The organism is Pseudoalteromonas sp. SG44-17 (genome assembly GCF_014164235.1).
In the GTDB taxonomy this organism is placed as follows: Bacteria; Pseudomonadota; Gammaproteobacteria; order Enterobacterales; family Alteromonadaceae; genus Pseudoalteromonas; species Pseudoalteromonas rhizosphaerae.
In genome coordinates, this window is the sequence record NZ_JACJEV010000019.1 from 1 (window position 1) to 89,386 (window position 89,386).

At 38.2% G+C, this 89,386-nt stretch carries 94 protein-coding genes and 3 pseudogenes; 39 read left to right on the forward strand and 58 right to left on the reverse strand.

The window, feature by feature from the left end; genetic code table 11:
• Together H5182_RS13640 and H5182_RS13645 are read left to right on the forward strand one after the other, a co-directional pair.
• Positions 1-827, forward strand: an 827-nt coding sequence (locus H5182_RS13640) for a hypothetical protein (RefSeq protein ID WP_182760180.1), incomplete at its 5' end; no start/stop codon positions are given.
• 89 nt (positions 828-916) lie between these two features.
• The gene (locus H5182_RS13645) at positions 917-1,879 is read left to right on the forward strand and encodes a hypothetical protein (RefSeq protein ID WP_182758975.1); all 963 of its coding nucleotides are present in this window, start codon (positions 917-919) and stop codon (positions 1,877-1,879) included.
• A gap of 122 nt (positions 1,880-2,001) precedes the next feature.
• Here the strand turns inward: H5182_RS13645 and H5182_RS13650 are convergent, their stop codons facing one another.
• Together H5182_RS13650 and H5182_RS13655 are read right to left on the reverse strand one after the other, a co-directional pair.
• Positions 2,002-2,667, reverse strand: coding sequence for an EAL domain-containing protein (locus tag H5182_RS13650; RefSeq protein WP_182758974.1), 666 nt, complete (start codon positions 2,665-2,667; stop codon positions 2,002-2,004).
• Positions 2,660-3,043 carry a hypothetical protein gene (locus H5182_RS13655; RefSeq protein ID WP_182758973.1) on the reverse strand — a complete coding sequence of 128 codons (384 nt, stop codon included), beginning with the start codon at positions 3,041-3,043 and terminating at the stop codon, positions 2,660-2,662. Before H5182_RS13655 ends, H5182_RS13650 begins: the two co-directional genes overlap by 8 nt.
• Before the next feature lie 380 nt (positions 3,044-3,423).
• On the opposite strand from H5182_RS13655, the gene H5182_RS13660 reads away from it, so the two are divergent.
• The gene (locus tag H5182_RS13660; protein ID WP_182758972.1) at positions 3,424-4,059 is read left to right on the forward strand and encodes a hypothetical protein; all 636 of its coding nucleotides are present in this window, start codon (positions 3,424-3,426) and stop codon (positions 4,057-4,059) included.
• Between the two features lie 33 nt (positions 4,060-4,092).
• Here the strand turns inward: H5182_RS13660 and H5182_RS13665 are convergent, their stop codons facing one another.
• Positions 4,093-5,103 carry a DNA replication terminus site-binding protein gene (locus tag H5182_RS13665; RefSeq protein ID WP_182758971.1) on the reverse strand — a complete coding sequence of 337 codons (1,011 nt, stop codon included), beginning with the start codon at positions 5,101-5,103 and terminating at the stop codon, positions 4,093-4,095.
• A gap of 440 nt (positions 5,104-5,543) precedes the next feature.
• Between H5182_RS13665 and H5182_RS13670 the strand changes: the two genes are divergently transcribed.
• The 12 genes and pseudogenes from H5182_RS13670 to tnpC all read left to right on the forward strand — a co-directional run.
• Positions 5,544-5,960, forward strand: coding sequence for a protein-disulfide reductase DsbD domain-containing protein (locus H5182_RS13670; protein ID WP_182758970.1), 417 nt, complete (start codon positions 5,544-5,546; stop codon positions 5,958-5,960).
• Positions 5,961-5,971: 11 nt separating this feature from the next.
• On the forward strand, positions 5,972-6,397 hold the full coding sequence (locus H5182_RS13675) for an OmpA family protein (RefSeq protein WP_182758969.1): 426 nt from the start codon (positions 5,972-5,974) through the stop codon (positions 6,395-6,397).
• A gap of 245 nt (positions 6,398-6,642) precedes the next feature.
• Positions 6,643-6,783: pseudogene (locus H5182_RS22385) on the forward strand (IS110 family transposase); the annotation flags it as partial.
• Positions 6,784-7,111: 328 nt separating this feature from the next.
• Positions 7,112-7,738, forward strand: coding sequence for a hypothetical protein (locus H5182_RS13680; protein ID WP_182760181.1), 627 nt, complete (start codon positions 7,112-7,114; stop codon positions 7,736-7,738).
• A 119-nt stretch (positions 7,739-7,857) separates the two neighbouring features.
• The gene (locus H5182_RS13685) at positions 7,858-8,097 is read left to right on the forward strand and encodes a hypothetical protein (protein WP_043156503.1); all 240 of its coding nucleotides are present in this window, start codon (positions 7,858-7,860) and stop codon (positions 8,095-8,097) included.
• A gap of 1 nt (position 8,098) precedes the next feature.
• The gene (locus tag H5182_RS13690; RefSeq protein WP_182760182.1) at positions 8,099-8,275 is read left to right on the forward strand and encodes a hypothetical protein; all 177 of its coding nucleotides are present in this window, start codon (positions 8,099-8,101) and stop codon (positions 8,273-8,275) included.
• Between the two features lie 2 nt (positions 8,276-8,277).
• Entirely contained in the window at positions 8,278-8,601 is a 324-nt protein-coding gene (locus tag H5182_RS13695) for a hypothetical protein (protein WP_182760183.1), read from the forward strand.
• On the forward strand, positions 8,585-8,839 hold the full coding sequence (locus H5182_RS22635) for an HNH endonuclease (protein WP_182760184.1): 255 nt from the start codon (positions 8,585-8,587) through the stop codon (positions 8,837-8,839). The genes H5182_RS13695 and H5182_RS22635 overlap by 17 nt, the downstream gene beginning before the upstream one ends.
• A 91-nt stretch (positions 8,840-8,930) precedes the next feature.
• Positions 8,931-9,563, forward strand: a complete 633-nt coding sequence (gene catB / locus H5182_RS13705; RefSeq protein WP_182760185.1) for a type B chloramphenicol O-acetyltransferase — start codon at positions 8,931-8,933, stop codon at positions 9,561-9,563.
• 435 nt (positions 9,564-9,998) lie between these two features.
• On the forward strand, positions 9,999-10,340 hold the full coding sequence (locus tag H5182_RS13710; protein ID WP_024591408.1) for a hypothetical protein: 342 nt from the start codon (positions 9,999-10,001) through the stop codon (positions 10,338-10,340).
• Complete coding sequence (tnpB, locus tag H5182_RS13715) at positions 10,337-10,687, forward strand: IS66 family insertion sequence element accessory protein TnpB (RefSeq protein WP_010554756.1); 351 nt, start codon at positions 10,337-10,339, stop codon at positions 10,685-10,687. The genes H5182_RS13710 and tnpB overlap by 4 nt, the downstream gene beginning before the upstream one ends.
• An 80-nt stretch (positions 10,688-10,767) precedes the next feature.
• Positions 10,768-12,141, forward strand: a pseudogene (gene tnpC, locus H5182_RS13720) (IS66 family transposase); the annotation flags it as partial.
• 143 nt (positions 12,142-12,284) lie between these two features.
• Here tnpC and H5182_RS13725 read toward each other — a convergent pair.
• The 3 genes from H5182_RS13725 to H5182_RS13735 are packed head-to-tail and all read right to left on the reverse strand — an operon-like array spanning position 12,285 to position 15,372.
• Positions 12,285-13,286, reverse strand: coding sequence for a tyrosine-type recombinase/integrase (locus tag H5182_RS13725; RefSeq protein ID WP_024600953.1), 1,002 nt, complete (start codon positions 13,284-13,286; stop codon positions 12,285-12,287).
• On the reverse strand, positions 13,283-14,209 hold the full coding sequence (locus H5182_RS13730; RefSeq protein WP_024600954.1) for a tyrosine-type recombinase/integrase: 927 nt from the start codon (positions 14,207-14,209) through the stop codon (positions 13,283-13,285). The genes H5182_RS13725 and H5182_RS13730 overlap by 4 nt, the downstream gene beginning before the upstream one ends.
• Positions 14,206-15,372: a site-specific integrase gene (locus H5182_RS13735; protein ID WP_182759114.1), complete on the reverse strand. Its 1,167-nt coding sequence runs from the start codon at positions 15,370-15,372 to the stop codon at positions 14,206-14,208. The genes H5182_RS13730 and H5182_RS13735 overlap by 4 nt, the downstream gene beginning before the upstream one ends.
• Positions 15,373-15,568: 196 nt before the next feature.
• Here H5182_RS13735 and H5182_RS22640 point away from each other — a divergent pair.
• Positions 15,569-15,682, forward strand: a pseudogene (locus H5182_RS22640) (transposase domain-containing protein); the annotation flags it as partial.
• A gap of 559 nt (positions 15,683-16,241) precedes the next feature.
• On the opposite strand, the gene arsJ reads toward H5182_RS22640, so the two are convergent.
• Genes arsJ through H5182_RS13765 form a run of 5 tightly spaced genes read right to left on the reverse strand, consistent with a single transcriptional unit; the run spans position 16,242 to position 20,792 of the window.
• Positions 16,242-17,456 (reverse strand): organoarsenical effux MFS transporter ArsJ, encoded by a 1,215-nt coding sequence (arsJ, locus tag H5182_RS13745; protein ID WP_016899636.1) that lies wholly within the window; start codon positions 17,454-17,456, stop codon positions 16,242-16,244.
• Between the two features lie 9 nt (positions 17,457-17,465).
• A complete protein-coding gene (locus H5182_RS13750; RefSeq protein WP_016899635.1) occupies positions 17,466-18,476 on the reverse strand; it encodes an ArsJ-associated glyceraldehyde-3-phosphate dehydrogenase in 1,011 nt (336 codons plus the stop codon).
• 2 nt (positions 18,477-18,478) lie between these two features.
• Positions 18,479-18,982: a dual specificity protein phosphatase family protein gene (locus H5182_RS13755; RefSeq protein WP_016899634.1), complete on the reverse strand. Its 504-nt coding sequence runs from the start codon at positions 18,980-18,982 to the stop codon at positions 18,479-18,481.
• 14 nt (positions 18,983-18,996) lie between these two features.
• Entirely contained in the window at positions 18,997-20,019 is a 1,023-nt protein-coding gene (arsB, locus tag H5182_RS13760) for an ACR3 family arsenite efflux transporter (RefSeq protein WP_016899633.1), read from the reverse strand.
• Positions 20,020-20,030: 11 nt separating this feature from the next.
• Complete coding sequence (locus tag H5182_RS13765; RefSeq protein ID WP_029609941.1) at positions 20,031-20,792, reverse strand: metalloregulator ArsR/SmtB family transcription factor; 762 nt, start codon at positions 20,790-20,792, stop codon at positions 20,031-20,033.
• Positions 20,793-21,061: 269 nt separating this feature from the next.
• Here H5182_RS13765 and H5182_RS13770 point away from each other — a divergent pair, with 269 nt between their 5' ends.
• A complete protein-coding gene (locus H5182_RS13770) occupies positions 21,062-21,658 on the forward strand; it encodes a tyrosine-type recombinase/integrase (protein WP_016899631.1) in 597 nt (198 codons plus the stop codon).
• 201 nt (positions 21,659-21,859) lie between these two features.
• Here the strand turns inward: H5182_RS13770 and H5182_RS13775 are convergent, their stop codons facing one another.
• Positions 21,860-22,393, reverse strand: a complete 534-nt coding sequence (locus H5182_RS13775) for a dihydrofolate reductase family protein (RefSeq protein ID WP_016899630.1) — start codon at positions 22,391-22,393, stop codon at positions 21,860-21,862.
• A 189-nt stretch (positions 22,394-22,582) separates the two neighbouring features.
• On the opposite strand from H5182_RS13775, the gene H5182_RS13780 reads away from it, so the two are divergent.
• The 5 genes from H5182_RS13780 (at position 22,583) to H5182_RS13800 (ending at position 28,329) form a co-directional block, all read left to right on the forward strand.
• Complete coding sequence (locus H5182_RS13780; protein WP_259398309.1) at positions 22,583-23,059, forward strand: TetR/AcrR family transcriptional regulator; 477 nt, start codon at positions 22,583-22,585, stop codon at positions 23,057-23,059.
• Positions 23,060-23,504: 445 nt separating this feature from the next.
• Entirely contained in the window at positions 23,505-24,470 is a 966-nt protein-coding gene (locus H5182_RS13785; RefSeq protein ID WP_240452981.1) for a site-specific integrase, read from the forward strand.
• Between the two features lie 7 nt (positions 24,471-24,477).
• Positions 24,478-26,130 carry a phage integrase SAM-like domain-containing protein gene (locus H5182_RS13790; protein ID WP_024608497.1) on the forward strand — a complete coding sequence of 551 codons (1,653 nt, stop codon included), beginning with the start codon at positions 24,478-24,480 and terminating at the stop codon, positions 26,128-26,130.
• Positions 26,127-27,932: a tyrosine-type recombinase/integrase gene (locus H5182_RS13795; protein WP_024608498.1), complete on the forward strand. Its 1,806-nt coding sequence runs from the start codon at positions 26,127-26,129 to the stop codon at positions 27,930-27,932. Before H5182_RS13790 ends, H5182_RS13795 begins: the two co-directional genes overlap by 4 nt.
• Positions 27,925-28,329: a hypothetical protein gene (locus tag H5182_RS13800; protein ID WP_024592037.1), complete on the forward strand. Its 405-nt coding sequence runs from the start codon at positions 27,925-27,927 to the stop codon at positions 28,327-28,329. The genes H5182_RS13795 and H5182_RS13800 overlap by 8 nt, the downstream gene beginning before the upstream one ends.
• 208 nt (positions 28,330-28,537) lie before the next feature.
• Here H5182_RS13800 and H5182_RS13805 read toward each other — a convergent pair whose 3' ends face one another.
• The 12 genes from H5182_RS13805 to H5182_RS13860 form a co-directional block, all read right to left on the reverse strand.
• A complete protein-coding gene (locus H5182_RS13805; RefSeq protein WP_182758735.1) occupies positions 28,538-28,810 on the reverse strand; it encodes a hypothetical protein in 273 nt (90 codons plus the stop codon).
• Positions 28,811-29,046: 236 nt separating this feature from the next.
• Positions 29,047-29,958, reverse strand: a complete 912-nt coding sequence (locus tag H5182_RS13810) for an endonuclease (RefSeq protein ID WP_182758734.1) — start codon at positions 29,956-29,958, stop codon at positions 29,047-29,049.
• A 233-nt stretch (positions 29,959-30,191) separates the two neighbouring features.
• Positions 30,192-30,503 carry an antitoxin Xre/MbcA/ParS toxin-binding domain-containing protein gene (locus H5182_RS13815; RefSeq protein ID WP_182758733.1) on the reverse strand — a complete coding sequence of 104 codons (312 nt, stop codon included), beginning with the start codon at positions 30,501-30,503 and terminating at the stop codon, positions 30,192-30,194.
• On the reverse strand, positions 30,504-30,701 hold the full coding sequence (locus H5182_RS13820) for a hypothetical protein (protein WP_182758732.1): 198 nt from the start codon (positions 30,699-30,701) through the stop codon (positions 30,504-30,506). It abuts the gene before it with no gap.
• 16 nt (positions 30,702-30,717) lie between these two features.
• Entirely contained in the window at positions 30,718-31,113 is a 396-nt protein-coding gene (locus H5182_RS13825) for a hypothetical protein (protein WP_182758731.1), read from the reverse strand.
• Between the two features lie 42 nt (positions 31,114-31,155).
• A complete protein-coding gene (locus H5182_RS13830; protein WP_182759069.1) occupies positions 31,156-31,359 on the reverse strand; it encodes a hypothetical protein in 204 nt (67 codons plus the stop codon).
• A 49-nt stretch (positions 31,360-31,408) separates the two neighbouring features.
• Positions 31,409-31,624 carry a hypothetical protein gene (locus H5182_RS13835; RefSeq protein WP_182760186.1) on the reverse strand — a complete coding sequence of 72 codons (216 nt, stop codon included), beginning with the start codon at positions 31,622-31,624 and terminating at the stop codon, positions 31,409-31,411.
• Positions 31,625-31,642: 18 nt separating this feature from the next.
• The gene (locus H5182_RS13840; RefSeq protein ID WP_182760187.1) at positions 31,643-31,879 is read right to left on the reverse strand and encodes a hypothetical protein; all 237 of its coding nucleotides are present in this window, start codon (positions 31,877-31,879) and stop codon (positions 31,643-31,645) included.
• A 28-nt stretch (positions 31,880-31,907) separates the two neighbouring features.
• Positions 31,908-32,633, reverse strand: a complete 726-nt coding sequence (locus tag H5182_RS13845) for a hypothetical protein (protein WP_182760188.1) — start codon at positions 32,631-32,633, stop codon at positions 31,908-31,910.
• Positions 32,634-32,727: 94 nt separating this feature from the next.
• Positions 32,728-33,039: a helix-turn-helix domain-containing protein gene (locus H5182_RS13850; RefSeq protein ID WP_182760189.1), complete on the reverse strand. Its 312-nt coding sequence runs from the start codon at positions 33,037-33,039 to the stop codon at positions 32,728-32,730.
• Between the two features lie 72 nt (positions 33,040-33,111).
• Positions 33,112-33,447: a type II toxin-antitoxin system RelE/ParE family toxin gene (locus H5182_RS13855; RefSeq protein WP_024589339.1), complete on the reverse strand. Its 336-nt coding sequence runs from the start codon at positions 33,445-33,447 to the stop codon at positions 33,112-33,114.
• Positions 33,448-33,472: 25 nt separating this feature from the next.
• Positions 33,473-34,252: a site-specific integrase gene (locus H5182_RS13860; protein WP_024589338.1), complete on the reverse strand. Its 780-nt coding sequence runs from the start codon at positions 34,250-34,252 to the stop codon at positions 33,473-33,475.
• Between the two features lie 207 nt (positions 34,253-34,459).
• Between H5182_RS13860 and H5182_RS13865 the strand changes: the two genes are divergently transcribed.
• A complete protein-coding gene (locus H5182_RS13865; protein WP_182759079.1) occupies positions 34,460-34,903 on the forward strand; it encodes an MbcA/ParS/Xre antitoxin family protein in 444 nt (147 codons plus the stop codon).
• A complete protein-coding gene (locus tag H5182_RS13870; protein WP_182759080.1) occupies positions 34,903-35,376 on the forward strand; it encodes an RES family NAD+ phosphorylase in 474 nt (157 codons plus the stop codon). Before H5182_RS13865 ends, H5182_RS13870 begins: the two co-directional genes overlap by 1 nt.
• A 15-nt stretch (positions 35,377-35,391) precedes the next feature.
• On the opposite strand, the gene H5182_RS13875 is transcribed toward H5182_RS13870, so the two are convergent.
• From H5182_RS13875 to H5182_RS13885, 3 genes are all read right to left on the reverse strand, one after another.
• Entirely contained in the window at positions 35,392-35,916 is a 525-nt protein-coding gene (locus tag H5182_RS13875; protein WP_182759081.1) for a hypothetical protein, read from the reverse strand.
• A 24-nt stretch (positions 35,917-35,940) separates the two neighbouring features.
• On the reverse strand, positions 35,941-36,276 hold the full coding sequence (locus tag H5182_RS13880) for a hypothetical protein (protein WP_182759082.1): 336 nt from the start codon (positions 36,274-36,276) through the stop codon (positions 35,941-35,943).
• A gap of 67 nt (positions 36,277-36,343) precedes the next feature.
• Complete coding sequence (locus tag H5182_RS13885; RefSeq protein WP_182759083.1) at positions 36,344-36,613, reverse strand: hypothetical protein; 270 nt, start codon at positions 36,611-36,613, stop codon at positions 36,344-36,346.
• 199 nt (positions 36,614-36,812) lie between these two features.
• Here H5182_RS13885 and H5182_RS13890 point away from each other — a divergent pair, with 199 nt between their 5' ends.
• Positions 36,813-38,516, forward strand: a complete 1,704-nt coding sequence (locus tag H5182_RS13890; protein WP_182759084.1) for a phosphoadenosine phosphosulfate reductase family protein — start codon at positions 36,813-36,815, stop codon at positions 38,514-38,516.
• Between the two features lie 294 nt (positions 38,517-38,810).
• Entirely contained in the window at positions 38,811-39,137 is a 327-nt protein-coding gene (locus H5182_RS13895; RefSeq protein ID WP_182759085.1) for a hypothetical protein, read from the forward strand.
• Positions 39,138-39,462: 325 nt separating this feature from the next.
• Here H5182_RS13895 and H5182_RS13900 read toward each other — a convergent pair whose 3' ends face one another.
• The 3 genes from H5182_RS13900 to H5182_RS13910 are packed head-to-tail and all read right to left on the reverse strand — an operon-like array spanning position 39,463 to position 41,763.
• Positions 39,463-40,014, reverse strand: a complete 552-nt coding sequence (locus H5182_RS13900) for a hypothetical protein (RefSeq protein WP_182759086.1) — start codon at positions 40,012-40,014, stop codon at positions 39,463-39,465.
• 34 nt (positions 40,015-40,048) lie between these two features.
• A complete protein-coding gene (locus H5182_RS13905; RefSeq protein ID WP_182759087.1) occupies positions 40,049-41,332 on the reverse strand; it encodes a Y-family DNA polymerase in 1,284 nt (427 codons plus the stop codon).
• Positions 41,332-41,763: a LexA family transcriptional regulator gene (locus H5182_RS13910; RefSeq protein ID WP_182759088.1), complete on the reverse strand. Its 432-nt coding sequence runs from the start codon at positions 41,761-41,763 to the stop codon at positions 41,332-41,334. The genes H5182_RS13905 and H5182_RS13910 overlap by 1 nt, the downstream gene beginning before the upstream one ends.
• Positions 41,764-41,873: 110 nt before the next feature.
• Between H5182_RS13910 and H5182_RS13915 the strand changes: the two genes are divergently transcribed.
• Positions 41,874-42,302 carry a hypothetical protein gene (locus H5182_RS13915; protein WP_182759089.1) on the forward strand — a complete coding sequence of 143 codons (429 nt, stop codon included), beginning with the start codon at positions 41,874-41,876 and terminating at the stop codon, positions 42,300-42,302.
• A gap of 8 nt (positions 42,303-42,310) precedes the next feature.
• On the opposite strand, the gene H5182_RS13920 is transcribed toward H5182_RS13915, so the two are convergent.
• The 3 genes from H5182_RS13920 to H5182_RS13930 all read right to left on the reverse strand — a co-directional run bounded on the left by H5182_RS13920 (position 42,311) and on the right by H5182_RS13930 (position 46,944).
• On the reverse strand, positions 42,311-42,841 hold the full coding sequence (locus H5182_RS13920; protein WP_182759090.1) for a hypothetical protein: 531 nt from the start codon (positions 42,839-42,841) through the stop codon (positions 42,311-42,313).
• 350 nt (positions 42,842-43,191) lie between these two features.
• A complete protein-coding gene (locus tag H5182_RS13925; protein ID WP_182759091.1) occupies positions 43,192-44,157 on the reverse strand; it encodes a tyrosine-type recombinase/integrase in 966 nt (321 codons plus the stop codon).
• Between the two features lie 1,680 nt (positions 44,158-45,837).
• A complete protein-coding gene (locus H5182_RS13930) occupies positions 45,838-46,944 on the reverse strand; it encodes a hypothetical protein (RefSeq protein ID WP_182759092.1) in 1,107 nt (368 codons plus the stop codon).
• A 1,126-nt stretch (positions 46,945-48,070) separates the two neighbouring features.
• Between H5182_RS13930 and H5182_RS13935 the strand changes: the two genes are divergently transcribed.
• The 4 genes from H5182_RS13935 to H5182_RS13950 all read left to right on the forward strand — a co-directional run bounded on the left by H5182_RS13935 (position 48,071) and on the right by H5182_RS13950 (position 51,279).
• Complete coding sequence (locus H5182_RS13935; RefSeq protein ID WP_182759094.1) at positions 48,071-49,288, forward strand: ParA family protein; 1,218 nt, start codon at positions 48,071-48,073, stop codon at positions 49,286-49,288.
• Positions 49,288-50,379, forward strand: coding sequence for a ParB family protein (locus H5182_RS13940; RefSeq protein ID WP_182759095.1), 1,092 nt, complete (start codon positions 49,288-49,290; stop codon positions 50,377-50,379). The genes H5182_RS13935 and H5182_RS13940 overlap by 1 nt, the downstream gene beginning before the upstream one ends.
• 309 nt (positions 50,380-50,688) lie before the next feature.
• Positions 50,689-50,886 (forward strand): hypothetical protein, encoded by a 198-nt coding sequence (locus H5182_RS13945; RefSeq protein ID WP_182759096.1) that lies wholly within the window; start codon positions 50,689-50,691, stop codon positions 50,884-50,886.
• Positions 50,887-50,928: 42 nt separating this feature from the next.
• On the forward strand, positions 50,929-51,279 hold the full coding sequence (locus H5182_RS13950) for a DUF7007 domain-containing protein (protein WP_404936219.1): 351 nt from the start codon (positions 50,929-50,931) through the stop codon (positions 51,277-51,279).
• Positions 51,280-51,691: 412 nt separating this feature from the next.
• Here H5182_RS13950 and H5182_RS13955 read toward each other — a convergent pair whose 3' ends face one another.
• From H5182_RS13955 to H5182_RS14015, 13 genes are all read right to left on the reverse strand, one after another.
• On the reverse strand, positions 51,692-51,949 hold the full coding sequence (locus H5182_RS13955) for a hypothetical protein (RefSeq protein WP_182759098.1): 258 nt from the start codon (positions 51,947-51,949) through the stop codon (positions 51,692-51,694).
• 92 nt (positions 51,950-52,041) lie between these two features.
• A complete protein-coding gene (locus H5182_RS13960) occupies positions 52,042-52,392 on the reverse strand; it encodes a hypothetical protein (RefSeq protein WP_182759099.1) in 351 nt (116 codons plus the stop codon).
• 32 nt (positions 52,393-52,424) lie between these two features.
• The gene (locus tag H5182_RS13965; protein ID WP_182760190.1) at positions 52,425-54,116 is read right to left on the reverse strand and encodes a hypothetical protein; all 1,692 of its coding nucleotides are present in this window, start codon (positions 54,114-54,116) and stop codon (positions 52,425-52,427) included.
• A gap of 160 nt (positions 54,117-54,276) precedes the next feature.
• Positions 54,277-54,609, reverse strand: a complete 333-nt coding sequence (locus H5182_RS22645) for a 2Fe-2S iron-sulfur cluster-binding protein (protein WP_404936218.1) — start codon at positions 54,607-54,609, stop codon at positions 54,277-54,279.
• Positions 54,518-55,645, reverse strand: coding sequence for a toprim domain-containing protein (locus tag H5182_RS13975; RefSeq protein WP_182760191.1), 1,128 nt, complete (start codon positions 55,643-55,645; stop codon positions 54,518-54,520). Before H5182_RS13975 ends, H5182_RS22645 begins: the two co-directional genes overlap by 92 nt.
• Positions 55,646-55,777: 132 nt before the next feature.
• Complete coding sequence (locus tag H5182_RS13980; RefSeq protein WP_182758946.1) at positions 55,778-55,951, reverse strand: hypothetical protein; 174 nt, start codon at positions 55,949-55,951, stop codon at positions 55,778-55,780.
• 177 nt (positions 55,952-56,128) lie between these two features.
• On the reverse strand, positions 56,129-57,220 hold the full coding sequence (locus tag H5182_RS13985) for a DUF3150 domain-containing protein (protein ID WP_182758947.1): 1,092 nt from the start codon (positions 57,218-57,220) through the stop codon (positions 56,129-56,131).
• 116 nt (positions 57,221-57,336) lie between these two features.
• Positions 57,337-57,570 (reverse strand): hypothetical protein, encoded by a 234-nt coding sequence (locus H5182_RS13990; RefSeq protein ID WP_182758948.1) that lies wholly within the window; start codon positions 57,568-57,570, stop codon positions 57,337-57,339.
• Between the two features lie 14 nt (positions 57,571-57,584).
• Entirely contained in the window at positions 57,585-58,136 is a 552-nt protein-coding gene (locus tag H5182_RS13995) for a hypothetical protein (protein ID WP_182758949.1), read from the reverse strand.
• Between the two features lie 38 nt (positions 58,137-58,174).
• Positions 58,175-59,218 carry an AAA family ATPase gene (locus H5182_RS14000; RefSeq protein WP_024590307.1) on the reverse strand — a complete coding sequence of 348 codons (1,044 nt, stop codon included), beginning with the start codon at positions 59,216-59,218 and terminating at the stop codon, positions 58,175-58,177.
• A gap of 134 nt (positions 59,219-59,352) precedes the next feature.
• Positions 59,353-59,658 (reverse strand): hypothetical protein, encoded by a 306-nt coding sequence (locus H5182_RS14005; protein ID WP_182758950.1) that lies wholly within the window; start codon positions 59,656-59,658, stop codon positions 59,353-59,355.
• 54 nt (positions 59,659-59,712) lie between these two features.
• Positions 59,713-60,345 (reverse strand): hypothetical protein, encoded by a 633-nt coding sequence (locus H5182_RS14010; protein WP_182758951.1) that lies wholly within the window; start codon positions 60,343-60,345, stop codon positions 59,713-59,715.
• A 1,668-nt stretch (positions 60,346-62,013) separates the two neighbouring features.
• Positions 62,014-63,930, reverse strand: coding sequence for a UvrD-helicase domain-containing protein (locus H5182_RS14015; RefSeq protein ID WP_182758952.1), 1,917 nt, complete (start codon positions 63,928-63,930; stop codon positions 62,014-62,016).
• Between the two features lie 113 nt (positions 63,931-64,043).
• Here H5182_RS14015 and H5182_RS14020 point away from each other — a divergent pair, with 113 nt between their 5' ends.
• From H5182_RS14020 to H5182_RS14030, 3 genes are read left to right on the forward strand one after another with little or no spacing between them, the layout of a single operon-like run.
• Entirely contained in the window at positions 64,044-64,277 is a 234-nt protein-coding gene (locus tag H5182_RS14020; protein ID WP_182758953.1) for a hypothetical protein, read from the forward strand.
• Complete coding sequence (locus H5182_RS14025; RefSeq protein ID WP_182758954.1) at positions 64,274-64,504, forward strand: hypothetical protein; 231 nt, start codon at positions 64,274-64,276, stop codon at positions 64,502-64,504. The genes H5182_RS14020 and H5182_RS14025 overlap by 4 nt, the downstream gene beginning before the upstream one ends.
• Before the next feature lie 53 nt (positions 64,505-64,557).
• Positions 64,558-65,442, forward strand: coding sequence for a hypothetical protein (locus tag H5182_RS14030; RefSeq protein WP_259398310.1), 885 nt, complete (start codon positions 64,558-64,560; stop codon positions 65,440-65,442).
• 77 nt (positions 65,443-65,519) lie between these two features.
• Here H5182_RS14030 and traN read toward each other — a convergent pair whose 3' ends face one another.
• The 6 genes from traN to H5182_RS14060 form a co-directional block, all read right to left on the reverse strand.
• Positions 65,520-68,705 (reverse strand): conjugal transfer protein TraN, encoded by a 3,186-nt coding sequence (gene traN, locus H5182_RS14035; protein WP_182760192.1) that lies wholly within the window; start codon positions 68,703-68,705, stop codon positions 65,520-65,522.
• Positions 68,705-69,955 (reverse strand): TraU family protein, encoded by a 1,251-nt coding sequence (locus tag H5182_RS14040; RefSeq protein WP_182758956.1) that lies wholly within the window; start codon positions 69,953-69,955, stop codon positions 68,705-68,707. The genes traN and H5182_RS14040 overlap by 1 nt, the downstream gene beginning before the upstream one ends.
• Positions 69,955-70,101 carry a hypothetical protein gene (locus H5182_RS14045; RefSeq protein WP_158000904.1) on the reverse strand — a complete coding sequence of 49 codons (147 nt, stop codon included), beginning with the start codon at positions 70,099-70,101 and terminating at the stop codon, positions 69,955-69,957. The genes H5182_RS14040 and H5182_RS14045 overlap by 1 nt, the downstream gene beginning before the upstream one ends.
• Positions 70,098-71,519 carry a TrbC family F-type conjugative pilus assembly protein gene (locus H5182_RS14050; protein WP_182758957.1) on the reverse strand — a complete coding sequence of 474 codons (1,422 nt, stop codon included), beginning with the start codon at positions 71,517-71,519 and terminating at the stop codon, positions 70,098-70,100. The genes H5182_RS14045 and H5182_RS14050 overlap by 4 nt, the downstream gene beginning before the upstream one ends.
• Entirely contained in the window at positions 71,506-72,009 is a 504-nt protein-coding gene (locus H5182_RS14055; RefSeq protein WP_024597522.1) for a S26 family signal peptidase, read from the reverse strand. Before H5182_RS14055 ends, H5182_RS14050 begins: the two co-directional genes overlap by 14 nt.
• Positions 72,010-72,179: 170 nt before the next feature.
• Positions 72,180-79,112, reverse strand: coding sequence for an Ig-like domain-containing protein (locus H5182_RS14060; RefSeq protein ID WP_182758958.1), 6,933 nt, complete (start codon positions 79,110-79,112; stop codon positions 72,180-72,182).
• Between the two features lie 210 nt (positions 79,113-79,322).
• On the opposite strand from H5182_RS14060, the gene H5182_RS14065 reads away from it, so the two are divergent.
• The gene (locus tag H5182_RS14065) at positions 79,323-80,120 is read left to right on the forward strand and encodes a hypothetical protein (protein WP_182758959.1); all 798 of its coding nucleotides are present in this window, start codon (positions 79,323-79,325) and stop codon (positions 80,118-80,120) included.
• A gap of 688 nt (positions 80,121-80,808) precedes the next feature.
• Here the strand turns inward: H5182_RS14065 and H5182_RS14070 are convergent.
• Both H5182_RS14070 and H5182_RS14075 read right to left on the reverse strand, forming a co-directional pair.
• Positions 80,809-82,743: a helicase-related protein gene (locus H5182_RS14070; RefSeq protein ID WP_182758960.1), complete on the reverse strand. Its 1,935-nt coding sequence runs from the start codon at positions 82,741-82,743 to the stop codon at positions 80,809-80,811.
• Between the two features lie 40 nt (positions 82,744-82,783).
• Entirely contained in the window at positions 82,784-83,074 is a 291-nt protein-coding gene (locus H5182_RS14075; RefSeq protein WP_182758961.1) for a hypothetical protein, read from the reverse strand.
• A 147-nt stretch (positions 83,075-83,221) separates the two neighbouring features.
• Here H5182_RS14075 and H5182_RS14080 point away from each other — a divergent pair, with 147 nt between their 5' ends.
• Both H5182_RS14080 and H5182_RS14085 read left to right on the forward strand, forming a co-directional pair.
• Positions 83,222-83,746 carry a hypothetical protein gene (locus tag H5182_RS14080; protein WP_182758962.1) on the forward strand — a complete coding sequence of 175 codons (525 nt, stop codon included), beginning with the start codon at positions 83,222-83,224 and terminating at the stop codon, positions 83,744-83,746.
• On the forward strand, positions 83,743-84,168 hold the full coding sequence (locus H5182_RS14085; RefSeq protein ID WP_182760193.1) for a hypothetical protein: 426 nt from the start codon (positions 83,743-83,745) through the stop codon (positions 84,166-84,168). Before H5182_RS14080 ends, H5182_RS14085 begins: the two co-directional genes overlap by 4 nt.
• 13 nt (positions 84,169-84,181) lie before the next feature.
• On the opposite strand, the gene H5182_RS14090 is transcribed toward H5182_RS14085, so the two are convergent.
• The 4 genes from H5182_RS14090 to H5182_RS14105 all read right to left on the reverse strand — a co-directional run bounded on the left by H5182_RS14090 (position 84,182) and on the right by H5182_RS14105 (position 86,684).
• Positions 84,182-84,802, reverse strand: a complete 621-nt coding sequence (locus tag H5182_RS14090; RefSeq protein ID WP_182759121.1) for a hypothetical protein — start codon at positions 84,800-84,802, stop codon at positions 84,182-84,184.
• A complete protein-coding gene (locus H5182_RS14095) occupies positions 84,799-85,431 on the reverse strand; it encodes a hypothetical protein (RefSeq protein ID WP_182759122.1) in 633 nt (210 codons plus the stop codon). The genes H5182_RS14090 and H5182_RS14095 overlap by 4 nt, the downstream gene beginning before the upstream one ends.
• Positions 85,432-85,819: 388 nt before the next feature.
• Complete coding sequence (locus H5182_RS14100; protein WP_182759123.1) at positions 85,820-86,023, reverse strand: hypothetical protein; 204 nt, start codon at positions 86,021-86,023, stop codon at positions 85,820-85,822.
• Positions 86,004-86,684 (reverse strand): hypothetical protein, encoded by a 681-nt coding sequence (locus tag H5182_RS14105; protein ID WP_182759124.1) that lies wholly within the window; start codon positions 86,682-86,684, stop codon positions 86,004-86,006. The genes H5182_RS14100 and H5182_RS14105 overlap by 20 nt, the downstream gene beginning before the upstream one ends.
• Before the next feature lie 162 nt (positions 86,685-86,846).
• On the opposite strand from H5182_RS14105, the gene H5182_RS14110 reads away from it, so the two are divergent.
• Both H5182_RS14110 and H5182_RS14115 read left to right on the forward strand, forming a co-directional pair.
• Complete coding sequence (locus H5182_RS14110; RefSeq protein WP_182759125.1) at positions 86,847-87,530, forward strand: ribonuclease HI family protein; 684 nt, start codon at positions 86,847-86,849, stop codon at positions 87,528-87,530.
• A 70-nt stretch (positions 87,531-87,600) separates the two neighbouring features.
• Complete coding sequence (locus tag H5182_RS14115) at positions 87,601-89,229, forward strand: DUF4942 domain-containing protein (protein ID WP_182759126.1); 1,629 nt, start codon at positions 87,601-87,603, stop codon at positions 89,227-89,229.
• Positions 89,230-89,386 lie beyond the last annotated feature (157 nt).

Sequence of the window (89,386 nt, forward strand, 5' to 3'; positions counted from 1 at the left end):
AAGCTAACGCTACTCAACAAGTGACTGATGCACCAAAGCCAAAAGCTGATAATGCACAAAATGTGAAAGCTACTGGTGTTGGTACAGGCAATACGCCGCTGAATACGGCGGCTACGGCTTCAACTGCTCAAGCTGACGCCCCCCAACAAGTTAATGATGTACAAAAAAAGGAATTAGCATCAAATGGTGAAAGAAATGAAGTTCTGCAAAGCAGTAATGAAAGTAAGCCACAAGTAGATAGCGCTAATAACGCTAACGTAGGGCCAGGTACTCAGTCTATGACTAGCGATGTAACCGCAGAGCCACCAGCGACAAACAATGAAGTTATTGGCAATGCAGAGCAACAATCTGAAATGTTAGATGAAAGTGACGCAGTTAGCGGTACAGATACACAAAAAGAAACTAGTTTTGATGCGCATCCTGCACCACATTCAATGATGAGTGAAAATGCAGGTGGCGTGGACACTGGTAGTCATGGTGTAAATGATAGTAAAAACAATGCACCTATTAGCGAAAAAATAGAAACAACACTTCAAGGTGTTGATGCACAAAGCTCATCTAAAGCAGCAATAACTTCTGAATCAGATGTAGAGGAATTACCAATAGATGCTATGCAATTTCTAACTGATAATGAAGTTGGTCCTAAAGAGTTTGAAACAGACTCAGGTGAAAAATATACCCGCGTGGGCTCGTTAGGTTCTGCAGATGATCCAATTGGTAATGTATACGTTAATTCCGATGGTAATGCATTTTTCAATGATGGGTTTAGTTCAAAATTACAGGACTATGGTGATATATCCGGTATTGACTATGTGAAACAGAAATAAAAAAAGCCCGAAAGGGCTTTTTTTCTGAACGGTCGCGCGAATTTTCAAAATTGTTATTATGGTAAAAATTATACAGATAGGCTTTGATTATGAATAAATATACGTTTGCAGTTGCTCTACTGGGGTTAATTCATTTCAATGCACCAGCAAAGCAAATTGAAGTAAGTGTTTCAACTATCGGCCTTACTGAACATCAGGTTAGAGAAAAGGTAAAGCTGGAAGCTCGCTGGTATTCGGCCAAGAATTTACCAGTATTGATTTCCGGCAGTGAAAAAATAAACTCGACTGGTGAATACAGCAGAGAAGTAACCGCTTTATCAGCAGCCGCGTTAAATATTACGATATTAAACGAATATTGGGATAACGAAGCTGGGACTTTAACAAGTAAGTTAGAAGTCACTCAAAATACAGATATAAGTGAACATGTATTTGGTAGCTTACTGAAGAATGACACTTTAAAAAAACAGTTACGTAAAGCATATGAAAACTTAGATAAAGTTTTGAAGGTGAACTCAGAATATGATTTTACCACTGCGAGTAGTGATATGGGTATGCTGGATACGGTTTATAACGTTTTGTATATGCGAAATAGTTACGAAGACTCAATGCGGGTGAAATCATTATTACAGAATGATTATGAAAGTTATGTTTTAAATAAGTACATCACCCCGTATTTTAATTCATTGGAGCCTATATCGATTGATGTTGACGAAAAAGGGTTGGTTATTAAGTATGGGAGTAACTTTTATGAAAAGCTCTCAAAGAGCTGTATGTCACTTGTAAATGCATTCTTCTTTCAAAATACAAGTTCAACTAACAAAGTTTCTAGTGATACCTGCATAGATGAGCCCATATTTAACCAATTAGATCTTTCATATAAGAAAAAATGGTATGCATATGCTTCGGACTACAAGGATGGCGAAATTGTAATTATATATCCAAGGAAATACTATGGTTCACAAGAATTAACGAGAATAATGAATGATCCTGTTAACGAGCTAAGAAAAATAGTTGTCATTAGTTACAAGGAAGATAACAAGGTTCGTTGGTAAATTTATGATCTGGTTTGCTTATAAAAATACCTATTTGAAGAAGTTTAGCCTGTTTAATGTACGTTTAACAGGCTAAACCGGTATGTATTTGAATTCAAATAACATGTTAGTAAAATACTGATCTACTCTATTCTTTCGGGATAATGATATAAGTAACCTTGAGCAAGTTCAGCCCTAGTTTTCTTTGCAATCAATAACTGCTCCTTTGTTTCAATCCCTTCAATAACTACTTTATGGCCCCTGTTTCTAATTAAATCGACTAAGCGATAGAATTTAATCGCGTTAGCTTTTGATTTTGTCGCCTTTTGTATTAACGATATATCCAATTTTACAAAATCTGGGTTAATAGAATTTAACGATTCAATATTAGATAACCCTACCCCGTAATCATCAATAGCAATTTGAAAACCATGCTTTTTCAAATTAGCTAAATTCTTTTCAAATATAACTTCATTGTGTTTGGCTTCACACTCAGTAACTTCTATGACTATTTGTGTGTGAGCTAATAACTTTGATAGCCGGTTACTGCAAAGATTAAAAGAAATGTTAGCAATCTCACAACGAGAAAAATTAATGAAAACCCATACATTACGCTGTTCAGCTATTTTTTTTACGGCAGTTATTTTCAAATTTGTTAATTCTACCAAGTTATCAATAAAGAAATCTGATGAAAATGGTTTGCTATTCTGAACGATAGTCATTTGGCGACGTATTAATAATTCACACGCAAGCACTTTACCTGACTGTAAGCCCACGATTGACTGAGAATAGTAATTTACATTATTCATTAATGTATTCCACCAGCTCAACAGGAATTTGATAAAGTAAAAAGAATGTAGATTTTAGGGGGGCATTTTCTTTGTTCTTTATAAAGATACGATGCAACTTACCCTCTTGCCTGGTTGTGACAATAAACGCGTCAATATGATGGAATGTTAGACCTAAAATTGTCAGTGATAATGATGTATTAGATAGCTTTATTCGCACTAGCAACACAATCACCGAAAGAAAAGTAGGTATAGCAAGGTCATTAGGGGGGGTGCTTTGATAACCAGTAAAGTAATGAAGCATCATTAATGGCCACAATATGCCGATACTCATTAAAATGATAAGGAAAGCTCTAAAAGGTGGTGATATTGAAAATAAATAATAAGTTCTATTCATAATTACTCCATAAATTTTCAATATTATAAAGCGGGGTATTTGAGTATTGAAATTTTACACATGGGTAAAATAGGCTCTGTAAGTTTCGGCTAAGAGTTATTTTTTCTTTAAGATAGCTTTGGTTGATCTAAGAGAGAAGTTCTATAAGTCCAATTCTAAACTTAATCTTTAATTTTTGGATTCAAAAAATTTAAGATTTGATGGTTCAATGTAATGAGAACTATTATTAGTTTTCAGTGGGTTAATTTGATTGCATGAAAAAACATTACAGTGCTTGTTAGATTTTATCCGTTAAATCGCTTATTATTAAGTTTGAGTGCATAAAAAAAATTGCGAAAATGCATGACTAGACGTAAATTAATATAATTTAAGGTATACAAATGATGCCATCTACAAACTCAATATCTAAACTAGGGTTAGAGGAAGCTGCAGTAAAGCTTTTTCAGATGGGTATTCGTTCTGCAACAGATTTCCAAAAGTTGTGTAACGGGCAGTTTAATGGATTGCAAGGTCGTCCAGCAGATATTCCCTCTAATCCAATGATGTATTTTAAAGAGATCAGCAACTTTAAAGAGTTTCTTAAACTCGGTCAAAGACTAAGTGAAGAAATACAGGCTGAAGAACAGCCCGAAGAAATAAACACAGATGAACGTGATGTAATTTCTTATGAAGATCTAAAGCAATTGGTGCGAAAATACAACGTAACCTCGATACGCCAGTGGAAAAAGGTTGTGAAGGAAGATAAATTACCGGGTTCGTTCCCTAGCTCTCCACAGGCTTATTACGAGGATTTTGAAGGCTGGGATTTGTTTCTTGCGCCTAAAGCGTCCCGTTTTTTAGAATGGGATGAAGCAAAAGCCTTGGCAAAAAGCGTCCGTATAGAACATGGTTTAAAAAACGCTTATGATTGGCGCTGGCTTTCAAGGCAAGGCCATAGACCAGCAGAGTTACCGAGTGCGCCTGATTATTATTATACTCAGTTCACAACATGGAAAGATTTTTATGGACTGGAGTAAACATATTTGTAATAGCAGTAAAGCTCAATTGCTTTACTGCTTATTTTTTTCTTTCAAGTAAATATGTAGACGCGGTATTAATGGCTCTACTTTGCTAACCACCTCTTTTCTACCAGCATAATCCCCCAATGGTTTAAACTTAAACGTATCAACACAGTTAATTAAGAAAACAGGCGAATGCGCGTGTAAATCTTTTCTGAGGGTCATTTCGGTACCGTTATTATTCGGGTTTTTTGGTTCGTTGAAGCGCAATTTCAAAATCGGTGTCGCTGGCGCTTTTCTAATTATGTTAAATAGCGCGTTACTTGAAAAATGACTGATAAGCTTACGCTCTTTTTGAATATGAAGCGCAAAGCCTGCTTGTGAATCCGAATTATTGCCATGGTTAGGTGCATACGCCAAAGAGCGGTCTATTTTCTCAATGACCTGCTGCTTACTCAGTGTTTTAATTTGTGACTTATGTTCCCATGAAAAGCGAGCACTCAAAATATCCTTTTGAATAAAGACTGGGTGTGTTCGTGTTGCCATTGGAAATATGAGCCCTGGTTCAGCGTCGTGCACAATCTCAAATCGTTGATCAACTGATTTAGCCAAGCGATGAATAACATCTTTGAGTTTAACCTTTTCTGCATTGAGGTTATCAAATAAGGTGGCCAACCTTTGCATATACGTAAAGTCGCATTGAACATTGACGAGGCCCGGTAATTTAATTGAATAGCGGGTTGATTCATTATTTTGTGCGCGAAATTTACTGATGTGCGAAATCGTCTTTTGAATTGCTTCATTACCGGTTTGGTGAATAACATCAAACGGCGCATCTAAAAGAGCTTGTTGATGTTCATCATTGAATTTCAAACGAATGCGAGACTGTACCAAGCTTCGACTTTTGGCTATGTCTTCAGTAATGGTAGGCAGGACGAATATATCTGCACCAATTGAGTCGGTATTTTCTTTAAGTGCGCAGGTTAAAGCATTGACAGCATTAAGCACTTCATTGTATTGAAATTTAAAATCGCCCCGTGTTGTTTTGATTAGTTGATCCATAATGCCTCTTACTGCCCAATAATGACTACAACATGCACATATTATATACCACCTAATACGCGCTCTGACACATTTTTGTATAATATTTAGCTTGTTTTACCCTGATAGCCTGTCTTATTTCCTTTTTATTTATTATTACTTTTTCATCTTTATTAGGAGTACGGTACAAGCGGCGCAGCAGGAAGAGTAAAGATATATCAATAAAACAGCTACCCGAAGGGTTAAGCTGTTTAATCATGTCTTTAATTAATATGTATGTTGTAGTCATATACATGGCTTAATTCAATTTCATTCCCTTAATTTATAAAGCTAGTTTACTACTCAAACTCAACGACTTTAATTTTTACAACACCCCTTTTTGGTATCTCTAATTTTTTAGCTTCTTTGCTATTCCCTTTACTATGCACCTATACACTAATCAAACACTCATTGGAGTCTACATGCTCATCTCTATTATCTCCGCATCGATTATGGCATTGGCCACCAGCGGCAACCTCAATATAGATACGGCTTTACCCACTGACAAACCAACCTTCTTACACCATGAACAAGCGTTCATTCTCTCGTATGACCTAACCGATACTGATGTAGAACTTACGTGGGATGTTGCTCCTGGTTATTATCTTTATCAAGACACCATTAAAGTAAATGAAATCTCTAAAGACGCACTTCAATTTACCAGTACGCCCGTTTCAACCCATGATGAATATTTCGGAACCACTATGATTGTTAAAACGCATGCTGCAGCACACTTCGCTAAATCAGCCCTTAAACAGACTACGTTTAGTGTTTCTTATCGCGGTTGTGCTGAAGCAGGCCTGTGTTACCCACCCGTTACTGTTGAAATTAACTTATAGGACACCTGAACATGTTTAAAAGTCTTTCTATTATATCTTTGGCTCTATTAGCCTCAGCCTGTTCAAACACGATTGTCGTTGAAGAACAAAAAAGTGTGGTTAAAGTAGCAACCAAACCTTATAAACCCACCTTTCATTTTGTCGAATTCGAATTCGATGCTGCGGAACCAATCAATGTTAAGACTATGGCTAAACAACTCGCGCCACACATTGCCCACTTAACCGCTAATCCTAGTCATTTTGTTTTATTGCAAGGCGCCGGTGATGATTCGGGGTCCTTTAATTACAATTTCAAGCTTGGAATGTCACGCGCTACATTCATAGAAAACTATTTACTCGAGCGCGGGGTTTTACAATCGCAAATAAAAGTAAGCTCTGTTTCAAAAGCAAATAGCCACTTAAAGCCATACGCGCGTACAGTTCACTTAAGCTATTAATTGCACTGTGCCTGCGAACCCCACTCTGTGGGGCTTCATTTGTCAGGTAAGTGAAACGTTTAAGGTTTTATTTATTCATGCTTAATCATTAATTATATTTTCTTACACACTACTTATAGAGGGTTATTCTGAGCATTGTGTTATATTCCGCACGAATTTAAATCACTACTATTTTCTTATTGGTTAGCACCTGTTTTAAGTCAGTATTACCAATGTGTATTAAGTGTTCTTAAGGAACCGTGATGGCAATAAGAGCGTTGGCCTATAAATGGGTAAGGATCTTATTTAGGTGCTGGAAAACAGGAAAAGCTTATGATGAATCAAAATATTTAAAAGCACTAAAAGAGAAAGGTTCTCCTCTTTTAGTGGTAGAAAAAACTTGTTGAATGCCTCAGGGCGTGAAGCTGTCTTTCCGGTTTAACTCATTTCTGCCCCAAAACGTGTTTAGGCGAATGCCTCAAAAGAACGATAACCGGACACTGAAAAAGTTAAATTTTTACTGCTTTTTTGAGTAGAAGCCTAGTATTGACCAATAACATTATTAAACGCCGTTTTGGGGCAAAATAACATGCTTAATTTCTAGCTGTTTTAATTACTTGTTTACAAAGGTAATTATTGGTGAAATTATCAGTGTATGTAATATACGCCGTTTTGGTGTGTTATAAACCACCAAAATGGTGTTCAATAAGCTGTTAAATTTCAAGGAGTATCCGTTTGAGTGCGTTGACAGAACTAACTCAGTTGTTTTCAGATGAAAAATTCGTGCTCTCAGTATTCACAGCTGCGTTTACTGTCGTATACGCGGTTACAGCGCAACGGATACTGTTCAGATCAAGAGAGCGACGAAAGGATAGAAAAAGTAGACTCTGGGAGACTTTGTCTGCTGGCTTTTCAAATGGCACGTTAAATACAGTTGATGATGTAGTAAATATTTATAAGGGAATACACGAGCTAGGTGGTGAAGATGTCAGTTATAGAGCTGGGCTAGCAAAGTACCTAAGAGAATATTTGGTTAACGTAATATCCTCTAAAGACCGTGAAGCCGATGAAATATCAGCAATAAAGGATAAGGTTACGGGAATAATTGATGCTATTGAAACTGAGAGTCCGTATTCAGATGTCCCAGCGGCAGAGAGAAACTTGATTGTCGATGTTCAAAAGTTCATTGCCCACAATGATCAAGAATCAGCAAGGGAAAAGTTATCCGATTTGGCTGGCTTAATCGAAGTTAGGCAGGATTCACTTGACCGAGTTCAGGCTTCAAATAAATGGTCTGTACCCCTAGCCGTAATTGGTTTGGTCTTGACTGTTGTCTTTGGTGTTATATCGCTAATCAAGTAAAAATTTAACAAGCGCATGTTGTCGGACTGGTTTTCCGCTGCGCTCCAAACCAGCCGTAAATGCGGGCGTTTATAGCTTAAATCTCGATTAAACAGTATCACCCCAATTTTGGAGAAAATATGAATATCTTAAAATTTGAAATCTTAGACCTGAAAAGTGGGGATAAGGTTGTAAAAGTTGAAGGTCAAGACATTCACGTCAGTAGATCTTCGGGCGAATACGTTATTTATAAGCTGAAAATGGACAAGGATGGTGGGGTTATAGACTTCGATGTATTTGCAATAACACAAGGCAGTGGTTCTTTCGATTTAATAACTGATGCTGATTTGAACGATCTCGCTGAGTTATGGGAAGAATAAAATGGGCAACTCTCCTGAAACTACTGACTCAAGCAAGGAGATTACAGAAAATGATAAGGTTACTGGCTCTGTAATTTATAGGCGTGTTGATCCAGAAAAGAAAAAGGCACTAAAAAAACTGATAAAAGAAACAGCAAAAAAACATGGCTTGGTTGCTCACATTTTTGAAAGGAAGTAGTCATGGAAGAAAAAGATTTAATAGTTAGATTTTCTGGTGATAACTCTAAAGTAGAGGAAGCTTTCCATGAAATCATGGAACAAGCGGCTGAACTTGGTCTAATAGGTAATGACCTTAGTATAAACAAAGTTCCCGATAAGGTAGAAAAAAGCAAGTTAAGGAATAAATCAGCTTCTGACATTATGGTAAAAGTATCAGCAAGTGAAGAAAAAGCAGAAGCCTTCATGGAAGAGTTGCTCTCTATTGTTTCGGAAAGCCTAGGTCTTGATTCGCCTTCTACAGGAATAAAATTACTGGGTGAGGTTAGTGATGACGAAGAAGAGTAGTACTCGAAGCTATGCGCATTCACGGGCAATCGCATTAGCCAAAATTAGAGAAGTTTATAACTGTGAATTAAGATGTGGCTCTAGTTTGGATATACATGGACATCACATTTTAGATTACAGCCTAGGTGGAGAAGCAACTCCAGAGAACATACTTGTAGTTTGTAAAAAATGTCACGACTTAGTCCATGCAGGTGAAATAGTCGTGGACACATTTGATTATCGTCCAACAAAGCTATAACAAGGCGCTGCTACGGAAAATTTACTCGCTGGCGCTCCTAAATTTCCGCAGAGCGCGGCGTTATAAGCTTCTAGCTTCCAGAGGTATAAAATTGAAGAATTATTTTGAAAGTCCTTTTGCAGGTAAGTCTCTAAAAGAGCAAGTGACGAATCCAAATATTATAGTGGGTGAGCACAGTTATTATTCTGGTTATTATCATAACCATAGTTTCGATGATTGTGCACGTTATTTACTCGCGGATAGGACAGATATTGATAAGTTAATTATTGGCAGTTACTGCTCAATTGGTTCTGGTGCTGTGTTTATGATGGCTGGTAATCAAGGACATCAAAATAGTTGGGTTAGTACGTTTCCATTTTTCTACCAAGACAATGAAAACTTTGCTGATGCTAAAGATGGCTTTGAGCGTTCGGGTGATACGGTTATTGGTAATGATGTGTGGATTGGCACTGAAGCTATGATTATGAGTGGCGTATCTATCGGAGACGGTGCAATTATCGCAAGCCGTGCTGTTGTTACTAAGGATGTTGCACCATATTCAATAGTAGGTTCAAATCCAGCAAAACATATACGAAACAGGTTCAATGATACTGAAATCATACAGCTGTTAGAGATGAAATGGTGGGAGTGGAGTGAAGAACAAATTAAGGGGGCAATGGGCTTAATGTGTTCTTCAAATATTGGTGGTCTTTATGATTATTGGAAAACGTTAGCACGCTTATAACACATATGAGCCTTAACTCTGTCAATAGGCATTAGTTTTCTTTTTGACCGTTTTTATAAATTGACGGTCAATTCTAAATCAATAAACAAATTCGTTTACTTCGTATGTCGATGCGGCTGTTAAGCAAGTAGCTTACGGCAAACACATATAGAGGCTCTCTTATTGCGATCTCATCGCAGCCAGGTTTTTCCCATATCCTTTTGGGCTTACTGGGGCACTAGACATTCATCGGTTAACCTGATCATGGCACTATTCAAGGCGGCTGGTTTTGATGATCCAGTTAGTTCAAGGCTCAAGTCAGGTGTAAGCGACTTTGTTTATTGTATTAATGCACGCGTACTGAGCGTCTAATCGTAAGCGTCTAGCGAACCACACCTAGCATCGATGTTCTGATTATCTAAAAATACCTGCTCAATGATAAATTCGGAGCAGGTGATGAAAACTTACAGAACAAGCGCACAGTGGCAGCAGCTTTTGCTGCAACGCAGTACGTTTAGTGGTACTAATATTGAATTCTGCCAACACCATAATGTCGCTATTACGACTTATTATAAACAACGTGCTTTACTGGCAAAAGACCAGCCTAATTCCACCTTGCCAGTGCACACGCAGTGCCTTACATCATCACGTTTTGTCCAGGTAAAACAAACTACTGAAGTCTGCGCGCAAACTCGTCAAAATACGCTGCAGTTTGATACGCTAACCGGCCAACTCACGTTTCCTATCGATTTAGCGACGGCCGATATCGTTGCCATTATTAAAGGGCTAACGGTATGAGGATGTTCGTTGATGTACCCACCGTCTATTTATGTGCCGATGCCGTTGATTTTCGAAAATCAATTAATGGTCTGGCGGCGTTGGTGGAAGCAGAGCTTGAACTACCCGTGCTCAGTGGTGCGCTATTTGTGTTTTGTAATAAAGGCCGTGACAAACTCAAACTGCTTTACTGGGATAACACCGGTTTTGCACTGTGGTATAAGCGATTAGATAAGCATAAGTTCAAATGGCCCAAACTCATGTCACCCACCATGACCTTAAGCGAGCAGCAATTACACTGGTTATTATCGGGTTATGATGTGATTGGACACAGTAAAATTGATGTCGCAGGTAAGCAAATGCTTTAATATTTGCGATCGATTGATGATCATCAAAGTGAGTTCAGTTAGCACTGCAAAGCCTTTGATGATGCCTTAAAATAGGCGTCATGAAAAATGAACTCGCCCTTAAACAGCGCATTGCTGAACTTGAAAAACTGTTAGCGCAGAAGGATGCCCAGATTGCGGCATTGGAAGAGCGCTGGAGCTTGGCCCAACAAAAACAATTCGGCAAAAGTGCTGAAGGCTTTGCCGGGCAAGGCGAGTTATTCAATGAAGTGGAAGAAATTGTTGAGGAAGTTGAGGCAGAGCAACAATCCATTAGCTATACCCGTAAAAAGCCGGTGCGTAAGCCACTGCCAAAAGACTTACCTCGTGAGCAAGTTATTCACGACATCATCGACAAAACCTGTGATTGCTGTGGCGGTGAGCTACATAGAATGGGTGAAGATAAGTCAGAAAAGCTTGAGTTCATACCCGCTAAAATCAAAGTGATTGAGCATATTAGGCCTAAATACGCCTGCCGTCACTGTGATAAATCCTCAACTCAGACACAGATTAAACAAGCCTCAATGCCTGCCATGCCCATCAACAAAGGCATTGCAACCAGCAGTTTGCTCAGTCAGCTTATCACCAGTAAATACCAATACGGGTTACCGCTGTATCGCCAGGAAGCGATGTTTAAGCAATACGGTATTGAACTCAGTCGACAGACCATGAGCAGCTGGATAGACAAATCAGCCACACTCTTCGCGCCATTAGTTGAACGGCTTAAAGCCGAGCTGTTAAAGCAACCCACGCTGTTTGCCGATGAAACGCCATTAAAGGTGGTGAAATCGGACAAAGTAAACAGTTACATGTGGGTGTATTGCTCGGGTCGAGATTCACCAGACCCGAATAATCCTATCCCTAATATCGTACTTTACGACTTCCACAATAGTCGCGCGGCCGCCTGCGTGGTCAATTATCTTGATGGATATCAAGGGTACTTGCACGTGGATGGCTATCAAGCCTATGCCAGAACAGAGGCAACCTTAATCGGCTGCTGGGCGCATGCTCGTCGTAAATTTATCGACGCGAAAAAGCTACAAGGTAAAAACAAAACCGGCAAAGCGGATGTGGTATTGAGCCTTATCCAAAAACTGTACGGCGTTGAGTCACGCATCAAAGATAAAAGTGTGGATGACAAATATACGGCAAGACAAGAGGTTAGCCTGCCTATTCTTAGCAAGCTAAGAATATGGCTTGAGCAGGATCAGCCAAATTTAGTGGGGAACAGCAAACTGATAGAGGCAGCTAATTACCTGGCAAATCAATGGCACAAGCTCATACGCTATGTTGATGATGGCCGACTTAGCATCGATAATAATAGAGCAGAACGCGCGGTAAAACCGTTTGTGATAGGCCGAAAGAATTGGTTATTTAGCCAAACGGCTAACGGTGCCCATGCTAGTGCCACCCTTTACAGCATTGTGGAAACCGCATTATGCCGCATGCGGCATAAGGCTGTTTATACCGAAAGAAAAACTATGCCGAACACATGCTGCCCAATTTCATAAGTGTGCTGGTATTACTGTCATTTGACTGTAAGGATCCAGTTTCTATTCGGCATAGTTTAATCCTAGAACTACAAGCTGGTGAGAAAACCTAACAACTTATCGCTCGGTTTATAGTGAAGATCACTGTGCTTATTAAATGGCGCTACTTTCGCTAATGCTGCTTCCTTCAGTGCCATATGAGCATGTAAGTATCTTTGTGTCGTTTGTGTAGATTCATGTCCAAGCCACATCGCTATTACCGTGGTATCAACACCTGCGCTAAGCAGCTCCATTGCTGCGGTGTGTCGAAGCACATGAGGTGTTACATGCTTCTGCTTCAGCGATGGACATTGAATACTGGCATTAGCAGCATGTTTCTTTACTAAATACTGCACACTGTCTGCACTAAGACGATTGCCGCGTATTGTTGGAAACAGTATATCCTCTTCCATACCAGGAAGCGCTAACAGCCAAGTTTTCATGATACGAACAGCAGGTTTGGTTAAAGGAGTACTTCTTTCTTTCCGACCTTTGCCAAGACATCGGACATGCGCCCCTTGGTCAAGAAATAGGGACGTACTATTGAGCCCGATGATTTCAGAAAGACGCAGCCCTGTCTGTAACGCTAAAAAAAGTAGAGCGTGATCACGATGGCCTATCCACGTCGTTTTATCCGGACTTGCCAGTAATGCCTCTATTTCCGTTCGCTCCAAGAAGTGGATCAGCCTCTGCTCATGTCGTTTACTAGGGATAACTAATACTCGCTGAATTTGTGCGCTATACCCAGGCTCTTCGTATTCTAAAAAGTGGAAAAATGAATGAATGGCAGTCAGACGTAAATTTCTTGTGCGAGCACTGATTACTCGGTGCTCTTCAAGATCATTAAGAAATGCGCTAACTAATTCTGCGTTGATATCTTCTAGCGTTAGCGCAGATGGCGCTTTCCCTAGCTGTTTTTTTGCAAACACCAATAGCAGTCGAAAGGTGTCTCGATAGGAGTATATCGTGTTGTGACTGACGCGTTTTTGATTGATTAAACGAATAGTAAACCAACGTTCAAGCAAGCACGGAAATGCGGTAGTGGCTTTCATAGTTCAGCCTCCAAACGTGTTTCTAAGCGACGCGCAGCAAGTTCCAGTAGCTCTGGACAGGCAGATAAATACCAATAGGTATCACGCACACAACTGTGACCGAGGTAAGTAGACAATTTTGGTAACAAGGTGTCTACCTTTTCTCCAGTTCTATACCATCGTAATAGCGTATTGACCGCAAAGCTATGTCTAAAATCATGGATCCGTGGTCCTGAGCTAGCATTTGGGGTACGTAATCCAATTTGTCGTGATAAACGTAAAAATACACGAGAAACATACTGCGGTAATAAACGGCCACCGCGCTCTGCTACCAAAAAGTACTCACTGCAAGGAGGGTTAATAAGTTCATCGCGACGGCGATCATACTCGACTAGAATACGCTGAGTACTTGCATGTATGGGAACGTAGCGTGATTTTCCAAACTTTGTATCGCGTACAGTGAGAATACAGTTCTCAAGATCTACATCTTGGCGTTTGAGAGTCAAAGCTTCGCTGATACGCAAGCCTGTTGTCGGTAAAAGACCAAAGAGGCAATGGTATGTCCAGCGCCTTAATTTGTTTACCGGTTTAAGAGCTAATGCGGCCTCCAACAATGCCTGTATCTCAATATCAGAGTAAATGTACGGTTTAGCAGAGCCGCTATAGGATAAAAGTCCAACCGGCGGTACCTCTGTGTGTATGTCCATTGTTTGCAAGTGCCGAGCAAACCCGCGAACATAGGCCAGTTTTATAGCCCAGCTAGCATTTTTTCCAGGCGATTGGGTTGCCCATTCAAGTGCAAGTTTGGTAGTGACAAAAGTACTACTGTACTGCTCCATAAACGTAACGAAGCCTTCTAAATCTCTAGCTGGTTGAATAAACTTGTGGCCCAGTCCGCGTCTAAGATCCACATATTCATGTAATATTTTACGTAAGGAGATCATTGTGCTACTCCCGGCCATGGCATGGCTAATGCTCTTAATCCATCAATATTAACTTTGGCATAAATACGTGTCGAATCATGGCTCTTATGGCGAAGTAGTTGACCAATTTCGGACAGTGAAGCACCTGCTTGAAGCAAGTTAGTTGCAAGGCTATGGCGAAAAATATGAGTCCCTTTATGCTTTAGTGTTAACTCAGCTCGCAGTAACGCTGCTTTAGCAATTTGTGAGATCCCAGCAGAGCTTGCAAACTGAGAATGTGGCGCCAATGAGCGTACAAAAACTGAACGGCTATCAGTCTTTGGCCGTGCGTTTTGTAAGTAATCTGATAGCGCCGCACCCACTTCAGGCAGCAAAGGCAAAGCAATAAGCGTTCGACCCTTTCCTCGAATGTTGAGGTTACCAGCATGCCAGTTGATGTCATCTAACTTCAACAGAGCTATTTCATTCGCCCTCAGTCCTAGCCGACTTAATAGCATAAGTACTGCGTAATCCCTTAAGCCAACGGCACTGCTCGTGTCGCAACTGTTCAGCACCTTTTGAATTTGGTTAGAAGATAGATGTTCTGGGAGGGTGGTTAGGCTCCATCTTCTGATACTAGGTACAGCAGAAGACAAATTGTAGGTTGTATACCCCTTATATAAAAGATACCTAGCGAACGCACGTAGTGTCCAACACATATTTTTTGCAGAGCTAGGGCTTTGGTCATGTGCGTGTTGCACTAGAAATTGCCTTACATCTTGTCCTCTTAAGCTTGAAAAGCATGAAACACCATCAGGGCAACACTGCCAAAGAAACTTCCTCAGTGGTATTCGATGTCTGATGACTGAAGTTTCACAAAGTCCATGATTTTGCATCAAATGCTGTTCAAAGTCCTGAATGATCTGCGACAGATGATCTAACACAATCGTTGCTGCTGCTGCTGTTGCATTGAGCGCTCTTAGCACTATAAGAAGTCTAATAAGAGCTGCGTGATCAGACAAAAAAGGATGTCGATTTTTTTGCCTAAATTTTTCATATTGTAGTACTGATGCTTCGTTAACATCAGTCACCTTATACTTTTTACTGGCTAACCATGCGCTATAATCAGCAGCAACTCTAATGTTACGAGCGCCACTCTGGTAGCAGTGACCTTCAGTAATTAGATGCTCTGCATAAGCCTTCATATAAACGCCCAAAGGGCCCGTATGAAGTCGCGCTATTGTTTTTTTACACTTGAAAAATGCCGAAACACTCATAATCCTTCTCCGTAAATTAATTATTAGAAGTCAGATCACACTATGCCGAAGCAATCATATGCAAGTATCTTTGTATTATAGGGTTCTAGCCAAGTGATTCGGCATAGTTTTTCTTTCGGTATAAACCGCCAAGATAAATGGTCTAATCCCATTTAATTACATCTGTGCTTGCCTTGATGAACTGTGCCAGCCTGAGCCCGATATCGACAGCTTGTTACCCTGGAATTTTAAAACATAGGTGTAGTTCGCTAGACGCTCACGTCTAATCAAGGCAAGTGGCTTAGGTCTGTAGGCATATAATCAGGTTAAACCTTGCTGGTTATTAACTCACCCAATTGATTGATGCTCAGCCTTATGTCCAGTTAGATGTTCAGCTCACTCAGTACCGTGACTAACTCTTTAAGAATTTTGCTTCATCGAATACCGTCTCTTTTTTAAGCATGTAAAGAGTGAATGGGGTCAAATCTTGACTTCAGACATTAAAACCTTCGATGTCTGCTCATGGCACAGAGCCGACCTTCGGCTCTAACTCGTTTTTGTCCAAAAACGAGTTTAACCGACCGTCTGCTTCTCGCTCAAATAAGACCCCGAAAAGTTGCTCATATAGCTATCCGGGTTAACGCTTTCACAAAACAGAATATATTTCTGATAACTACCTTTGAAGCCCTTGAAACGGAAGTTTACTTTCGTTTTGTACTTTAAGATTATTAGCCGATGTCTAGTGAAAGCTGGGAAGTCCAATAAAACCGATTTAAGTTCTTAACGTTTAACATGTTGCATGCATCTCCGATGTCACTTCAGTTAATTAATTTCGAAGGCAGCTTTTTAGAAATTAACCCTGCTAAAATCACAAAACCAAAAGAGATCGCCAAACAAGCGGCTAATCCGTATAGTTGGAAAACCCAACCTGACAGCACCGTGCCAATCAAACGCCCCATTGCATTAGCCATATAGTAAAAGCCAACATCGAGGGAAACACCGTCGGCATCTGCCATGCTAACAATCAAATAACTGTGTAGCGATGAATTAATGGCGAACAGTACACCAAACAACATTAAACCAGTAATGAGCACTGTTTTTACTTGCCAATTAAAATACAGTGATAAGGCTATACCTAATGTAACCAGTGCCAGTAAACTCGCCCATTTGGTTGTTTCTATAGCAGGCGAAAACCCTTCTTTGAGATTCATTACCTTAGGTGCGATAGATTGTACGAAACCGTAACCAATCACCCATAGTGCCAAGAAGCCGCCTACCGTCCAATGATCCCAATTAAAGGCTTGCGACAAAAATACGGGCAGTGCGACGACAAACCAGACATCACGCGCACCAAATAAGAATAATCGTGCAGCTGACAAGATGTTAATTGAGCGACTCTTTGAAAAAATATCGGTAAACTTAGGTTTGCTCTTTGCTTTTCCTAAGTCACTTTTTAAGGCGTAAAGGCTGTAACACCAAACAAGAGCCAAAACACCAGCCATTAGCAACATTGCACCCTTGAAGGATAGCAAGGTTAACAGCAGGCCTCCTAAGAAAAAGCCAACACCTTTTAGGGCATTTTTGGAGCCTGTTAATAGCGCAACCCATTTAAACAGCGTGCCTTCTTGTCCTGCTGCAACCAATGCCTTAATCGAGCTTTTAGCGCTCATTTTGTTTAAGTCTTTGGCAATGCCTGAAAGCGCTTGTGCAATCATCACATACACAACGGTTAACCATTCAGCCGGAACAGCTAGCATTAGTAAGGCAATAACCTGAATGGCTAAGCCAATATTCATGGTTTTATTGAGCCCTAAACGAGCACCTAAGAAGCCGCCAACCAAGTTGGTGACAACGCCAAAGATTTCATAAAACAAGAACAACATCGCAATGCTAAGCGGACTATAGCCTAACGCATGGAAATGAAGCACCACTAACATGCGAAGTGCCCCATCCGTTAAGGTAAATGCCCAATAGTTACCTGTTATAACGAGGTACTGCTTTATATCGTCTGATAATGATGTCAAGCGCTTCATAGTATTACATTATCCCTTAATTGATAGGCCAACTTTACGAGCAAGCTCAGCCGTTCTATTCGCGTATCCCCACTCGTTGTCATACCATGTATACAGCTTTACCTGAGTTCCGTTGACCACCATTGTTGATAACGCATCGACGATGCTAGAACGTGGGTCGGTTTTATAGTCGATTGACACAAGTGGCTTTTCTTCATAGCCCAAAATGCCTTTTAACTCGCCCTCAGCCGCTTCTTTCATCCAAGCGTTAATTTCAGCTTCCGTTGTTGAACGCTCTACTTCAAATACACAGTCAGTAATTGACGCATTCGCCAAAGGTACACGTACCGCATGACCATTCAGCTTACCTTTCAACTCTGGAAAAATATGAGTAATAGCTGTTGCCGAACCTGTGGTTGTTGGGATTAGGCTCATGCCACACGCACGTGCTCTACGTAAATCTTTGTGCGGTGCATCGAGAATAGTTTGAGTATTGGTAATATCGTGGATGGTTGTCATCGAACCATGTTTGATGCCGATTTTATCCTGTAAAACTTTCACCACTGGTGCTAAGCAGTTAGTGGTGCAAGACGCTGCCGTTACGATTGCGTGTTGATCAACATCGTATAGGTGGTCATTAACCCCCATAACCACATTGAGCACACCGTCTTCTTTTACGGGAGCAGTGACAACGACTTTTTTTACACCTTGGTCTAAGTAGGCTTGTAGCAACTCAGTTTTCTTCATCTTACCAGAGGCTTCAATGACCAAATCACATTTAGACCAATCCGTATCGCTAATCGCTTTGTTTTGGGTCACACGGATAGCTTGACCGTTGATTATCACATTGTTGTCATCATTAGATACATCATGTGACCAAGTGCCATGCACTGAATCGTATTTTAATAGGTGTGCCAGTGTTTCTGCGTTGCCAGCAGGATCGTTGATTTGCACAAACTCAATATTTTGCCAACCAAAGGCAGCTCTAAGCGTTAATCGGCCCATGCGGCCAAAACCGTTAATACCAATTTTAATTGTCATAGTTAAACTCCTACTTTTTGATATTCATTAAAAAATGAAAGTTGCACAGGATTAGAAAGCGCCTTAGGGCGTACTTTCTGTACTTGGTTAATAATGCTTGTCTTGTTGTAACCTAACTCATACATCAGTATGCCAATCACTAAGCCCGTGCGACCTGAACCGCCTTTACAGTGAACGGCAACAGTGCCTTGATTGCGCAAAATAGCTAACACGTCATCAAGGTGAGATCTGAACGCCGTTGCAAAGTCATCATTAGGCGCATCATCATCTAAAATAGGTAACTGAAACCATTTTATGCCTTGTTCGTTACAAACTTGAGGAAGTGTTTCGGCCTCGTTTTTCTTTATTTCTGCGTCGTACATCAGAGTGACAATCGCTTGTGCTCCCGCATCTTTGAGTTGCTTTACCGATGTTGTTAAATCAACCTTTTTCGTTCCTGGGCATGGCGTAAATATAAAACTAGCGCCATTATCAAGTGTCAGTTTGTCATAAGGGTGAGTTTGCATAAGAATCCTCTTAATTATTCGTTAAACCAATGTTTTGTTCTGTTTACAATCGCTACGAGAGACAGCATGACAGGCACCTCCACAAGAACGCCAACCACGGTTGCTAGCGCTGCACCTGAATGCAAGCCAAAAAGAGAAATAGCTACAGCTACAGCCAACTCAAAGAAATTTGATGTACCAATTAAGCACGATGGAGCCGCAATATTATGTTGAAGCTTGATTTTTAGCGCAATAAAATAGGCAATGATGAAAATGCCATACGTTTGAATAACCAGCGGAATCGCGATTAGCAAAATATTGAGTGGTTGGTCTAAAATAGTGTTAGCTTGAAAGCCGAACAACAGCATAACTGTGGCTAATAAACCAATGACAGAAAATGGTTTTAACTTTTCTAACAAGGTTGTGATAGCCGTTTCATCACGACCTGAGCGGTTTAAACTTCTTCTGGTGAGTACGCCTGCGATTAAGGGTAGCAATACGTATAAGACGACAGAAATAAACAAAGTTCCCCAAGGCACATGAATATCTGTTACTCCCAGCAATAATCCTGCAATTGGAGCGAACGCAAAAATCATGATGATGTCGTTAACCGAAACTTGAACTAACGTGTAGTTTGCGTCGCCTTTAGTCAGTTGTGACCAGACAAACACCATTGCCGTACACGGTGCTACGCCAAGTAAAATCATTCCTGCGATATATTCTTGCGCAGTTTCTGGTGAAACAAAATCGGCAAACAATCCTTCAAAAAACAACCAACCCAATGCAGCCATAGAAAATGGTTTGATAAGCCAATTAATCACTAAAGTTAACACAAGTCCTTGTGGATTTTTGCCTACTTCTTTAATTGTTGAGAAATCTATTTGTACCATCATGGGGTAAATCATTACCCAAATGAAAACTGCAACAACCACATTGACATGGGCAACTTCAAGCTTTGCTATCGCTTCAAAAAGAGGTGGGTAAACAACCCCCAGTGCCATACCAGCAGCAATTGATATCGCAACCCAAACAGATAAATAACGTTCAAAAATCCCCATAGTCATATTCCTTAATTACAGCAGCTTGCAACACGCGTTGGGCGATCACCCATAGCATTCAATCTGGCTAGCTCTTGTTCAATAAAAATAGGTTCATTCACTACAGTTGAAGTGATGGTTTGCTTCATCCACTTTGGTAGTGTTGGATTAATTGAATAAAATACCCATTGCTGATGCTTTCTGTCAGATAAAATGCCAGCTTTTCTAAGCTGTGCTAAGTGACGGGATACTTTAGGTTGGCTTTCTTCATCTAGCGCAGTCATTAACTCACAAACACATGCTTCACCTTCAACAGCAATAATTAATAGACTTTTCAAACGAATATCATCAGCTAACGCTTTGTAAAAAGTAGTTGGTGTGATTGGCGCTGGTTTTTGCTTTTCCTGTATCAGCAAAAACATTTTGAGCCGTTCATTTAGCTCTTGTAGTGTTTTTTCAAACGGATTGGCTTCTTTGCGGGAACGTGGCTCAGGAAAATCCCATGCAAGACAATTAGTGCCATTAACTCGGCTATCGCATTCTTTTGCCGCTTTATCACACAGGGTAATAACAAAATCAAAATGGATATTGCTAACTTCATCAAGGTGTTTTGAACGTAAGCCATCAGTCCGTAACCCAAAGTGTTCAATAGCTGACAGCGTTCGGCTGTCCACATTATTTGGCTCAGTACCAGCGCTGTAAACCTCATACTCACCTTTTCCGTGATGTTTTAATAACGCCTCAGCCATGATAGATCTAGCCGAGTTTTCAGTGCACAAAAATAGAACTTTCATAACCACCCTCATAATAAATTTGTTATATAATAAATTTGTTATACCTGTAATGCAATACATTTTTTGAAACTGAAAGTTACGACTAATCCTTTGTGCCAAAATAACAGTTTCGCAAGCACATTTTTGTTTTAATAGATTTAGATGAACGTCCATTATTGTGGCTTAAGTTGTGTGAATAAGTAGTTGAGATGCTCTAACGCATTTTTTCAAAATCCTAATCAGTAATACATCCGCTATCCTCCATAATGACTTTTAAATAGGAGGTCACTATGAAACCAGAACTAAATCACAATGCTACTGGTGTGAAACGCCCTTTCAAGCTTGAAGAGATTTGGCGTATTCGCACTCGAATAGAAATTCAAAACAACTTGATGCAATTGGCCCTACTTAACTTGGCTATAGATAGCAAGCTAAGATCATGTGACTTACTCTCTTTAAAAGTTCGAGACGTCGCTACTCACGACCAAGTATTTGAGAGGGTTCAATTGACGCAGAAGAAAACAGGGATAGAAGTTCAATTTGAGATAACTCCGAGAACACAACAAAGTATTAGCCTTTGGGTTCAAGAAGTTAAATTGCAACCTAGTGATTATTTGTTTCGGAGTTTACGTCGCTCTAATCAACCAATAAGCTATTCATATTACAGGTCTATCATCAGGAGTTGGGCTGAGCAATTAGGGCTTGATTCTGACCTATATGGAACTCACTCAATGAGAAGAACCAAAGCGACTTTAGTTTATGCTCGAACCAAAAATATACGTGCCGTTCAGTTACTACTTGGTCATACAAAAATTGATAACACCATCAGATATTTAGGAATAGAGATTGAAGACGCCATTAAAATATCGAGAGAAACCGATTGTTGATTTAACGCAGGCAGTGTTCTTATACTGCCCTTGCCCCGAAATGAGTTACGTCTAGTATTACTAGCTAGACAATCAGAGAACTTTTCAATACATAAATTAATGGGAGAGGCAAAAGACAAGACCTGATCCCTGTTGCTCAAATAGACGGCAAAACGCCCTTCACTTTGTTGTAAAGGGCGTTTTTAGATGCAGAAATCGAGATTATTTCTCTCGCACGTAAGAGGTTTGAACCAAGGTTTCTAGTACTACTTCACTCTTGGTCACTTTGAAGTTCAATGGTTGTTTTAGTTCACCAAACAAAGGTGCGCCGCCGCCAAGTAGGATAGGAAAGCGAGTGATCACCATTTCATCGATCAGATCTTCATTGAGGAAGTTTTGAATAGTCACGCCACCGTCGATGTATAGATCATAAAATCCCTTAGCATTCAGCTCCGCGATAATGTCTTTCAATTCACCTTTGACTAAGAATAGTTTGCCTTCATAACCTTGTGGCACTTTCGTCATGGTGTTGCTCAACACGAACACTGGTTTTGTGTAAGGCCAATCGCAATCAAAACTCAGAACCACATCGAGGGTATTGCGTCCCATCACCAAGCCGTCAATTCGCTCCATCAACGCAAAGAAACCAGTATCAATATTGTCTGGATTTGGTACCGAATGTAGCCAGTCGAGTTTGCCTTGTTTATCTGCGATGAAACCGTCCAGACTAGTTGCAATAAATACGATGTTTGCCATAAGTACCTCATCAAATTGGTCGTGGTTGAGCGAAGCTAAAATATAGTTTAAAATTAATTCTACAATGAAGAATATTATTGAGTTTATCGGGAAGAGCAAATGGCTGTCAATGAAAAAAAACGTGGGCGACCAGTAGGGAAGCAATCACAGTTAAGTGCTGAGAGCATCCTAGAAACGGCTAAGTGTTTGATGAAAAGGGATGGAAAAGTCCCAAGTGTCCGTTCATTAGCAACGCAATTAAACGTGGATCCTATGGCGATCTATTATTACTTCAAAAACAAGAATGCTTTGTTGGAAGCGCTCACCACATCGCTTGTGGCGGAGATCTATCAGCCTCAGGAAAGTTCGAACTGGCAAGGCGAGTTAAAACGTTTATGTGTCAGTTATATCGAGCTGTTACGCGAGTACAACGGGCTACTACAAACCATGCTAAGCATGACATCACACGGACCTGCCCAAGTGTTTACTGAGCGTTATCAAACTATTATTGCTCCTTTAGCTTTACACACAAAAGTGGAAAAAGACGGCCTAGATTTGCTGGCTGATTACTTACATGGTTTCGCGTTCTCTACCAGTTGTTGTAATGATGCGAGTTTGATCAAAACCGAAATGATGGATGGGCCATTGGCGCTAATTTGTAGTTCATTGGAATCATCTCGAACCTAGCTCACATTAAAGGATCTTCTCAATGCCACTGAGAGCGAGACAAGGTTTTATCGATTCTGGCTGGTCAATGTATATAGGTTCAGGTCTTACCTTTTGCTAAGTTGAGTTAGGCCATACGTCTCCTAATACGTACTCCGTTAAATGAGCAAATCCACTGACTCGTTTTTGTCCAGAAACGTGTTACATACCAATGTCCACATAAAAAATCGTTTATTTTTGTAGCAAAGCATAATGCGTACAATTATACTGTGTTAATATACAGTGAATTAGGGCGATTATGCTTTGCATTAAATCCACATCTGACTTTGAAATTGAAAGTGTGAAGTACCCTAACTTTCCCCTCTTAACGTGGGAAGTTGATAATTCAGATCTAGGGATTGAATCAGGAATGCTTTGTGTAGAGGCGTTGCAGTTCTTGGTATATGAGTGCTTAAAACGAGGTCGAGTGAATAGTGAGAACACTTGGTGGACGTATGGCAATCACCTAGCTCAATTCCTGACATTCTGTGAGCAGAACAGTTTGGATTGGCGAGACATTTCAGAAAGCAGTGAAGATGAAATGTTAGTCAGTGCTTATCGTGACCTTTGTGTTGGTGAGTTTGGCATGTCGGTAAATTCAACCAATCAGCATTTAAGAACGATAGTGCGTTTCTATTCTTATGGCGTCGGTAAGTGGTTTAAGTCATTACCTTACTCTCTAGAATCCGTTTCAGTGAATAAAGGCCAGCAGTTTTTAGCTCATACAGAAAGAAATGGTGGTAAGAAATACAGCTCTGATTTGATGATGAAAACCTTTGAGAAAAAAGCTCAATTTTTATCGGTAATTGAAGTGCGAGATCTTTTATCTGCGATTGAAAATTCAACCTTAAAGCTGATGGTTCGCTTATGTCTACAGACAGGAATTAGACGAAAAGAACTGTTGCTGTTTCCCTTGAATATAATAAGAAAGCCTACTGGAAACAGAGCTTACTATGAGGTCAATATTTCACGAACCAAAGGTGAGAAAGAGCGCAAAATACACATCCCGACACGATTGATGGAGGACTTGTGGCGTTATGTCAATGAGGCTCGTTTTCAGAAGCAACAAGAGTCGGAAGTGGAGTCAAATTGCTTGTTTTTAACGCCTGATGGTCAAGGGTGGGCTTCTCAAGGTTCTGCTTTTGGTAAGGCTCTCAAGTCGCTTAAATTACCCTTTCACGTATCACCGCATATGTTAAGGCATACTTATGCAACGCACATGCTAAAAGGAATGTTAGAGCATAAAAGCAGTAAATTTGAACCGTTGATGTACCTACAAGCTCGGCTTGGACATTCAAGTATCACAACCACGATGAAATATTTACATTTGGTTAATGATTTGGTCGATGACTTGTCGATTGAGTATCAACAACAGATTGATGCGATTGTGTAGGTGAAATATGGCGAGACAAAGAAAAAAACTGTCTATTAACAAAGACAAGCTAAAGAAAACATCGGCAGTAGAGTCAACAACTGACACTGCTCAAAATCGAGAAATAGTCCGACCAATCAACCCTGTAGTGAATTACCCGAATATCGGTTCAAAAGGTGGCAATGGTTCTAACGTCAATTTTACTCGTTTCTATGGCAAAGGTTATGACGACATTACAAATCGAGTGTACTACACCGCAAAAGCTCTGCTGAAAAATACCGATGCTCTTAGCGAGGAAACTCAAAAAGGTTATTTTAAAAATGGTTTTTTCCATTTCGCTGAATACCTTACATTATTTAGGTATTCAGCGGGTGAGGACTTAACACAAGATGACATTACGCCAGAGTTGATCGAGCAATATTTACTGCACCTTAGAGGTTGTGAGTTAGGGTATAACACCCTAAAAGGTTACTACACTCATCTCAAGTCAATGCTGATACACATGAGGGACAAGGGCTATTGGTCAGTCATTGATGACATAAACCTAAACAGTGATTTCTTTCCTAAGAGCCCATTTCCAAATTCAAGTAAACGTGCAAAGGGCGAGAAACCACTGACTCCCCATGAAAAAAGGCAGGTGGTGGTTGCGCTAAAACAAGCAATTAAGCCGATTTATCAAAAGACCGAACCACTAACAGGTTATCAGTTAACACTGTGTTTGTTAGCTGTGGCGATTCAGACAGGCATCAACACATCTCCGCTTCTCAATATGACTACCGACTCATTGACCGACCACCCACTTAAAGATTGCCGCAAGCTCTTAACCGTATTCAAAAAAAGAGGCAACTCCACGCAATTGCACAATTTACGAAAATCACAGGAACTTGAAGTAGTGCAAGGAATAAAGCTTGATGTGGCTTATCTTATTGAGGCTATCATTGAGCGTAATAGCCAAGTGAGAAAGTCTATCGATTCCGACTTGTTATTTGTCTATGAGTCTAGAGTTGCCCACATAGGTGCCGAGAGAGGTACGGCCTCCTCTCTAGCAGAAAGGCTGCTTAGATATAACATCAAAAAATTCATCAAAGAGTACGACTTAAGAGATGAAGATGGTCGAACGATGAAACTTAATGTAAGCCGTTTTCGCAAGACGTTCATCAATGGTATTTATGAGCTGAGTGGTGAGAGTTTGTTAATTGCTGCGCGGCAAGCCAAACACAGTGGGACAGGAACGCTTGACCACTACCTGCAAGCTCCCGAGCAATCAAAGCGCAACTTGGGCTTAATGGGTGAGATACGAGTTAAAGAGCTAACGTGCGCAGAGCCAAGCGTCCCTGTAGGGCATTGTAAAGACCCTAAGAATGGCGATAAAGCACCGAAAAATGGCTCGTTCTGTAATGACTTTTTAGGCTGCTTCCGCTGTAAAAGCTTCGTTATTACAGGTGATGATTTGTATAAACTCTTTAGTTTTTATTGGGCGATTATTCGAAGCCGTGACGAGTTTGGTCGTAAAGACTGGAAGCGTCATTTAAAAAATGTTCTAAGAATCGTAGATGAAGAAGTTGTCCCTGAATTTGCTAAGCTTGGCCAGCTACAGCGTGTAGAGACTGAAAAAGAACGGGCAAGATCTAATCCACATCCGTACTGGCAAAACCTTGATATGTTGAAGGTGACGCAATGAGTTCAATTGAGTTAATACTCACACAAGCTGAGTTTGCAATTCAGCAATGTCCAAAGCCAAGCACCAGTGCGCTTGAGCAAGTCATTGATGGCTCTCTAACGGGTATCGTGACCTACATTAAACTCGCCAATGGTGAATACCAAACGCTATCTCGATTTGAGGAAGATGTATGGGTGTTTCCTGCTAGTAAAGGTACGAAAGCAACTATAGCAAGTGCATTAAACCTTACTTTTTCTACGATTGATGATACTCAAATGAAGCGCATGGCAAAGTGGGTAATCTGGAGCAAATTCAAAAAGGGGTTAGCTCTTAATACTCTTGTGAAAACATTGGACAAGTTGAAAAGTTATTTTCAGTGGGTTTTAAGTTCAGATACTACAGTTACACATGGGCTGACAGCTTTTACCTCAAATGCCTACGTTAGGCATGTAAATACCCTGCACTCAAAACGAAAAGGCGAGACTAAACCACTGACAGCAGTCACCAAGGTGGATAGATTCCGCATTCTAGAAGACCTTTATTACCACTGCAAAGAGTTTGATTTTGTCAAAGAGCATCCTTGGCCTCAATCAACCGCTAATGAGCAAGCAGGGTATGTTGGTGAAGCGTATCGGGAAGCCATTACCAAAGGTAAGACCCCCATTATTCCAAATAAAGTGCTAATTCCGCTGTGCCAGTTTACTAAATCATACCTAGATAAAGCTGATGAAATTCTGAAATCGTCAAAAAAGAGAGAAACATTGCTACTGCGAGATAGCTGTATCTTCTGGCTGTTACTCACAACGGGTATGCGTATCCATGAAATATTAGGCATTAAGCGTGATGCGTATCGCTCTGAAACGAAAGGTGACACCACTTACTACCACATCGAAACTGTCTCTGAGAAAACACATACAGGGTTAGCTGAGTGGATTGCGCCAAGGATAGCCACGGAAGCGATTGATATTCTTGGCCGTTTGAGCGCTCCACTTCAAGATCAACTTGAGTGTGATTTACTAAAAGCGAAAGCAAGCAACGATCATGTGGAAGCACATCGACTTGAGGAAATATCAAACCACATCTGCCTATCGAAAAACCTGGGAAAAGGAAACGCAATTTACCTATTGTCAGGGGTGGCAATGACTAACGCTAGGTTGCCAAACTTATGTGAACAGATAGGGAGTAATTGGAACCTATCAGCGCACCAATTCAGACGTACCTTTGCTAATTATGCGGTTCACTCTGAATTAGGTGACTTGAGAGCATTAAAAGATCACTTTAAACATTGGTCAATTACCATGACCACTTTGTATGCCTTTAATGATGCTTTGGATGCTGAATTGTTTGAAGAAATGCTTCGAGAGAAATATCTGGTTGAAGAAGAAATTAAGCAAGATTGGTTTGAACTAGACACGCCTATCACTGGTGGCGACATAGCTCAAAACATCATGAAGGTCCGTGAGGATAAAGAGTTAATTAAATCTTTTGGCTCTCTTAGTGCTATGGCAAAGGCATACTCTAGCTCCATACCAATTCGCTCAACAGGTATTGGGTGGTGCACCAATGATGATGAGTGTAAGTGTGGTAAGCCTGATAGCTGTGAAAGCGGCATTGTAGATAAGCGACACCTGCCTTATTGGGAGGGAATGCTAGTGCAGCAAATGAAACTGATGCAATTGGATGATATTGGTGAAGCTGGTAGAGCGGCGGTAAAAAAAGGCATGGAACGCTGTGAAAAGGTTCTAGTGGCATTGGGTATTGATGTTGAAGCTATGAAGCAAGAGATTAACGAGAGAAAGGATATCGAGGTGATAAATGTCTAACCAGAAAGAAAAAGCGACACATAAAGCGGTTCGACTTGCCATTGTTCGAATCGAAAAAGGTCGTCCAAATACTGTTTCTCATAAACGTAAAATGAGTGTCGCTGCCGTTGCCGAAGAAGCAGGTGTAAGTCGAGCATTGATTCACCGTGATTGCCCTGAACTATTAGAGCGTATTAAAGGCGGTGTAAACAAAGACATTCGACAGCAACGTGATGCCAAACAAACTGAACTTAATAAATACAAAGACCGCAATCGAGAGTTGCGGTCTGAGGTGGCAGAATTGAAAGCTATGCTCGCTAAAGTTCAATCACAAAATGCTACGTTAATACGAAAAAACATGGCTCTGAGCAATGCTCGTGCGGACAATAACAATGTAACGCAACTAATATACAGCTAATTGCCTGAATTTAATGGTAATAATTTCAAATTAAGGTTACTTTTGAGATAGTTAAAAACATCCAAAAGTGTAACCTTAAACAAAGTTATATAAAACATAAGGTTAGCTACAGTTACATGTAACGAACTATTTATAATTATTGACCTCCGACATTTATCACTCCATTGTTTATACTTTTTTGAGAAATTACCAATGATTAAACCCAACTTTAGTCAGTAACATGCTTGTTGATCCAATCCCATGTAGCTTTATCTAACCACCCTGCGTAATCACGAGTTACCTTTATTACTAACAAGTCATCATTATCATCTATCTTTTTTCTGAGCCTGTCCGATAATTGCTTCGCATTTTCTGTTGTGGATATTAACCAAACCGAATCAAGTGCATGACACCAGCCCGGTGATAACTTTATCTCATCGTATAGCGCACTGTAGCTTTGCCCAGATTTATTTAAATCATAAGTTACACAAAAAACTGCCATAGAAACTCCTCAATATAAAATACACTAAAAACATTTAATTAGTTGTAAATATTATTACTTATCTAAAATAACAACTTCTTTTGGTGCCTTCTTTATTGCTTAAAATAGCAATATTTCATCTAAACATTCTGCTCCGATTTTATCCTTTCAAGAATAATTATTGTGACACTTATAAGGTTCTCTTCTTCGAAGCTATGACACACTAACCGACTGTTCTAACCATCCATCCACGAGTTTCATTTGCTGCATAATTCTGCGACGATTGAGTTACTATACCCTTGCGCTTTTTTGATCCGTAAATTTCGTTTACACTCCCATTCATCTATCGGATCACTTTCATTCCACTCCTGCATCATTTGCATAACGTCATGATCCAACGATACACCATACATCTGAACCATATACAAATACACGCGAGCGATGTCTCCTCGTACCTTCTCTGCTGGTTCGGCTGTATCAGAGTCAAAATTCACTTCAAAGTCACATTGGCCATAATTACGAGTCTCACCGGTAATTATAGAAAACTGAAAGTTTGACCGATCTGCATTTAATTCTCCAACGGCTGGCGCCAAATTAACCAAGTCATCATGAACACGACGAAAAGTAGGCACGGTTTCATATGCGCAATCACGACCTGTTAGGTATTTACCATTAGGTTTTTGACATTCTGAGTAGTTTTCTTGGTTCTTCCATTGATCTAACTCGCCACCAATTATATAAGCCGGCATAATATGCTCCCACTCTATTCTTGATACACGTGCATTCGGTTTACCAGAGCTAGTAATTGGATTGCGGGGAGTATAGCCACACGACAATGCATCAATCATTGTTTCATGGGTATTACTATCATTGTCAGTATCATCTATGTCGTCAAAAACAAAGTCACACTGACAATAAAAAGTCACATTATAGTCGTAATAAACTTCTCTTTCGGCTTTGGATTTTGCGTTACTAAAGCTAGTTGCATAGTTTTCAGGCAAAGGAGGGAGTTGTATTCTAGTAGTAACGCTATCGCTTATTTCATTATGGCAATGGTAATCATTATTCACTTTATCAGTGTGGCAACCTTCGGCGTTTGTTCTACCACTATGAGATTGAACTGAAAAAGCAGCTATGATCAAAACAAATAGTACGAATTTATATATCACAATGACTTCCCTGAAAGTTATTTTTTAGTTCCTAAAACATTTTCAATCATTAAGTTAGTATATTTTAAATATAAAAGCCAGCCGATAGAATGAGAGTTCACTGGTCATCTAGCTAAGTATACTGACTGATGCCTTTGTGTGCTTGAGGTGGCAGTTAACGTGTACTAGTGTGATGATCATTGAGGGGATTTTCACGGTCTAATTCACCTGCGACTTTATCCCTATTACACAGGTTATAAATTATTTTGCAGTGCATCAATGCGTTTCGCTACTTCTTTGAGCTCTAGAAACCCTCCATTTTCAATTACCTCTAGAGGCGAACGACCTGCAAAAAAATCATTATTGTTTCTCATTTTCATAAACTTCCTGACATTTTCGGGGTTGCTAAACATATGCCGTAATGCGTGGTGAATATTTAATAGACAGCTAATACGTTCTAATTGCTCGTTGCTGAGCTTCACAGTCTCAGGAGCCGCCTTAAATTTATCATAAGAAGTTTTTGAGAGCTTAAGTATACATTGAGCTTGCTCAGAACTGTTTTCCAACTAAACTTTATTGAGCTTGTTTAGCTCATTACCAATTGCGATGTAGTGATCACCCGTAAGCTCGTCATGTGAGCATTTCGACATAAAAGACCAGGCATCATCAAAAGGTGTCATTTGCTCAAAATAGCCAATTAACTTACCGTTAAAATATGCTTCTTTTGCACCTGTATTTATATTTGTTTTAACTTCAATCGTCATGGCCTGAAATCCAACTTCACTTACGATTTCTTAAAACATCACTTCTTGATAAGCCAATAGCGCCCAAAACATCATCCAACGGCAAACTAGCCTTTGCCTCAGCAATCGGCTTCTTACCTAAATTTTTAGCTATTAGCACATGAATTAACTTATCAGCCTCAAATACACCAATGCCCAATCTACACGAACTAGGCCAAGCTTTTTTAGCTTCATATTTACGTACTTTCATAGCTAATGAGGCCTTGCTGGCTCTATAACCCCTCAATTGGTGTGAATCTTCTATCACCCACTCATTTGATTGATAACTTATAACAGTATGCAGTGTTGGCTTAGGGTTTAATTTTGGGTTAGTCAATTCATATAGCTTAGTTAAATCATCTTTATCCAATAATCTACGTTCATATTCAGCCATACCTTTCTCCACTCGATAAATTTAAAGCCCACCATATTCCAATTAGTCTTTCATGCCGTTGGCAATCAAAACCTTTATATCATCAAAAGCATTTAATCCACTTAAAATTGAACAAATGAAAACGCTCACTTGAAATATAGTTACATACATTTCTTTTGATTCAGGTATTGTTTTTAACAATGGGAATAAAAATACCAAAGCGCCCATGATGATGAAAAATATGAACATAAAAATATGTGTAGTCATGTTTAACCCCCGTATTCCAATGATTGCCTTAGTTTACCAAGTAATATAATTATGGTTGGTATTTGGCTGTGAGCTCTTTTTCCATAAACTCTTTTTGTTTTATTAGTTGCTCCCGCTCTTCACCTTGCGCATGCACAATGCGTGTTTGTAACTCTGTTATCTCTTGCTTTAAGCTGTTCAAGCCTGGGTTGTTATCTTCTTTAGCTTTGATAGCTTTATTAAGCGATGAAACTCTTGCGCAGTGTTGTTTTTGATGGCTATTCATTCAAAATCTCCTGTTATGTTATCGGCAAACCTGCTGGATGTAGTCTTTTATTAACCGGTTAAAATCGCTTCCGGCCTTAATATCTTCACCGCTTACAACTTGGTTAAAGCTTAATTCTAAATACGCAGTTAGTTCTTTGTCCATGCCATCGATAACAGAGCGAGCAAAATTAATAAATTCTTCAACGCTCAATTCAATGCCTTGCATTTTTGCAGCAGCTAAATGAAGGCCTGTAAAATCAACATCTATTTCCATAAATCACTCCCGTACTCCAATGTTAGAGTTATATTGCTACAGATACTAACTTGTCCAAACAATGGAGAATGTTTATGACGATATCGTTCTGTCGCTTGAACTCATTCTCTATGAAAGGAATTGCATTAGTTTCTGAGAATTTTTCCGTTCCTCCAGGTTCAGTTTCAACCTCTTCGAAGATGAACTGGTAACGCTCTTTGTCCTTTTCCTTTAAATTGAAGTGGGATTGCGCCCTTACTATAATTGAATGCTTAGTTTGATTGCTCAGCCTGCAGAGGTGTTTATAGTCAGAGTTATTGGTGAGCTGACCTAAAAGAGATAATAGCTCCAAAGACTCTGGGAATTTTTTAAGCTTCTCTTTTACATTGTACAAGGAAACTCTTGAGGGGGTTATCCATGTACTATCGTTATGGTTAAGACATAGGCCAAGGTAAATTACAAACCCCACTATGTCTGAGCACGAATGTAACGTTCTAACAATAGCGATAATATTAGCTCTACAAGCAAGTGTAAATTCAAAATCTTTTTTATTCACCTCGGTATCTACACTGAACCTAGATCTAAATAAACTACTTTCTGTAGGGTTATTCCGCATATGCTCATCAAGCAAAGCATGCAATGTACGGTAGTGGTAGCTGCATAGCATTTGAGTTTCAGCTATAGAACTAATTGCCCTATCCAATTTTGATATATCATTTTCTGATTGCTTATCTTGAGCATAGTGAAGCAGAGTTTCTCTATTCCAGCTTTCCATTTGGTTTACTCCATTAACTTTTCGGTAAATGTATATCAATGAATTGCGGCTTCGTTAAAATGCATTCTTGCCCACCTCGTTATAAGTATTTCAATTAGTGTGCTTTAACGGCTTCAACAGCCATTGTTAACTGGTCATCTGCAAAGGACGGTTTAAAGCGAAAACCAATTCGATACAAACAAGTCATTAACTTATCAATGCTGAATTTATCAATTCGGCCATTTACCAAATCGCTTACGCGAGGTTGAGTTAGCCCTAATTGAACCCCTGCATCGGCCTGTGACCAATTTTTAGCATTGATAATGTCACGAATAACAATCATCAGATCTGAGCGCGTCTGTAATTCAGAGGCTTCTGCTTTATCTTCGGTTATTGCATCAAAGATATTTGAGTATTCAAGATTCATCTTAACAACCTTATTGTTTAACTTATCATCACTATATATCAGCGTTGATATATATACAAGCACTGATATAATTTATTTGTTCAATTCTTTTTGCATGAGTTTGTAGCGCTTTTTCGCTGTGTCCATTGCCTGTTTGTCTACCCCGTTAGTGGTTTTGGTAAATGAGTGCAAAATAAAAACAGTGTCAGCAAACTTTGCAACGTAAATCGTTCGATATGCTGGTCTGCCGTTCTCTATCAGCTCAACCGCACCAATACCAACACTTTCTTTTAAGTGCTTAAACTTGCTAAATGGCTCTTTGTTTTGACAAATAGCGTTTAAATCATTTGCAAAGCGCTTTTGAATTTTATCGGGCAACGCTAGAAACTCTTTTTTTGATTGATTGTTTATAAACTTAAATTTTTTCAACTGGCTAATGTCCTTCTAAGATCATTTATTCTTTTATTCCTAGTGGCGGCACTGACTTATACAAGTTATTCAGTGCATCAGTTAATCGCTGTGGATCAGGGATGATGTATGTATCAGTCATATCATCACTAACATGGCCTATAGCCATTTGTATAACGTCATAATCGACACCAGCATCAGATAGTAGGCTGGCGGTACTTTTACGCCCTGAGTGGCTTGAGCCTTGTTTAAAGCCGCAACTCTTAAACAGGTTTCTAACGTAGTTCTCCATGCTTGAGCAAACTAGCGTTTCTTTTTGCCCGTCTTGAGTTTGATACTTTTTGACGTTAAACGACAACTTAACCCAGCGCTTACCGCTCTTAGCTAAAAATAGAGGGCTGTCACCATTTAACCCGCCATAACTACCGTCAAGGGACAGCATGCCTTTATCTTTAATGCGTCTGTCACGCCAAGCTAAAATGGCTTGCCTTTGTTGCTTTAAAACTAAAGCACAGTCACGGCTTTGATTGGTTTTGGTGTAATCAGCTCTCATTCTAAAAATAGATTTCAGCTCGCCTGATTTAGTAAAAACATCTTTAACTAGCAACTGGCAAGTTTCACCAATGCGCGTTAATGAGCCGAACAAGAACCAAATTAAAGCTACGTTTCTCTCTGCGGTTTCACCACGATTAGCATTAGCAAGTATGTGCTTTAGCTGCGCTTTGCTTTCTATTTTCCCTGCGCCTTTTCTGCTTGCTTCAAGCCGCTTTACCGCGTCAGAAACAGGCCGTCTACGCACAGGCTTATGACCTTTCTCAAATGGCATATAACACCTAGTTTACACCCAATTCCAACATAGTATATTACATAAACACCAAAAACCACAGGCGTTGTGTTTGTTGGTGATATTGGAATAGTAAGCTAAAAGGGTTTACTCTTATCTGTTCACTCAGGCATATATAAAGCTTTACATTGCGAAAACGGACAAATGTCACTACAATAAAAGACAGATGTCTTAAATGGTAAGTTTCTAATGAGTACACTACAACATAAAAGCACACGGCCCGACTTTCTCAATGTCGTCACGCTTGGTAAATTAAATACACACTCAAACCCCATGGCTGAAATAGCCACAGCACAAATCGGGATCACAACAGCCGGTTTGCGTGCTTTTTCTACGTTAATGCATTGGGAAATGGGTGTTATAGCCAAAGCACTGGGGACGACTGAACGCACTTTGTTACGCAACAAAGAAAAGCCCTTAAATAAACAGATCAGCGAGAATGCGCTAGAAGTAGCAAGATTATCAAGCTTTGGTGCGGGATATTTTGGTAATATCGACAACTGGAATACGTGGCTAGACACGCCGAACGTCCAATTTGATAATCAACCACCGCGTTCAATGATGAACAGTATCCGTGGGCGCGAATTGATACGAAGAGTTATTAACGGACTACAGTATGGATTTACCGCGTAATGATTGTTTATCGTATAGGTCCTAAGCAATATAACAATGTGAGCAACTGTCTTTCAGGGTTAGGCGGCATGGTAGCGGAGGGCAGATGGCATTATGCCGGTGCACCCATTGTTTATACCGCATCAACACGCTCACTGGCAATGCTTGAGCGGTTAGTTAATGACTCTCAAGAAATTCTTAAAGAAAATCTAAGTGTCGTTATTATACAAATTCCAGATACTTTGAAGGTAAAGCGATTGGTTGAGGGTGAGCTTCCTGCGGGTTGGAACGCATACCCGTATGCTGCGGATACTCAGTCAATTGGGAGTGACTATTTAATGTCCGAAGAGGCTGCTGTACTCCAAGTGCCGTCAAGTCTATGTCCAGAAGAATATAACTTTATTATCAATCCCCAACATTCCGATGCAAGTAAAATTAAATGCATTGACTGTTCTGACTTTGTTTACCCAAATCGTCTAGCTACTAAGCTGTAGTAAATAAATTATTGATTATAAGAAACACTTCTTTATGGTATCTACCTTATCGGCAGGTACCATTACCTCCACTGATGAAAAGTCGAATTTATGTAACGCAATAATACGATGCCTACCGTCACCAACATACGGCAATTTTTCTTCTGATAAATAAACCATTGGCATATCAATTTCACCGTTAGCAATTGCATTTTTAACTTTATCGTATCGTTCGGCGTGCAAGCTCAAAAAGTGCTCTTCATTAAACGCTATTAGCTTTTTTATACCAACGCTTATGGTCACCAGTTTAGAGCCACAAAATTTCTGATCTGTTTTGATGAACCTTAACTTAGTTGGTGGCTTATATTTGGAGCATATGGGAATTTCTTGTACAGAGTAAAAATTGAATTTTTCTATTCTAGTTCTTGCTAATCGCTCAGGGAACGAAGAAAACAAAGCTAAGTTTCTTGCCCTGGATTCTGGCGCTAAATATTTCGGGGCATCAACAGCGCCCTCACCAAAAATATCATCAATGGTTAAATTGCATTTAGTTACTGTCATACTAAAAGTTCCTTTTAAAGTTAACTACTCAAAAGCTTCATCAGGCATTGGCCAAACAAAAATTTGTTTCTTATGCTCAAACAAAGGGCATCTTTCAATAACCCCTTTATCGTAACCAGTTATAGCGCTCAATGCATTTTTGGGATTTGAATACACTTGAGCTGCTTCGGGGGTACTACCCCACCCTCGTTTATACTCACTGCCCATTGGCTCAGAGAAAGCTAAATATTCATCTGTGTCTGTTTTATTGACAACAAACACACATAACACAACGCCTGTTGAAAGCCCTATTCGCTTTAGTTCGGCTCGGGTTGGGACACGTACATCAACATTTGACTTTTTCTTTCCGTAAATAGTCACGAATTTATCCATTGTTTGCGTGAAAATCTAAGCTATATAAAAAACTAATTAGAGTAAACAAGCATATTCAATAACCTTTAGCACGCGCATAGCTATTTGAAAGCGGCTCTAAATTATTTCCATCAATGACTTTAGAGCCTTTTAACTCAGACATATCAATAAACGCTGGTCTATTACTACTGTAGTAGTCAACGTCTGCTCGTAACCTGTCTATATTTAATATACCTCTTTTAAGTGCTTGAGTGCATCCTCTTTCAAAACTATCAAACTCCGCACTATCTTCACTGTAGGGGTTTTTAGAGTAATTGCCTGACTTTAATCCATCATCAAATGACATAAAACCACCGTTAACTGTTTTTTTACACAGTGTAGCTTATCTAGTGTTTTTCCTACACTTTAAAAAGCGGTAACAACGTTAATTATTAATTGCTTGTTTTGGTTTTGTATAACTTTTAGTTACCTTAATTTTGAATGAGTAGCGCAATTTATGATAGATGCTAACTTGGATAAAAATTATTATTAGGGTGCATAATAAAATGTCCAAAGTTAGTAAAACAATTTCTACATTAAGAGATTTGTATTTGAGGGGCTACGTACCCCAAGTAGGTATAAGCGGCAAGGACTCCTTTTGTGTAGCGCACTGTGCTGCGGAAGCGCTAAAGCAGGCGGTGTTGGTTAATCCTAATGTTGGGCCACTACATGTTACTACGGTTGATACAACAATAGACAATTTTGAAATAATGGATTTTCTAAAAGATTGTCATTTAGCTTTAGAGTCGTACGGGGAAGAGTTCAACTTACCAATTGTATCAACTTTTATACAGCCTAAGACGCAATCAAGGCCTCTCGTTCAGTATATCGGTCGCGGCCTTTTGTTAAGAACAATGAATAATCAGGTTGGCAGACGGCAATGCACATCAGATTGGAAAATAACCCCCTTAATCGATTTTACTAAGCAACTGAAATCTAAGTATCAAACAGATAAAATATTAAATCTGTCAGGCTCCCGCTCCTCGGAATCCAAAGCACGAGCGGTAGCGCTTGACCTACGAAATGAAACAATTGACGTAGTTACATTAACAGATATGGGCTACAAACTTGCGCCGATAAAAGATTGGACGATAAATGATGTTTGGCAGCTTATTAATAAAATTGAAAATGGTGATGTTGAATCTTTTGGTGAAGATCTAACGGCTAATTTAAGAATGCATTATAGCGCAGGAAATTCGGGAACTTGTGATCTACTTGTAGGTAACTCAACTGTAAATAATAAGCCGTGTTCGTCCAGATTTGGCTGTACTTTGTGTAGTCTTGTTAAAGAAGATTTAAGCTTAAAAAATCAAATTCAAACCTCTAATAAACAATACGGGTATATGTCAGGAATTTTAGAGTTGAGAAATTATATGTTTAATACTCTTAATGATTTAGAGCTAACTCGTGCTAGATATAGTAAGAAATTACTAAACAATAAATTTATTAAACTCTCTTTTAATGACTACTCAATTGAATACCGTATGAAATTGCTGCAATTCACATTAACATTAGATGCACTAGAAATTGAAAGAGCGGAGGAAGCAGGCGAAGACCCTAAGTTTCAGCTGATAGATTACCCTAGCATTGTTGCAATTCAATTTTACTTTGCAAGAGAAGGTGGTGAAAATTGGCCTGGTCAGGCAATCAAAGCTTGGCATGATGTGCACACATTGGGTAATCGTTACGGTATACCTAAAACTGAGTATGTTGAACCTAAAGCAGCAGCGATCGGTGACAGTGAGCGCTACTTTGATATTGCAGACGCAATCGATAATATCGGCGCAGTAGGTTTGGTTACTGATGAGGAGGAAAACTTACTCCAAAGCCCTCATCGCGTATCCAGTGCTTATGACTCTTTTTTAACGCTACCTTTTGATAACGTAAAGAAGTTCACTATTGGAGAGAACGGGAAAGCTTGGGAATATGTTGAGGAAATTTTTCCATTATATTTAGATAATAATGCACTTAAAACTGGAGTCTGCCCAACTATAATATTAAAGGATATGATAAACCTTGGTGTTATACAGATGCCTCAAAGTCAGCTTTACCGGCTTCATAACCAGTGTAAAATAGCTCAACTGGTAAATTATTTAACCGCAAATAGTATTAAAGCTGAGGACTATTACTTGCAATTCCCAACAAAAGTAAATGATGTGGATTCATTGCCCAGTCAAAACGATGATAAACCTCAGTTATGTTTATTTTAAAGCAGTGCACTGCAGAGTTCTCACCCTTGTATGAGGGGGTTTTATGCAGGGTTTGACTTTTAGAGTTGAAATATTATATTGCATGGGAATATGGCTCTTAAGTGTAATTTATGGTACTTAAAAACAGACCAGTGAAGCGACTGTTAAGGGAGCAACCTAAAGGTGAAGGAAAACCGAGGTTGCATTATGATAGTAATAGTAGCTCTACATTACACTTCCTTGGTCTGCACTTTAAATTTACCGTTGTACATTGAGTTAGACTTGAAGAAGCACATATAACGAGGAGTAATTTTTATGGGTACGCAATTAAATCAACTTAGCGAAGATCTTCATGAGAAGAACCAAGCATCTAATTATTTTAAATTCGAGATTGGGCTTTCAGGTACCGGATTACCGACCGCGCAATGGCTTATGAACGTCACTTCACAATCAGACATTCGATCGGTCATTAGCGTGATAGTAAAAGGCATGTTTGATACTGAGGATAACGATCAAATTTCAGGACGGTATCTCAAGGTCCGTGGAAAAGACGGTTCAATTCAGTGGGCTTCTAAGAAAATATCTAGTGATAGACCTGATATATTAACTTGCGCCCTTCCATTACCGTTTAGTGAGGATTAGATGTAGGAGTAACTGTTGCACCTAATTTTAAGCTCAGTGAACATAATGCCGGTACAACTGCGGTTTCAGCAACTGGCGGTACTTTTCTAGTTGCTGGAATATTTCAGATTTTTAAAGGGAATCAACTTAACATTGAAGTACGAGGTACAGGCACCCAAAGCTCTGTGATACCGTTCAAAACATTTGCTTTAATGTGAATGGTGAGTACTTATAGAAGATTAAACGTATTGGGGAAATATCTATATCATTCAGTTTTGGAAATACTTAGGGTGGCTCTGGCGCGGCCTGCGAAGACAAATAAAGCGCCAAAGCCAAAGGTGACATTTTAATCTGTAATGCATTCTTCCTCAAGAAAGTGCAAACTATCTTCTACATTTAGTACAAAATATTCATGAGTTTTGGGTCTATAAAAACCATCAAAATCAATTTTTCCAGCATTCTGGATTTGAACAAGGTCTTTATGAAATTCAGAGTGTGACCATGCCCTACCATAAATTTTAAATAATATTTCAACGTGGTTCCCCGGAAAACTTAGCATTTTTAGGGTTGTGCTTGGTTGAGTTTTAAAAACAATCGGTTCATGATTCGGTATGTTGCTGCAACCAAAGTTAGCATATCTCTTAGCATCAAGTTGATTATCACTAAGCCACAACGTCCCTTTTACTGGTTTACCAGGTTTATGCGCACCACCGTGGTATAAATACAAGGGTAGTTGACCATCGTGCATTGTAAGCATTGAAAAGTGCTCATATAACCGTTCATTAATACGTATGGGTTCAGGCAGTGATAGGACCTCTTCTTTTGAGTTAATTTCTTCAACATGCTCACCATCAGTTGGCCGATTTTCAAATAATTCTTTCAAAAGCTTTAGTAACATTGGTATTCTCCTGCAGCCAATTCGACACTTACTATTACTTAGCAAGTGCTACCGGTAATTCATTGAAGTTGGTTGTGTAGCTATTTGGTGCCAGGTCGTCTCTTGGCTTCCAACTTTGCTTGAAACCCTGCACGCCAAACCTAATGACATTGTTGCCAAACTTACTATTTATTTCATCACTTACCGTAGTCATTTTATTAACGGTGAAATCACCAGAATCATTAAACAAATTTAGTTGAATATTGTCATTCTTTGATAATAACTGATTGAAGATAACGCCAACTTTTTTGAACTGATAGCCCTCCTGGTAAATCTTTTCTAAAGCAAACATTGCGTATCTAATTAATACGTCCGAATCTGCGCAATGAAAAGGCAACTTCACTTCAATGCTTTTACGTAACTGTGGCTGAGACAGCCTAAACACATCCGTTGAAACAAATATTGTCATGCTATTGGTGAACAACTCAAACCGCCGTAATTTACCCGCTCCAGTAGAAACGTGTGAAGACAGCGCACTTTTAAGCTCATTTAAATCTGTAACAAGCTTACCCATGCTTCTAGAAACACAAATGCTATCACGGCCTTCGTTAAGATCCTTTAGCTGCACTGCATTTATACCGTTGAGCTCTTGTATAGTACGTGATAAAACGACACCAAACTTTTGTTTCGCCTCTACAACATTAAAATTTTTTAATTCCAAACCGGTATTAACACCCAGCAAAGTAAGCTTTCCCGCCGTTTTTGAACCGACTCCCCATATATCGCTTGCTTTGACTCTTTTAAGTACCCAATCAACCTTTTCAGGGGTATCGAGCACAGCTACACTATTGGTTTTGGCTTTCCATGCATTAAGTTTAGCTGCATGAGAAGCAAGTTTAGCAAGTGTTTTTGTGTGCGCGACACCGACACCCACACCAATGCCCAAGTTCTTAGCTAACGTATTTTTAATATGTAAAGCGTATGATTTAGGATTTGGTGCCATGGCCGTGTCAATACGGCCAAAGCTTTCATCAATTGAGTAGCGGTGGCAGTCAAATAGTAATTCTTCTAGTTCTGTGTGAAAACGATTGCTCATATCTCCAAACAAAGTAAAATTACTGCCCCACACATGACCATTGCTGTTTTGAATTAATTCTTTGATTCTAAAGTGGGGCTCACCCATTTTTACACCTAGCGCTTTCATGGGTTGATTTCGCGCTATAACATTGCCTTGGTTTGAACTTAACACACCAAGCGGCGTGGTATTAATATCGTATTGCGGATTAAATAGCTGAATAAATGAAACATATGCAGCGTTAATATCACAGAGAACCCACATCAAAAAATGCTTATAGCGCTAGTGACAACGCCCCATATAACATTTTCATCCCAATTATTCTCATCATCAAATTCGACCACGATTGGCTCGTACTCTGTATTCGAGCTTTGAAATATAGCCCTGTTGTTTTCGGGCTCTAACTTTAAACGCTTAACAACAAACTCGTTATCAAGTGTTGCAAGAACGACTTTACCGGAAGTGGCCTTTAGAGATTTATCGACGATAATGATTGCCCCATCCTGAATGTCTGGAACCATGCTATCGCCAGCGACTTTAAACAGAAATGAACTGTTCGGCCGCGCCATTAACAGCATATCAAGACTAATAGGTTGAGTTAAACAATCTTCCGCTGGGTTTGGAAAGCCTGCTGAGGGTTTAAATTCAGAAAGTGAAAATACGTTGAGAGACTTGATGATAGGCGTTGGCTGCATACACAAAACCACTGGTTGAATATACAGTTATTTTATGGCCAACAATTAATACATGCAAGCTTTGTTTTTACGTTACACTTTGATTAATTATTCTAGCTAATTGAGGCGTTATGCGAATACCAAAATCCTATGGTGTCTACTCTACTAAAATAGCTCATGTAGAATTTTCATTGATAGCTCATGAGGCGTATGGGCTAATACTCCTTAGTGACAATTTTAGCTGTAAGGCTGAGTTGTTACATAGCTCAATAGTACAACTCCAAGAAGGCTGGTGTTTAACCCGGTTTAAAGACGAGAATGTTTTAAACATCGCTTCATTTACGGAGACCGAATTCAACCAACTACAAAGTGAGTTTGGTATTAATCGTTATAAAAATTCGTTCGAGGCGCCATTTACTAATAAATATGGCTCTCGTAAAATAAACTTTATGACTGCGCTTTCAAGGTGGTCAAAGAAAAACACCACAATAGCTAAGCGCATAAAAGCCAGCCCACATATGGATGTGAGTATTTATGATTATTTAAATCAAAAAACTTAACCCGCTGATCACACATCATCCCAGCTTGCCTTGTTTTCGCTCTCTTTTTGCGTGTTAGCATCCAAAGGGCGTATTCTAGTAGGGGCATATAAAATAGCATTAATGGCACAATTCTTAACTGTTTGAGCCGAATATTGCTCTCTATATCCCTTAATTACATCAACATGAGCCAAGTTTGCTTTGTAGTAAACTGTAAAATCTGGGCAGTCCAGATAGTGCATTTCGCTTGGGCAATTAAGCATGGCCACTTCATCATGCCTTGATGAGCCTTTAGATGTTACAAAATAGCTATGTGTACCTATGTCAAAATTTCTGCAATTAATCGTAAAGTATGCAGTGTTCTTTTCAACATTAATTGGACTTAACTCTATTAATTTATGTTTAATTACATCATTCACACCAAATTTCAAAGTTGGTATGTCAGTAGTAGTGTTTAAAGGGGATGCCATATAAGCGCCCAAAGCAATAGCGGCAAATATAGCCAGCGCAGCAGCTCGCTTAAGCATATCCTCTTGACGCTCTAATTTATGATTATCCATCTAATGCGCTCTCACAAAAAATAAAAGGCTATTATCACAAGTTATATAAAAAAAATTAAAATTTAGAGCGCATGAATAGTGCCCTTGTAAATAAGGGCGATAACACCAACGATCATTCAAAAATCATTCGTTTTCTTTATACTATTGAAGTTGCAACTTTGTTGATTGAACTCTTTAAGGTAAGCTCTTGATTTGGCGTAGTTTTGATATCTTATTAAAATAGGCTTGGCATTAGCAAATGTGGATAAAAAAACAGTTGAAACTAAAGTAAAAACAAGTCTCCCCACCCCCCACCTCTAAAGTCATAAAAATAGTAAAAAACACATGATATCATTAGATAAAATATATATTCACAATAAATTATCTATAACTTCTTGATATAGATCTTCATCATTCACTCGAACGTATAACTCGGTCGTAGAGACCTGGTTGTGGCCAAGCAAGAGAGAAATTTTCTTGATAGGCACACCTCTGTTGTACAGGTTGGTGGCGTAACTACGACGTAAAGAGTGCGGAGGTGGAGCTTCATATTTACAGCATAATTTAAAAATCGCATCGGCACTCATGGTTTTTTTTTGCAAATGACCACCCTTTAGAATCCGTACAAAAAGCGGCTCATCTTTATTAGAATACAAATGAATATCAAGCCATGTATTTATCGCCTCTAACACAACAGGATGCAGTGCAACTTTTCGTTCTTTATTACCTTTACCTATCACCCGTAATGCCTTGTCTCCAACATCACCTATTTTCAAATTAACAATTTCTTGCCGACGTAAGCCACAACGCAGTAACACTGAAAATATTGCATAATCGCGAATCTTTGAAGCATTTTCACAAGTTTTTTTAGAAATCATTCCTAATAACGACTCTACTCCATGATGATCCAGCAGGTTATATTCTTTATTCCTTGAGCCCGTTTTAGGCTTCACCATTTTAATAGCGTCACGCTGTAGAGCACTCATTTTTCCAAGTAAGTAAGCGTGCTCAACAACTTGTTTAACAATTGCAATGTAGAGTGTAATTGTTTTTGGCGAATAATTTTCATTAGACTTGAAGCTATTAATCAGAGTATTTAATGCAGTAGCATTGAAGTTTTGCCAATTAATATCATAGATTGAATCTCTGCCAATATGCTTCGCCACAGCTTTCAGCACACGTGCAGCCGTTTCTTTTGAGGCTTCAGAGTTAAGAGATAAAATATAATTATATATCGGACATTTCACATCTTTGTATATAACTGTCTTTTTATACATGCTATTGGCAGCAACCAAATCATGACGAATTTCAAATAATTCTTTTGCAAATCGTGTCAAAGCTTAACCCTTCTATGTGTTTTGTTTTAGTGCAATTAAAATAAAATGCTTCATTGTTAATCTTTAAATTTAACCCGTACATCATAATTAAACACTTTACCGCCACCGATATAACCCTAGATATTAGCGGGCAAACTTTAATGTCAACCCCCCCCCCTGTGCAGGAACAATAAACTCTGTAACCTTGGGGTGATCGCTTCACCCCAAGGTTACAAACTTTATTGTCTCTACACACCCCCACTATAACAGGTAACTTCTTCATGTTAAAAATAACTCTTGTAAATGTTTATTTACGATACCTATTTTTATGTTAAATTGAGCTTTAAATAAAAAACTCAGGCCAACTCACCTAAGTTTTTAAAATATAAATTTAACTGTTTTTTTTACTTTTAACACTAAAAATCATTACATTAATGGTGGTGAACAAAATTAAACCTAAGCACGCAGTCAAATACTCTGCAATTCGCGCAACAAATAAATTGTGTGCCACACCCGACAATATTAAGGATAGTAGTAATATAAACAAAGGTATGATCAATTGACTTACATAACACGATAGTAAATAAATCGCACCGTTCGGGCCCTCCATAAAATTACACTTTTTATAAATATAAAAAGTACATAAATGACTAATCAAATAAATTACAACAAATAAAAAAACTACCATGAACCAACCCTTCTGGACAGATTGTTTCTAAATTATGTCACAGTTTATTATCTAGGCTACTAAGCTAGAAAGGGCGAATATAGTGGTTCTAATTCATTTTTTATTCAGAAAATGAGAATTCTATTAATGCTAACTATAAAGTACAAGGATTTAGATGGCTTGATGTGAATGGGTTCGTGAGGATTGTTAGTTCTATCCTGGCATCAGGACTTCTCTGAAATAGATGCAAATGAACGACGCAGCGGTATTTAATGTTTAATTTTATTCTTTAACACATACAAACCACCAGCAAGTGTAAATATTGTAATAGTTATGACAATAACTGTCGCAATTTGAATTGTACTCATAAATATCTCCTGTCAGGTCTATTAATAATTATACACAACTCTATAAATATGAAAAGCGCGCTTATATTAGTTATCTTTACTAGCTTCAAATTATTAGCTTGTGGCCATAAAGGCCCGATAAAATTGATACAACAAACGTAATAATAGCTGCAGGTAAGTTAATCTCACTTAATGAATTTAAAGTTGTTTCAAAAATATTGGTGGCATTGGTGTAAGCATCAGTAGTGAAGTATCTCCAACTGAAGAACGAGCATGATGCGACAGAAAAGACAAAGACACCCAGCGCTCCACTGATTAGCTTTGATAACGTGTAAGAGCCAGTTACTAAAACCGATAGAAAAACCAACATTATTAACATTTAAATATATACCCGAATTAGTTATAAGCCATTGTTTTTATTTTTAATATCACCAATATAAACTATGGAATTATTGACCTACTTATTTGACTTGCCGACTGCACTAACCTTTCCATTTGACCATCTAATGAAGAGGGTGTTCCCTACTCGCCATTCAGTAATCTTTTTTATCATCCTTCCAATTTACCTGTATTAACACTGCCAAACCACAGAATAAGGATGCCAAGCACGGCACAAGCGACGATCCCAAAAACAACCCAAAGAGGGTCAACATTTGCCAATATTAAACTAATCATATTTAGTAGTTCCTACTTTCTTTTGCATAGTAAATCTATAGCTGTCTTCTGTTTTTTTACTTCAACTAACAAGTTCATCTTATGCGTGTAAGTATCCTGTAATTTGGCATCTGTCTCTTTTAGCGCAGATTTTACAGATTCGAGTTCTTTGGTTAATGCTAAATTTTCATCATTTAACGCAGTTAAATGTTTATCTTCTGATTCCGCTATCTCATTTAAATTAATGTGATTAGGGCTTATATCATTATTATAAATTTCAAAATTGTCAGTTTCTTCCTGTAAAGCTAAATTAGAAGCTTTCAGCGTTTTTAGTTCGTTTTGTAATGCAGTTTTTACTTCGGTGAGTTCATTAACTTTATTTTTATTGTCTTCTAGCGCCTGGGTAGCATCTTCAAGCTCTGCATTAACTTTTTCATTCTGCTTTATAAGGGCTTCATTACTTAAGAGTAATTTAGCGTTTCTTTCATCTAGCGTTTGTGCGAGAGCCTTGCTTTCACTAGCTAATGCTTTCTGTGAAGTTAGCTCTTCTACTAGTTCTTGGTTCAACCTACTACTAGACAGATTTTTTGTTCTCAACTGTTCAATTTGTGTATCTAGCTCCTTTACGGCCAGAGAATGCGTGCGAGTCAGTTCCTCCAGAGCTTTTTGATATTGTGCATCATTTTCTTGATTTTCATTAGCAAGCTCTCGACTCTGCATTAACTGCCTCTCAAGTAGCTCTATCCTTGTTTCGCTTGCCACTTGCTTAAGACTCAATGCCTCATATTCAGCTTTGAATTGTGATAGTTCTTGCTCGGCTATTAAACGCTGACTATTAGCTTCATTAAATTGGTTTTTATAGCGTAGTTCTGCCTCTTTTTCCTTTAGCGCCAATTCATCCATAAACGATTGTGCAAAGTTAGATGACAATGCAAATTTGTTATCAAACCATTCCTTTTGCTCTTGGGCCCTAATAGTCTTCCAAGATAGTAAGTGTTTATGAGCTGTGCTCGTGCTTTTAATTTCAGGGATCAACGACAAAAGCATAGGAATGTTAGGCTCAATACCTTTTTTTACTAAGTTATTACACAACTCATGAATCATTTTTTTGTGATTTAATGAAGTGGTTTTTGCAGACATTGGTATTACCTACTTTTAAACATGATTGAATTATACACACGCTTGTTCATATAGGCAATTACGGCAAATAATGTCGCTCTTATCGCGAAACAATTTCGCCATTAGCGAGGGAATAGTTTCGCAATTAATTACAATATGAACGAACTTAAAACCAGACACCAAAAGCAAAGAAAGCCATATAAATCATTGTTTATATGGAGCTTTATACTTAACCACCAACTAGGTTAGTTATTTTAATTTAAATTTACAGAAATAAAAATATCAATAACTGTAAAATATCCATGTTAAATACAGAAAAAAAACGCGAAAGCTTTCGCACTAACTTTCGCAGTTTTTACGAAATTTTGTTAATAAATTCCGTGATAATTTATATCTGTAATAAGAGCTTTTATATACAAATACATACTAATTGTGTTGATTAAAATATATACAATTCTAGCTATATCTTCACTATTTCCAAACTTTATAATTGCAGCGTAAAAAAATAATTGGCAAAAAATTGATACAAAAGCATAAGCATAACGCTTTGTTGTAATAGACATACATTTTCTCCAGTTTTTGTTTGTCACATACTCAATTTCTGCAATAAGCCAGCCACATTTTTTCAAACTATCAAACAAGCATTTAATGTGTTTTAAATCAAGTTGTTACAACATTAAATTTATGAGTGTTTCAGAAGTATACATATTTAATGTGTAAAAATTTTAAGAAAGAAATGATAGTTTAATAAAAGTGTAAAAAAATGAAGACACTATTCTACTTTTCTGCAAAAAACTGTAATCAATACAGAACACATGCTCTGCATTTAAACGACTTTTGATAAGACACGATGACAAATGCAATAACCAATCGGCTCTATTTTTTATGGCCACTGAGTTGCCTGACGTCATTACGCACGGATAAAGCCACTTTACAGAATTGACTAAGTACTTTATTTCATTAATCATAATCATTTTATTGCGTTTTCAGCATTTTGGAATCGCGATATATATGGGAATAATTGCCCACACACCAATGCACGACTCATGTATCAAAAAATGACTCATATTACAAAAATCGGTATACACGGTTATACATATTATGTACTATCACTTTACTAGAATAATTGTTAAGTATGAGGTTTTTCATGAGTTCAGAAAAAGTAGCTAAAACTGATAGAGATTTTTATAATTTAAGTGTAGGCGCAACCAATCATAAAGAAGCACGTAATAGAAGATTGTTGAGTAATAACCAAAAACAACTTCGCAACTTCACTCGTAATGAAAGCAAAGACTATTTAGGTGTACATGCGGCTACTATAGATAAATACACAAAATTAGCTAACATCGACCCTCGCAGACATGATGATTCTCAGTGGTCACTGGACTTAGAAGAAATATACAAGGTACGTGATCTAATGCCTCAAGATTTGAGAAAAGCGGAAAAATTCCACCGTGGCTTAAATCAAAAACTCCAAGTAATCGCGATACAAAATCAAAAAGGTGGCGTAGCTAAAACAGCTACTGCAGCTACACTAGCTTCTTGCCTAGCAACAGAGTTCCATCAAGAATTTCGCATTGGCCTAATTGATATGGATGCACAAGCAACATTAACCACCTTTTACGCTACGAAGTCAGAGGCGTTGGGTGAGCTATCATCTGGTGATTTGATTACTGGGAACTATGAGCTAGACGAAGGTGAAACAAAGCAGCAAGTGATCTCAAATGCATTCTTACCAACAACAATACCAAATTTACGTATCCTACCGGCTGCACAATCAGATAGAGCTTTAGACAACTGGTTTCACGAACAAGTTATAAATAATAAAATTGAAAACCCGTATTCAATTTTGAAAAACATTATCAATGAAGTTGAAAGTGAATTTGATATAATTATCATAGATACCCCGCCGAGCCTAGGCTTCCCAACGTACAATGCTTACTACGCGGCTACGGGTATTATCTACCCATTAGGTGTAACTGAAAGCGATATTGATGCCACAAGTTCTTACTTTGAATTTATTCAGCAAGTGTGGGCTATTTTAAAAAAAGCAGGTCATCCCGGCTTCGATTTTATGAAAATGCTACTTACAAATTTTAAAGAAGGCTCAACAACAACGACAGGATTGATGACTGGTTTATGTGATGATTTCTCGGACTATTTATACTCAAAAGAGTTTAAAGCATCTGAGGCGGTTTCTAATTGTCAAGCATCAATGGCTACTGTCTTCGATATGTCCAAAAGTGAATACGACAAAAGTAAATCTTCATTCCTAAAAGCTCAAGTAAATGGGTATGAAGTAACGAGTCAGGTATATAGAGATATTGCAAAAGTATGGCGTGAAAGCAGTAAGGAGGAAAAATAATGGCTAAGAAACGTGGCTTTAACAATCCTACAGGTGGTGTACCGGGTGGAGAAGATGCGATAGTAGACGCAGCAATAAGTAAAATACAGCATTTATCAAAGGATCTAAAATCTGCAATTGAAAACTCAAATCAAAATACAAATGCAGTGCTTAAAGAGTTCTTTGGTTTAAGTTCAGTTGGGGAAAGTAAAATATGGACTTTGAGGTCAGGTAAAAAAGTAGAATTTACACCTGTTACATTGTCTTATGAAGAAGTACGCGATAATACAACCGTCACGTTTGAGGTGAACGGGCGATTCCAAGACGATTTAACCCTTGAGTCATTGCAAGATCTAAACTCAATTCTTACGCAACAATATACACCGGCCATTGCAAGGTTACTTGATGGAAAGATGGATATATTAGACGGCTCACGTAGGCGTGCCCGTTTTTTATATGAAGAAGGAGCGATTAAAGAGTTTCACCTTCTCGTTTCTAGCGAAGATATAAGCGTCAGTGATGCTAAAGCGTTAGCTAAAGAGCTTCAATCGGCAAAGGAGCATAGCTTAAGGGATGTTGGTTTGCGTTGTCAGTTGATTAAAGATAATCACTTTAATGAGACTGGCGAAACCTTAAATCAAACTGCATTAGCAGAACAGCTCGGTGTTAGCCAAAGCTTAATAAGTAAAGCACTCACTGCTGCTTCAGTAAAAAAGGAAATGCTAACGCTTTTCCCTGATCTGAACACGCTCGCTATTGCTGACTATAAACTTCTAAAGCAAGTGCAAGACGAACTTGAAAGTAACAATTTTCTTGATGGATTTATAGATGAAATCGAAACTGAAATTATTAGCATAGATGACAACCTTGCGGCCGATGAATATAAAAGTGCTGTTTTAACTCTTATTAAAAATACAAACAAAAAACTTACTGCCAAACCGAAGGATAAAGCTGTTACAACTAAACTGTTTGACTGTAAGGGTAATCAAAGAACAGCTAAAAAAACAGAAAAGGGTAGAAAGGTAAGTTATACATTTGACAAAATTACTGAAGAAGCCAAACGAGAAATCGAAGAAGCTATAGTAGCGCTCTTGGAAAAACATAACCAATAACCTTGATAAAAAACCTGCTGATTAGCAGGTTTTTTAGTGGGTTTTATACAAAGATTATTTATGCTTTATTCACATTCAAAACAGTCACTTACGAATAAAAACCTGCAATTATTCCAGCGATATAATACACGTTATTCCTTTACTTACTCTGTTAACCCTGCTCTCTTAACAACCACGTAATAGCCTCAAGCTTGCAGTGTTTGGCTTTTGATAACCTTTCAACTACTATAAATCTGCTCATAAACAACTAAAAAAAGAAAGTATGAATAACTTTAAAATAACTCCTGCTCACTCTATTGAAGCGAAGGCATGGCTACTGTTCTTTTTAACGAGTGGGATGAGCTTATAGAGCATGTATCTAGCCCACACGAACCAATTTACATAACAGCAGAAAACAACGCCCATGAAGTCATAGGCGAAAGATTGTCGCGCTACATTAAGTATAATTACTCTCATGGCATGGTGTTAAACATGCTGGAAAATGCAGGGGTTGGATATTCACCGTAAGACCGGAGAGCGATACTTGAACTCACATCGCCGTAGGGGCTTATAGTAGAGCAAAGAAAACTCGTAGAGGGAATAATGGATGTTGAGACTGCCGGGCATGGTGGTTTAAAACTGACGAAAAAGCTTGCTGATGCAATTCCTTCACACCTAACCCTTAATAGTGAATATTATGAAGAAGATGAGGCGTTTGCACTTGTCTATCTTGCATACCCGCAAATATTTCCGTCTGTTCAAGGCAAAGCCCATGCATTAGGTAGACTCAATATATTTACATCGCATTCAGTGCCACGAAAGAAAAACCAAGCCGAGATCGATTTTCTTGCCGAGTTCACAACAACCATAGACACCGAATTAAACTTAGATTTTAAGCCGCACGTTGAGGATGAAAACTAAATAGAGAACTCAATGAAATCGAGCAATGTGTTTTTGCTATTTAAGTGAATGCGTTATTAACAACAAGTACCCTATCGCTGCCCCTGACGTTGAGTACGCGCCTTCATTAACGGATTGGGTGCTATGTTTAAAGAGAGCCCCAAATATTGATGGTACTTGGAAACAAACAGCTAAGAAGTGGAAGGAACGTTTCTACATTGATCCTGGTTTATATTAGTGCTTATTAGATTTCTTCTCCGGCAGCAAAATTTAAGCAAAAAAAAAGCGCCCAAAAGGACGCTTTAATTAAACAGATTTATTTCAAAATCAACTAGAGGACCTATTGGCTACCAAGTAAAGACCTCCAGCAAGAGTGCTGAATGTCAACAAAACCACTATTACCGTAGCTATTTGATAAATACTTGTGTCCATATTATTTGTCCTCTTTGTTATATTGCTTTGAAATAGTAAATGAAACGACAACCGCAGCTACTGAACAAATTAATGCTCCTATAGCCTTAACTAAACCTTGAATTTGTAACTGGTGGCACACTTCTGTAACTTGGCTTATGCAAACTCCAAAGGAATCTTCAAAACCCCCTACAATTAAGCTGGGTATGAAACCAACTAATATAGCCATCAGAACAAGTTCAACAAGTATTAGGTTGAAGTTTTTCTTATTATTACTCATTGCTTATCCTCATATTTGAGGGGGAGCAATCCCAAAAGGGAGAGCGACCCCCTTCTGGGTTAATGTTTCAGGCAATTATTTAATTGCCGGTGTTAATTCTCAAATTCAGATAGAGAATATATTTCGTATTGTTCTGCTAAATAATCTGGGTCACTCACTAGTTCAGTAAGATCATAGATTGGTTCTAAGAAATCATTAGCCTCATTGTAAACATTAAAAATCAATCCCGATAATGCTGGGTTGTTTTCTATCAACAATGCATCTAAATACTTCAACTTAGTACGCGTTATTATTTCCCCACATGAAGCAGCGCAGTATAAGTCACCTGCACCACTATCTAATGACTTTAAATCACTTGGTTTAATAATTTCACCACATACGTTAGCTGCAACAACATGAACAAACGTTGTTGCATAACCCGAAACAGACTTTGTTTCGCACATAACACGCTCCTATATACGATATTTTGACAGAGTTAAAATATGTTTGATTTTACAATTTTAGATAACGCAGTTTTAAGGTTTGAAACGCACTCTACATTCGTAAAGTATTTATCGTCTAAACCTTCTATGTTATCTCTAGTCATCCCTACACCTAATACAGCAATACTTATACCCAATATCTTTGCCAGCTCTAATGCTTCAATGAATGACCCCGGACAACTAGGCTTACCATCAGTTACGAGGAATAAGCACTTCTTATCTTCAGATTGGCGATTCAGTCTCATTAATGCAGACTTCATAGCCTCACCGCTTGGAGTGTATAAATCAGAACAAACTTGAAAGCGTTTTTCATCGATATATTGTTGGTTAAAAGGTTTTGCTATATATAGGCACATCTCAGACGAGTAAAAACCAATTTCATTTTTAACTTGTAAGCTTTGCAAACCCTTAGACATTGCTAATGCTACCGCGTTAGCAATCTCTTGATAGCCACGAGCCATAGAACCTGAAGCATCTATTAAAATACTAATAGCGGCGCTCAATTCGTTTTCTATTACCGGTGTTTTGAAAATGCGATCATCACCTAAAACCGATCCAACTAGTTTTTTGCTAGATAATTTTCGGCCACGATTTCTAAAACCATTCAACTCCTCTGTGTCATCAATTAACGCTCTGTGTAGGGTACGGTAAACCGCCTTGCCTGCACTGGGTATTAATTCAGGATTATTAAAAGGTAATCCCATCAGTTTCCATTTAGTCGTTACAGGTAACGTATTACTAAATATATCTCGGAGTTCGGAATCATCTTCAGAAGGGCTAAAGTTTTCTGCTTCTTGTCTCAATTCTTCGGCTATCATTTCATGAAAGTCAGGTACTTCAATATTATCGTCTTCGATAGCATCTATAACTGACTTAATGATTCGTGAAGTTTGATCACCGTTTTCTTGGTCCTCAGCAGAGGCTTCATTTCCATTAGTATCCGTACTTGAATCATCTGATTGCTCACCATCTGATTGTTCACCATCTGATTGCTCATCGTCTGATTGCTCATCACTTTCTGAATCATCGCTATCATCACCATTTTTAGGTTCTTCTTGCTCCTTTTCATCTGTACTTTTCATAAGCTCAATAACTTTCCAAGCCATATCTGCACAATCACGCGTACTACGAGTGTTTGTAATTCCATGTACTATTTCAGTTAAACTATCTATAAAGTTATTGTCATAGGTTGCTTTTAAATACGCTAAAGCTTGTTCAGCATATTGATCTAGACAAAGGTTGCCTGCACCAAGTACACGGCCTTTATATAAGCAGTATGTTAATACTAGTGATAACGGATTATCAGAACTCACAGGTTCACTAAATAAGCCTTTCTTAATTGCGATTAAAACAAGTTTTTCAAGGTTTAACTTAGCGCCTGGATACTCTGAACCAACTAACTTCTCCATTCGTGCATCTTCAAAGATATTGCATAAATTTAAATGTAACTTACTCTTAAAGTTGATTGAAAAACTGGTGTGTTTTTCATGGCCAATTTCATGATCAATATAACCATGCGTCATAGACACATAATCAGGATCAGTAAAATCGCCAAATGGAATATTAATTTTTCCACCACAACTATAAGCCGTACTACCACTAACAGTGACCTTAATACCTTCTCTGTCACTCATTAACTTTGATAATACTCTAGCTACTTTTATAACTCTGTTTTTTGATTTCATGGGTGGTTACTCTCCATAGGGGGTTTAACGGCTAAGCCGTATAGGGTTTTATTTAAGGGTTTATAGCCGGAGCTATTAAGTTCTATATCACCTGCTTTTCGTTTTACTGCTTAGAAAAACAATAAAATGAAAAATAGAGGACCAAAAAGGACTTCCCTTTTCAGTTCTCTATTTCTATATTTCCATTAGCAATTGATATACATGGCAAGATTTCATCGTTTGACATAAAGCCTAAAGGCTCAGTGACGTAAGTCACTGAACCCGACTTTAATTTGCACTTACAATAGCCACAAATTCCAGTTCTACACTGTGACTTGTGTACAACGGAGCCTTGTTCAAGACTCTGAAGTATTGTGCCTTTGCTTTGTACGCTGTGATGTTGACGCGACGAAGTGATGATTTTAATCATGAATAACAACTCCAGTATCAAGTTGAAATTCAGGCCTAAGAGCTGGTGGAAAACCATCAAAGCCCTTTGACTGATAAACATCATTCCAATCAATTTTATCAACACCTTCTGGACAATTTGGTACAAAGATTTCTGCATTTCTGCCCTCTTTTTCCAAACGTTCCTTCAAGCGATTCGCTGCAGCAAGACCGGCCCCACTAGGTTCAATATCAGCCCAAATTAGGACAAACGTAACGTCATCTGGAAACTTTACAGCTTCCATTAAACGATCCGAAATACCGACCCACATAGGAGTTCCTGTAGCTTCACGAACACTAAGTGCATTTTCAATGCCTTCAGCTATACCTATAACTTTTTCTCCAAAACCTACGTCTCTTGGTTGGTCTAATTGAATAGAACAGCCTCGAACATCAGATATAGGCGCAAAAATCATTTTGCTGCGAATAATATCTGCCTTAACCGGTAGTTTTGTGTCGAGAAAAGTACGGTGCATAGTGACAGGTTTACCGTTCACATCACGTACCATGGCAAGCATTCCGGGGAAGTGCTGCCAATTGGTTTCATCGCTTTCCTTATATGCAAGTTTTGGATGAAAACCCAAATCAGACATATTAGTAAGGTCAGAATTAATACCACGATTGCGAAGGTAATCATGCGCATGAGTGTTCAAAATTGGCTTAGCTTGAGCTTTATTGTTCCTGAGAACTTTTTTAGCTTTTGCTAAGGCCTCTTCTGACGTTTTGTATGCGCTTTGTTGGGTATACTTACGTTGTGCTTTAGCTGCATCTGATTCAGTAACTCGTGATAAGTCACCGCCACAAATACGTATAATTTCATCTAAAGCCTGTGAGACAGAACACCCAACATACCAAGACACAACAGATATACCATCTGGTAAAGGCCCTACATCGTTATGATATGCCCCACCTGTATCTCTGTAGTCTCGAAACCATCTAAACTTAGTACGGCCACCACCGGTTAAAGGACAAGGCTGCTGCCTAATACCTTTTTCAAATGATTGCGCTAACCCGTGGTAGTTTGAAAGAACACTCTCCCAGCCGCCACTTTGGTCTACTAATGCTTTTACATGGTTAATTTTGTCGAAATTGTTGTAGTTCATAATATTACTTCCTCATATATCGAAATCACGATGATCCCAATACATCCGAGTCTCAGGTGCATTGGTGATCACCGTGACCCGGTAAAAAGAAAGCTCGCCACCCAAGCGGGCAAAAGCGAGCTTGGATGGTGGTTATTCAGTAACTAATTCACTATTCTCAATTCTTCGAGAAGAATTGGTAATGACTAGTCGAACACCTACAACAATTTCTTTACCATCGTGTTCAACTGTTTTAAAAACATAATCACCACGGACTATTGTTGTTACAGTTTTACCTTCAAGCATTTTTTTTAAATCGATTTTCATGGTTACTCTCCAAAATATCTAAATTTGGGGTACAACCATGCCCAAGCGGGTAGGTGTACCCGCGTGGGTTTATATTCTTAATTTTTAAAAACACTTTCCAAAAAAAAGTATTTTTAGGAAGTAAGCCACCAGCAAAAGCGCTAGGCTTTTACTGGTGCTAACAATTGATAAAATTAATTACCAACCATCAAAAGCAAAACTATCAATGGCCACATTCTCCTGCTGAACTATGAATTCAGAGTTAAATGGATCACTACTTGATTGTTCTACTGCTTCTCCAAATGGGTTATCACTGAAAGGGTTATCTTCAGTGTTTATACTAGACTCTGCCATTGACGTATTATCCACAACGGCTACTTCTTCAACTTCCTCTATTTCTTCAACTTCGCTTAGCTCATCACCACCTTTTCCATAAGCAATTACTTTTGATCGGTCACTTACAAGTGTCAAAAAATGACAAATTTTGTGATAGTCACCACCCATTAAAGGGTAGGTCAAAGGTAATTCATTAAGCACTTCTGAAAAGCGCACAGCTACACGGGCAACAGTTGAATCCAAGAAAGATAAATTGATCAATTTATCGCGTAGAGCGAAAACTGGCTTCATCTTCTTGATTGTTGCTTTTTCTGCCATAAGAAACGACTTTTGATAGATTTCAGCTGCTTCGCTGGAAATTTCATCAAACAAAGTTTGACTAGCTTCCTCAGCAATAACATCTTCATCACCATCAAAAAGAGGTTGAATCGCCATTGGTGGGTGCACCTTGAATGTGAATCGACTAGCAAATTTGCTGGCTTCATCTGAACATTTTCTAATATAGGCCTCTACAGGCTTGTTATTTAAAATATGGTCTTCAATGGTGTTTTCATACTCACTTCTAAGGTTCTGCACTTCAGCTTTAAACTCAGTATCAATTTCATGTAACTCTGTAATCAAATCATCTAATTGACTGATTGGTACAAGGGTAGCGCCTTTTGCAAAGCTAATACCTCGTTGATTAAGAGCACGACGAGCTTGCGCTGAACACTTACTAACAAATCTAAGCTTTTCTTTCGGGAACCAGCGTAGCTTAGTACCTGAAAGCAACTCAGAGTCGAGCACTTGTCCATCTATTAACGATTTACTATCAGAGATAATACTTTCGCCACATGCTCCTTGAACTTCTACTGAAATTAAACAAGCGCCACTTTTAATATCTAAGTTGGCATTGCTTGCGGCTAGTTTAGAAGCTTCTTTTGCTGAATCGACTGTATATTTTTGGGTTGTCATGGTTACTCTCCGGGGGTTTATAAATTCGGAGCATAACAACCCTGTTCAGGGGTATTATGCCCCTGTAGGGTTTAGGTTTTGAGGTGTTAGCCTCTATTTTAATATTTTAAAATTGATTACAGGCTCGCATATTGACAAGCCTGAGTTATACCATCAATTTTCCATTCGGTATCGCAATTACAACATACTGCAAAAACGACACCTGTAAGTGGTGTTTCTTGAATTTCACCTTTATCAGAAACATTACCATTAAGATTTACATAAAAGTGAATGCATCTTTCCTGCTTCTCTTTTAAAACAATTGGTGAACACTTACATTTAGGACAATATTTATTCATATTTCGAGTCATAAATAGTTCCAATATTATTTAGAATATTCTAAGTTTCTAGTTTTGTGATCGAACACAAAGCTATTAATGGTAGTTAAATACCCATCATCCAGCTTTTCTTGAATACGATCTCTTGAAGAAACTTTACTATCTACTATTTGCGGTATCCAATAATCACCATAACGTTTGTTCTTTTTGTAAAAAACATAAAGAGCATTATTAAAGTGACCAATGGCCCAAAGTTCATCTTTGCTTTTACTTAAAGTAATAACATCGAAAGAGCCTGTTGGGTACGAAGAGGGTCTACATGGTAGAAAGCCTAATTCAACCGCTTCTTGTCCTTTGTATTCAGTGCTGTGTTTAATCGTAAAGTGTGTAACAACATCATCAAGATGCGTACTGTTATCCACCCACTCAATATCACTAACTTTTCTGTATATACTATTAAGACCAGTTAATACTCCAACGCAACTAAATGTAACCGATAATCTCTTTCCATTAGCATTAGTTCCGATAGACATTGCTTTAAATGAACCGTCTGGAAACTCATGAGCTTCAAAAACGGAACAATCTAAACTGTCTGTCATATCGTAAAAACTAGCTACCGGTTTTATGGAGGAGCGTGTTACTTTTTTGCGTGTGAGGCAAAAACTTCTCCACTTGGTTTATCAAGATCTAAACCTAATAATCGCTGCAAAACTGCATCAACTATTTCTTGGCTATCACTATCAACACCGCCTTGCATAGAGAAATCTAAGGCTTCGCGCCATTCCGCATCTTTACCAAATACCATCGTATGAAAAGCCCAATTAACCAATGTTCGTGTACTAAAAATACAACCGATTGGATCATCAATGCCTTTACCATCATCACCAACACGTAATTTTCTTAACTCGTTACCGACTAAGACCATCTTATGTGCGACAGCATATGGGATTGCAGGGAATTGCTTTTGTATTATTTTTAACTCTTGTGCTGGTTGTGGGTAATACGTTCTGTACCAACCGATACGTGAACGTAAGGCATCATCTAACTTCTGTGAAGAAGTGTAGAACTCCGAGCCACCCTCACCAGTCGTGTTACCTGTGGCAACGATACGACACAATGAGTGTTTAGTTAGTGTTTTTCCAATTTGCTCTATAGGCCAAGGTTTACCTTCCAGTAATCCATGAATCGCAGCACCAGTGTTACGATTTACCTTATCAAGTTCATCAAAAATTACTAACCCACCGCTAGCGTAAGCTTTAGCAGCTGGACCAGGATTAAAAGGTGTTTCACCATTCATAAGAACTCGTGAACCCTCTAAATCTTCTGGCATTAAGCTACCGTGACACTTAACCATGTATACAGGTTCATTTAAGTGATCTGCTACAAAAAGTAACATTTCAGTTTTACCTGTACCTGTCTCACCATGCAAACCAAAAGTTTGAAGTTGAACAGGCGCCATCCACCAAGATAATAAGCGTTTAAGCGTCTTTTCTGTCGGAATGTAATACTTGTTAGAGCCTTGACAATCAGGGTGACGATTTTTACGACGAGTAAGAGTTCTTTCACCGGGAGTGAAAAAATCAGGAAATATGCTATGTGCATCGACCTTCTCTAATTCGTTGTAGTTTACTTTTGCTGATTGAATTTCTGTTACGTTTTCTGCCGTGTTTGTGTTTGACATGGTTACTCTCCAAAAGGAATTAAGTTTTTTGGAGATAGATCTTCCCTATCAGGGAAAACTATCCCCGATTAGGGTTTTAAATTTAATCTTTAGAATTAAATTTAGGGTTTAGAACTTTATATACAGTTGTTAAATTATGAAACGTAAATGCTTGAATCAGCCATTTTATCAATTTCATAATTCTCGTTATATGTTTGAACTGCTAAAGCATATGCTTCTATATACTTCCCATTAAAATCAGTTGATAGCTCAGTTAAAGCTTTGTCTATCTCACTAATATATAATTGGGGAACTACATCACCTTGCTCTAAAGCAATCCAAACCAAAATATCAGTATTGTTAATAAATGAATTAAATTTAAGATTTTCAGATGTAACTATCGCAGTGATAATTTCAACTAAGTTATAAGCAAATGATTGCCTAAATAATAAATCTCTCATTGAATATCTCCATCTATTGCAAATACACATGTAAGTACATTGTTTAGAGAATGCTTAGTATTCACTTTTAGGAACATAAGTAACTCCAGAACGAGTATATACAGATGATATTTCTAACATTTCTAATGCAAATCGATTTACGCCGCGAAGTCTAAGTTCATGATAAATTCCTTTACGGAGTTCAACATGATCAAAGCCAAACGCTTTACAAATTAATGCAAAATAGTTAGAACTAACGAACTCAAGCTCAACAATTAAGTCTTCACTATCAACAGCAACATCACGCAGAATTTCTAAAGAACGATCAACCATCCATAAGCATAGCTTTTCGATTTCTTCATCTTGCCATTCAACATGAGATATACAGTTAACTGCATCAAGTTCAGGATCGAACAAAGAGATAATTGAGTCTTCATAAGTGGGATTTCCCCGCTTAATTGCCTGCAATATATCTAAATCCAACGGGTGTTGAATTACATTTTCTTTATTCCAACTTGGTGACCACTGAGCATGTTGCTTAATAAGTTCACCTTTTTCGTGCATCGAAAGCCAACTAATTACTTTTTTATCAGTAACACCAAAACGTTTAGCACAAGCTTTAATAGTAGAGCCGTGGTTTTGTATACGATAAACGCATTCAATTTTGTCTAGGTGGTTAACTTTATTTTTCTTTGCATGGGTTTGCATGGTTACTCTCCGGGATATAAAAAACGGGAGTACATGCACCCCAAAGGAGTGAATAAATACTCCCGTAGGGTTTAGGCTGATGCCTTGGGTTAAATTTAGTTACGATTTAAGTGGTTGGACTTAAAAAGAAAACTTTCAAAATACAAATAAACAAAACCAAACTTAAAGGACTAAACAAAACAAAAGAATAAATATTGTTAGGGTTAGTTAATAAGTGCGTAGCGATAGTGATAGTAATGAAGGGAATAAATAAATATTACAGTCAAAATTAAGATAATCAGTACAGCGAGTGATTTAATAAATATTTGCTATGAAAGTGAGTTAACTAAAATGTGTGGAAAATAAAAGTATTAGCGAAAAAATCCAACGAGGTTGAATCGGTTACTAATCGTGTTTTATTTGCCTTGGGTTTATCTAGTTACGATTTAAGGGATTAAACTTAAAAAGTGACTTTGAAATTGCAGAAATAAATTAAAACCAGAATTAAAAACTAAGCAAAACAAGGGAATTGTTAAGGATAGTTAGTAAGCATGTAGTGTTAATTGAAAAGTATGAAAGGAATAAAAAATTATTACAGTCAAAATCAATATAAGCAATACAACGAGTGGTTCAAATAAATAATTACGGTTTAAAGTACGGTTACTAGGTAGGCATTACGAACAAAAATTTGCAAATTCAACGTGGTTGAATGGGTTGCTAATGGTGTTTTATTTGCCTTGGGTTTATTTAGTTACGATTTAAGGGATTAAACTTAAAAAGAGTCTTTTCTAAATTGAATAATTAAAACGGGAACTGCACTTAAAAGACCAAACGAAACAATAAAGTTACTAAGATTGGTTAATAAGCCTGTTGTGCTTGTCATGGTAGATGAAATAAACATTAAAAATATTACATTCAAAAGCCAGATAAACAAAACTACGAGTCGCCCAAAGAAATTTTCGCTATGAAAAAGTTTTGAAACTAAATAGGTCGGCAGATAAATACATTTATTAACTAATCCAACGAGGTTGAAAAAATTACTAAAGATGTTTTTATTTGCCTTAGGGGTTAGTGCGCTTTTTTTAAGTTTTCGCATGAGTGGTTACTCTCCGTTTTTTTAATTTACAAATAGCAGGACTATTTGGTTGGGTTTGGGGTTGATGCCGTAGCATATGATTCATTGACCTAAAAAGGTTGAACCGTCGCGATACAGGGATGTAAAGCCGCTAAGGGTTATACTCCATGCAAGGAGTCGAAGTTAAAAACTTCAGTTAAAAAAACGGTAAAAATTATTAAGGACATAACTAGGCAGTTATGTTTTCAATAAATTTTAAGCATGAAAAATACCAGATAAGCTAATGCTCACTGGGGGAGGGGGATTGGTATTCTTATTTAAATTCATTTTGTTGGCTTAGCCAAACCGTTCGCAGGTGCGAAAAGAGTTATCGCCTTAGCGAAAGAGGTTTATCGCCGTAGCGATTTATTTTCGCCGTAGCGAAAGGGGGTTTATCGCCGTAGCGATTTATTTTCACCGTAGCGAAAAAGGGTTTGTCGCCGTAGCGAATTTCGAATATATAACGCATTTACTTTTTTTACAATGCTTGTACTGTTTTTTATTTAAAAAATTGAAGCAAGGCCAAATGGTTTTCTGACCTCGCTGAAAAAAGACTACTTCCGTTAAAGAAACGCCTAAGCTGGCTGCATTTCTTCAATAAATTGCGAGTGCTTACCCTGGCGATAGCTTATATGTAATAGTGACTCAGCCCTAGTGATCGCCACGTATAACAAACGCCTTTCTTCCTCTAAAAATGCTAACTTACTGTCCTCATTGTCGCTATCGCCTCTAAATTTTGTTGGCACTCTATTCTTTTCAACATCTATTACCCATACTTTTTCCCACTGGAGTCCTTTAGAGCCATTCATGGTGGCCAGTATCACCTTATCTTTATCACTATGGTCTATTTCGTCTTTCATCTGCATGAGTCGAATCAAGGCTGAAACCCTCATTCTTAGTGAACCGCTATAACCTTGTAGTCGGTCTGAAACTAACCGTAGCTTATTAACCGCGCGTTCGTGATCCTTTGATATTACTGACGCAATATTAAAAACTTTACTGATAAACTCATCTATTCCTTCTTCATCGTCATTACTGGGTATGTTTTTGGCCAAGTCCAAATAAATACTTAGGTTTTTGTTTTCTGGCAATGATAGTGAGCTAACCTTATTTATATCGCCAACTTCTACAACATGCTTATGGGTTTCACTAATAACATTATTCGGTACACCTATAAAGCTAAGTGCATCATCAATAAACACCATGCTTTTCGGGTTCGATAAGCTTCTGTATAAACTAACTAAACCAACAATCAATGGTGACTCCCATATAGATTTACCACCAATCCTCTCAACAGGAATATCTAAGTAAACTAATTCTTCCTGCATCAAATCCAATAACTTATTAGTTCGAGCTAGCACAGCCCAGCCTTTTGGGTTTTGAGCTATTTCTAGTGCTACTACGCCTTGGCATTCAAACGGTACCGAAGTTTTACTCATAATTACTTTATCAGGTTTATTGGCGTACACTTTTTGATTAATGAGGTTAAGATAATTTTCAATTGCTCTGCGGTAATGCCAAGATAATCCACTTGGTACGATTCTATTTGTAACAGTTTCCTTTTTGTATTGGTGGATACGTTCTGGATCAATTTTAAGCGCTTTTTCAATATCTAAACGTGCATAATCTTTGAAAACGACTCTGCCACCCGGATCTTTTGCAGAGTTCATGCTTTTTGGCATTCGCTCTACATTATAGTCAATAAGCTCTGCTGCATACGCCAATATCTCTGGTGCACATCTAAAGCAAATACTTAAAAGAAAAGCTTTGGCTTTAAATTCTTCTTGGAATTTAACCATGTTTTTGTAACCGAAACCGCCACGCCAAGAATAGATGGCTTGGTCATCATCTCCCACGACCGTAAAGGATCTATTCTCTTTTTTGTTCTCTTTTATCCAAGCATATTCTATTGCTGACGTATCTTGAAATTCATCCACCAGCATGTGAGTAAAGTCTAAAGGCTCAATTTTCTTAGCTCTTAGTGCAAAAATAAGCTCTATACTTAATGTTGTTAAATCTACTTTTTTGTACTGCCAAAGTGCTTGAAGATATTTTACTGAAATTTCAGAAAGCTCGCCAATATCCCCATTCGATTCTAAATATTCTACAGGGTATTGAGTATCTATAAATTGTAGATTTTTTTCATCCGTACCTACTGCACGGCGTTTAAATGAATCGTGTGTTGGTCCCATTATTAAACTACGCCCATCTAATAACGGCCGAGCATGGTCAAGTATTAATTTGGCAAACGTTCTTATATCTATTCGCATTAAGTCATTTTCACTGATCAATTTTGAAATACGATGCTCTGTTTCCTTTGTTGATGAACGAGTAAAAGTAACCATTATTAGTTTATTAATTTCATTAGCCTTTATAATCTCACTGGCCAGTTCTATTGATAAATGGGTTTTCCCACTTCCGGGTAAAGCGAGTACAAGTTTGTTTTCGTCTCTGTGTTCAACTACCGCGTTTTGATCGTTTGTTAATGCCATATGTAATCTTACAAGTGCCTAAAACATGCATTCTAATATTTCCTGTTCAGTAGCCTAAATTTTACAATAGGTAAAAATGACCTCTGTAAATTCGAAGTAGGGTAAATGTATATATGAACAAATACAGTCGCATTCTTGGTAGACGTATCAAATCACAAAGAGAGAAGCAGTTACTTTCGCCAGAAACTGTTGCCATAAAATTAGATGTACAAGTAAGCGATTACCTTAATTGGGAAAGTGGCAAGGCAAAACCGCAAGAGCGTCAACTTATTAAATTGTCTTATATATTGCGTAGTCATGTTTCTCGATTTAAGGCAGGTCTTGTATTGGATGGATTACAATCATGATACAAATTCAAACAATCGGCAAAGAGGATTTTCTTTGTTATAGCCGTGACCAGCTTTCACTAGCAATTAACAAAGTAGCTGGTTGCCATGCTTCAGTTAAGTATCGCCAGAGAAGTGGGCTTAGTAGAGTTCTGTATATAACAGTAACCGCTGGTGGCGTAATTAAAGATACCTATACTGAAAAAGTATTTGAAATAGATGAGCTATGGCGATTACATCTCATATAATCTCTAATATTGATTTCAATCGGTAGCCTATTTCTACAAATATGTTTTAATACATGCAATTAAACATTTGGATTAAAAAAATGAACTTCATAAAAAAATCAATCTTAGCACTATCAACGCTTTCACTGGCAGCTTGTATGTCTACTCAGCCACCTGTTATAACAATGGAATCAAATGAAGTTTATCAATTTGACGATGATGCTAGCTTTGCATTGAATGTGGCTAAAATGACACGTAAAACCGCAGGTTTGTCTGATGTAGCGTTACCAGAAGAAGCGCAATTCAAAGCTAATGGTGCATTAGTTGGGGCAGAGTACGCTATGTCTTTCCTAACTGGTGGCTTAATTGATTTAGCTGGGAGCATGGGTGCTCAATCAGAAGCAGACAGAGCCTTTAATTGGAAACCTATGCTTGTTTTTTTAGGTGATTTAGATAACCCTAATGTTGATGCTGATGCAGTAAAAGTTGTAGAAGCTGAATTAACAAAAACTTTTGAAAAAATCGAAAATTCTAATTACATTGGGATTATGAGGCTTAGTGCTGACGGCAGAGATAACAACTTTATGTTTATGTTTGATGGAGCGCTGTGTGATAAGACAGGGCAACCAAAATTAAAGTATGATCTTGCTAATAACTCAGGGCAATTCATTAACGTAAAACGTGAATACGAAGGCTCATGCTCTACGCCAGTAAACGTAGAAGTAACTGGAAAGGTAGACTATCAGGGTGAACAAAAAAGTGTTATTACAGTAACTTTCCATGGTGGGTATGCAGGTTTTACTGATATGGCTATTGCTACTTCAGGTTTTTCGGTAGTACCACAAACATTCGGTCGTTGGGGTAGTGGGGTTAAATACACTGTTCCAGCCCCTTACGTAATCCATAACAATACAATGCATTTATTCACTAAAGAAAATTCTTCTTTTAAATTAAACTAATATATTTCTAAATTAGTTATTCATTTTACTCTAGTTGCCAGCCTATTAAGGCTGGCATTTTTTCACCCTAACGAATATCAGCCGCCTTCCTCACTACCAAGTGTAAACCCGAACTCACAAATTTGTGGACGCGGGTACTTTGAACAATCTAATGGTTCGTTCATTTTTTCCTTAATAGCCTTTGCTCCCTCAGCTGCATTGCTTGTTCTTTGTAGAGTCCTTTCAGTGGGTGTCTCTCTGTATTCAGTGTTTTCATACCTACCACCAGCGCTTAAATCATCTTGATTCGACTCGGGTATTAAATTTGACTCAATCATTACGCCAATCCATTCACTTAGATCTATTTGATTGAAGTCTAGTGCTTGTAATTCCTCATGCGTTAACCCTGAGCACTCAGTCATATCTTTACTCAGCAATACATGAGCTTGTTCCATAACAATTCGACTTAAAATAGAGCCATAACAACAATAATCCTGCCTTTTCATATAACAAACACCCAGGCTTTTTTTAGCACAATATTTATCCTCTACAGCATAACATTGACGCATTTCAAGTTTAAGGGCTGTATCACTATCAGTTTCATCACATGCAGTTAATAGTGAACCAACGAGTTGTGCTAGTTGATACATAGAATACCAAAACATTACCGCACCTAAAAAATTAGCTGCGCTTGCCATCCCATCACTTAAACCAGTTACAACCGCGTCACTTCCCGCCTCAGTAGATGCAGCTGTTGAGAACATAAGTTTACCCAACTCTTCTGGTAAAGCATCATAAATTAGTTGGTATATATATTGTGTCATTGGACCTAAACCTGCTTCAGCTACAGTTGAAGCTGCTGCTCCTGCTGAACCGCTCGCAGCTCCCGGCACAGCCGTTGCAACATTTCCAGTAACGGTTTCAACGGCGCTGGTATAAAATGAACTTACACTTTGCCAAGCGTTTGTAGAAGTTACTGTATCCGATACAGTAGTCCATGCACCATTAATGGCCTCGGTAGCTGGTTCTGAAAATACACCACCCATTTGCTGATTTTCAAACTTCAGCATCATTTGTGTCATATTTAGGTAATCAAGAAAATCGATTCCTTCTGGCGCTTCGCAGCAATCATTACCCCAGTCTGAAGCGGTAGCCCATGAGCAATATTGCCTTTCACCTTCAAAGATTCGACATGTTGATAAATCGCCCGGTATTTCGCACGAAGCCTCACCTGGTATTTGCTCCATAACGTTTGCTATGGCCGCTGCTTTAAGGAAATTTTCATTTTCTTCTTTTTCGCCCCAGCTACATTCACCACCTGAACATGGCAACATGCCTTCACATGATGATTCAGTTGTCTCATATTCAAAGTCAACGTCATGACCGGTGTCACACTCATAGGTTACTGTTTCATTTACGCAGTAATTCCAACCGTCAATGGTAAAACCATCTGTACACTCAGTTTTGATTTCGACGCATTCATCTTTTTCTTCATAAGCTTCACACGTACCGCCTGATGATTTTATTTCATCCCATGTTCTACACTCTTTGACAACTGAACCATCTGATTGCTCTTCATTTGTGCATACCACTTCACCTTTGAATGGATCACAGTTATATCCATCCAAGTTGACTCTCCACGATATATTTTCACTATCTCCATTGTAAAATGGTCCTGCAGCATCTAAGTAATAATCATCCCACCCATCTGATCCACCTTTAATAGTCATGTATTTTTCAAACTTACAATAAGAATTGCTTGGAATTTCACTCGGATTATTGAGTATCTTATTCGGTATTCGGCCGCCAACATCTAATGGGACTTTACTCGGTAATGTTAAGCCTGTTGCGTTGTAACAGCCGCTTGGGTAATCATCAAGCAATTGCCCAAAGCCTTCGCCTGTAGTGTCTTTGAAACGTAATTTTATAGTAGCTAAATATTCACCATTGCCACCTACCAAAATGTTCCACCCTATTTTATATGTCTTCTTTACACCACTTTTAATATGCCGTTTAAATCCAAACGTTTTATCACCAGAGTAATACCACCGTCCTTTATCTATATTACGACCGGTTTCACAATTGCTATAGGTATCATCAGGCAAAGGTCGGGTGTAGGAATCAGCTCCATCAACAAAAGAGAACGCAAGTTTATTATCTACCTCAAACTCAATATGATCATCGACGTAGCCATCAACAGAAATGCTATCTAACTCTATACCATCCGTTAAGTTCATGGTTATGTTTTTAGAGAATTCAAAAACGCCACATGAACCAGGCGGATTTAGATAGTTATTTTTATGTTCACCTATTTCAAATTGAAAGCATCCAACTCCACAACTTGTTAGCTCTTGGCCTTCAACCACAACTGGAACTCTTAACTTCCTTTCAACCTCACAGTGAAATGGATTGTCTTTTTGTAATCTTTGACAAAATTTTTCTTGAATATTTGGGGCGTATAATTGTCCACTTTTAGCGACAGTAGTAGACCCGCAAGAATCAAAAAATCCTGCGCCGCCAGTTTCTAATTCATCTAAGGTTGCATAGCTTTGAGACATAATTGCATCAGGCACAGTTTGTTGTGCGCCCGATTGGGCATTACTAATTACAGTTCGATAAGCAACGGCTTCACCTGTATTATTAGCAGCTGAACTCAGTCTAGCATTAGAATCACGGCCAGCTTGATAAAAGGCATCTTCATCTTCATACGTTCCTTCACCTTCCCATTTTGTTTGTCCGTGATTTAATTCAGAAGAATATATTTCATCTGCTGATACGCTTACAGGTGAAAGTGAAGAGTCTGCCCCTGGTTTAAGCCTTACTTTGATTGCACCACTTGAATCGCGGTACGTTTCAAAAGCTCGGCTTTTGTTTAACTTAACATTTACGTCATTTGTGGTGGGGTCAACACTGGGCATTATTTGGGTAGAGCTAACGGCATTTGCATTCTTCACTGCCGTTGTCATATCCGCATTTGCGCCTGTCGTACCTTTTATATCAAGCGTGTTTGTCCTTGAGTTAGACTTGATGATCATAGTCTCAAGCTGGCTTGTCATATCCCTTGAAGCTCGCGGCGCTAAATCATAGGTTTTGCTTTCTAAATTATGGCGATACGGATTACTAATATCGTACTTATTGTCTAAGTCCTTTAGTATTTTGTCTTCATCTTGAGCGTAACTTGATGTTGAGTATGTACTTAAAAGCATACCTACCGTTAACGCACTAGAATTTACTAGCATCGTAGAAATGATAAGTGAACCATAGACTCCTATATTTTTTAACATTACTCACCACCCTCTGTGCCGCCAGAACCACCACCACCGGGTAAATCTCTTACACAACAATCACGATAGTTCCAAATTAGGTATAAAAACGTTTTATCTTTACCTGGTCGTTTCCTTCCCCCAACGGGGACACACCAACGCGCTGTAGACATTCCCATAGGATGACAACAGTTTTCATACGCCTCTATGCTTTCACCTTCACCAGCTTTTGCTTGAATAGAATCGGGACCAGTGAGTTCATCATCTACTTCAAAATTAGGTACTGGTGTAGTGCTTGACTCAGGTATTGGATACAGCATAGAGAATTTATATTGAGATCTAGGTGTCATTGGTGCCCACGTAGGCTCGCATTGAGCTTCAGGCCCCATAGTCTTTCTAGCTAAACCTTTACGATGCAGTGAAGCAATTGCTCTTTGCGATATTAATGACGTTGCTGCTACTTGGTCGGGTTGAGGATATACAAAGCCTGTTAACGGGTATAAGTTTCCATCACAACCGGCACAAGGAAATGAGGACTCAATCGGTGCATCAGCTGTTGCGCGAACACAATCTAAAGAGCAATAAGCTTGTGCAATTGGATTTGAAAATATAATTGCTTCTGGATTTAACAGAAGAGCAAGTAAATCATTGTGCCACAATGGGTCAATTTCGCTCAGGTACATTAAATCAAAGTCTACATATTCAGAGCTACATGAAGGCATAACAAACATTTGTAGCATCACCATTATTGGGTATGAATAGTAATGATATTGATAAAAGCCACTCGTAGAGCGTGTGCCATCTTTAGGCGCTTCGTTTGAATGACCAAGCCCCTCATAGCTATTTTGCAACCTAATACCTCCCAAACCACCGCTACACCAAGGGATCGTTGTAACTTCAATTACTCGTTGTGGCTGCCAAAATGCAAGCGGCCAACCAATCTGAGGAACACCGGCTCTATCTTCACACGCACAAATGGGAGAGCGGGGCGCTGCACCGTCTGGAGGATTACCAATACCAAGTAATGAAACGTTATCTAAAAAACAATCCCAGCAAATGCCTGTAAATACACTCGTAAATAAGTTTGCATCTTCACAAATCACAGATGAAGCACCTACACCGTCGGTACTTGTAGCAGTGCCACCGCCGCTAGGAATTACATCTTCAGCCTTTGCCGTACAAGCTATAAGTGCTAAAAAGAATAATGCTGTATACATTATTTTTTTGGTCATTCCACTTTTGTAACGGTTTTTAATATTAAAGAATGACATTAAGCCCCCCTTAAATCATTGAGCATTGCGAGCGCCCAGTTAACACCTACAACGATGTAAGAGTATGCTTGCTTGGCAACATCAGGGTATGTGTAAGTTATCCAAATACCGACGGCCACGAAAAATAAAGCGGGTATAATTTTCATTTTTCTTCCTCATTAATATCGAATTGTGTAACGTGTAGCATTGATTTTTGTAAATCAGTTTTAACGACTGCTGGTAAGGCGGATAGTTGGAATCGAGATGCCAGTTCTTTTGGCATTAAAAATATTTTTTGTTTAAACTGATTTTGTAGTGCTTCAATATGTGCCCAACCTTTTTGCTTACTCACTTGTGAGGTGATTAACATCAGTTGGCCAACCGTATTCATTTCATTTAACTTTTTCGACACCCATTCAACTTGCTTAATATCAGTCGCATTAAATATAACTGTCGTAAAGCCAACACCATGGCCTTTAAGTGGGTTCATTACTGAGCCTTGCTTAGCAATCAGTTCGCCACGCGGTGTGCTTATATCTTTTGATGCCGATATTGTTGGATCAATTAACCATTCTTCGGTGCTGGTGGCTCTAGGGAGTGGGGTATAATCTTGTCGTGACCAAAAACTATCTATTGTGCGCTTACGCTGAGCTTTCCAATCATAATTAGCCATGCGCTCTTTCATTTCATCAATAATGCTTTTTTCAATAACTTGGCTAACAGGGCCTGTTACACCGTAATTTACGCTTTCATTTTGATTTTTATATTCCATTTCTAACCAATCAAAGCTAGTCACACCCGAGGCAATGATATATCTATCAAGTTCACGATAAAGAATCGTAGGTACTGAATTTACATCATACTTTTTAAAGGCAGTTGGGTTAAAGCGAACAATAGGGGGCTCTTCGATGCCTTGCACAATTTCGCGCAGTAACATCATCGTTTCATTAACCATTTTATGTTGTGGGTGTAGCCCATTTACATAGACCTCAGCTCCTTCCTTTTTGGCTAAATAGATAATATTTTTTATTGTTTCTCTGTCCATTGAAAAACTAATAAATATAGCTTTTTCATTGGCTTCATTTTGGCGTGATTTTGGTGTGTCAGCACTTGCATTAAAGTGGCTAGCTTGTTCCTTTGTTAGTCCAGCATGCTCATGTAACGCACGCTCAAGAGAGCTGGTGGATTGCTCACTAAGCATATGCGCAGACGCTCGGTATTGTTCAACTTGCTTGTTCACCGTTTCTTTATCAAATGCGTCTAACCAACCCTTTGCCTTCATTTCTTCTGTTCTAGCTTTAACATTATCAACCGCTACTTTCATTTGTTCACGTTGCGCAGGTGTCATCTCTTGCATAGCACTATTACTGCTATCTGGCAGAGCAAAATCACCTTTATTCTGAGCAGCTTGTCTAAATTTTTCCTTCATACTTTCAGGAATTTCAAACGGGGAATTGTTAAGATCAATTGATTTGACTGCATTGGCTGCATCTTGTTTTACCTTTGCTGCATGTTCTTCTGCAGTTTGTGCGTGAGCGCCACATGATAAAACAACGATTAAAGTCATCAATTTAGAAAATCGCATAAGCTGTTCCTTTTATTTGTTCTTTCTTTAGAGGCCCCCAAAAGCGCCCGTCAAAACTGTTAATAGTCTCTCCAATCATGAATACTTCATCATTTTCAAGTTGAATTACTTTTGTATAATCTTCAATTTCGCCAATACTGTTATCAGCTAAATTTAATGCGGTTATGATGTGGCTTAGTGACAAAGGAAACTCTGTTAAATTGTCTACCACAACTTTATTTTCCTCGACTGATACGACGCTGTTAGGCAGTGCAGCAACTTTTTTGATCCAACGTAAACCCGTTGGGTAGAATTGATTTTCAACATTCATTTCAAAATAAGCTAAATCGCCTTGTTCAATGTCTGTATCCCACTTATCTATCAGAAAAAAAGACGCATTAAGGCACGCACTGTGCCCCGGTGGGTAAGCCAGCGTGTACCGAGAAGAAAAATATAAAAAATAAAATATGAATGAAACTGCAACAAGAATTGCTGGAACATGCTTTTTCATTTAGTTCGCCCTTGATATTTTTCACTATTATCAAGCATGAAAATTGAAAGGTTAAAAAATAGAGAGTACAAATATAGGTGCTGTAAATTTACTAAATGAAATTAAGAGGGCTTGAAATGAAAAAACCCCACCTAATATTGCATTAGATGGGGCTATTATTTTTGGCTTAACTACCAGCTAAATGAACCTTTTGTACGTCCACCAGCATCATCAATTGCTTCATAGTTTACTGTCATGCTTGGGTATTCACTCAATCGTAATTGAGTAGATGCAGCACCACGGCCTACGTATTCGCCATTAAACCACCAGTCGTAACCTATTACATAACCATCACTGTCTTTACAGTTAGCAGTAATTCGGATTGTTCCAGAACGAACAAGTTGATCACTGACACACTCAGGTAATGAATTGGCATTAACTGTATAATTTTCGATAACCTCAGTTACTTGGCCGTATTGACTCGTTGTAACTGCTTTTATCTCATAATTGCCCGGATTTTCAATTTCAAAGCGGAACATTGGACTGCGTGATTGTAGTGTTTCTTGTTCAACCCCATTAACAAACCATTTGTAATCTATTATATAGTCCTTTGGATGGCCTCCTGTCATTTGGGCTCTTGTTACAAGGCCTAATGGAGCGCGACTATATCGGTTCGACGGAAAATAGATAAAAGTCCCTTTCGTTTCATCTGGCTCAATTACATCAACAAATTTGCTTAGTATCCGACTCATACCACGGCTGTCAGTCACTTTTGCTTTAAGCTCATGCACACCTGCATCTTTAAGGGTTATCTCACTGTAAATTCTAGTTGGTGTTCTTGCTTCAATGCCATTTCCTTGTATCCATTCATAATCATATGTAATGCCAGGCATAAATTTACGCTGAACCTCGATCATACCCGTGATGGTAGCGGGTGCGACCAAAATATTACTTCTCACAGCTATATTCATTTCAGGAAAAACATATTTCCACGTTTCTAAATTACGCTGTGTTTCTCTAAATGTTTCAGACTTATATCCTTTTATCCATGCCCTTAATTTGAAGTTTAACCGGCCTTGAGCATCTAAGTCGCTCTCTACAGGTGTGTAATCAAATATGACTTCATCACTCGTTTCGCCATTTGGTTTAGTCCATTGATAAACAATTGGTAAATCAACACCCCCATTTAAATTTAAAACTTGCGCTTCTACTTTAATGGGAACGCCCAGCTCAACTAGATGTGTTGCTTTAATTTGAGCCATAACGGTTCTTGGCCCGACAGGCCTCACATAAAAACGAGAAAGCGCCCATGCTTCATCACCCGCGCCAGCTGTAGAAGAATGATATTTAAACCGTCCTAAAATTACTTCTTGCTCGCCGGTTGCTACTAATATTTGTTGTGGTGAGCCATCAACCCACGAAGCACCATTATCACGCGACCATTGAGCTATGCCGTCGTAATCGGTTAACTCTTTTACATAATCAAGCATATTTAATTTCATATCTTGTCCATCATAAACCTGCGTAGGTCCACTGATTACAAGGCTTGCTTTTTCATATCCGCTTATTTTGAGTGATTGCGTTGTCGTAGACTCATTTGTGTTTTTGTTCGTAATTTTTGCTTTAATATAGTAATCACCTGCTTCGGCCATAAAAAACGGTATTGCACTTCTGCCACTATATTCATCCATCGTCTCCCAGTTTTTATTGTCTTTGGATTTAAGCCACACTGCATCATTACCGGCAACCATATCTTCAATTGAATCATAGTCATAGCGAACTAATGTTATAAACGGCACTTTACCACGTACTTGATTACTCGCCAGCTCACCACTTACACCGGTGCCTAGCACAATACGCATAAATATCGGTGTAGACGTTAATTTTTTTGTGTATTCAGGGTGAGGCGACTTAACTTCCGCTACCGCATAAAAACCGCTACTTTTTCTAAATATATCCTCAATACTTAAATTGAAAATAACCTGTCCATTTGCTGCATTGGTTTTTATATCTGAAATACGTTGTTCTTTACCTTTATTGTCTTTGTATGCAAGGTAAACATCCCACTCACCCATCGATGACACATCATAGTCACTTTGCTTTTCTTCCCAGTTCCATGCACCTATATGAGCCGTTACTTTTACATCATCGGTACTTAAAATAACGTCGTTACTTTCCATCGTTAAATTTAAAGCCACTCTGCGTGAAGGTAAAACAATCACTTCACCGTATGTTCCCGCGTTGTGTTGAGGGGATAAGTTGTATGCAGCCTCAACTTTAAATGGGTATCTATCAAATACGTTACGCTTGTTAGCATCATCATCACGTATCACACCTAATAACTCGTATATGGTCTTATGACTACGTTGAGCCATAAATTCACTATTAGAATATTCCCCTCGCGTAACATTTATATTTACTTCACCGGATACATTTTCCAACGTATATCTAGCTAGCACTGGATTTTCAGGAATGATCCCGTAAACGCTATCGTCTAGCTTTATTATTGGTGACATTTCAAACGTCATTGTCTCTGCAGGTTTCATATCGTAAGAAAAGGTTTCATTACTTACTCTAACTTCTTGCCCATCTGGATTAACGACATAGGCGCTGTATTCTATTTCGTTATCAGTTATTTTATTGATAGAGCCAGTTACTTTAAGAGCCCAACCTTGCCAAACTGTACTCATACCATCAGGAAGTGAATCAATTTTAACGTAGCAGCCTTTACGTGCTTCTCGTGAGATCTCTCTTGCCAGCTCCTGTGAAGCGACATAGTTACAAAGGTATCTGCTTTGAGATACATACGCAGTAGCACGCTGAACATATTGGTATAACTCTGCTGTACCTGTACTAGATTTGATATTGAAAAAAGATGGTGCATAGGTCAACTCTTGGTTAAATACCCCTATATTGCCTGCTGTATCCTTAGCTTTAATGATAAGGGGATATAATTCACCGGGAGTTAAAGTGGCTAAGTCTCCAGCAAAAAATTTAACATTAGTTCGTGGATCAGCGGGGTCATCGACTAAGGTTAAGCTTTCGCCGCCAAATGTTGCTTTAATTATCGTATTTTTACTATCCCAGCCCGGATTTGTAACAGCCCCAAAATCTGTAGCAAAGTAAACGCCGTCTACCATTCTCGCCTTATCACGTAAGTAACTTAGCTGAATTTCTGGAGCGGTTCTCTGTAAAATAAAAGTATCATGAGTGTAGTCTTGTCCATTTTGATATTGATCACGTAAATCAATATCAAACGTAAACGCGCCATCTGGTAACGATTTGAAGTTATAGCGATAAACAATGTAATTACCGTAGACATTAATATCATCTGCCAAAATACTATTATCTTCATCTATATTTTTTTTGTCGTGTACAAAGAAGAAATGATTTTGATCTATGAGTACAGATTGTTCAAACGTTATATTTTCGTCAGAATGAACGAGTAAATTTGAATTATTTAGCTTCCACGTTCCATCATCTTTTATCTCTGTGAATGGGCTATACAATATTACTGCAACTTCATCTTCATTTAGTTTTATTTCGGTACCATCAACATCTTCCACTAGCACTGTGCCGTCTCTTTTGTTGTTTATCGCCACCTTAACTAGTTTAGGTGGCGTGTAATCCCAATCTAGCTTATGGTTAAATCTACCTTCATTTCTTGATAAAAAATAAGGGATGTTGGAATCAATAAGCGTATCTATAGAGATCATTCCGAAAATATTGCTTTCTTGATCCCCTAACGGCCCAATATCTATCGCTATTCGGCACTCATTAATTCCAACGGCCACAGAACATGTGAGTCCATTAAGAGTTATTACTTGTACATAGTCTCTTGGCTCTACATCAAATTGAACGCTTTTTACTTTAGCATTGCTATCTCTAAGTAAGTGTTCAACACCTTTGCTTTTTCTGCCATTACTGTAGCTTAGAGTGGTTGCCAACAAAGATGGGCTTTTTGGTATAACAACTTCGCTAACTGCCGTACCTGATGAAATCAAAAAGCTCTGATCACCGTCATGGAATATTGATAATTTCCAAGAGAATTGTTGAATGCCGATTTCTTCAGCATAGCCTTTTGCTGTAACGCTACTACCTACTTTGCTTATCCCTTGTGGTAACTGGGTCCACTCAAGATAACATTTTGTTTCGCCATTATTATCCGTTTTATCAAACGCATAATCCATGGCAATACCTTTATCGCCTGTGATACTACAGCCTTCAAATGTATCAAATTCAGCTGTAACGTCTGCTAATTCAATTTCATGCAATATAGTTGAAACATCTGTATTGAGTGTAGATACTACTAGCTCATCTGGGCTTTTAGGCTTTATTTCATAAGTGTACTCACCTAAAGTGTATTTATAGGGGCCTGAATAAGTTGTGACCCTGACAGTCATCGTTTGATAAGAAAGCGAGGCCATATAAGCACTAAAAGAAACTTTGTTATTTTTCGTGGTTTCAGTTTTGTTCACTGCTTTTATAGCATGTGTCACAAGGCATATCGGTTTTCCGTAAGCGTTACTTTTCTTCGCTGTATTTAAATCATGAGTTAAGGATTTACAAAACTGATCAGTCGAGGGCAAGCTAATATCAGAAGTCATAGACTCAATCACAGCATAAGGCTCAGTTGTCACCGCGCTTTCTATATTGAGATCTTTGAATTCATAACTAAAAACTAGAACAGGCGTATTTGGTGCCGTAGAACCTATCAGCAAACTTCCTGCAGTTTCAACTGAAGAGTCACTTGGGGAAAACCCAAAGTTATATTTACTATCATTTAACGAGAAATCATAACTTTCAGTAATTGTTTTTGTTTCGCCCGGGCTTAACGTTATACCTTGTACTTCTAAACTACCTACTGCATCGCTTCTTAGCGATGCAAATATTGGGTATGTACCAGTAACATTCTTGCCTTTAACTATTAAAGCCTCTGATTGAATTGGGCCGGCCCCGTTATTCCGTAAAATACTTTGTCTAATATTCGGCAATACAATTGAGTCACTACCATCAGTCAATGTGACTCGAGGCGGATCATAAATAAAACTCTTCGTAACAGTGGTTGAGTTACCTTGTAAATCTGTAGCAGTAACTTTTAGTGTATAGCTTCCGCTTTGATTTTCTGATGGGAAAAGAACAGGATATAATAAGCTATATTTATTTGAACCAAGTGAATTGCTAGTTAGATACACGTTTTCATCAGCGGGACCATCTACTAACTGTATGCCTGTTAGTGTTATATCTGATTCATTATCAAAAGCAGTAATCACAACATCATCAAGGCTAAGTATTGTGTTGCTGTCGCCATTAAAGTCAATTTTAACGATCGGCCGAGATTTATCCGATGTAAATTTCAACGCATATTCTTTGGTAACAGGTCCATGATTTTCACTTGCTAGTACATTTATGTCATGAGAACCCTCATTAAGCACTCTTAAATCCCATTCATAAATATAGTTACCTTTATTTTGGCTTACTTTTCTCGCTTCAGCTTGAAGAACTTTGCCATCATTGTCTTCAAGCCAGACTTTACTGAGATATAACCTATTAAAATATGAACCAAATCCCTTTTGAAATATATCTGCGCGCAGAGTTGATGTACTTTCATCGAATGTGGTCGTAATTTCGGGATAATATTCATCGTTCCAGTTTACTTCGCCCCAACTATTTGTGCCATACAATGACTTATCACTCTTATAAATACTCAGTACATCATGTAAATAACCTGTAGTACCGCGTTCAAGTTTCATTAAATTTTCTGGAAATTCCATGATACATGAGCCTGAACCCGCTGGAATAGTACATGTGTAACCAAGATGGTATGCAACCTGTTCATATTTCCTCGGAATTAAGTTCACACGCATTTTAGTGATTGTTAAAGGTAATCGTGAGTTTGGTATTGTATGCGGCTTCCAGGTTGACCAACCTATGTCAGAGTAATAGAATTCACTTACTGACGATCTTCCAGGAGTAGGTGGTGCGTCTGGATGTAACACTAAGTTGTATGCGACTGGTCCCCCGGCCCAGGTACCGAAGTTGACCCAACGAACATCGTTTTGATTAAAATTACCTATTGGTGATTTAAATGAGACATAAGCATAATGTTGATCAGAATGAACTAGTTTGCTGACTGCGTACCTACTGGATAAATTTAGGCCCGCTTCATTAAATTCATGCCAATTGTTTCGATCTAAGCGATAAATGAGTTGGATAGGGTTAGTCTTTACAGCCATGCCAGCAGTGTATGGTACATACCCAGTAGTATTAGGAACTATGCTAGTTGATACATCGGGGTCAAATACTGCATAAGGTTCAGTTGGAGCATTAACATAGTTATCGTAATATAACTGTTGTTCTAAGGTTTTAACATTACCTGCTAAATCATAGATCTTTACTTTGAGTTTTAATAATTCATCTAAATTTGAGCTTGGTAAAATTTGTTCATATTTAAAGTCCACAACTTTGGTGGTGCTGTTATAACCATACGTTTTAGAGTTATGCAAGCGCCCATCTTCCCGATATACTTCAACAACTATATTCTGAACATCAACCTCATCATTTATATTTCTCAAAAACATGTCATCAATGCCCATAGAAGAACGGCCAAGTTTCCAGATTGATGACTGCGTATCATTAGAATAACGACCGTGAGCATTTGATGTTAACTTCTCATCGCTAGTAGGTGGTTTTGTGTCGATTAAAATTTGTTTGTTGAAAGTTTCGACAACATCATCATTCGAAGAAAGTATCTCTTGTATAACGGTATAGCTTCCGTCAGAGGGAATAGTTAAATTTAATGACTTTCCATAGTAATTTTTATTACCAGCACTAAACCTATCTGATGCGGTAATTATTCCAGTCTCTGCGGTTGATATTGAAATTCCGGAATCATTAGTAACCCTTACTCTAATTTTTCTATCTAAACCAGCAGAAGAATATACGGCTAATGTACTCTTAACGCTAAGATACTCAGTAGAACTAGGTGACCCCAAAATGATGTCTGATCTACTCTGCGAATGCTTAAATGAATATTGAACAATATCGGCATTAACTGATGTTGCAGATATTAATGCACATATACCAAATAGAAACCTACATATAAACTTATTTTCTGATTTCATTATATTTCCTAAAATCCCCAAATTTACATCATGATATTTATATTTAACCAACTACAGAAATATTAGAGCACCCCAAAAGGGCATCTCTAAGTTTTGAGTTTTATTCAGTAACAGAGTAAAAAGTACATATTGATGGGTTTAGTCAGTAGCGCGATTTTTCGAATTTGATATAAATACTTACAAGATAACTAATGTATTTAGGAGTAACCAATGCAAGCAGACCCTTTTGAAAATTCACCAAGGCAGAACTCATTTAAAAATAATTATGGTAGACAGCCAAATATTAATAATAACGAACAAGCGCCTGCCGCTGGTTATACTTCTGAGCAACCTAATAACCCCCGACTAAGAACAAGGCCGCATTCGCAAGTGCAAACTCATTTGCATCCTCACAACAATACACAAGGTCAACAAAGTGCAAATATGGAGCAGACGAATAATCAACATTATCAAGAGCAAAATCAAGAAAATGACAGTGGAAACGAAAGAGATTACACAATGTTCCCCGTGTACTCTAAACGTGCGGCATTGCAATTTAAGTTAAGTGAAACTAGAAAAAGCCAAGGTAGAAATTTTAGCTTTGACACAATTATGATTGAAGGGGCTGTTCGTATTAACCCAAATGACCATAATGACAAGCGTTACGACTGGAGTAGAAAGCTTAGTGTTCAGATTATGCTTACAGAATTACCTGTTGTTATAGCTGTTTTCCTAGGTATAACGACTAGTTGCCAGTTTATGAACCACGGTCAAAATAAAGACAAAGGGTTTAATTTCGAGCGTCAAGAAGATGGTTTATTTGCTAGCGTATTCCATAAAGGAGGCTCAATGGCTGTCAAAATGGATTGGCCTACAACCTTAAATATTGGGCATTTTATGCTGGCTCAATATACTTCAAATTTCGCTGGCTTGGGATCGGATATAATTTTGAGAAATATAAATCGTATGTGTCAGGATATGACTGCTTGTAATAAACTCCCTGTTAAAACCCAGCAAAGAAAACAATAATTTCAGTGCCGCAAAAGGAATGACTATTGCGGCTTAATTTTTCTGTAAAAGGCAGATTTCAGTTTGATTCAATTCAATCATGTGTGTTCTCCACAATCACTTATATCAATTTTAAAAAACGGACAGTTCAATATTCATCAAGATTCTATATACGGTGGGATTGGCATTTATGGGTTCATTGAGGGGTATCCTGTATGCCCTAACCAAAGGATTGTAGGGCGAGGGGCGGAGTTAGTAATAGAATGGGAAGGTGATTTTATAGACCTAGGAACAAAGCCACTACCGATAAGTTTAAATCCTAATTCAATTTACAGGCAGGGCGCTTCTCGTTCAATTATCCCTGCTCTACCAAGCTTAACCAGTATTAAAGTAATTGATTTTACCATACATGATTTCGCTCTACGTAAAATTGGTATACGCGACCGAGTAAGATTGCATCGCTTAAGATCAAGATTATCTAAACATCCTATTCTTGTTAACGTTGCTGCATAAACGCTATTTCATATTCCTCTAACGATCTCTCAACCATTGGCATTAACTTTACTATTAATGCCAACTCAGGCTTTCAAGCTAATTCTTGAATTTTAACAGGGCTGGTGGATTGAAGTGTTTTTTCACCCTTAGTGTCGCCCAGCAATAAAAGCAGCTTATTTTCGTGCTCAAATCAAATAATAAAGGGGTGAAACGATCACCCCAAGGTTAGATTCTTTATTGTTCGCACACACTTAGCTTCAAAATATTCAATTGCAGAAGCTAATCTTCCTAAGTCTATACTTATATTTTTAATTAATGAGTCTGTAGAGCCATGTTGTTTTTTACCGCCACTCAATAACTCTCCAGCACCACGTATTTCGAGATCTTTTTCAGAGATATAAAAACCATCACAGCTCTGCGTTAATACATTCAATCTAAATTCAGTGGATTCAGAGGGCTTATTCGGTAAAAATAAGTCAAACTTACCCCAATTACTGCCGCTTTGCGGTTTTGTGCGCGCTAATCGGCCTCGTATTTGGTGTAGAGTAGTAAGGCCAAAGCGTTCTGCACCATAAACTATACAGTGTCGCAAATTAGGAATGGTTAACCCTACTTGTACTTTAGACGTTGAAACCATTATTGGTATATATGTCTTAAACTCATTAAGTACAATTTCGCATTCCTCATCATCAAGCGCTGAGTGATATACACGCACCAAGCCGGGAAAGTGTGAATTGAGACTGCTCGCTAACGACTCAGCATCAATCATTTTATTGCTATTTCCAGCGCTATCGCGCTTTGAGCAAACGATTAAGACTTTACTCCCATAAGATAAAGTTTCATGAATTGAGCGCATAAGGTCAGAGCCTTGCTCTTTATGTACTATTCGAGTGTAAATTTCTTTAGGTAAATGCTGCCGCTTGAGATAAAAAACATTGTCACTGCTGTATTTTGTAAGCGCCAGTGTTCTTGGTATCGGTGTAGCTGACGCTTCAAGATAGTGTGTGGACTTTATTTGGCGTCGCTGCTCTACTGATAATTGCTGTTGCTCATCTATTATGAGGAGTTCAATATCATTAAATTCTTTGAAGAGTAGGGCTGTTGTACCAAATATCAAACGCGCTTGATTAGTGTATGAGTTATTACCAGCGCATATTAATGCACTTTGAACTTCAGGTATCATCACGCAAACTTCTTTTCTTAGTTGTTCACATAATGAAACATTAGGGGCGAGGAATATCACTTTGCTGTTAGTCTGTGAAAGTAAAACCTGTCGCGCCGCCATTGCCAGTATTACAGTCTTTCCAGTACCAACATCACCTATGAGTAGTCCATCGAGCGAAGTAGGACCATTACACAGGCGCTCTATGATTTGACTTGCAACATAGAACTGTTCACCGGTTAGTGTGAACGGTATATATTTAGTAAGTAATTTATCATCAATTTTGGGGGTAACCTGAAATGGGTTAGTCGGCACACATTTGCGTTCTTTTAATATTGCCCCGGCCATTAATGCGGTACTTAGTCGCTTTAACATCTCAATCGATTTATAAAATTCATATACTACTTTTGGATTGTGAACATTATTTAATAGGTTTTCGACTGACATTGTACCTGCAAACCCTAATTCAACTAATACGCTTTCAATAGATTCGCCAAACAAACGCTCTAACTCTAAGTATATTTGGTCTTTGCCTTTTTTTATTTGGCTTTCGCCTATATTGCACAGTAGTGATTTATTTGCGACTGCCTTTATTAGCTTGCCTTTAATTCCATCGTATACAGGCACAATTCTACCAGCCTTTTCATCATCAATAATTGAGGCATTATTGATTTGGTATTTACCTTTTACAAGCTCGATTACTCCCTTGATATGCATTGGTTGATTTTCTTCTTTAACACGGGAGTTTTCATCACCAAACAATACAAAGGAGGCAGAATCATCCGAATCTGTTAAATGGTAACTAGTGTATGGCACACCTCTTTGTGATGTATGCTCGCCTTTCTTACTAGCTAAGCCAAAAACTATTATTTCATGGCCAATGCAGGCTTTTAGATTAGAAAAATTATCAATTACATAGGTGTAATCTTCTACCTTTGATGGCAAATACAAAGCAGGGCACTTGGAATAAATTTCAAACTTAGTCATGTAAATTCTCCTTCCCATTATTAAACCAAAACCCAATAATCTAGCTACCGTTCTGCAAAGCTAACTCGGCTTTACTGAGCCAGTATTTACAAAGCGGGTTACTGTAAAAGCACGAAATATTCACACTCGCACTCTGTTTTCTATTTGCAGCCTTTATTGCTTGATATAAGTTCATGCATAAAATAGACAGTGGTGTATCTTCGTGAAGAACAGGTTTTGAGTAACTACTTTTTTGCATTAATTCAGCAAGCTCACTCTCCAAGTTAAGAAAATCTTGAAATTGGATATTCCCTACAACTAATTGGTTGAGTAAATCTTTTGTCTTTTCCATTCGTTTTTTTGTTGATTGTTAATTAGGTTATTTTACCCTGCATATTTATAGCTTCAAAAATTTAGAGGACACCTATTTGCACTCTCTAACTTTTGCGGGCTTCATAAAGTATGGATAACATAGTGTTTTTAATGAAGAGGTCTCAATATGAATAAACGAATCTTCCTCGCATCCGTGTTATCGATATGTATAGCTGGCTGCGACTCCCCATTTTCTGATGAGAAAGAAGCACCTGGTCTAAGCTTTGTAAATGTTCACGATAACGACTTTGAAAAACTCAGTGGCCACTGGGTATATAACCCGGCTAAATGTGAGGGAAAAATTAAAATTCATGGATTATTAGAATATAAATTTTCTGAAAGCGGGCTGTCTGTAGGTGGTGCTCAAATGCCGCTCACAGGTACTTTAATCTCGAAACAAATAAGCGCTGAAGTTGAAGACTTATTTTCAAATATGAAAACGTGTTCCGGTAACCCAGTAACCTTGGCAAGTGAAACAAGGCATCTGCAATTTGAAAGCAAAAGCTATAAGCTTGCTTTTGTTGTAAGTGGGGAAGATGTTTGGGCTATTGAGGGCAATGGTAAGCCATACTTACTTGAACGATTTAGCGACGTAGATTTTAAAAGCTCAGAGATTATTGAGCCAACACAAAAAGAGTTGAGCAACATATGAAAGCTTATATAGATAGCGCTTTGAACGCTATAAACACTCCTTTATATAGGAATTTATGCCTTCAGATTATCAAAAAACCAACAGACTCAACAAAAGAAGTGATTGCAATGAAGAAGATGCTACTTAATAGCTATTATTCTTCAACCATGCGGCCCTTTGAAAATATAGAACTCACTGACGCAGATTATGGTGTCAGCATTTTATTGTGGTTGGCATTTTCTGATCATCCGAACAAAATAATGCAACAGGATCAGTGCTTATGGTTACAATTTGCCGAGGATGATTTAATTACTTTGACAGTAAAAATGGTTAACTCATTGAGTAAGCAATCTTCAGTCTTAGAATATACGGGTATTTGGAAGTCTTTTATAAAAGATTTAGATAAAACTACTAAGCTAGCTACTAATAAACAGCCAGCCTAATTCAGTGCTTAATTTAATTTCTATTTTTTAAAACAGTTAGGACTAGAACTGCAGTTACTTGATATAGGGTTAATACCATAAGATGCGGTGACACTACTTCTAGTAGGGTAGTCAATTCATAAGAGGTAATACTTTCCCACCTAACTGGGAACATAAGGGAAGTTACAACGAGCAAAGTGAAGGTGATACAAAGGCCCTTTAGCGCTATCTTTATATCTTGCCATGAGGGAATCATGCTTTGCATAACAACCACAGTAGTTAAGCCAATACCTAGATAACTTAGCGCATTTGTATCAATGTTTTTCTCTTGGTTATATACAATGAAAAGTATAGCAAAACCAAGAAGCAGGGGGGCGATGCCTACCAACATATTGGTAAGAGCGCCCACAAGTCCTCTGTGTGGTATGAATTGAACAAACCCCATTTTATTTTTATCTTTGAAGTTTGGTAAAAATTGCGTCTTTGTGACTTTTAGAAGTAGGATTTTTGCGAAAATGTAATGTGCAGCTTCGTGCAAAGGTACGCCAAGCGTAAATATTAGCTTGAGTAACCATGAAGATGAAGTTGACCTAATTTTTAATCTTAGAACAAAGTTAACCAAAACAAGTGTTACAAATAGGGTGATAGGGCTCAAATATCACCTAAAGTGTTCAAAACTCTTTGTTTAAGCACGTCATCTTCACAGAATGCCAATATAAAAAATGCACCAAAGAAATCCAAGATTTTTTCATAATCACTAATAGGTATTTCTCCACTTTCTATAAACTCAATCGCTATTGTGGCAAGCGAAAGCCTTTCATTAAAAGAGTCTGCATAAATAGAGAGACGTCCATTTAAGTAGGGATCTAGGTAGTTACTGTCTATCCCCATGTTTTTGCAGAACATTGCGGTCAGCAAGGTTATCATCCAATCTGAATCGAACTCCAACCATGCTTCGATTTCTAATTCTGTTATTTTTTCAATGTCATTTTGTGCAGCGGGTAAAGTAGCGGTGTTTTCGATTTTTAAGGCATCTATCAAAATAAATGCAAACTTTTCTAAAATCTTTTCTCTAATGGTAATTCCAACATAAATGCCTTGGTTTGTAAGCTCTATTGATTTAATAGGTGTGCTCTCCAGCCATGCTTCTATCCACTGCTGGTGGGTAGCATCTTGCTTATCAAAATCGAATTGCTTTAAAGTGTCAGTATACGCGATGTAGAGACTTGAACTATGAGGTTGTTTTAGTTGTTTTAATAAACAGGTAAACTTTTTTGTAAGCATGCTCAGATGATTTCCATATTTTATTTTAGTTTTTAGGCTCAAAAATCCTTTTACAAGCGCTTGTAATTGTAATGCATAATTCTACGTATAGGTCGAAATTTAAATCTGTTTCCGAACAAATCAAGCTCAACAAACCATTGAACTTGTTGATAAATAAAACAATTAATTGCAGGAATCATTTTTTAATTTCCTATATTTTATTTTGGTTTTAATACCATATATATTATTTCATTATAACTCAACTTTTTTGGTTTCAGTAATGGAATATCTGTAATTGGATGAACTTGAGGCTGGCAATTTAATGGTAAACAATATAAAACCCTGTAAAAACAACACCTTATGTCCAATACTAGGCAGTATCGGACTTAAGCGCCTGATTTAAAAGTATTTATTCACCCCTTGCCAGCTTTATGGCCTCGTGGCGTAAGGCTAATATAGAGCGTAAAATATCAACGTCGTTTAAAACATCTAATATGTCACGATTTGAACTTTCCTTAATTTGTTCCTTAAGCCAAAAGCTTGCTGCAGGATCACTTATAATTTGCTTCTCGATAAATTCTACATCGTCTAAATTAGTTGTTATGTTCATCATTTCCATAGTCCTTATTTACCAAATATTTAGTTAATTCATGAAGCTCTTTAAAAAAATTAGTCTTATCCAAACCATCAAATTTAACAACATGACGACCGTTTATAATGATGCGTGGAACCGTACTGAGCATACCTCTCGATGACATCAATCTTTGGTTTCCAAGAGTGAATTTGGCCACTTCGTTTGTTTTCGGGTTGTTATATAGCGCCCAAAAATCTGCATCATACTTTTCATCCACAACCTTGATTAACTTCTCCACTAACGATGGCGTAATTGTCACTTTCTCTTTGTGTATGGCCACAAATATTAAATCGACTAATGAATTACCAATCTCGGGATAAAGCTCATCACTAACAGCCATGACTTTAGATAAAGCTAAAAAACCATCAGGACTGGTTTTTGATATAATATCGACACTCACCCTTCTCTTGATCACACCCTTTGGCACAGTTCGGTAAATCTCATCTTGAAACGTGTTTAGATTTTCACAGGCCGGGCAAAAGAAACTCAGATATTCAATAAATGTTGGCTTGCCTGTTAATTTTGATGATGGATATGTATCGTAGTGCAGCCCTTCTTTGAAATCTGTCGCATTGGCTGGGTTAGCTGTCATTGCAGTTAATAATAAAACCCCTGCCGTTATGATCACTTTAAACATCATTTTCCTCGTTATGAATTATGTCTATGAAATCAATTATCCGTGTTCAGTTAGCTAATCTCAAAAGATAGAGATACCCAAAACCCCCTTTCTAAATAATTTTATTTCAAGTGGTAGCCTAAAAATCGAATATTGATATTGTGCATATAAATTAAGGGGGAATTTATGCATAAAATATTTTTCGATGGGGCATGTAATCCTAATCCTGGTCCTACCGGATGTGGGGCAGTTATATTTGATGGGCAAAACAATGTGGTCGCCGAGGTTTCAATATTTAATGGGCACGGTACTAACAACCAAGCGGAATACAGTGCGCTTATATATGCTTTAGAGAAAGCAATTGAGCTTGGCATCCGTAAAGCCACAGTGTATGGCGATTCAAAGTTAGTGATTAATCAGCTAAATGGAGTATGGAATTGTAATGACGCTGCCCTACGCATCCTTAATAAGCGGGCTATGAAGCTATGTTATGAGTTAGAGTTTATTGAATTATGTTGGATCAAGAGAATTAACAATAGTCATGCCGACAAGCTTAGTCAGGATGCATTAGAGGGAACTAGCCTTGCAGATAATCAAGTTAATACTAAAAGAGAGCAGCTTGATAGTGTTATTGATAGCAACAAAGGCAATAATAACCCGTCCAACGTCGTAGATATAAATGAACAGCGATTAAATGAAATAACTTCGGTTCATTACTACAAGGGAGTTGGATTTAGCGTTATACAAAACTCTAAATTATATGCTATCAATTTAAATCCCCTTTCCTGTTCATGCGCGAATTTAAAATGTGAGCATATAAATGCCGCTATTGCATATTCCCAAACGCAACAAATTCATAAAAGTGTATAAACCCATTCGGTAGCGTGAATTTTCGTTCTTTGTATTGTGTTCGTATTGAAACAAATCAAAGGCACAAAAAATGGGGATAGCTAAACTTATTGAAGAAGTAAGAGAATTTGGTGATTTTGAATTTTATCCAACATTAGATTCAGACATTGCATTAATAAAAAAACACATCGACTTGTTAGGCTACGACAAGCCCTATTCTGTGCTAGATATTGGTGTTGGTGATGGTCGTGTGCTTAATGCAATCGCACATGAATACGGTGAAAAGTATGCAATTGAAAAATCATTGCCTCTAATTCGAGCTTTACCCGCTGATATTATGATTGTTGGCACTGATTTCATGGCCCAGACGCTTATAGATATTGAAACATCAGTTATATTTTGCAACCCACCATTTACCCAGTACTCTGAGTTTGCCTCAAAAATTATCGCGGAATCTCTAGCACCGGACGTATATTTAATTTTGCCTACACACTGGAGTAATAACCAAGCTATAAAAGATGCATTGGCACGCCGTAAAGCAACCTTCACTATACTAGGTAACTCTGACTATCGTTCAGCAGACCGACCAGCACGATGCACCGCAGACGTCATTCATATAAGCTTATCTAGTTGTGCTTCACGACGATGGGATAGAGCCACCGTTGATGTAGACCCTTTTGCAGCATGGTTTTCAGATAACTTCGATATAGATGCACAAGGTAGTGCTGCAAGAAAAGCAGACTCGCTCCATCAGAATGTGCAACCTGATAAATTTGAAATAATAGCTGGTGGCGACCTAATAAGTACATTGGTAAGCCACTATGATGCCAGTTTAGAAAAGCTTATTATCACTTATAAAGGCTTAGAACATGTAGATGGAAGTATTTTAGATGAGCTTAACGTTTCGATCGACTCTATTTATGCTGCTATTAAACTTCGTATTAAATCTTTAAAAAACAAATACTGGAAAGAGCTATTTAATCGCTTTACTCCAATAACTGATAAGTTATGTACTAGCACTCGAGAAGAGATGCAAACCTTGTTGATGAAGAATGTTAACGTTGACTTCACGAAAGAAAATGCTTATGCCATAGCTGAATGGGCAGTAAAAAACGTGAATAAATACATAGACTCACAATTAGTATCTGTTTATGAGAGTTTAATTGGCGAGTCTAACATTACTTTGTATAAATCAAATCAACGAACATTTGGGCGCTCTGAATGGCTTTATAATAGAAAACCATCCGGGTTAGATAGATTTGCATTGGACTATCGAATAATTACAAGTAATTATGGCAATTTTGGCGGCTATTCATTTGATAGAATAAATGGGCTCTCAAAAAGTTCTGCAAACAAAATAGATGATCTAATTACTATTGCACACAACTTGGGCTTTGATACGCTAGGCCAAGAGCGAGCAAGTACCGTTGAAGAGTGGGAACCAGGTAAGCTTAGAACATTCCATTACTTCGATCACACTGCTCAAAAGAAAGTTGTATTATTCACTGCTCGGGCATATCAAAACGGTAATATACACCGCAAAATTAATCAGGGCTTTATAGCGCGCCTTAATGTCGAATTTGGTAGGTTACGAGGATGGATAAATACCCCAGAACAAGCGGCCGAAGAAATAGATGGTGTTGATATTGATTGTGCAAAGCAGGCTTTTCAGAGTAATTTAAAAATAAACGTGGGTACTCAGTTTTTAAAATTAAACTAACGTAATTGTGATTGAAGGGGCTTAACAAAATAAGTGTGATTACCAAGGGATTATGTCGGTCTAATTACCGAGCGACTTTGTCGTAAATAGCATATCAGCCAGTTGCTAAACTGGCTACCTTTTATGCCGATTCAGCCAGAGCATTAGATTTTTCGAC

Bases quoted from the DNA above. Each gene is read 5' to 3' on its own strand.
- H5182_RS13645 (WP_182758975.1), top strand. From the start codon at position 917: ATGAATAAATATACGTTTGCAGTTGCTCTACTGGGGTTAATTCATTTC.
- H5182_RS13650 (WP_182758974.1), bottom strand. From the start codon at position 2,667: ATGAATAATGTAAATTACTATTCTCAGTCAATCGTGGGCTTACAGTCA.
- H5182_RS13655 (WP_182758973.1), bottom strand. From the start codon at position 3,043: ATGAATAGAACTTATTATTTATTTTCAATATCACCACCTTTTAGAGCT.
- H5182_RS13660 (WP_182758972.1), top strand. From the start codon at position 3,424: ATGATGCCATCTACAAACTCAATATCTAAACTAGGGTTAGAGGAAGCT.
- H5182_RS13665 (WP_182758971.1), bottom strand. From the start codon at position 5,103: ATGGATCAACTAATCAAAACAACACGGGGCGATTTTAAATTTCAATAC.
- H5182_RS13670 (WP_182758970.1), top strand. From the start codon at position 5,544: ATGCTCATCTCTATTATCTCCGCATCGATTATGGCATTGGCCACCAGC.
- H5182_RS13675 (WP_182758969.1), top strand. From the start codon at position 5,972: ATGTTTAAAAGTCTTTCTATTATATCTTTGGCTCTATTAGCCTCAGCC.
- H5182_RS13685 (WP_043156503.1), top strand. From the start codon at position 7,858: ATGAATATCTTAAAATTTGAAATCTTAGACCTGAAAAGTGGGGATAAG.
- H5182_RS13690 (WP_182760182.1), top strand. From the start codon at position 8,099: ATGGGCAACTCTCCTGAAACTACTGACTCAAGCAAGGAGATTACAGAA.
- H5182_RS13695 (WP_182760183.1), top strand. From the start codon at position 8,278: ATGGAAGAAAAAGATTTAATAGTTAGATTTTCTGGTGATAACTCTAAA.
- H5182_RS22635 (WP_182760184.1), top strand. From the start codon at position 8,585: ATGACGAAGAAGAGTAGTACTCGAAGCTATGCGCATTCACGGGCAATC.
- H5182_RS13710 (WP_024591408.1), top strand. From the start codon at position 9,999: ATGAAAACTTACAGAACAAGCGCACAGTGGCAGCAGCTTTTGCTGCAA.
- tnpB (WP_010554756.1), top strand. From the start codon at position 10,337: ATGAGGATGTTCGTTGATGTACCCACCGTCTATTTATGTGCCGATGCC.
- H5182_RS13725 (WP_024600953.1), bottom strand. From the start codon at position 13,286: ATGAAAGCCACTACCGCATTTCCGTGCTTGCTTGAACGTTGGTTTACT.
- H5182_RS13730 (WP_024600954.1), bottom strand. From the start codon at position 14,209: ATGATCTCCTTACGTAAAATATTACATGAATATGTGGATCTTAGACGC.
- H5182_RS13735 (WP_182759114.1), bottom strand. From the start codon at position 15,372: ATGAAGGCTTATGCAGAGCATCTAATTACTGAAGGTCACTGCTACCAG.
- arsJ (WP_016899636.1), bottom strand. From the start codon at position 17,456: ATGAAGCGCTTGACATCATTATCAGACGATATAAAGCAGTACCTCGTT.
- H5182_RS13750 (WP_016899635.1), bottom strand. From the start codon at position 18,476: ATGACAATTAAAATTGGTATTAACGGTTTTGGCCGCATGGGCCGATTA.
- H5182_RS13755 (WP_016899634.1), bottom strand. From the start codon at position 18,982: ATGCAAACTCACCCTTATGACAAACTGACACTTGATAATGGCGCTAGT.
- arsB (WP_016899633.1), bottom strand. From the start codon at position 20,019: ATGGGGATTTTTGAACGTTATTTATCTGTTTGGGTTGCGATATCAATT.
- H5182_RS13765 (WP_029609941.1), bottom strand. From the start codon at position 20,792: ATGAAAGTTCTATTTTTGTGCACTGAAAACTCGGCTAGATCTATCATG.
- H5182_RS13770 (WP_016899631.1), top strand. From the start codon at position 21,062: ATGAAACCAGAACTAAATCACAATGCTACTGGTGTGAAACGCCCTTTC.
- H5182_RS13775 (WP_016899630.1), bottom strand. From the start codon at position 22,393: ATGGCAAACATCGTATTTATTGCAACTAGTCTGGACGGTTTCATCGCA.
- H5182_RS13780 (WP_259398309.1), top strand. From the start codon at position 22,583: ATGAAAAGGGATGGAAAAGTCCCAAGTGTCCGTTCATTAGCAACGCAA.
- H5182_RS13790 (WP_024608497.1), top strand. From the start codon at position 24,478: ATGGCGAGACAAAGAAAAAAACTGTCTATTAACAAAGACAAGCTAAAG.
- H5182_RS13795 (WP_024608498.1), top strand. From the start codon at position 26,127: ATGAGTTCAATTGAGTTAATACTCACACAAGCTGAGTTTGCAATTCAG.
- H5182_RS13800 (WP_024592037.1), top strand. From the start codon at position 27,925: ATGTCTAACCAGAAAGAAAAAGCGACACATAAAGCGGTTCGACTTGCC.
- H5182_RS13805 (WP_182758735.1), bottom strand. From the start codon at position 28,810: ATGGCAGTTTTTTGTGTAACTTATGATTTAAATAAATCTGGGCAAAGC.
- H5182_RS13820 (WP_182758732.1), bottom strand. From the start codon at position 30,701: ATGACGATTGAAGTTAAAACAAATATAAATACAGGTGCAAAAGAAGCA.
- H5182_RS13825 (WP_182758731.1), bottom strand. From the start codon at position 31,113: ATGGCTGAATATGAACGTAGATTATTGGATAAAGATGATTTAACTAAG.
- H5182_RS13830 (WP_182759069.1), bottom strand. From the start codon at position 31,359: ATGACTACACATATTTTTATGTTCATATTTTTCATCATCATGGGCGCT.
- H5182_RS13835 (WP_182760186.1), bottom strand. From the start codon at position 31,624: ATGAATAGCCATCAAAAACAACACTGCGCAAGAGTTTCATCGCTTAAT.
- H5182_RS13840 (WP_182760187.1), bottom strand. From the start codon at position 31,879: ATGGAAATAGATGTTGATTTTACAGGCCTTCATTTAGCTGCTGCAAAA.
- H5182_RS13845 (WP_182760188.1), bottom strand. From the start codon at position 32,633: ATGGAAAGCTGGAATAGAGAAACTCTGCTTCACTATGCTCAAGATAAG.
- H5182_RS13850 (WP_182760189.1), bottom strand. From the start codon at position 33,039: ATGAATCTTGAATACTCAAATATCTTTGATGCAATAACCGAAGATAAA.
- H5182_RS13860 (WP_024589338.1), bottom strand. From the start codon at position 34,252: ATGCCATTTGAGAAAGGTCATAAGCCTGTGCGTAGACGGCCTGTTTCT.
- H5182_RS13865 (WP_182759079.1), top strand. From the start codon at position 34,460: ATGAGTACACTACAACATAAAAGCACACGGCCCGACTTTCTCAATGTC.
- H5182_RS13870 (WP_182759080.1), top strand. From the start codon at position 34,903: ATGATTGTTTATCGTATAGGTCCTAAGCAATATAACAATGTGAGCAAC.
- H5182_RS13875 (WP_182759081.1), bottom strand. From the start codon at position 35,916: ATGACAGTAACTAAATGCAATTTAACCATTGATGATATTTTTGGTGAG.
- H5182_RS13885 (WP_182759083.1), bottom strand. From the start codon at position 36,613: ATGTCATTTGATGATGGATTAAAGTCAGGCAATTACTCTAAAAACCCC.
- H5182_RS13890 (WP_182759084.1), top strand. From the start codon at position 36,813: ATGTCCAAAGTTAGTAAAACAATTTCTACATTAAGAGATTTGTATTTG.
- H5182_RS13895 (WP_182759085.1), top strand. From the start codon at position 38,811: ATGGGTACGCAATTAAATCAACTTAGCGAAGATCTTCATGAGAAGAAC.
- H5182_RS13900 (WP_182759086.1), bottom strand. From the start codon at position 40,014: ATGTTACTAAAGCTTTTGAAAGAATTATTTGAAAATCGGCCAACTGAT.
- H5182_RS13905 (WP_182759087.1), bottom strand. From the start codon at position 41,332: ATGTGGGTTCTCTGTGATATTAACGCTGCATATGTTTCATTTATTCAG.
- H5182_RS13910 (WP_182759088.1), bottom strand. From the start codon at position 41,763: ATGCAGCCAACGCCTATCATCAAGTCTCTCAACGTATTTTCACTTTCT.
- H5182_RS13915 (WP_182759089.1), top strand. From the start codon at position 41,874: ATGCGAATACCAAAATCCTATGGTGTCTACTCTACTAAAATAGCTCAT.
- H5182_RS13920 (WP_182759090.1), bottom strand. From the start codon at position 42,841: ATGGATAATCATAAATTAGAGCGTCAAGAGGATATGCTTAAGCGAGCT.
- H5182_RS13930 (WP_182759092.1), bottom strand. From the start codon at position 46,944: ATGTCTGCAAAAACCACTTCATTAAATCACAAAAAAATGATTCATGAG.
- H5182_RS13935 (WP_182759094.1), top strand. From the start codon at position 48,071: ATGAGTTCAGAAAAAGTAGCTAAAACTGATAGAGATTTTTATAATTTA.
- H5182_RS13940 (WP_182759095.1), top strand. From the start codon at position 49,288: ATGGCTAAGAAACGTGGCTTTAACAATCCTACAGGTGGTGTACCGGGT.
- H5182_RS13945 (WP_182759096.1), top strand. From the start codon at position 50,689: ATGGCTACTGTTCTTTTTAACGAGTGGGATGAGCTTATAGAGCATGTA.
- H5182_RS13955 (WP_182759098.1), bottom strand. From the start codon at position 51,949: ATGAGTAATAATAAGAAAAACTTCAACCTAATACTTGTTGAACTTGTT.
- H5182_RS13960 (WP_182759099.1), bottom strand. From the start codon at position 52,392: ATGTGCGAAACAAAGTCTGTTTCGGGTTATGCAACAACGTTTGTTCAT.
- H5182_RS13965 (WP_182760190.1), bottom strand. From the start codon at position 54,116: ATGAAATCAAAAAACAGAGTTATAAAAGTAGCTAGAGTATTATCAAAG.
- H5182_RS22645 (WP_404936218.1), bottom strand. From the start codon at position 54,609: ATGATGTTTATCAGTCAAAGGGCTTTGATGGTTTTCCACCAGCTCTTA.
- H5182_RS13975 (WP_182760191.1), bottom strand. From the start codon at position 55,645: ATGAACTACAACAATTTCGACAAAATTAACCATGTAAAAGCATTAGTA.
- H5182_RS13980 (WP_182758946.1), bottom strand. From the start codon at position 55,951: ATGAAAATCGATTTAAAAAAAATGCTTGAAGGTAAAACTGTAACAACA.
- H5182_RS13985 (WP_182758947.1), bottom strand. From the start codon at position 57,220: ATGACAACCCAAAAATATACAGTCGATTCAGCAAAAGAAGCTTCTAAA.
- H5182_RS13990 (WP_182758948.1), bottom strand. From the start codon at position 57,570: ATGACTCGAAATATGAATAAATATTGTCCTAAATGTAAGTGTTCACCA.
- H5182_RS13995 (WP_182758949.1), bottom strand. From the start codon at position 58,136: ATGACAGACAGTTTAGATTGTTCCGTTTTTGAAGCTCATGAGTTTCCA.
- H5182_RS14000 (WP_024590307.1), bottom strand. From the start codon at position 59,218: ATGTCAAACACAAACACGGCAGAAAACGTAACAGAAATTCAATCAGCA.
- H5182_RS14005 (WP_182758950.1), bottom strand. From the start codon at position 59,658: ATGAGAGATTTATTATTTAGGCAATCATTTGCTTATAACTTAGTTGAA.
- H5182_RS14010 (WP_182758951.1), bottom strand. From the start codon at position 60,345: ATGCAAACCCATGCAAAGAAAAATAAAGTTAACCACCTAGACAAAATT.
- H5182_RS14015 (WP_182758952.1), bottom strand. From the start codon at position 63,930: ATGGCATTAACAAACGATCAAAACGCGGTAGTTGAACACAGAGACGAA.
- H5182_RS14020 (WP_182758953.1), top strand. From the start codon at position 64,044: ATGAACAAATACAGTCGCATTCTTGGTAGACGTATCAAATCACAAAGA.
- H5182_RS14025 (WP_182758954.1), top strand. From the start codon at position 64,274: ATGATACAAATTCAAACAATCGGCAAAGAGGATTTTCTTTGTTATAGC.
- H5182_RS14030 (WP_259398310.1), top strand. From the start codon at position 64,558: ATGCAATTAAACATTTGGATTAAAAAAATGAACTTCATAAAAAAATCA.
- traN (WP_182760192.1), bottom strand. From the start codon at position 68,705: ATGTTAAAAAATATAGGAGTCTATGGTTCACTTATCATTTCTACGATG.
- H5182_RS14040 (WP_182758956.1), bottom strand. From the start codon at position 69,955: ATGTCATTCTTTAATATTAAAAACCGTTACAAAAGTGGAATGACCAAA.
- H5182_RS14045 (WP_158000904.1), bottom strand. From the start codon at position 70,101: ATGAAAATTATACCCGCTTTATTTTTCGTGGCCGTCGGTATTTGGATA.
- H5182_RS14050 (WP_182758957.1), bottom strand. From the start codon at position 71,519: ATGCGATTTTCTAAATTGATGACTTTAATCGTTGTTTTATCATGTGGC.
- H5182_RS14055 (WP_024597522.1), bottom strand. From the start codon at position 72,009: ATGAAAAAGCATGTTCCAGCAATTCTTGTTGCAGTTTCATTCATATTT.
- H5182_RS14060 (WP_182758958.1), bottom strand. From the start codon at position 79,112: ATGAAATCAGAAAATAAGTTTATATGTAGGTTTCTATTTGGTATATGT.
- H5182_RS14065 (WP_182758959.1), top strand. From the start codon at position 79,323: ATGCAAGCAGACCCTTTTGAAAATTCACCAAGGCAGAACTCATTTAAA.
- H5182_RS14070 (WP_182758960.1), bottom strand. From the start codon at position 82,743: ATGACTAAGTTTGAAATTTATTCCAAGTGCCCTGCTTTGTATTTGCCA.
- H5182_RS14075 (WP_182758961.1), bottom strand. From the start codon at position 83,074: ATGGAAAAGACAAAAGATTTACTCAACCAATTAGTTGTAGGGAATATC.
- H5182_RS14080 (WP_182758962.1), top strand. From the start codon at position 83,222: ATGAATAAACGAATCTTCCTCGCATCCGTGTTATCGATATGTATAGCT.
- H5182_RS14085 (WP_182760193.1), top strand. From the start codon at position 83,743: ATGAAAGCTTATATAGATAGCGCTTTGAACGCTATAAACACTCCTTTA.
- H5182_RS14095 (WP_182759122.1), bottom strand. From the start codon at position 85,431: ATGCTTACAAAAAAGTTTACCTGTTTATTAAAACAACTAAAACAACCT.
- H5182_RS14100 (WP_182759123.1), bottom strand. From the start codon at position 86,023: ATGATGAACATAACAACTAATTTAGACGATGTAGAATTTATCGAGAAG.
- H5182_RS14105 (WP_182759124.1), bottom strand. From the start codon at position 86,684: ATGATGTTTAAAGTGATCATAACGGCAGGGGTTTTATTATTAACTGCA.
- H5182_RS14110 (WP_182759125.1), top strand. From the start codon at position 86,847: ATGCATAAAATATTTTTCGATGGGGCATGTAATCCTAATCCTGGTCCT.
- H5182_RS14115 (WP_182759126.1), top strand. From the start codon at position 87,601: ATGGGGATAGCTAAACTTATTGAAGAAGTAAGAGAATTTGGTGATTTT.